The sequence below is a fragment of the Flavobacterium buctense genome (assembly GCF_014486695.1).
Lineage (GTDB): Bacteria > Bacteroidota > Bacteroidia > Flavobacteriales > Flavobacteriaceae > Flavobacterium > Flavobacterium buctense.
Map to the genome: position 1 here is coordinate 115,344 of NZ_JACTAB010000002.1, position 115,343 is coordinate 230,686.

At 36.1% G+C, this 115,343-nt stretch carries 98 protein-coding genes and 4 tRNA genes (2 of these 102 cut by a window edge); 58 read left to right on the top strand and 44 right to left on the bottom strand.

What is annotated here, in order from left to right; all coding sequences use genetic code 11:
* The 5 genes in view from galK to ICG50_RS04555 are tightly spaced (at most 3 nt apart) and all read right to left on the bottom strand, a layout consistent with a single transcriptional unit that may run on beyond the window.
* A protein-coding gene (gene galK / locus ICG50_RS04535) for a galactokinase (RefSeq protein ID WP_187659733.1) crosses the window boundary here: on the bottom strand, positions 1 to 906 show its 5' portion. Its footprint begins 264 nt before the window's first position; the window shows 906 of its 1,170 coding nt (coding positions 1-906); the start codon lies at positions 904 to 906; its stop codon lies off the left edge, out of view.
* Positions 906 to 3,314, bottom strand: coding sequence for a beta-galactosidase GalA (galA, locus tag ICG50_RS04540; RefSeq protein WP_187659734.1), 2,409 nt, complete (start codon positions 3,312 to 3,314; stop codon positions 906 to 908). Before galA ends, galK begins: the two co-directional genes overlap by 1 nt.
* A gap of 3 nt (positions 3,315 to 3,317) precedes the next feature.
* Entirely contained in the window at positions 3,318 to 4,334 is a 1,017-nt protein-coding gene (locus ICG50_RS04545) for a glycoside hydrolase family 53 protein (RefSeq protein WP_187659735.1), read from the bottom strand.
* 2 nt (positions 4,335 to 4,336) lie between these two features.
* Positions 4,337 to 5,404 carry a glycoside hydrolase family 53 protein gene (locus ICG50_RS04550; protein ID WP_187659736.1) on the bottom strand — a complete coding sequence of 356 codons (1,068 nt, stop codon included), beginning with the start codon at positions 5,402 to 5,404 and terminating at the stop codon, positions 4,337 to 4,339.
* Positions 5,405 to 5,406: 2 nt separating this feature from the next.
* A complete protein-coding gene (locus ICG50_RS04555; RefSeq protein ID WP_187659737.1) occupies positions 5,407 to 6,453 on the bottom strand; it encodes an aldose epimerase family protein in 1,047 nt (348 codons plus the stop codon).
* Positions 6,454 to 6,556: 103 nt separating this feature from the next.
* Here ICG50_RS04555 and ICG50_RS04560 point away from each other — a divergent pair, with 103 nt between their 5' ends.
* The gene (locus ICG50_RS04560; protein ID WP_187659738.1) at positions 6,557 to 7,555 is read left to right on the top strand and encodes a GntR family transcriptional regulator; all 999 of its coding nucleotides are present in this window, start codon (positions 6,557 to 6,559) and stop codon (positions 7,553 to 7,555) included.
* 5 nt (positions 7,556 to 7,560) lie between these two features.
* Here ICG50_RS04560 and rpe read toward each other — a convergent pair whose 3' ends face one another.
* From rpe to ICG50_RS04585, 5 genes are all read right to left on the bottom strand, one after another.
* The gene (rpe, locus tag ICG50_RS04565; RefSeq protein WP_187659739.1) at positions 7,561 to 8,223 is read right to left on the bottom strand and encodes a ribulose-phosphate 3-epimerase; all 663 of its coding nucleotides are present in this window, start codon (positions 8,221 to 8,223) and stop codon (positions 7,561 to 7,563) included.
* 236 nt (positions 8,224 to 8,459) lie between these two features.
* Positions 8,460 to 9,323 carry a sigma-70 family RNA polymerase sigma factor gene (locus ICG50_RS04570; protein ID WP_121311792.1) on the bottom strand — a complete coding sequence of 288 codons (864 nt, stop codon included), beginning with the start codon at positions 9,321 to 9,323 and terminating at the stop codon, positions 8,460 to 8,462.
* 142 nt (positions 9,324 to 9,465) lie between these two features.
* Complete coding sequence (locus ICG50_RS04575) at positions 9,466 to 11,613, bottom strand: polyribonucleotide nucleotidyltransferase (protein ID WP_187659740.1); 2,148 nt, start codon at positions 11,611 to 11,613, stop codon at positions 9,466 to 9,468.
* A 152-nt stretch (positions 11,614 to 11,765) separates the two neighbouring features.
* Positions 11,766 to 12,035, bottom strand: coding sequence for a 30S ribosomal protein S15 (gene rpsO / locus ICG50_RS04580; RefSeq protein WP_187659741.1), 270 nt, complete (start codon positions 12,033 to 12,035; stop codon positions 11,766 to 11,768).
* A 106-nt stretch (positions 12,036 to 12,141) separates the two neighbouring features.
* Positions 12,142 to 12,597: a GAF domain-containing protein gene (locus tag ICG50_RS04585; protein WP_187659742.1), complete on the bottom strand. Its 456-nt coding sequence runs from the start codon at positions 12,595 to 12,597 to the stop codon at positions 12,142 to 12,144.
* 70 nt (positions 12,598 to 12,667) lie between these two features.
* Here ICG50_RS04585 and xrtF point away from each other — a divergent pair, with 70 nt between their 5' ends.
* The 8 genes from xrtF (at position 12,668) to ICG50_RS04625 (ending at position 19,650) form a co-directional block, all read left to right on the top strand.
* On the top strand, positions 12,668 to 13,225 hold the full coding sequence (xrtF, locus tag ICG50_RS04590; protein ID WP_187659743.1) for an exosortase family protein XrtF: 558 nt from the start codon (positions 12,668 to 12,670) through the stop codon (positions 13,223 to 13,225).
* Entirely contained in the window at positions 13,200 to 13,646 is a 447-nt protein-coding gene (locus tag ICG50_RS04595; RefSeq protein ID WP_187659744.1) for an exosortase F system-associated membrane protein, read from the top strand. The genes xrtF and ICG50_RS04595 overlap by 26 nt, the downstream gene beginning before the upstream one ends.
* Before the next feature lie 56 nt (positions 13,647 to 13,702).
* Positions 13,703 to 14,533, top strand: a complete 831-nt coding sequence (locus ICG50_RS04600) for an ATP cone domain-containing protein (RefSeq protein WP_187659745.1) — start codon at positions 13,703 to 13,705, stop codon at positions 14,531 to 14,533.
* A gap of 1 nt (position 14,534) precedes the next feature.
* Positions 14,535 to 15,890 carry an MBL fold metallo-hydrolase RNA specificity domain-containing protein gene (locus ICG50_RS04605; protein ID WP_187659746.1) on the top strand — a complete coding sequence of 452 codons (1,356 nt, stop codon included), beginning with the start codon at positions 14,535 to 14,537 and terminating at the stop codon, positions 15,888 to 15,890.
* A gap of 52 nt (positions 15,891 to 15,942) precedes the next feature.
* Entirely contained in the window at positions 15,943 to 16,362 is a 420-nt protein-coding gene (locus tag ICG50_RS04610) for an HYC_CC_PP family protein (protein ID WP_187659747.1), read from the top strand.
* 78 nt (positions 16,363 to 16,440) lie between these two features.
* Positions 16,441 to 18,462, top strand: coding sequence for a TonB-dependent receptor plug domain-containing protein (locus tag ICG50_RS04615; protein WP_187659748.1), 2,022 nt, complete (start codon positions 16,441 to 16,443; stop codon positions 18,460 to 18,462).
* A gap of 18 nt (positions 18,463 to 18,480) precedes the next feature.
* Positions 18,481 to 18,822 carry a heavy-metal-associated domain-containing protein gene (locus ICG50_RS04620; RefSeq protein WP_187659749.1) on the top strand — a complete coding sequence of 114 codons (342 nt, stop codon included), beginning with the start codon at positions 18,481 to 18,483 and terminating at the stop codon, positions 18,820 to 18,822.
* Positions 18,823 to 18,960: 138 nt separating this feature from the next.
* The gene (locus ICG50_RS04625) at positions 18,961 to 19,650 is read left to right on the top strand and encodes a DedA family protein (RefSeq protein WP_187659750.1); all 690 of its coding nucleotides are present in this window, start codon (positions 18,961 to 18,963) and stop codon (positions 19,648 to 19,650) included.
* A gap of 13 nt (positions 19,651 to 19,663) precedes the next feature.
* On the opposite strand, the gene ICG50_RS04630 is transcribed toward ICG50_RS04625, so the two are convergent.
* From ICG50_RS04630 to miaB, 9 genes are all read right to left on the bottom strand, one after another.
* On the bottom strand, positions 19,664 to 22,057 hold the full coding sequence (locus ICG50_RS04630; protein WP_187659751.1) for a hypothetical protein: 2,394 nt from the start codon (positions 22,055 to 22,057) through the stop codon (positions 19,664 to 19,666).
* Positions 22,058 to 22,158: 101 nt separating this feature from the next.
* A complete protein-coding gene (groL, locus tag ICG50_RS04635; RefSeq protein WP_187659752.1) occupies positions 22,159 to 23,790 on the bottom strand; it encodes a chaperonin GroEL in 1,632 nt (543 codons plus the stop codon).
* 32 nt (positions 23,791 to 23,822) lie between these two features.
* Positions 23,823 to 24,098, bottom strand: a complete 276-nt coding sequence (locus tag ICG50_RS04640; RefSeq protein WP_187659753.1) for a co-chaperone GroES — start codon at positions 24,096 to 24,098, stop codon at positions 23,823 to 23,825.
* A 134-nt stretch (positions 24,099 to 24,232) separates the two neighbouring features.
* Complete coding sequence (secG, locus tag ICG50_RS04645) at positions 24,233 to 24,562, bottom strand: preprotein translocase subunit SecG (RefSeq protein WP_187659754.1); 330 nt, start codon at positions 24,560 to 24,562, stop codon at positions 24,233 to 24,235.
* A gap of 12 nt (positions 24,563 to 24,574) precedes the next feature.
* Positions 24,575 to 25,399 carry a tetratricopeptide repeat protein gene (locus ICG50_RS04650; protein ID WP_187659755.1) on the bottom strand — a complete coding sequence of 275 codons (825 nt, stop codon included), beginning with the start codon at positions 25,397 to 25,399 and terminating at the stop codon, positions 24,575 to 24,577.
* A gap of 92 nt (positions 25,400 to 25,491) precedes the next feature.
* Positions 25,492 to 25,995, bottom strand: coding sequence for an LptE family protein (locus ICG50_RS04655; RefSeq protein WP_187659756.1), 504 nt, complete (start codon positions 25,993 to 25,995; stop codon positions 25,492 to 25,494).
* 39 nt (positions 25,996 to 26,034) lie between these two features.
* Complete coding sequence (locus ICG50_RS04660; RefSeq protein ID WP_187659757.1) at positions 26,035 to 26,871, bottom strand: hypothetical protein; 837 nt, start codon at positions 26,869 to 26,871, stop codon at positions 26,035 to 26,037.
* Between the two features lie 49 nt (positions 26,872 to 26,920).
* Positions 26,921 to 28,183 (bottom strand): sigma-54 interaction domain-containing protein, encoded by a 1,263-nt coding sequence (locus tag ICG50_RS04665; protein ID WP_187659758.1) that lies wholly within the window; start codon positions 28,181 to 28,183, stop codon positions 26,921 to 26,923.
* Positions 28,184 to 28,193: 10 nt separating this feature from the next.
* On the bottom strand, positions 28,194 to 29,642 hold the full coding sequence (gene miaB, locus ICG50_RS04670; RefSeq protein WP_187659759.1) for a tRNA (N6-isopentenyl adenosine(37)-C2)-methylthiotransferase MiaB: 1,449 nt from the start codon (positions 29,640 to 29,642) through the stop codon (positions 28,194 to 28,196).
* A gap of 294 nt (positions 29,643 to 29,936) precedes the next feature.
* Here miaB and ICG50_RS04675 point away from each other — a divergent pair, with 294 nt between their 5' ends.
* From ICG50_RS04675 to ICG50_RS04710, 8 genes are all read left to right on the top strand, one after another.
* Positions 29,937 to 30,599 (top strand): T9SS type A sorting domain-containing protein, encoded by a 663-nt coding sequence (locus tag ICG50_RS04675; RefSeq protein WP_187659760.1) that lies wholly within the window; start codon positions 29,937 to 29,939, stop codon positions 30,597 to 30,599.
* A 143-nt stretch (positions 30,600 to 30,742) separates the two neighbouring features.
* On the top strand, positions 30,743 to 33,259 hold the full coding sequence (topA, locus tag ICG50_RS04680) for a type I DNA topoisomerase (protein WP_187659761.1): 2,517 nt from the start codon (positions 30,743 to 30,745) through the stop codon (positions 33,257 to 33,259).
* Positions 33,260 to 33,262: 3 nt separating this feature from the next.
* Positions 33,263 to 34,414, top strand: a complete 1,152-nt coding sequence (locus ICG50_RS04685; RefSeq protein ID WP_187659762.1) for a formimidoylglutamase — start codon at positions 33,263 to 33,265, stop codon at positions 34,412 to 34,414.
* Positions 34,415 to 34,684: 270 nt separating this feature from the next.
* A complete protein-coding gene (gene porK, locus ICG50_RS04690) occupies positions 34,685 to 36,103 on the top strand; it encodes a T9SS ring complex lipoprotein PorK/GldK (protein WP_187659763.1) in 1,419 nt (472 codons plus the stop codon).
* A gap of 53 nt (positions 36,104 to 36,156) precedes the next feature.
* Entirely contained in the window at positions 36,157 to 36,789 is a 633-nt protein-coding gene (gene porL, locus ICG50_RS04695) for a type IX secretion system motor protein PorL/GldL (protein WP_187659764.1), read from the top strand.
* A 51-nt stretch (positions 36,790 to 36,840) separates the two neighbouring features.
* On the top strand, positions 36,841 to 38,382 hold the full coding sequence (gene porM / locus ICG50_RS04700; RefSeq protein WP_187659765.1) for a type IX secretion system motor protein PorM/GldM: 1,542 nt from the start codon (positions 36,841 to 36,843) through the stop codon (positions 38,380 to 38,382).
* Positions 38,383 to 38,428: 46 nt separating this feature from the next.
* The gene (gene porN / locus ICG50_RS04705) at positions 38,429 to 39,343 is read left to right on the top strand and encodes a type IX secretion system ring subunit PorN/GldN (protein WP_187659766.1); all 915 of its coding nucleotides are present in this window, start codon (positions 38,429 to 38,431) and stop codon (positions 39,341 to 39,343) included.
* A gap of 66 nt (positions 39,344 to 39,409) precedes the next feature.
* Positions 39,410 to 40,453, top strand: a complete 1,044-nt coding sequence (locus tag ICG50_RS04710; RefSeq protein WP_187659767.1) for an NAD(P)/FAD-dependent oxidoreductase — start codon at positions 39,410 to 39,412, stop codon at positions 40,451 to 40,453.
* Here the strand turns inward: ICG50_RS04710 and ICG50_RS04715 are convergent.
* Positions 40,443 to 40,826, bottom strand: coding sequence for a DUF983 domain-containing protein (locus ICG50_RS04715; protein WP_187659768.1), 384 nt, complete (start codon positions 40,824 to 40,826; stop codon positions 40,443 to 40,445). The genes ICG50_RS04710 and ICG50_RS04715 overlap by 11 nt on opposite strands.
* Positions 40,827 to 40,927: 101 nt before the next feature.
* Between ICG50_RS04715 and ICG50_RS04720 the strand changes: the two genes are divergently transcribed.
* A complete protein-coding gene (locus ICG50_RS04720) occupies positions 40,928 to 42,838 on the top strand; it encodes an ABC-F family ATP-binding cassette domain-containing protein (RefSeq protein WP_187659769.1) in 1,911 nt (636 codons plus the stop codon).
* 5 nt (positions 42,839 to 42,843) lie between these two features.
* Entirely contained in the window at positions 42,844 to 43,209 is a 366-nt protein-coding gene (locus ICG50_RS04725) for a DUF4345 domain-containing protein (protein WP_187659770.1), read from the top strand.
* Here the strand turns inward: ICG50_RS04725 and ICG50_RS04730 are convergent.
* From ICG50_RS04730 to ICG50_RS04750, 5 genes are all read right to left on the bottom strand, one after another.
* Positions 43,202 to 43,705, bottom strand: a complete 504-nt coding sequence (locus ICG50_RS04730) for a DoxX family protein (RefSeq protein WP_187659771.1) — start codon at positions 43,703 to 43,705, stop codon at positions 43,202 to 43,204. The two genes, ICG50_RS04725 and ICG50_RS04730, sit on opposite strands and share 8 nt — an antisense overlap.
* 7 nt (positions 43,706 to 43,712) lie before the next feature.
* Complete coding sequence (locus tag ICG50_RS04735) at positions 43,713 to 44,069, bottom strand: hypothetical protein (RefSeq protein WP_187659772.1); 357 nt, start codon at positions 44,067 to 44,069, stop codon at positions 43,713 to 43,715.
* Between the two features lie 151 nt (positions 44,070 to 44,220).
* The gene (locus tag ICG50_RS04740) at positions 44,221 to 45,336 is read right to left on the bottom strand and encodes a helix-turn-helix domain-containing protein (protein WP_246448718.1); all 1,116 of its coding nucleotides are present in this window, start codon (positions 45,334 to 45,336) and stop codon (positions 44,221 to 44,223) included.
* A gap of 119 nt (positions 45,337 to 45,455) precedes the next feature.
* Positions 45,456 to 46,607 carry a peptidogalycan biosysnthesis protein gene (locus ICG50_RS04745; RefSeq protein ID WP_187659774.1) on the bottom strand — a complete coding sequence of 384 codons (1,152 nt, stop codon included), beginning with the start codon at positions 46,605 to 46,607 and terminating at the stop codon, positions 45,456 to 45,458.
* 56 nt (positions 46,608 to 46,663) lie between these two features.
* Positions 46,664 to 47,152, bottom strand: coding sequence for a DUF1761 domain-containing protein (locus ICG50_RS04750; protein ID WP_187659775.1), 489 nt, complete (start codon positions 47,150 to 47,152; stop codon positions 46,664 to 46,666).
* 214 nt (positions 47,153 to 47,366) lie between these two features.
* Between ICG50_RS04750 and ICG50_RS04755 the strand changes: the two genes are divergently transcribed.
* Positions 47,367 to 48,221 (top strand): leucine-rich repeat domain-containing protein, encoded by an 855-nt coding sequence (locus ICG50_RS04755; protein WP_187659776.1) that lies wholly within the window; start codon positions 47,367 to 47,369, stop codon positions 48,219 to 48,221.
* A 67-nt stretch (positions 48,222 to 48,288) separates the two neighbouring features.
* Here ICG50_RS04755 and ICG50_RS04760 read toward each other — a convergent pair whose 3' ends face one another.
* A complete protein-coding gene (locus ICG50_RS04760) occupies positions 48,289 to 48,735 on the bottom strand; it encodes a KTSC domain-containing protein (RefSeq protein ID WP_187659777.1) in 447 nt (148 codons plus the stop codon).
* A gap of 62 nt (positions 48,736 to 48,797) precedes the next feature.
* Positions 48,798 to 48,870 (bottom strand) — tRNA-Met (locus ICG50_RS04765).
* A 116-nt stretch (positions 48,871 to 48,986) separates the two neighbouring features.
* On the opposite strand from ICG50_RS04765, the gene era reads away from it, so the two are divergent.
* A complete protein-coding gene (era, locus tag ICG50_RS04770; RefSeq protein WP_187659778.1) occupies positions 48,987 to 49,871 on the top strand; it encodes a GTPase Era in 885 nt (294 codons plus the stop codon).
* On the opposite strand, the gene ICG50_RS04775 is transcribed toward era, so the two are convergent.
* Positions 49,872 to 50,381: a hypothetical protein gene (locus tag ICG50_RS04775; protein WP_187659779.1), complete on the bottom strand. Its 510-nt coding sequence runs from the start codon at positions 50,379 to 50,381 to the stop codon at positions 49,872 to 49,874. It lies immediately after the preceding gene.
* A gap of 97 nt (positions 50,382 to 50,478) precedes the next feature.
* Between ICG50_RS04775 and der the strand changes: the two genes are divergently transcribed.
* Positions 50,479 to 51,789 (top strand): ribosome biogenesis GTPase Der, encoded by a 1,311-nt coding sequence (gene der / locus ICG50_RS04780; RefSeq protein WP_187659780.1) that lies wholly within the window; start codon positions 50,479 to 50,481, stop codon positions 51,787 to 51,789.
* 142 nt (positions 51,790 to 51,931) lie between these two features.
* On the top strand, positions 51,932 to 54,706 hold the full coding sequence (locus ICG50_RS04785) for an outer membrane beta-barrel protein (protein WP_187659781.1): 2,775 nt from the start codon (positions 51,932 to 51,934) through the stop codon (positions 54,704 to 54,706).
* 79 nt (positions 54,707 to 54,785) lie between these two features.
* Here the strand turns inward: ICG50_RS04785 and ICG50_RS04790 are convergent, their stop codons facing one another.
* From ICG50_RS04790 to ICG50_RS04810, 5 genes are all read right to left on the bottom strand, one after another.
* Positions 54,786 to 55,589 (bottom strand): TPM domain-containing protein, encoded by an 804-nt coding sequence (locus ICG50_RS04790; protein WP_187659782.1) that lies wholly within the window; start codon positions 55,587 to 55,589, stop codon positions 54,786 to 54,788.
* Positions 55,586 to 56,026 carry a TPM domain-containing protein gene (locus tag ICG50_RS04795; protein WP_187659783.1) on the bottom strand — a complete coding sequence of 147 codons (441 nt, stop codon included), beginning with the start codon at positions 56,024 to 56,026 and terminating at the stop codon, positions 55,586 to 55,588. The genes ICG50_RS04790 and ICG50_RS04795 overlap by 4 nt, the downstream gene beginning before the upstream one ends.
* A 9-nt stretch (positions 56,027 to 56,035) precedes the next feature.
* Entirely contained in the window at positions 56,036 to 56,629 is a 594-nt protein-coding gene (locus ICG50_RS04800) for a LemA family protein (protein WP_187659784.1), read from the bottom strand.
* Between the two features lie 65 nt (positions 56,630 to 56,694).
* Entirely contained in the window at positions 56,695 to 57,027 is a 333-nt protein-coding gene (locus ICG50_RS04805; RefSeq protein ID WP_187659785.1) for a MerR family transcriptional regulator, read from the bottom strand.
* Positions 57,028 to 57,063: 36 nt separating this feature from the next.
* Positions 57,064 to 58,044 (bottom strand): M23 family metallopeptidase, encoded by a 981-nt coding sequence (locus ICG50_RS04810; RefSeq protein WP_187659786.1) that lies wholly within the window; start codon positions 58,042 to 58,044, stop codon positions 57,064 to 57,066.
* Positions 58,045 to 58,279: 235 nt separating this feature from the next.
* On the opposite strand from ICG50_RS04810, the gene alaS reads away from it, so the two are divergent.
* The 13 genes from alaS (at position 58,280) to ICG50_RS04875 (ending at position 75,699) form a co-directional block, all read left to right on the top strand.
* Positions 58,280 to 60,916 (top strand): alanine--tRNA ligase, encoded by a 2,637-nt coding sequence (gene alaS, locus ICG50_RS04815; protein WP_187659787.1) that lies wholly within the window; start codon positions 58,280 to 58,282, stop codon positions 60,914 to 60,916.
* Between the two features lie 209 nt (positions 60,917 to 61,125).
* Positions 61,126 to 61,920 (top strand): hypothetical protein, encoded by a 795-nt coding sequence (locus ICG50_RS04820; protein WP_187659788.1) that lies wholly within the window; start codon positions 61,126 to 61,128, stop codon positions 61,918 to 61,920.
* Positions 61,921 to 62,052: 132 nt separating this feature from the next.
* On the top strand, positions 62,053 to 62,994 hold the full coding sequence (locus ICG50_RS04825) for a GSCFA domain-containing protein (protein ID WP_187659789.1): 942 nt from the start codon (positions 62,053 to 62,055) through the stop codon (positions 62,992 to 62,994).
* 76 nt (positions 62,995 to 63,070) lie between these two features.
* Entirely contained in the window at positions 63,071 to 63,442 is a 372-nt protein-coding gene (locus tag ICG50_RS04830; RefSeq protein WP_187659790.1) for a hypothetical protein, read from the top strand.
* Positions 63,443 to 63,467: 25 nt separating this feature from the next.
* Positions 63,468 to 65,309, top strand: a complete 1,842-nt coding sequence (locus ICG50_RS04835) for an outer membrane protein assembly factor BamB family protein (protein ID WP_187659791.1) — start codon at positions 63,468 to 63,470, stop codon at positions 65,307 to 65,309.
* A 63-nt stretch (positions 65,310 to 65,372) separates the two neighbouring features.
* Positions 65,373 to 66,797, top strand: coding sequence for a hypothetical protein (locus ICG50_RS04840; protein WP_187659792.1), 1,425 nt, complete (start codon positions 65,373 to 65,375; stop codon positions 66,795 to 66,797).
* Between the two features lie 82 nt (positions 66,798 to 66,879).
* On the top strand, positions 66,880 to 67,410 hold the full coding sequence (locus ICG50_RS04845) for a DUF6252 domain-containing protein (RefSeq protein WP_187659793.1): 531 nt from the start codon (positions 66,880 to 66,882) through the stop codon (positions 67,408 to 67,410).
* 102 nt (positions 67,411 to 67,512) lie between these two features.
* Positions 67,513 to 69,015 carry a T9SS type A sorting domain-containing protein gene (locus tag ICG50_RS04850; RefSeq protein ID WP_187659794.1) on the top strand — a complete coding sequence of 501 codons (1,503 nt, stop codon included), beginning with the start codon at positions 67,513 to 67,515 and terminating at the stop codon, positions 69,013 to 69,015.
* Between the two features lie 13 nt (positions 69,016 to 69,028).
* Positions 69,029 to 69,310: a hypothetical protein gene (locus tag ICG50_RS04855; protein WP_187659795.1), complete on the top strand. Its 282-nt coding sequence runs from the start codon at positions 69,029 to 69,031 to the stop codon at positions 69,308 to 69,310.
* 50 nt (positions 69,311 to 69,360) lie between these two features.
* Positions 69,361 to 71,253: an ATP-binding protein gene (locus ICG50_RS04860; RefSeq protein ID WP_187659796.1), complete on the top strand. Its 1,893-nt coding sequence runs from the start codon at positions 69,361 to 69,363 to the stop codon at positions 71,251 to 71,253.
* A 9-nt stretch (positions 71,254 to 71,262) separates the two neighbouring features.
* Positions 71,263 to 73,215, top strand: coding sequence for a tetratricopeptide repeat-containing sensor histidine kinase (locus tag ICG50_RS04865; protein ID WP_187659797.1), 1,953 nt, complete (start codon positions 71,263 to 71,265; stop codon positions 73,213 to 73,215).
* 245 nt (positions 73,216 to 73,460) lie between these two features.
* Positions 73,461 to 74,108 (top strand): response regulator, encoded by a 648-nt coding sequence (locus ICG50_RS04870; protein ID WP_187659798.1) that lies wholly within the window; start codon positions 73,461 to 73,463, stop codon positions 74,106 to 74,108.
* A 7-nt stretch (positions 74,109 to 74,115) separates the two neighbouring features.
* Entirely contained in the window at positions 74,116 to 75,699 is a 1,584-nt protein-coding gene (locus ICG50_RS04875) for a hypothetical protein (RefSeq protein ID WP_187659799.1), read from the top strand.
* Between the two features lie 32 nt (positions 75,700 to 75,731).
* On the opposite strand, the gene ICG50_RS04880 is transcribed toward ICG50_RS04875, so the two are convergent.
* From ICG50_RS04880 to ICG50_RS04900, 5 genes are all read right to left on the bottom strand, one after another.
* A complete protein-coding gene (locus tag ICG50_RS04880; protein ID WP_187659800.1) occupies positions 75,732 to 76,040 on the bottom strand; it encodes a rhodanese-like domain-containing protein in 309 nt (102 codons plus the stop codon).
* 69 nt (positions 76,041 to 76,109) lie between these two features.
* On the bottom strand, positions 76,110 to 77,867 hold the full coding sequence (locus ICG50_RS04885) for an aromatic amino acid hydroxylase (RefSeq protein ID WP_187659801.1): 1,758 nt from the start codon (positions 77,865 to 77,867) through the stop codon (positions 76,110 to 76,112).
* Positions 77,868 to 78,209: 342 nt separating this feature from the next.
* A complete protein-coding gene (locus ICG50_RS04890; protein ID WP_187659802.1) occupies positions 78,210 to 78,740 on the bottom strand; it encodes a DUF4136 domain-containing protein in 531 nt (176 codons plus the stop codon).
* Positions 78,741 to 78,755: 15 nt separating this feature from the next.
* Entirely contained in the window at positions 78,756 to 80,732 is a 1,977-nt protein-coding gene (locus ICG50_RS04895) for a urocanate hydratase (protein ID WP_187659803.1), read from the bottom strand.
* A gap of 96 nt (positions 80,733 to 80,828) precedes the next feature.
* Entirely contained in the window at positions 80,829 to 81,008 is a 180-nt protein-coding gene (locus ICG50_RS04900) for a C1orf53 family protein (protein WP_121311703.1), read from the bottom strand.
* A gap of 28 nt (positions 81,009 to 81,036) precedes the next feature.
* Here ICG50_RS04900 and ICG50_RS04905 point away from each other — a divergent pair, with 28 nt between their 5' ends.
* Positions 81,037 to 81,363 (top strand): hypothetical protein, encoded by a 327-nt coding sequence (locus ICG50_RS04905; RefSeq protein ID WP_187659804.1) that lies wholly within the window; start codon positions 81,037 to 81,039, stop codon positions 81,361 to 81,363.
* Here ICG50_RS04905 and ICG50_RS04910 read toward each other — a convergent pair whose 3' ends face one another.
* On the bottom strand, positions 81,364 to 86,607 hold the full coding sequence (locus tag ICG50_RS04910) for a hypothetical protein (RefSeq protein ID WP_187659805.1): 5,244 nt from the start codon (positions 86,605 to 86,607) through the stop codon (positions 81,364 to 81,366).
* A gap of 428 nt (positions 86,608 to 87,035) precedes the next feature.
* Here ICG50_RS04910 and ICG50_RS04915 point away from each other — a divergent pair, with 428 nt between their 5' ends.
* From ICG50_RS04915 to hemL, 4 genes are all read left to right on the top strand, one after another.
* Positions 87,036 to 88,748: a T9SS type A sorting domain-containing protein gene (locus tag ICG50_RS04915; RefSeq protein WP_246448719.1), complete on the top strand. Its 1,713-nt coding sequence runs from the start codon at positions 87,036 to 87,038 to the stop codon at positions 88,746 to 88,748.
* Between the two features lie 77 nt (positions 88,749 to 88,825).
* Positions 88,826 to 89,728, top strand: a complete 903-nt coding sequence (locus ICG50_RS04920; RefSeq protein WP_187659807.1) for a 1-aminocyclopropane-1-carboxylate deaminase/D-cysteine desulfhydrase — start codon at positions 88,826 to 88,828, stop codon at positions 89,726 to 89,728.
* On the top strand, positions 89,721 to 90,617 hold the full coding sequence (locus tag ICG50_RS04925) for a glucosaminidase domain-containing protein (protein WP_187659808.1): 897 nt from the start codon (positions 89,721 to 89,723) through the stop codon (positions 90,615 to 90,617). Before ICG50_RS04920 ends, ICG50_RS04925 begins: the two co-directional genes overlap by 8 nt.
* Before the next feature lie 26 nt (positions 90,618 to 90,643).
* A complete protein-coding gene (gene hemL / locus ICG50_RS04930) occupies positions 90,644 to 91,930 on the top strand; it encodes a glutamate-1-semialdehyde 2,1-aminomutase (protein ID WP_187659809.1) in 1,287 nt (428 codons plus the stop codon).
* Positions 91,931 to 91,986: 56 nt separating this feature from the next.
* Here hemL and ICG50_RS04935 read toward each other — a convergent pair whose 3' ends face one another.
* From ICG50_RS04935 to lysS, 3 genes are all read right to left on the bottom strand, one after another.
* Positions 91,987 to 92,322 (bottom strand): hypothetical protein, encoded by a 336-nt coding sequence (locus tag ICG50_RS04935; RefSeq protein WP_187659810.1) that lies wholly within the window; start codon positions 92,320 to 92,322, stop codon positions 91,987 to 91,989.
* Between the two features lie 68 nt (positions 92,323 to 92,390).
* A complete protein-coding gene (locus tag ICG50_RS04940; RefSeq protein ID WP_187659811.1) occupies positions 92,391 to 92,828 on the bottom strand; it encodes a hypothetical protein in 438 nt (145 codons plus the stop codon).
* A 105-nt stretch (positions 92,829 to 92,933) separates the two neighbouring features.
* On the bottom strand, positions 92,934 to 94,625 hold the full coding sequence (gene lysS / locus ICG50_RS04945) for a lysine--tRNA ligase (protein WP_187659812.1): 1,692 nt from the start codon (positions 94,623 to 94,625) through the stop codon (positions 92,934 to 92,936).
* Between the two features lie 197 nt (positions 94,626 to 94,822).
* Between lysS and ICG50_RS04950 the strand changes: the two genes are divergently transcribed.
* Positions 94,823 to 95,677 (top strand): hypothetical protein, encoded by an 855-nt coding sequence (locus ICG50_RS04950; RefSeq protein ID WP_187659813.1) that lies wholly within the window; start codon positions 94,823 to 94,825, stop codon positions 95,675 to 95,677.
* Entirely contained in the window at positions 95,677 to 96,375 is a 699-nt protein-coding gene (lipB, locus tag ICG50_RS04955; protein ID WP_187659814.1) for a lipoyl(octanoyl) transferase LipB, read from the top strand. The genes ICG50_RS04950 and lipB overlap by 1 nt, the downstream gene beginning before the upstream one ends.
* Positions 96,376 to 96,394: 19 nt before the next feature.
* On the opposite strand, the gene ICG50_RS04960 is transcribed toward lipB, so the two are convergent.
* Entirely contained in the window at positions 96,395 to 96,997 is a 603-nt protein-coding gene (locus ICG50_RS04960; protein WP_187659815.1) for a ribonuclease HII, read from the bottom strand.
* Between the two features lie 199 nt (positions 96,998 to 97,196).
* Here ICG50_RS04960 and ICG50_RS04965 point away from each other — a divergent pair, with 199 nt between their 5' ends.
* The 5 genes from ICG50_RS04965 to ICG50_RS04985 all read left to right on the top strand — a co-directional run bounded on the left by ICG50_RS04965 (position 97,197) and on the right by ICG50_RS04985 (position 107,604).
* Positions 97,197 to 100,241 carry a SusC/RagA family TonB-linked outer membrane protein gene (locus ICG50_RS04965; RefSeq protein ID WP_187659816.1) on the top strand — a complete coding sequence of 1,015 codons (3,045 nt, stop codon included), beginning with the start codon at positions 97,197 to 97,199 and terminating at the stop codon, positions 100,239 to 100,241.
* Positions 100,242 to 100,264: 23 nt separating this feature from the next.
* Positions 100,265 to 102,058, top strand: coding sequence for a RagB/SusD family nutrient uptake outer membrane protein (locus tag ICG50_RS04970; RefSeq protein WP_187659817.1), 1,794 nt, complete (start codon positions 100,265 to 100,267; stop codon positions 102,056 to 102,058).
* Positions 102,059 to 102,156: 98 nt separating this feature from the next.
* Positions 102,157 to 104,016: a S8 family serine peptidase gene (locus ICG50_RS04975; protein WP_187659818.1), complete on the top strand. Its 1,860-nt coding sequence runs from the start codon at positions 102,157 to 102,159 to the stop codon at positions 104,014 to 104,016.
* A 104-nt stretch (positions 104,017 to 104,120) separates the two neighbouring features.
* Positions 104,121 to 106,052, top strand: a complete 1,932-nt coding sequence (locus ICG50_RS04980; RefSeq protein WP_187659819.1) for a putative porin — start codon at positions 104,121 to 104,123, stop codon at positions 106,050 to 106,052.
* 190 nt (positions 106,053 to 106,242) lie between these two features.
* On the top strand, positions 106,243 to 107,604 hold the full coding sequence (locus ICG50_RS04985; protein ID WP_187659820.1) for a pyridoxal-phosphate dependent enzyme: 1,362 nt from the start codon (positions 106,243 to 106,245) through the stop codon (positions 107,602 to 107,604).
* A 122-nt stretch (positions 107,605 to 107,726) separates the two neighbouring features.
* Here ICG50_RS04985 and ICG50_RS04990 read toward each other — a convergent pair whose 3' ends face one another.
* The gene (locus tag ICG50_RS04990) at positions 107,727 to 109,376 is read right to left on the bottom strand and encodes a PNGase F N-terminal domain-containing protein (protein WP_187659821.1); all 1,650 of its coding nucleotides are present in this window, start codon (positions 109,374 to 109,376) and stop codon (positions 107,727 to 107,729) included.
* A 56-nt stretch (positions 109,377 to 109,432) separates the two neighbouring features.
* On the opposite strand from ICG50_RS04990, the gene ICG50_RS04995 reads away from it, so the two are divergent.
* From ICG50_RS04995 to ICG50_RS05040, 10 genes are all read left to right on the top strand, one after another.
* On the top strand, positions 109,433 to 110,701 hold the full coding sequence (locus tag ICG50_RS04995; RefSeq protein ID WP_187659822.1) for a DUF2851 family protein: 1,269 nt from the start codon (positions 109,433 to 109,435) through the stop codon (positions 110,699 to 110,701).
* Between the two features lie 3 nt (positions 110,702 to 110,704).
* Complete coding sequence (locus ICG50_RS05000; protein WP_121311682.1) at positions 110,705 to 110,932, top strand: PspC domain-containing protein; 228 nt, start codon at positions 110,705 to 110,707, stop codon at positions 110,930 to 110,932.
* Between the two features lie 3 nt (positions 110,933 to 110,935).
* Positions 110,936 to 111,817, top strand: coding sequence for a helix-hairpin-helix domain-containing protein (locus ICG50_RS05005; RefSeq protein WP_187659823.1), 882 nt, complete (start codon positions 110,936 to 110,938; stop codon positions 111,815 to 111,817).
* Positions 111,818 to 111,847: 30 nt separating this feature from the next.
* A complete protein-coding gene (locus tag ICG50_RS05010; protein WP_187659824.1) occupies positions 111,848 to 113,017 on the top strand; it encodes an acyl-CoA dehydrogenase family protein in 1,170 nt (389 codons plus the stop codon).
* A 282-nt stretch (positions 113,018 to 113,299) separates the two neighbouring features.
* Complete coding sequence (gene rpsU, locus ICG50_RS05015) at positions 113,300 to 113,494, top strand: 30S ribosomal protein S21 (RefSeq protein WP_187659825.1); 195 nt, start codon at positions 113,300 to 113,302, stop codon at positions 113,492 to 113,494.
* Between the two features lie 68 nt (positions 113,495 to 113,562).
* A complete protein-coding gene (locus ICG50_RS05020; protein WP_187659826.1) occupies positions 113,563 to 114,459 on the top strand; it encodes a tyrosine-type recombinase/integrase in 897 nt (298 codons plus the stop codon).
* Between the two features lie 32 nt (positions 114,460 to 114,491).
* On the top strand, positions 114,492 to 114,794 hold the full coding sequence (gene hpf, locus ICG50_RS05025; protein ID WP_187659827.1) for a ribosome hibernation-promoting factor, HPF/YfiA family: 303 nt from the start codon (positions 114,492 to 114,494) through the stop codon (positions 114,792 to 114,794).
* Between the two features lie 91 nt (positions 114,795 to 114,885).
* Positions 114,886 to 114,959 (top strand) — tRNA-Thr (locus ICG50_RS05030).
* Between the two features lie 30 nt (positions 114,960 to 114,989).
* A tRNA-Tyr gene (locus ICG50_RS05035) sits at positions 114,990 to 115,071 on the top strand.
* Between the two features lie 257 nt (positions 115,072 to 115,328).
* Positions 115,329 to 115,343, top strand: a tRNA-Thr gene (locus ICG50_RS05040) (it continues 57 nt past the right edge of the window).

Consider the following 115,343-nt stretch of genomic DNA (forward strand, 5'->3'; position numbering starts at 1 on the left):
TTCCGACATTAATTGTCCTAATCTTTTAAAATCAGAATCGTTCAAAGCCTTTGCGGCATCAAGTACACGTTGGATTTCTTTGACCACAAAATGACAACGTCTGAAAATGACATTGCCTAAAGTTTCTTTCAACTCCAAAACCATGTCTTCAGTACAATCTCTGAAAGTTTTCACCTGTGGAAAATGGTTTTTTATTATCGCTAAACCTTGTTCTACTTCTTGTCTTCTGACATTGTAGCCAGAAGTCAAATGCGTATGTTTTACATTGCTGTCCAATAAAAGTAACGAATATTTCTTGAAATTGGCTTTGTAGTACTCATATTCCAAAGTATTGCAATCGAGTTTGATTACACTATTTTTTTTACCAAAAACTGAGGCAAATTGGTCCATAATGCCACAATTCACACCCACAAAAGTGTGTTCGGATTTTTGACCAATTAAAGCGATTTCTTCTTTGGTTAAACCCAAATTAAACAGTTTATTCATCGCATAACCAATACCACATTCTAAAGCGGCTGAGGAAGAAAGCCCGGCACCCATTGGGATTGTACTACTGAAAACCATGTCAAAACCTTTTAGGTTGTAACCTCTTTTTTTGATTTCGTGTAAAACGCCCAGTATATAATTCGCCCACATTTTTTCGATGGGTTTTAGGTCGTCATTTAAGTCAAATTTGTAGGCTTCGTTGAGATCTTTGGCAATAAGGGTGCAATCGGAATCGTTGTTTTTGGAAACGGCAAAACAAATGTATTTGTTGATGGCCGCCGGCATGACAAAACCATCATTGTAATCCACGTGTTCTCCTATAATGTTGATTCTTCCCGGCGAAAGGAAAATAGTTTCGGGTACTTTTTGAAAGATTTTTTCAAAATGTTCCGTGGTGTGTTGGATGAGTTTCTTCTTCATTATTTAGATTGTATAATTGTTGAAGCTGAAACCAATCCGTTCGCTTTGGCTTCTAATTTTATGGAACCAGCTGTTTTTCCTGCCAAAATAATCACTTGGCATTTTCCGTTGAAAGCACTTCGTTGCCAAGCGCCATCTCTGCATTTATCCGGTTCGTGTGAACTTGGATCACCGTTACCCACGCCAATGATTTTGGCATCGCCGGTTAGATAAAACTTAACCATATTATCGGCAATTGGCACTTCGCGTCCTTTGTCATCACTGATGGAAATATTGACTACGGTAGCATCTTTTCCGTCGGCGGTTAAAATGGTTTTGTCCGGAGTTAATACCACGTTGTAAGCTACGCCGGTAGTTTCCACTTTTGAAGTCAGTTTTTTGCCTTTTTTGTAACCAATGGCTTCCAGTGTTCCGGGTTCGTAGTTGACAGTCCAATTCAAATGGCTGTTTCTCGGCATCACTTTTTTACCTAAACTTTTACCGTTTAGAAATAATTCTACTTCGTCAGCATTAGAATTTACCCAAACTTCAATTGGTTTGCCCACTTTTTCCGGCCAGTTCCAATGCGGTGAAATGTGTAGAACGTCTTCGTTGGTCCACCAACTTTTATAGTAGTAATAAATGTTTTTCGGGAAACCGCAAACATCCATAATCCCGAAGTGTGAACTGATATTAGGCCATTTGTAAGGTGTTGGTTCACCGCGATAATCGAATCCGGTCCAGACATAACCGCCCAACCAAAAATCATTTTCAGCGGCCAATTTCCACCAAGTTTCTGCTTTACTTGCCCACCATGGATGGGTGATATCTTGGTCTGGTACATAAGCTCTGATTCTGTCTTTTTCATAAATGCCGCGCGTCGTAACGGTACTTCCCATTTCGGTTCCCAATAACGGTTGGTTCGGATGATCTCTATGGTAATCCGCTACAGCATATTCCCGATAATTGAATCCGCGAATCGGAATTACTTCGTTTACACCTTTAAAAACATTGGGCATATCAGCAGCATAAGTGCTGGTTCTGGTTGGGTCTAAATCTTGTTGAATGGCCAATAGGGTTTGGGCAATTTTTTTTCCATAGTCGTTGCCTTGTATGTTTTGTTCTTCATTTCCGATTGACCATAAAAATACGGATGGATGATTCCTGTCGCGTTTGATTATTCGTTTGAATTGGTCTACATATTCCGGACTACTGTTTAACAAACGTTGTTCATCTAAAACCAACATGCCTAAGCTATCGCAAGCATCCAAAAGTTCGGGAGTTGGTGCATTATGGCTTGCTCTATAGCTGTTTGACCCCATTTCTTTCAACAATTTTACGCGATAATATTGCAAATAATCGGATAGTGCACTTCCAATTCCTGCGTGGTCCTGGTGGTTGTTGGTGCCTTGAATCTTGAGATGTTTTCCGTTTAAGAAGAATCCTTTATTGGCATCAAATTTTACCGTTTTGATTCCGAAACGCGTTTTGGTTTGGTGTACAATTTGGTTCCCTGATTTTACCACCGAAATCACTCGGTACAAATAAGGATCTTCTAACGACCATAGGCGAGCGTTGCTCAAATTTATTTTTTGCTTGACCGAAGTGTTTTTATGAACGCCTAAAGCAATTTTTTGTTCCGAAGTTTTGGCTAAAACTTTTCCGTTTCTATCGGTAATGTAACAGTAAACGGAGCCGTTGGAAGTTTGTAAATTATTGTTTTGAACTGTAGTTTCAATATTTACAATAGCATTTTTCCCTTTTACTTCAGCATGTACAAAAACGCCATCACTCGGAATAAATACTTTTTCGGTTATATTTAACCAAACGTGGCGGTAAATTCCGGCGCCTTCATAAAACCAACCTTCATATTGTGTGGCATCCACCCGAACGACCATTACATTTTCTCCTTCAAAATTAATGTAATCGGTAACATCGTAAGAATTGCCAACGTAGCCACTAAAATTGGTGCCGACATAAAATCCGTTAATCCAAATTTCAGCATTTCTGTAGATGCCATCGAATTGAAGTTCGAAACGCTTGTTGCTTTTTGATTTATCAACTGAGAAATGCTTGCGATACCAGCCAATACTTGTCTCAGCATAGATTCCGCCAACCGGTTTATAACCGTGACTGTCCATTTCCACTTGAGGAGAATTTACAAAAGGAAGTTCGACAACCCAATCATGAGGAACGTTTACGGATGCCCAAGCAGTATCCACAAACTTTGGATTCACTACAGTCGTTGCAAATACGTTAGATTTATGAAGCAAAGCGGTTTTGCTGTAATCAAAATCTTTTTCCGGATTAGCGGCATGACCAAAATGGAACTTCCAATCTTCGTCGAGGCTTATTTTTTCTTGCGCATTAGCCGTGAAGCCAATAGCTAAAATGACCACAAGAATATATTGGTACTGTAATTTTTTCATGTTTTAATTTTCTTTAAAAGCATCCAATGCCGGTGAAGGTTTTCCGTCAGCTTGCCAAGCACTAAGCGCGTAATGACTCCAGCTTTTGGCGCCTTGCGGTTCCCAATAGAGTACGCCAATTCCTTTGTTGTTAGGAACATTTTTTACCGCTTTAATTGTGGCTGCTAAAAGTTCGTAAGTATTTTGCACTTTGTCATCTTCACCACCAACTTCAACTACCATGACTTCTTTGTCGTAGCGTTTGGCCATATCGTTTAGGTTGAACTGCAAATCAGCTATGGTTTCAGAATAGTCTTTTTTTATCCAATACGGATAATAAGATAATCCAATCACGTCGTATTTCACCTTTTGTTCCGTAGCATTGTCGAAAAACTTTCTGAATTTGGCGTTGTTGTTGCCTTCGTCGACATGAACAATTACTTTGATATTTTTATCCACGGCTTTTACCGCATCGTAACCTTTGTTTAATAATTGTCCGAGTTGGTGCCAATTATCGGTGCTGCCTTCGGGCCACATCATACCGCCGGGAATTTCGTTACCGACTTGAACCCATTCCGGTGTAACTCCGGCAACTTTTAAAGCATTGATTACGTCAAAAGTGTGATTGTAAACATCGTTAAGTAATTCAGGGAAAGAATGTTTTTCCCAAGCTTTGGGTTTGAACTGTTTTGCCGGATCAGCCCAAGAATCAGAGTAGTGAAAGTTAATCATGATTCGGAATCCCATTTTTTGGGCGCGTAATGCCATCACTACGGTTTCTTCTTTACTGCAATGGCCGCTGGCTTTGTCGTCATTTGGATTTACCCAAACTCTGAGACGAATAGAGTTCATGCCACGGTCTTTTAACAGTTGCAGACAATCTTTTTCACTGCCATCTGAATCGTAGAATTTATACCCTGTGGCTTCCATTTGGGGTAACCAACCGACATCGGCACCTTTTGAAAAAGCGGCTTCTTTATTTTGTCCAAAGCTTACTTCAGTTATCAGAAGTATCAAAAAGATCATTGATTTTAGTTTCATAATTATTCAGCATTGAATACCTCCAAAACCGGAAGTGAATTGTTATTAAAATCCCAAAGTGATTGGTTTTCCCAGGGCGAACCGTTGGTTGATGTTGGTCCTCTGAAAGCTACCCATTCAGCACCCCAATAGCAAAATCCAATGCCGTGAGTACTTTGGTTTATGGTGTTTTTTATTGTGGAAAGAAATGATTTTTGGCCAGTTTCAGTTGCCGCAAACGCAGGTAGAATTTGACTTGGCAAGCCTATAATATTATTGGTGTAATCATTGTATCCGAAAGTAAAAGGGTAAGCAGTTTCGGCGATGATTACCTTTTTATCATACAATTCGCCTAATGTGTTCATCGTGTTTTGCAGTGTAACCAAACTACTACCATGCCAAATCGGGTAATAAGAAAGACCAATGTAGTCGTAATCGATATTGGCTACTTTGCTGTAATACCAATCTGCGCCTGATGTTCCGGCGTGGTGTAACATGATTTTGGTTGTGGTAGATTGGCTTCTGATGGCTGCACTCGCACTTGAAACCAGTTCCAAATATTGGGTTTCATTAGTCGATAGTCTTCCTTCCGGCCAAAGCATACCGTCGTTGGTCTCGTTTCCGATTTGGAAAATATCAGGGTCAATTTCAGTCATTACCAAATTGGTATAATCAGAAACTGCTGATTTTAAGGCTGTAAAACTCATGCTTTGCCAAGCGGCAGGTTTGGTTTGGTTCGCCGGATCAGCCCACGTATCAGAATAATGTACGGTTAGCCATACTTTTAAACCGGCAGCTTTCACTCTTAGGGCAAAGGCTTTTACTTCAGCCATTCCAGAATGTGCGTTGGATGGATTTTGCCAAAGACGCATTCGAATGGCATTGCAACCTGCATTTTTTAAAGTTATAATTGGGTCTTCATTTACGCCGTTGTGTTTATAAATTGTGCCTTCGCTTTCTATTAAAGGTAAATAAGACATGTCGGCACCGCGAATAAATTCGTCTTCTAAGATTGGTTCGTTTTCAGAATTACTGTCTGAAGAACAAGAGAATAATGAGATTGAAAATAAAATAAAAAGTATCTTTTTCATAGCTATAGATTTTCAAATTTGAATGTGGTTTGGTGTAAATATTCTTCATTTTTTCTTAAGACGGAGTTTGGAAAATGGCTGTGATTTGGAGCGTCCGGGAAATTTTGGGTTTCAAAACAAATGGCACTTGCTGGGTGATAATCGGCGTTTTCTTTTGCTTTGATTTGGCCGAAACAATTGCCACCAACATAAACGTGAACTCCGGGTTGATTGGTAAAAACCGTCATTTTTATTTTAGTGTTTTCACTGTACAGAGTTGCCGCTTCTTTGCTTTCTAAAACAAAAGTATTGTCTATAATAATTGGGCAGTTTTTTGGACTTGAAAAATCGAAAGTATGGTTTTTTAAGTCGGTATAATTTCCTGTCGGAATCAATTCAGTTGTGGTTTCCAGTATGTTTTTGGCATTGATAAAAAGTTTTTGAGAAGCGATATCTTTTGTATGTCCGTCAAGATTGAAATAACTGTGTTGGGTTAAATTGATTATAGTGTCTTCGGTTGATTTGGCTTGAAAAGTTACTTTGAGTTCGTTGTTTTCGGTTAAAGTGTAAGTAACTTTTACGTTTAATTCTCCGGGAAAATTTTCTTCGTTAGCCAAACTTGTATATTCTAAAGTGATAGAAGGATTTATATCTTCGTAGATTGAAGTTACTTCCCAAAACTTTCGACTAAAACCTTCTAATCCACCGTGAATTTGATGGGATTTGTGGTTTTTGGTTAGCTGTACTTTTTCTCCATTTAATTTGAAAGAAGCGTTGTTGATTCGTCCGGCATATCTTCCTACAACCGTTCCGAGATAAGGCGCGCTTGGTAAATCAAACGAATTAATGTAGTCTTCTAAAGTATCAAAACCCAGAACTACATCCGTTTTTTGTCCGTTTGAAGTTGGGATTTTTATCGAGGTAATTGTTGCGCCATGATTGATTACAGAGCATTCCATGCCGTTTTTATTAGTCAAAGTATAGCAAAGAACTTCTTTATTGTCCGGTGTTGTCCCGAACAATTTCGTATTTATACTACTGTTAATTTGTGAAATATGATTTTTTATCATGACATTTTTATCAATCTTATAACGAAATTATTGTTTTATCTTTCTTGTCCATACCACTACCTACCGGTTTTTTTGTAACTTACCACCAGTTAATTGTATTTAGATGAAAATCATCAATATAAACCCTAATTCGGCCCAACCGAAATACAAGCAAATTGTATTATCGGTAGAAATGGCTATAGCCGAAAAGCGATTGAAACGCGATGAGAAATTACCTTCGGTAAATAAAGTCAGTTTGGAATTTTCAATTTCGCGGGACACGGTTTTGTTGGCTTATGACGAATTAAAGAGACGCGGAATTATCTACGCGGTTCTGGGCAAAGGTTATTATGTGAAAAGTGTTGAATTTACTTTGGAACAGAGAATTTTTCTGCTGTTTGATGAGTTGAATGCTTTTAAAGAAGATTTGTATACGTCCTTTTTATATCATGTGAATAAGAACTTTCAGATTGATATTTTCTTTCATCATTTTAATTTGGAGATGTTTAAAAAATTGGTAAATGAAAGCAAAGGCAATTATTCGAAGTATATAATAATGCCCTCTAATTTGGAGATTCCAAACGATGTTATTAAATCATTGCCATTGAACGACACTTATATTTTAGACCAAACTACGGAAGTTTTCAAGGATTATCCGGCGGTTTATCAGGATTTTGTGGCCGATATGTATGATGCTTTAATGAATGGATTGGATAAAATCAAAAAGTATGAAGAGTTGATTTTGATCTTTCCCGGAGATAAAGAACCGATTGGAATGGTGACCGGATTTCAAAAATTTTGTTCTGAAAATAATTGTCAGCATTCCGTTGTTTCGACTTTTGAGAAGGATGAGATAATGAAAGGTAGTTTGTTTATTATTCCAAGTGACCGACATTTAGTAAATGTGATTGAGCAAGCTAAGATTCAAAACTTGTCCTTGGGTATTGATTACGGAATCATTTCTTATAATGATACTTCTCTTAAAAAAGTAGTGGAAAACGGCATTACAACCATTTCTACTGATTTTAATGAAATGGGAAAGATTTTGGCTGAAATGATTAATACTAATTTGAAGTCGCATATAAAAAACGACTCCAAATTAATATTAAGAAATTCTATTTGATAAGATTATAAAGTTGTGATTTTCTTTAAATCAACGATAGTTTGCATTGGATTGTCTGCTTTAAAAACAAAGTTTCCGGCCACTAGAACATCGGCTCCGGCTTGCACTAATCTTTTGGCATTTTTGTCGGTCACGCCGCCGTCAATTTCAATAATGGTTGAAGCGTTTTTGCGGATGATTAGTTCTTTTAGTTTCTCAATTTTTGAGTAAGTATTTTCGATAAAAGATTGTCCGCCAAAACCAGGATTTACACTCATTAAGCAAACCATGTCAATGTCTTTGATGGTATCTTCCAAAAGCGCCACATTGGTATGCGGATTTAAAGCTACACCGGCTTTCATGCCTTCAGCTTTGATGGCTTGTAGTGTTCGGTGTAAATGAGGGCATGCTTCGTAGTGTACCGTTAAAATGTTGGCACCTAAACCGGCAAAAGTTTTGATGTATCTATCGGGGTCAACAATCATTAAGTGTACGTCGATTGTTTTTTTGGCATGTTTTGAAATCGCCTCCAAAACCGGCATTCCGAATGAGATATTCGGAACAAAAACACCATCCATAATGTCGATGTGGAACCAATCGGCTTCACTGGCATTAATTATTTCGATATCGCGTTGTAAATTGGCAAAATCGGCTGCGAGAACTGATGGTGCAATAATTGTGTTTTTCATTTTATAAAGTATGTGTGTTGTTGATGCAAAGATACTTTTTTGCCACGAATGCACGAATAAATGATGGGTGATTTCTATAAAAAGTAAAACTCCGGTAATCAGCCGGAGTTTCAATCATCAATCAAAAAACGAACAGTTAATCAGACTGTTGTTGCCTTTATTAGTCTAATGTCATAATGTCGAAAGTCCTAACGTCAAAAACTTTATGACTTTGGACGTTTGACTTTAAGACTTAATTATCCTAAATATGTTTTTAAAATTTTACTTCTAGAAGTATGTTTTAATCTACGGATTGCTTTTTCTTTAATTTGACGCACACGTTCACGAGTTAAATCGAAAGTTTCTCCAATTTCTTCTAAAGTCATTGGGTGTTGGTCACCTAAACCAAAGTACAAACGAACTACGTCGGCTTCTCTTGGGGTTAAAGTTTCTAAAGAACGCTCAATTTCAGTACGCAATGATTCATGAATCAATTCTCTGTCCGGATTTGGCGATTCTCCTGAACGCAAAACGTCGTAAAGGTTAGAATCTTCTCCTTCTACAAGTGGTGCATCCATTGATAAGTGACGACCTGAGTTTTTCATAGACTCTTTTACATCATTTACGGTCATGTCTAATTCCTTTGCAATTTCCTCAGCAGAAGGTGCGCGTTCGTTAGATTGCTCTAATAAGGCGTACATTTTGTTGATTTTATTGATAGAGCCAATTTTATTCAAAGGCAAGCGTACAATACGAGATTGTTCCGCTAGAGCTTGTAGAATAGATTGACGAATCCACCAAACGGCATATGAAATGAATTTAAAACCACGAGTTTCATCAAAACGTTGAGCAGCTTTAATCAAACCTAAATTTCCTTCGTTAATCAAATCGGGAAGTGTTAAACCTTGATTTTGGTACTGTTTTGCTACAGAAACTACAAAACGCAAATTAGCTTTTGTCAATTTCTCCAAAGCTCTTTGATCTCCGGCTTTAATCTTTTGGGCTAATTCCACTTCTTCATCGGCAGTAATTAAGTCTACTTTTCCGATTTCTTGTAGGTACTTGTCTAAGGAAGCAGTTTCACGGTTGGTTACCTGCTTGGTGATTTTGAGTTGTCTCATTTAATGTATCTCCTTTACTTTAAAGTGTTCTTGGGTTGTACGTGCAAAAAACCAAAAAAGTTACAATTTTTTAATAATAAATTTAAAAACCCCGATTCTTTTTGTGAATCGGGGTTTTTTATGAATTAATATATTTAGAATATTAACCTTGTGGAGCGTCTTTTTTCTCTTCTCTTGGAGGTCTTGGTAAAAGTGCTTTTTTCGACACTTTTTCTTTTCTGGTTTTTGGGTCAACACCTAAGTATTTTACCATAAACACATCGCCCATTTTTACAACGTCGGCAACGTTTTCTGTTCTTTCCCAAGCCAATTCTGAAACGTGTAATAAAACTTCATTTCCTGGAGCAGCTGTATATTCTACAACGGCACCAAAGTCAAGCATTTTAATTACTTTAACTTCGTAAGATTCGCCAACTGTCGGTTTGAAAATGATAGAATCAATTTTCGCTAATACAGCTGCAATTCCGTCCGGATCAGTTCCTAAGATTTCAACTACACCTTGCTCGTCCACTTCGTTAATAACGATAGTAGTTCCCGTAGCTTTTTGTAATTCTTGAATCACTTTTCCGCCAGGTCCGATTAAAGCACCAATGAAGTTACCAGGAATGGTTCTCATAATGATTTTTGGAGCGTGAACTTTAACGTCAGTTCTTGGTTGGGCTAATGTTTCAGTCAATTTTCCTAAGATATGCAAACGGCCATCACGAGCTTGAGCCAAAGCTTGCTCCATGATTTCGTATTTCAATCCGTCAATTTTGATGTCCATTTGGCAAGCGGTAATTCCTTCTGAAGTTCCGGTTACTTTGAAATCCATATCGCCTAAGTGATCTTCATCACCTAAGATATCAGAAAGAACCGCGAAACGATCACCGTCAGTAATCAATCCCATAGCAATTCCTGAAACCGGGCGAATCATTTGAACTCCGGCATCCATTAAGGATAATGTTCCTGCACAAACAGTTGCCATTGAAGACGAACCATTAGATTCTAATACTTCAGAAACCACACGGATTGTATATGGACAATCGGCAGGAATCATATTTTTTAACGCTCTTTGAGCCAAGTTTCCGTGACCAACTTCTCTTCTTGAAGTTCCTCTTAACGGACGAGCTTCTCCTGTTGAAAATGGTGGGAAATTATAGTGTAAATAGAATTTTTCTTCTCCTTGTTCAGATGGAGAATCAATTTGGTTAGCTTCTCTAGATGTTCCTAAAGTTGCTGTAGCCAAAGCTTGGGTTTCTCCACGAGTAAATAAAGCCGAACCGTGTACCGATGGTAAATAATCTACTTCACACCAGATTGGTCTGATTTCAGTAGTTTTTCTTCCGTCTAAACGAGTTCCTAAATCTAAAGTTACATTACGAACCGCTTCTTTATTGGTTTTGTAGAAATATTTAGAAACTAAATCTCCGTTTTCTGCCAATTCTTCTTCAGTAAATAATGCTTTTACTTCTTCTTTTACCGCATCAAAAGCCGCTGAACGTTCGTGTTTTGCCGAACCTTTGCTAGCAATAGCGTAAATTTTATCATAAGCCGCTGCTTTTACTTTGGCGTAAATAGCTTCGTCTTCTTTTTCTTGTTCATAGGTACGAACTTCTTTTTTTCCAAACGCTTGAGCCAATCTTTCTTGGGCTGCAATTTGTACTTTAATATGTTCGTGAGCAAATTTGATGGCTTCCACCATTTCCTTTTCTGAAATCTCTTTCATTTCACCTTCTACCATAGCGATAGAATCAGTAGAAGCACCAATCATCATGTCGATATCAGACAATTCTAATTGGGCACGAGATGGATTGATGATAAATTTACCGTCAATTCTTCCCACTCTGGCTTCAGAAATTAGAGTTTCAAATGGAATGTCAGACAAAGCTAGCGCTGCTGAAGCGGCTAATCCTGCTAAGGCATCCGGCATCACTTCATCATCATGAGACATTAACTGAATCATAACCTGAACTTCTGCATGGTAATCACTTGGGAAAAGCGGACGTAAAACACGGTCTACTAATCTCATGGTTAATACTTCGTTGTCACTTGGACGAGCTTCTCTTTTGAAGAAACCACCAGGGAAACGACCTGCTGCGGCAAATTTTTCGCGATAATCTACCGTTAACGGTAAAAAGTCGATACCCGGACTTGCTTTTCTTGCGGATACTACTGTTCCTAAAATAACAGTTTTTCCAATTCTTACTACTACAGAACCGTCAGCTTGTTTCGCCAAACGTCCTGTCTCGATTGTGATGCTTCTGCCATCACCTAAATCGATAGTTTCTACAAATAATTGTGGAATCATAAATTATTCTTTTTTAATTTTACATTGGTCTCCGCCTGTCGACAGAATTAGTTGTGTTGTAGTAGTTGTTGTGTGTAACCCAATGAAAAACCGAAACTTTTCTCTTTTTTATAAAACAAAAAGAGGCGCGCAAGCACCTCTTTAGATATGTATTATTTTCTAATACCTAATTCTTTGATAATCTCACGATATCTGTTGATCTCTTTTTTCTTCAAGTAGTCAAGAAGACTTCTTCTTTTACCTACTAAAAGTACTAACGAGCGCTCAGTGTTGTAATCGTGACGATTTTTTTTCAAGTGCTCTGTTAAGTGAGAGATTCTGAAAGTAAACAAAGCGATTTGCCCTTCAGCAGATCCAGTGTTTTCAGCTTTTCCTCCGTGTTTAGCGAAGATTTCAGCTTTTGTTTCTTTAGTTAAATACATTCCAATATTATTTTAAATGATTATTATGTATGAAATGAGGTTTTCTCAATTCGAGTGCAAAGGTAAAAATAATTACGAATTACGAATTATAAATTGCGAATTATTTTCAAAAAAGTTTGGCAACTTCCTCATTTACAAACTCTAAAAATCTTTCATCCGCTTCAGTAAAAGGATCAATCACATGACTGTCGATATCGATTTGGCCTATGTTTACACCGTTAACAAAAAGTGGGACAACGATTTCCGATTTCACTGTAAAGCTACAAGCAATGTAATTGTCTTGAGCCGATACATCAGGAACGACGAAGTTCGCATTAGATTCTGCGACTTGTCCGCAAATGCCTTTTCCAAACGGAATTACGGTATGATCGGTTTCGGCACCAACGTAAGGTCCAAGATGTAATGTTCTGTTCTCGTGATTGGCAAAATAAAAACCAACCCAATTGTAGTAATCAACATTGTCCGATAAGAATTGACAAAGTGTTTTTAATTTTATATCTCTTTCTGTATTCACTTCAGAAAGAATGGCTGTAACTTGAGGTTTTAAGTTTTCGAAATTCATTTTCAATTTTTTATGCAAAAGTAACGACTGCGCTTTTTTTATTTTATATAAATTTGTTAAAAATTCTATTTTGAAGAATCTGCTACAGCAATACAAACCGTTTTTACTTTTTCTGGGGAAATTTTTGCTGACCTATTTGTTGCTGACTATTATTTATCAGTCTTATTTAAGCCGATTTGATGCGTCAAAAAATGAAGTCGATTCGTTTTCACAATTAGTGGCCAATCAAACTAAATCTGTCCTAACTTTATTTGATACCGAAACTTACATTGAGTCACATCCAACAGAACCAAGCATAAAAATCATTTACAAAGGACAATATATATCCCGAATTATTGAAGGTTGCAACGCGTTAAGCGTGATTATTCTGTTCATTTCATTTGTCATTGCCTTCACTGGGAAATGGAAAAAAACGCTTCTTTTTATTCTACTGGGAAGTGTTTTAATTCATGTTTTAAATATCGCCAGAATCGCTTTACTTTGTATAGCATTGTACAGTTTCCCGGAATACGAACACATACTACACGGCGTTGTTTTTCCGCTTGTTATTTACGGAATCGTATTTTTGCTTTGGGTCATTTGGGTCAATAAATTTTCATTACATGCTACAGTTGCTACTAAAAAATAAATCGAAAGTGTTTTGGTCTTTGTTTTTGATCGGATTGTTAATCTGCATCCGATTTTTTGAAGACAATTTGTTCTACGACCCGTTTTTGGCTTATTTCAAAAGCGAATATGCGCATGCGAAGTTGCCTCAGTTCAATGTTTTTAAATTGTTTTTTAGTTTGGGTATGCGATTTTATTTCAATTCGGTGATTTCGTTGTTCTTGTTGTATGTGATTTTTAAAGACACTAAAATTGTCAAGTTCTCTATGTTGCTTTATATGATTTTAGGGTCAATACTAATGATAAGCTTCATTTTTGTACTGACTTTCTTTGGCGAAGAAAACAAAATGACCCTATTCTACCTCAGAAGATTTCTAATCCAGCCGATTTTTATAATGCTTTTTATTCCGGCGTTTTATTACCAAAAACTAGCCAAAAAGTAAGCGATTTTTCGTAACTTTACTAAGGTTGTTTAAACTGAAATTTAATTTCGTTTACCATGAAAATAGTAAAGCATTCGGGAAATATTGTTGATTTTAATCGGGACAAACTTAAAAATTCTCTACTCAAATCGGGCGCCAACAAGCATGTAGTAGAAGATATTTTACAAGAAATTGATAAACAAATCTACGAAGGCATTTCCACCAAAAAAATCTACAAGTTGGCTTTCGGATTGTTAAAAAAAGTTTCTAATTCTAATGCGGCGCGCTATAATCTCAGAACTGCTATTCAAATGCTTGGGCCAGCTGGGTTTTTCTTTGAAAAATACATCGCACGTTTGTTTATTTCTGAAGGTTATTTGGCGCAAACCAACTTACTATTGTCGGGAAAATGTGTTGGACATGAAGTAGATGTTGCGGTTAAGAAAAATGAACAGGTAGAAATGATTGAATGTAAGTTTCACCCCAAAAGCGAAACCAATTCAGATGTAAAAGTGCCTATGTACATTCTTTCCCGTTTCAATGATTTAAAAGACAGAAGTCATCCTATTTTTAAGCAAAAAGATAAAATTTCAGGCTGTTGGATTGTGACCAATAACCGATTTACAGGCGATGCGACGGCTTTTGCGCAATGTTCCGGACTACAATTGCTGAGTTGGGATTATCCTGAAAAAGCAAGTTTGCGGAAAAGAATTGATGAAGGACAATTGTATCCAATCACTTGCTTGACTACTTTGACATTGGCTGAAAAAGACAAACTGTTGGTGCAAGATATTATTTTGGCAAAAGAAATCATCAATAATATGGCAGCCCTTGAACAAATTGGCTTGAGCCCTATTCGAATCAAAAATGTGATTAAAGAAGCTTCCGAGCTTTGTAAATATATTTAAAATGAAAATCAAATTCTTAGGCGGCGCAGGAACAGTAACCGGTTCCAAAACATTAATCGAAAGCAACGGAATCCGGATTTTGATAGATTGTGGATTGTTTCAAGGAATCAAACCTTTGCGAGAACTCAATTGGGAACCGCTACCGATTTTGCCCAACACCATCGATTTTGTGTTGTTGACGCACGGCCATTTAGACCATTGCGGTTGGTTGCCAAGATTAGTCAATCAAGGTTTTGAAGGCAAAATTTATTGTACGAGTCCGACTAAAGATATTACCAAATTAATTTTGTTAGACAGTGCCAAAATACAAGAAGAAGAAGCTGAGCGAGCCAACAAAGAGCATTTTTCCAAACACGAAAAAGCCGAACCTTTATACGATTTAGCCCAAGCCGAAAAAGTATTTCCATTGTTTCGAGTTGTTAAACCTAATGAAGAAGTGGCTTTGGATGCAGAAATTTCGGCGAAGTTCACTAATGCCGGACATATCATTGGCGCTTGTTCTATCGAGTTGCAATTGGAAAACAAAACGTTAGTATTCTCCGGAGATATCGGTCGGGATGACGATGTGTTGCTATATGCACCGGTAAAACCAAAGAAAGCAGATTATGTTTTTTTAGAAAGCACTTACGGCAATCGAATTCATCCGGAAGAAGATGTGAAATTGTTATTGGAAACCTACATCAACAATACCGTTGAAAATGGCGGAACAGTTATTATTCCGAGTTTTGCGGTTGAACGTGCGCAGACTTTAATGTTCCTACTTTGGCAACTTAAAAAAGAAGATAGGATTCCCGATATTCCTTATGTGATTGATACGCCAATGGGTATTAGTGTTTTAGAGGTCTTTAGGGAAAACCGAAATTGGCACAAATTATCCGAACAGGAATGCGTTGATATGTGTAAAATTTTTACCATGAACTCAGAATATCAGGAAACCATTGCGACTATTTTTGACAAACAACCCAAAGTAATTATCGCTGCCAGTGGAATGATTACCGGTGGAAGAGTATTGAGTTATTTAGAACGCTACATCAGTTTGCCCGAAACTACCGTAATCATTGTTGGCTATCAAGCCGAAGGAACTCGTGGCAGAAAACTACTCGAAGGCGCAACAGACATTAAAATCTATGGCAAATATTATACGGTTTTGGCTAAGATATTAGAGATAGAAGGCTTGTCAGCTCACGGCGACCAAAATGATTTGCTTAATTGGCTTTCGGAAATAAAACCTAAACCAAAGAAAGTGTTTTTAGTCCATGGCGAAAACGAACCGGCAGATGAATTGCGCATCAAAATTCAAGAAAAATATGAGATTGATTGCTCAGTTCCTTTGATGGGACAAGAGTTTGAGTTGTAAGTTTTAAGACCATTTTAAGTTTTTGATACTTGATTATTATTAACTTTGCGCCATGAACTTCAAAAAGCACATTAGTATTTTAACCGCTTTGCTGATATTGGTTTCCAATTCAGGCTTGGCGTTTAGTGTGCATTATTGCGAAGGGAAAATAGCTTCTATCTCTTCTGTTTTTTCTAAGGAAGAAGTTTGCGAAATGCCGGTTGTGGTTGAAAAAACCTGCTGTGCCAAAGTTGAAACTACTCACAAAGATTGTTGCTCCGATAAGAAAGTCGACTTAAAAAACAAGACCGAGAAGATCATCATCAAAACGATTTCTCTCGATTTTGAACCGGCTTTTTTCTCTGAATACAAAAATCACTTTTTTGCGGAAGCTGAAGCTCCCCAATTTGTGGATGAAAAAGTGGCATTCTATTGCGATTCTAATGCGCCGCCGCTTTACCAACTCTACTGCCAATACACTTTTTACGCCTGATTTAAACAGAATTCCGTTCAGGTTCTCATAATTTATACTGAGAATCATTTGAAATAGAATTAATTTTAAATCAACAAAATGAAAAATATACCGTTATTCTTAACGTTGTTATTTTCTACTTTGGGATTTTCACAGGAATCTTTGAAACAAGACACTTTGAAAACCGTAACCGTAGAAGGCAACCGAAAAGGAATAAAAAAATCAATAAAAGGCGCGGCCAATACTACTTTGGTCACGAGCAAAGAACTACTAAAAGCTGCTTGTTGTAACTTGGCCGAAAGCTTCGAAACCAATCCGTCAATAGATGTGAATTTTTCGGATGCTTTGACCGGAACTAAGCAAATCAAAATGCTTGGATTAACCAGTCCGTATATCATGATTACTGAAGAAAACATTCCTTCAGTTCGTGGTGCTTCTCAAGCTTATGGCTTGTCTTTTACACCTGGAACTTGGGTAGAAAGCATCCAAATTACCAAAGGTGCCGGAAGTGTGGTTAATGGCTATGAAAGTATTTCAGGCCAAATCAACACCGAATTAATCAAACCTTTGGGCGATATTCCATTCTTTTTAAATGCCTATGGCGATACCGGAAGTCGTTTCGAAATCAATACGCATTTCAATAAAAAAGTTTCGGATAAATGGTCGACAAGTTTGTTCGTTCACGGCAATACTCGTGTTTCCAAAAACGACATGAACGATGATGGTTTTATGGACAATCCTTTGGGAAAACAATTGAATATTGCTAATCGTTGGCAGTATTATAATCCTGATTCGGGTTGGGTTTCGTTTTTGAATGTTCGTTATATGAACGACGAAAAACAAACCGGACAACTTGACTTTGACCCGGACAGAGATAGATTGACCACCAATTATTGGGGTTCTGAAATCAATACCGAGCGTTTGGATTTTTCTTCCAAAATTGGCTATGTTTTTAAAGATATGCCATACCAAAGTATCGGTTTTCAGAATGCCTTTACTACTCATAATCAGGAATCGTATTTTGGTTTGAACCAATATGATATCAAACAGCAAAGTTATTATTCGAACCTAATTTTTAATTCGATTATTAGTAACACGATGCACAAATTCGCCACAGGATTGAATTTCTCTTATGACAAATATGCTGAGTTTGTGAACTCGAATGACGTTAGCAGAATAGACAATTCTGTTGGTGCTTTCTTTGAATATACTTTTGATGACAACGACAAGTTCAGTTACATTTTAGGTGGAAGAATGGATTACCACAATAGGTTAGGGGCATTTTTTACCCCAAGATTGCACGTGAAATATAATCCCGGAGACAAATCAGTGATTAGATTTTCTGCCGGAAGAGGTAAACGTGCCGCTAATATTTTTGCTGAAAACCAAAACCTTTTTGCTAGCTCCAGAACTTTTTCAGTCTTGGACACCAATGGAAAAATTTATGGTTTAGACCCCGAAATTGCCTGGAATTACGGACTGAGTTTTACGCAAAACTTCATGCTTTTCGGAATGAAAGCCGATACCACTATCGACTTCTACAGAACCGATTTTCAAAACCAAGCAGTGGTTGACGTCATGAATTCACCACAAGAAGTGTTGTTCTACAATTTGGACGGAAAGTCCTATGCCAACAGTTTGCAAATGGACTTCAATTTGGAAATCATCAAACATTTGAATTTGAGAACCGCTTACAAATATTATGATATTTCTACGGATTACATTTCAGGAAGTTATCAAAGACCTTTGCAAGCGAAACATCGTTTCTTCGGAAATGTGGAATACGCCACGCACATAGTGGAAAAAGGAAAACAATGGAAATTTGACTTTACATGGAATTGGTTAGGCAAACAACAATTGCCTAATACATCAACCAATCCACACCACGATAGGCTTCCCGAGTTTTCGCCTTCGTTCTCGACTATGAATGCGCAAATTACCAGAACATTTTCGAGTACTTTTGAAGTGTATGTTGGTGGAGAAAACATTGGGAATTACACACAACACCAAGCGGTTTTGGGTGCAGAAAATCCTTTTGGACCCACTTTTGATACGTCAATTGTGTATGCGCCGGTTTTTGGTGCCATGTATTACGCAGGCTTAAGATTTAAAATAAAATAACAATTTAAAATATAGAGTATGAAAAATATAATTTTAGGAATGATGTTAGTAGTAGTAACATTTTCAACCCAAGCACAAGAAAAGAAAAGCAAGAACGCCAAATACACTATAGAAGTCAATGGCAATTGTGAAATGTGTAAGAAGCGAATTGAAAAGGCTGCTTTCTCTGTTTCGGGAGTTAAAAGTGCTGATTGGCATATTGATGACCATAAACTGCATTTGATTATTAATGAAGAAAAGTGCTCATTAAACGATGTACAGAAAGCCATAGCTAAAGTAGGACATGATACAAATGATGTTAAAGCTACTCAGGAAGATTACGACAAACTTCATGGTTGTTGTCTTTATGAAAGAAAATAATTTTAAAAACTCCTTATCTTTTTAAGGAGTTTTTTTTGATTAAAAAAGATGGTTAGTTTTAAGTTAAAAGCACAAGAAATCCCAAAAAAAAGCACTAATTTCACGCTCGAATTTTTTACCCATTTTAATTTATAATCCATGAGTGATTTTGATTGGATGCAATTGTTGAATCCTGAGTTTTACATAACCATGACAATTGGTGGTGTAAAAATTGGGCTTTGGATTGTATTGTTTATTGTATTTGCCGAAACCGGTTTGTTCGCAGGTTTCTTTTTGCCAGGTGACAGTTTATTGTTTTTAGCCGGAATTTACAGTCGTGATTTAATAGAGAATTTCACTATTATTGAAAGCGATTTGATTAATGTAACTTTATTAGCATTATTAGTGGCTATTGCCGGAATTTTCGGAAATATGATTGGCTATTGGTTTGGTTCCAAAAGTGGTTATTATTTGTATAAGAAAGAAGATAGTTTTTTTTGGAAGAAAAAATACTTAATCCAATCGAAAGATTTCTTTGAAAGATATGGCGGAAAAGCCATCATCTTTGCCCGTTTTTTACCGGTGGTTAGAACTTTTGCCCCAATTGTAGCCGGAATTGTTACTATGGATAAAAAGAAATTTATGTTTTATAACATACTAAGTTCGTTCCTTTGGTCGTTCATTTTGATTTTTTCCGGACATTATTTGTATGGTCTGTTTTTAGAGAAATTTGACATCGATTTGAAACATCACATAGAAAAAATTATAATCATTATCATTCTTGTTTCAACTTTACCGGTAGTGCTTAAAATGATAAAGAAACATCCCAAAGAGGGATCTGAAAACTAGTTTTATAGGTTAGCTAATCAATCGAGAGATTAAATTCTTTGTTGATTAGTTTGCCATCAATAGTGAAGCCTTGAATTACTACTTTGTATTTTTTAATATTAGCATCTTGAAATTCAAATAAAAAATTTCCTTTTTCATCGGTTAATATAGTTTGACACCAATCAACAATGCCATAATTTTCAAATCCTTTGTTGGTATAGCTTTGATAATCATTATTGACAAAATTTGAATTGCGTTCAAAACCTTTTTTTATCATAAACGAAACCGATTTTACTGCAGTTTTTGTAGTAAAGTTTTTTCTCCTGTAAATTTTAATGATCCCTTGTTTGTTTCTGGTTGAAGGAACTATAGCAGTTGAGCTGATGTAGATTTCATCAATGTCAGTCATGTCTAACATATCGAGCTCAGCAAATGAAAATAAAACCCTATCGTCAAGAAATACTTCCGGAGTTGTACTAGCTCCCAATAAGGTAGACGTTTGTCTTCCGGTTATAGAAACTTCTCCCATTGCGGTTCGGGTTACATTGAATCCGTTTTGTTCTATAAATCCAAGTAAACTTGAAGTGTCATTTTCTTGTATTTTGTACCCCCGTAAGTTAGAATTTCCAAATTTATTTTCATTAACTAAAGTTTTTTTTGGTTTGGTTTTAAGTATCACTTCATTCAATTTTATTATTTCTCCGTTAAATTTAGGCAGATCAAATGAAGTGTCATAATGATAAACTTGAGGCTTTGGACATTCGCTAAAAGGCACCCAAAATGGTTTTTTAAAGGGTTTATTTCTATTTAAAACTACTGTGGCAAAGTTGGTTGAGATAACATTTAATTCAGGCGATTTTAATAATGACAAGTCGACAACTGTAGAGTCAGCAACCGCAATATTCTCAAATAAATATTCGTTTTTCTTACTCACATCAGACAATACTAATATTAAATCTAAGACGGAATAGAGTCTGACTTTATAGTTACTATTGTTTTTCAATTCCTGATTCACAGTTCCTTTAATGGTTAGGCCAATGTCAAATGTATAATTAGATTTTGGCGGATTAGCCACTATATTTTCCCAATCATATTTAGGTTTTTTTTGGTTGAGTAAAACCAAATCTAATTCATAATACTTTTTTCTTGTAGGCTCTGTTAAATAGTAGAGTGCATTGGTTAAACTTTCAGTGATATAAGGGCTAATGGTTGAAGTATAGATAATATTGTCTTCAATTTCCATGGCTTTGGTTTCTTCGGGTAGTATAGAAATACTCAAATTAGCATTGGCATAGTCTGAATAGCCAACCATTTTTATTTTACCCTCTTTCTTGAAGTTAAACATGATGTTCAAGGGTTTTTCTTCCTTTTGATGAACATAAATGACTCTTTCACACCACTGTTTCAAATCACTGTCAATTATTCTAATGGTATTTATTCCTTCTGATAGAAATTTATTGGCAATTGACAAGGTTTGTCCAAGATTCTCTTGGTTAATCTTTAAGGGTATAATCGATTTTTTATCGTCTTGGTGCACTACAACATAGAGTTGTTTGTCTTTTAATAACGGAATGGTTTCCGCATTGGTTTTTACTTTAACAATGGCTTGATCTGCATGAGAAAAATTGTTGACTTCAAGTGCAATACCAATATCGGAAGCTAAAGGTAATAGGGTTTCAATTTTTAGATCATTTGATTGGAAGACCGCTTTTATTGGACTAATTGTTGGGATAATTTCGAATTTTCCAAAACCAAACGGATTCAATTTTATGGTTTGTAAAATGGTGTTCTTGTCGTCTTGAATTTCGATTGTTGCATTTACAAAAGTATTCCCAAAACAATCGGCTAATTTGACGCCTATTATAGTACTTATTCCTTTAATTAAATTGCCGCCTTCCGGATTCAGCGTTATGGCAAGAGATTCCGTTGGATTGCTGTTTGGTATAATCGCGCCTTCCTTTGGATTGATGATTTTTATTTTTTGAACTGTTGATTCGTTTTCCAAAAAGTTATTCATCCAATTGGTGTAAACTTGAATATAATAATCCCCGGAAGGAAGGTTTTTATCGAGTTCAAAATTCCCTGTAAACGTTCCATTGCTGGCAAAAAGTAATTTTTCAAACAATTTATGGCCTTTGTCATCATATAAAAGCGCAAAAACATTGGTTGTATTAAAAAAAGGTTGATTAGTCTTCCTGTTGACTACATAGCCTTTTAACCAAATTTTTTCATTGGATAAAAAAGTAGTTTTGTTGAGATGTAGATGGATGTTTTCTCTTTCCAGCAAGAAGTAATTTTCAAGTGCTGTTGCGATTTGTGCTACTGTTTTATCATTAGCTTCTTGACCCTGAAGAATATTTGAGATCAATAAAAGGATTGTCAAAAGCAAACAATTACGCATTTCCATCGGATTAGAATTCACTCTCAAAAATATAAAATTTTATTTACAAAATGAATAAAAAAAAACGCCCCTAGATTTCGAGGCGTTTCTGATAAAAAATATTTTTTTGAAGATAAACTTCGAGATTTTTACATCATTCCCGGCATTCCGCCACCCATTGGCATTCCGCCACCAGCGTTTTCTTCTTTGATTTCTACCAAAGCACATTCAGTAGTTAAAATCATACCCGCAACAGAAGCAGCATTTTCCAAAGCTACACGAGTTACTTTTTTAGGGTCGATGATTCCGGCTTTTAACATGTCAACATATTCGTCTGTTTTAGCGTTGTAACCAAAGTTGTTTTTACCTTCAGAAACTTTAGCTACCACTACTGAACCTTCTAAACCGGCATTTTCAACAATAGTTCTCAAAGGAGATTCTACCGCACGAGATACAATTTGGATTCCCGTTGCTTCATCAGCATTGTCAGATTTTAAATGGGCTAAAACACTTTTAGCTCTCAAAAGGGCAACACCACCACCGGCAACGATTCCTTCTTCTACCGCAGCTCTTGTCGCGTGTAAAGCATCGTCAACACGGTCTTTTTTCTCTTTCATTTCTACTTCTGAAGCAGCACCAACGTATAGTACAGCAACGCCACCGGCCAATTTAGCCAAACGCTCTTGTAATTTTTCTTTGTCGTAGTCAGAAGTCGTAGTTTCCATTTGGGCTTTGATTTGGTTGACACGATTTTTAATCATGTCAGCATCTCCAGCTCCGTTTACAATGGTTGTATTGTCTTTGTCTATGGTTACTTTTTCTGCTGTTCCCAACATTTCCAAAGTAGTATTTTCTAAAGTATATCCACTTTCTTCAGCGATAACTGTACCGCCGGTTAAGATGGCGATGTCTTCTAACATTGCTTTTCTTCTGTCACCGAATCCAGGTGCTTTTACTGCAGCAATTTTTAAGGCACCACGTAATTTGTTTACAACTAGAGTAGACAAAGCTTCTCCGTCAACATCTTCAGCAATAATTAATAAAGGTTTTCCTGATTGTGCTACCGGTTCTAAAATCGGTAATAATTCTTTTAAAGAAGATACTTTTTTATCGTATAAAAGAATGTAAGGTCTTTCTAATTCAACCTCCATTTTCTCAGGATTGGTAACGAAATAAGGCGATAAATAACCTCTGTCAAATTGCATTCCTTCTACTACATCAACGTAAGTGTCCGTTCCTTTGGCTTCTTCTACAGTGATTACACCTTCTTTGCCTACTTTTCCGAAAGCAGTAGCGATTAATTCGCCAATCACTTCATCATTATTGGCAGAAATAGACGCAATTTGTTTGATTTTTTCTGAATCGCTTCCAACCACTTGGGCTTGTTTTCCAAGGTCAGCTACGATAGCTTCAACCGCTTTGTCAATTCCTCTTTTTAAGTCCATTGGATTAGCTCCGGCGGCCACGTTTTTCAGTCCTTCTTTTACGATGGCTTGTGCTAAAACGGTAGCAGTTGTAGTACCGTCTCCGGCTAAATCATTGGTTTTAGAAGCTACTTCTTTCACCATTTGAGCACCCATATTTTCCAATGGATCTTTCAACTCAATTTCTTTGGCTACAGTTACACCATCTTTGGTAACATTCGGACCACCAAATGATTTTCCGATAATTACGTTTCTTCCTTTTGGACCTAACGTAACTTTTACTGCATTCGCTAAGGCGTCAACACCACGTTTTAAACCGTCGCGTGCTTCAATGTCGAATTTTATATCTTTTGCCATTTTGTTTGTTGTTTATAGTCTTAATACTTTATTTAAATAATTGCTAAGATGTCATCTTCACGCATAATGAGGTAATCTTTGCCATCGAACTTTAAATCGGTTCCGGCATATTTTCCGTATAAAACGGTATCGCCAACTTTAACCGTTAAGGGCTCGTCTTTTTTGCCGTTTCCTACTGCAACTACTTTGCCTTTTTGTGGCTTTTCTTTTGCGGTATCGGGAATAAAAATTCCGGAAGCTGTTTGAGTTTCAGCAGCTGCCGGTTCCACAATCACTCTGTCAGCTAGAGGTTTAATATTTAATGCCATAATGATAAATTATTTTTGTTATTGTACTGTTGCATTGGTTTTCAGAAATTGTGCCAAGCCTTTTAAACTGTCATTTTTTCCTAAAAAAAATGCCAGCATGTCAGCGCTGGCATTAGTATAAAGATATGTCTTTATTATTTTTTCTCTTCCGCCGGCTTAGCAGGAGTAGTAGTAGCTGGAGTAGCTGATTTTGGAGCTATTTCAGTTTGGTCAATTACTTTTGAATCTGATTGTCCAACCATACTTGGGAAACTGATACTCGATAATAAAATCAAAGCGATTAATGTTCCGGCTAAAAACCAAGTACTTTTATCTAAAAAGTCAGTGGTTTTTTGAACACCACCAAGCATTTGTGAACCGCCCAATGAAGAAGATAAACCACCACCTTTAGGGTTTTGCACCATTACAGCGATGATTAATAAGAAACAAACTAAAGTTATTGCTGCTAAAAAAATAGTAAACATGATATAGTGTAATTAATTGTTATTCTGTTGTAAAATTTTAATATCCGAAATTCGGTTTGCAAAGAAACTACTTTTTTCCGGATATTTCAAAATTAATATTTCATAAGCTTGTATTGCTTTCGAATATTTTTTTTGTTCCAAATAAACACGAGCCAATGTTTCGGTCATTAAATAAGAAGTTTCCTCTGCAATCGGTTCTATTACTGGCAAAATGGCATCTTTTGAGATAGGAGTAATCTTTGGATTGTTTTCGATAAATTTATTAATTAATTCCAGTTTTTTTTGCTTTTCTGCCTCAGATGGAGAAATGATTTTTGCTGTTTCTTCTCTGATAATCGGTTTTAATCTCGATAATTGTAACCATTCTTGAAAAGAGTGCTTTTCGTCTTTAGAAAATTCTAATGGTTTGCCAATCGCTAATTTTTCTTCCGCTTTTTGTTCTTCTGTAGGCAAAGCTTCCTTTATCGACGTAAGTATTGATTGTTCCAATGGGTCAATCGGCAATGGTTTATAGTCAGCAATTACCTCTTCGATACCAACAACATTCATGTTCATTAATTCTTCGAGTTTCTTTTCATACAATCCTTTTTGGACAGAAACAAAAGAATCTGAAGTGATAAAGTCGAATAAAACACTTCGGTCTGTGGTATAAGCGGCCGAAATTTTCAGCGCATAATTATAATTAAAACTGTCCTGATTGTACAAATGTTTTAACTTCAACACACGCGCACTTTGAAAGTAAGGGAAAGCACTCAGCACATTGTCTAAGGTTTCCGCATGCCTGTCGTTGATGGCTTCGGGTTTGTTGAGTAAGTAAGTGTAATCAGTTAAATTCATTTTTTAGTATTCAGTATTCAGTTCTCAGTGTTTGCTAGGTATTTAGCAGTTTCAAACTGCCAACTATGACTTGAACACTGATCACTTTTTTTCTACCATTTGGCTAGTGATTCATTAAAAATATCTTGGGTAATTCTTTCAAAGATTACATCCAAAGCGGTAGTTAATTGTGAGCCAACCAATTGGTTTTGTCCACTGTAATCATAAAAGAAAGAAAATCTCTTTTCAAAGTTATCTGTTTCTTTGTTTTTATTGGTAAAACGAACCATAACGGCTATTGTTAATCTGCTTTCTGCTGCTCTTTGGTCGGCTGTAGCGGTCATTGGAGTAATTCGATAATCGGTGATTTCTCCCTCATACATCAAATCGCCGTTGGAATTTACCAGATTTAAATTGGTTTGATTTTGAATTAAATCCTGTAGCTTTCGAGTAAGACTTAAATCAATGCCGGGTTCAACCAATTCTGCGGCATTTTGAAAATAGTTTACCTGAAAGGTTTTGGCATCGATTTTCCCTGTACCCGTAAAATTGTATACTGAGCAACTGTTGATGCTGAAAGCGGTAATTAATATAAGAAAGAGTTTGAAAAACTTCATGATGTTGTATAATGGGCTAAAGTAATTCTTTATTTTGAATTATGGAATAACGTCTCCTTGGTAGTAATACTTTGCAGTAGTTATCGTGTTTTCATAAACGCCTAAATAATAGTTATCTCTAGTTTGAATTAAAGGTAAATTGTCCGTATTGTAAGTGTAGTTATATACTTCACTTTCAGGGTCTTCAGAGCAATATTCATGGGATAGTGGGTTGTTAGGTGAAAAATAAAGGCCATCTACCCAACGAGAATTTTCTATAAAGCTAAAGGCTCTGCATATTGGCAGTATTACATTTCTTATAGGATTGGTTTGACTATCATAGGTAAAATAGTTGCAACTGTCATTAGGATAATAGCTCATCAAATTATTATTTGAATAGGTAACGGTGATTTCATCCCAAGTAATTTCATATGGGTTACCGTCATCGTCAAAATCTTGGTAGGAAGTTTTGCCGTATACTAACAGTTTTTCGCTATTGATTTTCGTTAGTCTGTAATTTTGCGACAAATTGCCGACATAATAGCTATCTAAACTTGCATTGTAATTTACAGTTTCACCATTAACAGAGTTCACAAAATTAGTATTGTCATAGGTAAAAGTGTAAGTTTGATTGAAACCATTATCATTAAAAACGGTCGAATTAATTAGTCTGTTATTGTTGTCATAAGTGAAGTCTTGCACTAAGGTTCCATCGGATTTAGTAATTTCTTTTAACAGTCCATCGGTATTGAATACCCAACGTCTTTCAAAAGCTAATCCGGGGTAAAAATCTATTCTTTGAAGTAAGTTTGTGTCAATGTTAGCTTGATCTGAAGTATCGTTACTGCAAGATAGTAACATAAAAAATGCAATGAAAATGTAACAGCAGTTTTTCATAAAGAATAATTTGGTTTTATAAAGATATATAATATTGATGAAACCAAATTTACAAATCAAACTGTTTTATCTTTCGGTACAAGGTTCGTTCTGAAATCCCCAACTCATCTGCAGCAGCTTTTCGTTTGCCTTTGTGTCGTTCCAATGATTTTTTGATGAGCTCGATTTCTTTTTGTTCTAATTTTAATACTTCTTCCTCTTCAACGGTTTCGGCATCTAAATAATTCTGATCGTCATCTTCTTCAAACTCCTCTTGATGAGCTTGAGTTTGCGTTGGAATTACATTGACTCTTGGGGTTTCTTCAAAAGAAATTTCACTTTCATTTTCTTTGGCACCATATACTTTTTGAATCAAACTTGGGTTGATGTCCTGCACTTTGGCACCGTTTTTCATCAATTCTAAAGTCAGTTTCTTCAAATCATTCAAATCGCTTTTCATGTCAAAAAGCACTTTGTATAGTATATCTCTTTCCGTAGCAAAATCACTGTCCGATTTCTTTCCGCCAACCACTGAGGGCAATGTGCTGCCTTCGGTCGGAAGATAAGATTGTAAAGTGGCTAACGAAATATCGCGATTGGTTTCCAAAACAGAAATCTGTTCAGCCACATTACGCAACTGACGAATATTACCACTCCAACGGTATTTTTGTAAAAACTGAACCGCATCATCACTCAATCTAATCGGGGGCATTTTGTATTTGTGTGCAAAATCGGCGGCAAATTTTCTGAATAACAAATGAATATCGTCTTTTCTGTCGCGTAATGGTGGCAAAGGAATATCAACCGTACTCAATCTATAATACAAATCCTCACGGAATTTACCTTTTTCAATCGCATCAAACATATTCACATTCGTTGCAGCTACTATTCGCACATTGGTTTTTTGTACTTGTGACGAACCAACTTTGATAAATTCCCCGTTTTCCAAAACACGTAACAATCGAACTTGTGTTGTCAAGGGTAATTCGCCGACTTCATCTAAGAAAATGGTTCCGCCATCGGCTACTTCAAAATACCCTTCACGAGCGTTATTGGCACCGGTAAAAGCCCCTTTTTCATGTCCAAACAATTCACTGTCAATCGTTCCTTCCGGAATGGCACCACAGTTTACGGCAATATACTTTCCGTGTTTTCTGTGGGATAGCGAATGGATAATTCTTGGAATACTTTCTTTACCAACACCACTTTCACCTACAACCAACACCGAAATATCAGTAGGAGCAACCTGAATCGCTTTTTCTATGGCACGATTGAGTTTCGGGTCATTCCCGATAATCTCAAAGCGTTGTTTTATGTTTTGAACGGTTTCCATTTTTTAATTGTTAATTCATTTCGCTGTATCCAACCGCTTCACCAATCAATGTTGCCGTGGTGCAATCAGTCACTTTAACCATCACGAAATCCCCAACTTTGTATTCGCCTTTCGGGAAAACAGTCACCATGTTTTCAGAGTTTCTGCCACTCCAATGCTTATCGGACTTCTTCGATTCTTTTTCAATCAAAATTTCTACGGTTTGCCCTAAGAAACGTTTGGTTCTCTTTTCACTTAATATTTGTTGTAGGTCGACTATCTCTTGCAAACGTCTTTTCTTTACTTCTTCCGGTACATCATCTTCCATTTTACGTGCCGCCAAAGTGCCTGGTCTTTCAGAATACGCGAACATATAACCAAAGTCATATTCTACATATTCCATCAAACTCAAAGTGTCTTGGTGATCTTCTTCGGTCTCAGTCGGGAAACCTGAAATCATATCCTGAGAAATCGAACAATCCGGTATAATTCTTTTGATTTTATCCACCAACGCCATGTATTCTTCACGGGTGTGTTGGCGGTTCATTTCTTTTAAGATGCGAGTACTTCCGCTTTGAACCGGTAAGTGAATATAGTTGCAAACGTTGTCATATTTGGCAATCACATGCAACACTTCTTCGTGCATGTCTTGCGGATTCGAAGTCGAAAAACGGAAACGCATTTTAGGGAAAGCGATTGCACATTGTTCTAAAAGTTGAGCGAAATCTGTAGCTGTGGCCTTTTGCATTTCAGTCGCTTTGTCGAAATCTTTTTTTAAACCGCCGCCGTACCAAAGGTAACTGTCGACATTTTGACCCAACAAACAAACTTCTTTAAAACCTCTGTTCCACAAATCTTGGATTTCTTCTATAATACTTTGTGGTTCCCGACTACGTTCTCTTCCGCGAGTAAAAGGCACTACGCAAAACGTACACATATTATCGCATCCACGCGTGATAGAAACAAACGCATTCACACCATTGCTATTCAACCGAACCGGTGAAATATCGCCATAAGTTTCGTCTTTGGAAAGGATAACATTGATCGCATCGCGACCTTCTTCCACTTCTTTCAATAAATTTGGTAAATCCTTGTAAGCATCAGGACCAACGACCATGTCCACTATTTTTTCTTCTTCTAAGAACTGACTTTTCAAACGTTCCGCCATACAGCCCAAAACGCCCACTTTCATGCCCGGATTGATACTGCGTTTTACCGCATTGTATTTCTCCAAACGCTTTCTCACGGTTTGTTCTGCTTTGTCTCGGATGGAACAAGTGTTAACCAAAACCAAATCGGCTTCTTCTAAATTCTGAGTCGTATTATACCCTTGTTCGGTCAAGATAGACGCTACAATCTCACTGTCTGAAAAATTCATCGCACAGCCATAACTTTCAATAAAAAGTTTTTTGGTGTTGCCTTCTTTTTGTTCTAAAACCAAGCTGGTGCCTTGTTTTTTCTCTTCTATTTCCTTTTCCATATCTAATGTTTCACTTTCGGGAGAGCAAAGATAATACTAAATTATAAAATATGACAAGATGGCAGAGATGGTTTAACAAAAGTTTTGGAGTCCCGAAGCTTCGGGAGCTTGGGCGTTCTTGGAATCCGTGTTCCCGCTTTCCACTCTGCACGGCGCCGTTGCAATCGGGGCTAAAGAGTTGGCGTCTTTTGTGTTGGGATTATTTGATTTGAACGGTGCAGTTTTAGGATTACATATAATAAGGTATAATTTCAAAAGAAATAATTACTTTTATAAACACAAAGAGCACATCATATGAAATTAAAAATTACTTTAATTCCATTTTTCTGTTTTGTCTGCAGCCATTTATTTGCCCAAGGAGAAGAATGGGGCATGCAGGCCTCTCAACACAATTATACCCAAAACAGCGCTTCGTCTCGTGATTTTTCTTTCACGACTTATTTTTCTTTTGGATCTCCGGGAAGTTGTCCGTCTTTTACTTCTGCCATTACTTTTTCTGAGGATTCGATGTATGTGAAAGCATTTTACAGCGTTTGTGGAGCATGGCCAATGCAAGGCTGCGCCAGAAATGATGTGGTCAATTATAATCAGGTTATACCAACCAATATTCAATTTATTGTTATGTCAACCAATGTGATTACGGCTTGTGAAACAGGTACTCCGGTTACCGTTGAAAATGTTTATACAAGTACTTATAATGCCAATTTGGGTATTGAAACTTTTTCAAATAGCAGCATTAAAATTTACCCTAATCCGGTAAATAACTTACTAACTGTTGAAAACACAAACAATGAAGCAGTAGAAAAAATAATTATAACCGATTGTTTGGGTAAAAAAGTCATCGAAATGACTCAAAATTTTGAACAAATCAATGTTTCGATGCTGCCATCCGGACTTTATTTTTTACAGTGTTTTAGCCAAACGAATAAAACCCAATCAAAATTTGTTAAATTGTAATTGGCTATAACAAATCCCTATTCATTTCAGATATAATTGGTCATGGCTTTTCTAGCGGTTATTATTCATTTCGTCGGAAAAAAATGCAATAAAACGGTTTTTTAAAAAAAACAATTACTTTTGTCCGCACAAACAAATGGGATATGGCAAAGAATTTAGTTATCGTGGAGTCGCCGGCAAAGGCAAAAACAATCGAAAAATTTCTGGGTAGTGATTATCAGGTAGAGTCCAGTTATGGGCATATTGCCGACTTACCTTCCAAAGAAATCGGAGTAGATGTCTTGAATGGTTTCAAACCCAAATACGAAGTCTCCTCCGATAAAAAAGCTTTGGTCACCAAATTAAAAGGACTTGCCAAGAACGCTGAAATGGTGTGGTTGGCTTCCGATGAGGACCGCGAAGGAGAAGCCATTTCATGGCACTTGGCGGAAGAATTAAAATTAGACAAAAACAAAACCAAAAGAATTGTTTTCCACGAAATCACCAAAACCGCGATTCAAAAAGCGATTGAAAATCCACGCGGAATCGATTATAATTTAGTGAATGCCCAACAAGCCCGTAGGGTTTTAGACCGATTAGTAGGTTACGAATTGTCACCTGTTTTATGGAAAAAAGTTAAAGGAGGTCTGTCTGCCGGTCGTGTACAATCAGTTTCAGTTAGATTAATTGTAGAACGCGAAAGAGAAATACAAGAGTTTAAAGCCGTAGCGTCTTATTCTGTTACAGCCGAGTTTACCAACGAAGCCGGAAAAGTCGTGAAAGCCAAATTGCCGAAAAACTTCGCCACCAAAAATGAGGCAGAAGTCTTTTTGCAAAAAAATATCGGCTCCACTTATAAAGTAGCCGATTTAGAAACCAAACCCACCAAAAAATCACCGGCTGCACCTTTTACGACATCCACGTTGCAACAGGAAGCTGCTCGTAAATTATATTTACCCGTAGGAATCACAATGCAAATCGCGCAACGTTTATACGAAGCCGGATTAATCACTTATATGAGAACGGATAGTGTGAACCTTTCGCAAGAAGCACAAGCCGCTGCTCAAGCAGAAATCACCAGTTACTACGGAGCGGAATTCAGCAAACCGAGAAATTTCAATACCAAATCAAAAGGCGCACAAGAAGCCCACGAAGCGATTCGCCCAACGGATATGTCGCGTCACACGGTGAATGTAGAAAGAGACCAAGCCCGTTTATACGAATTGATTTGGAAAAGAACTTTGGCTTCCCAAATGAGCGATGCGGAATTGGAGAGAACCAACGTAAAAATTGAAGCCAATAACCATTCAGAAGTTTTTCAAGCTACCGGAGAAGTAATCAAGTTTGAAGGTTTCTTGAAAGTTTACTTAGAAGGAAGCGATGACGATGATGAAGAACAAGAAGGCATGTTGCCGGCGTTGAAAGTCAATGAAAAATTGGACAACAACAACATCACCGCAACCGAGAGATACACACGTCCTGCGTCAAGATATACCGAAGCTTCTTTAGTAAAAAAATTAGAAGAATTAGGCATCGGTCGTCCATCAACTTATGCGCCAACGATTTCTACCATTATCAATAGAAACTATGTTGAAAAAGGAAACTTGGAAGGCGTAGAAAGAAAATATGTTCAGCTGACCTTGAAAGACAGCAAAGTGGACGAAAAGATTTTAAAAGAAAACACCGGTTCCGATAAAGGGAAATTGGTTCCAACAGATATCGGAACTATCGTTAACGACTTTTTGGTGAAGAACTTTGCTGCGATTTTAGATTATAATTTCACAGCGAAAGTAGAGCAAGATTTTGACGAAATCGCTGAAGGAAATATTGACTGGGCTAAAATGATGCAGGATTTCTACAATAAGTTCCATCCGAATGTAGTAGAAGTAGAAAAAAATGCCGACCGTGAAAGCGGCGAAAGAATATTGGGCACCGACCCAAAAACAGGCAAACCGGTTTCGGTTCGTTTAGGGAAATTTGGTCCGATGGCTCAAATTGGCGATGCCGAAGATGAAGAAAAACAGTTTGCGAGTTTGCGTCAGGAACAAAATATTGGTAACATTACTTTAGAAGAAGCGTTGAATTTATTCTTGTTGCCCAAAAATCTAGGAACATACAAAGGCGAAGAAGTAGAAGTGAGCAATGGTCGTTTCGGACCATATGTTCGTTTCGGAAAACAATTTATTTCCTTGCCCAGAGGCGAAGATCCTTTGGACGTAACTATGGTTCGTGCACAGGAATTAATTGATGATAAAGCCAAAGCCGATGCACCAATCGCTGTTTATAAAGATATGGATGTTCAAAAAGGGGTAGGTCGTTTTGGGCCATTCTTAAAATGGAACGGTATCTTTATTAATGTGAATAAAAAGTACAACTTCGAAAATTTATCACAATCTGATGTGGCCGAATTGATTGAGGAGAAATTGCAAAAAGACATCGATAAAGTAATCCACAATTGGAAAGAAGAGGGAATTTTGGTTGAAAAGGCCCGTTGGGGAAAATCGGTGATTACCAAGGGTAAAATCAAAATCGAATTGAACAAAGATATTGATGCTTCTAAATTGACTTTGGAACAAGTGCAAGAAATGATTGCTAAGAAAACACCTGAGAAAAAAACTGTCGCTAAAAAACCGACGGCTAAAAAAACCGCTGCCAAAAAAACCACTGCTAAAAAGAAATAATCTATGGAATTCGATTTTCTGTCACCGGTTGATTCTGAGATAATACAGTATTTAAAAACATTGTCTTCTCAACACTTGGGAAGTAAAGTTGCGTTTCATTCGGAGAAAGATTTTCCGGACACCGATAAAGTAAAGATTGCTATAATTGGCGTTTTAGAAAATCGAGGCGATTTAAAAGCTTTTGAAGAAGTTAATTTAAATGCCATTCGAAAAGAATTATACAGTTTGTTTCCAGGAAATTGGCAAAGTTCTATAGCCGATTTAGGGGATATCCTTCCGGGAAATTCCTTAGAAGATACTTTTTTTGCTTTACAGAAAGTTGGTGCCAAATTAATTCGAAAAGGAATAATTCCTATCATTATTGGAGGTTCCCAGGATTTGACTTATCCGTTATACAGAGCTTACGATAGTTTAGAGCAAATGGTCAATTTGGTTTCTATTGACAGCAAGTTTGATATTGGTAAACAAGAAGAAGGAATTACATCGAATTCTTATATGTCTAAGATTATACTAGACGAACCTAATAACCTTTTTAACTTCAGTAACATTGGTTATCAGACCTATTATAATTCACAAGAAGAGATTGATTTAATAGAGAAATTATATTTTGATGCCTACAGATTGGGAGAGATTTCTAACAATATAGCTTTGTCTGAACCGGTATTCAGAGATGCCGATATCGTTTGCGTAGATTTAAATTCTGTAAAGTCCTCAGATTCAGGAAATTTAATTAACTTTACTCCGAATGGATTTGATGGAAAGGAAATTTGTAGTCTTTCAAGATATTCCGGTATAAGTGACAAGGTTAGTTCTTTCGGAATTTTTAATCACAATAATAGTAAAGAGGAATCGGTTCTTATTGCTCAAATGATTTGGTACTTTATTGAAGGAGTTAATTATCGCTCCAATGAGTATCCATTTGGCACCAAAGACAATTATTTAAAATATATTGTGCCTTTAGAGAATGAAGAATTAGTTTTTTATAAAAGCAATAAAACCGATCGTTGGTGGATAGAAATAAACTTTTTTGCAGGCCAACACAATAAATTAAAAAAACACACGTTATTACCTTGTTCGCATGATGAGTACTTGGCAGCTTGTAATCACGAAATACCTGAAAGATGGTGGAAAGCACAAAGAAAAAACAGTATATAATAGATAAATAAATAAAAAATAAAGCATAAATCATTAAATATTATAAATATTAACTTACAAAAATAGGGTGTAAATGCATTTTAACAGTCAAAAAGTGTATTTTGTCGATAAAAAGTTTTTTTAATAACTTTAAAAATTCTATTTTTGGAATGTGAATTTATATATAAGAGGCAAGCATAATAAAATTTAGTATTATTTAATTGCTTTTTTGAAAAATAATAAATAGGTTTACGCCCTTAAAAATAAAACATTCAAATAACCCCAATTTATATGAAGAAGGTCATTGTATTCGCATCAGTTTTAGCTTTATTAACGAGCTGTGGACGATCAAGCGACAAAGGTGAGTTAGTAGGAGTTAAAGGAAAAAAATGGCATCCAGAGAAGCCGTTTGGTATGACTTTGATTCCGGGTGGAGCATACATTATGGGTAAATCCGATGACGATTTAGCTAATGTACAAGACGCCCCAACTAAAACGGTAACTGTTAGAGCATTTTATATGGACGAAACAGAAATCACGAACAGCGAATACCGTCAGTTTGTGGAATGGGTTAAGGATTCTACTATTAGAGTTCGTTTAGCCATTCTTGCAGATGAAGTAGGACAAACTTCAGGTTCAGGCGGCAAAGGGAAAGGTAAAAATGCCGGAAGTATCGGTGATTTTGCTTTTAATGATGCAGATCCGGCAAAAATGACTCCTTATGATAAATACATGTATGAGAATTATTACAGTGTTGGGACTGATGATGATCCTTATGCAGGTAGAAGATTAAACAGAAAAGTGAAATTGATAAAAGACACTAGTAAATATCCGGATGAATACTATTCAGAAGTTATGGATACTATGTATTTACCGGTTGCAGAATCTTTTAATGGTTTAAGAACTATAGATGTAAAAAAATTAAAATTCAGATATTCTTGGATGGATATTCAAGCGGCAGCAAAAGCAAAAGTCGGAAAAAGAAGTTCATTCATTAGAACGGAACAACAAGAGGTTTATCCTGATACAACAGTTTGGATAAAAGATTTTGAATACTCTTATAACGAACCAATGCACAATGATTATTTTTGGCACCAAGCTTATGGAGAATATCCAGTAGTTGGGGTTTCTTGGAAACAAGCTAAAGCGTTTTGTGCTTGGAGAACGCTAAACAAAAACTCTTACATTAAATCTAAAAAGAAAAAGAAAAGAACAGATTTAATTAATGCTTTCAGATTACCAACTGAAGCCGAATGGGAGTATGCAGCAAGAGGTGGTTTAGAATCTGCAACTTATCCTTGGGGTGGTCCTTATGCTAAAAATGATAGAGGTTGTTTCTTAGCTAACTTTAAACCTAACAGAGGTGATTATGCAGCCGACCAAGCCTTATATACTGTTGAAGCAAAATCATACGAACCAAATGGATACAATTTATATAACATGTCAGGGAACGTTGCAGAATGGACTGATTCATCATATGATGCTGCGGCTTATGAATATGTTTCTTCAATGAATCCAACGGTACAAGATAACAAAAACATGCGTAAAGTGGTTCGCGGAGGATCTTGGAAAGACGTTGCTTATTTCTTGCAGGTTGGAACCAGAGATTTTGAATATGCTGATACAGCAAGAAGCTACATCGGTTTCAGAACAGTACAAGATTATATGGGAACTCAAGTAACCAAAAACGGGAAAGCACCTAAAAAGTAATTTCAAAACCAACTTAATTATATTTAACTTAACTAACTAAAATTTTTATTATTATGGCATTATTAAGCAAAAAAGCAATGAATTTCGCTTACGGTATGGGAGCAGCAGTTGTAATCATCGGAGCACTATTCAAAATTCAACACTGGACCGGAGCAAGTTTAATGCTTATTATTGGTCTTTCAGTTGAGGCATTAATCTTCGGTTTGTCAGCTTTTGACCCGGTAGATAAAGAATTAGATTGGTCATTAGTATATCCTGAATTAGCAGGCGGAGAAGCAAAAGAAAGAGGAAAAAAAGAAGATCCAAAAGATGCTCAAGGTTTGTTATCTCAAAAATTAGACAATATGTTGAAAGAAGCTAAAATTGACGGACAGTTAATGGAAAGCTTAGGAAATAGTATCAAAAATTTTGAGGGTGCTGCTAAAGCAATTTCTCCAACAGTTGATTCTGTAGCTTCTACAAAAAAATATGCGGAAGAAATGACTAAAGCTGCTACTCAATTAGAGACTTTGAATGGTTTGTACCAAGTGCAACTACAAAGTGCTGAAAGAAACGCAAAAATCAACGACGAAGTCGCTGAAAACAACCTTAAATTAAAAGATCAAATGCAATCTTTAACATCTAACTTGTCTACATTGAACAATGTTTACGGTGGAATGTTATCTGCTATGAGTAACAAAGGATAATTAGTTTTTGAACTATATTTTTATTAACAAAACAATAACTAATTAGAAAAAATGGCAGGAGGAAAACTAACCCCTAGACAGAAGATGATTAACCTAATGTACTTGGTTTTCATCGCGATGTTGGCATTAAACATGTCGAAAGAAGTATTGACGGCTTTTGGATTGATGAATGAAAAATTTGAAGGCGTAAATAAATTCTCAGAAGAATACAATACTAGCTTATTAGGAACTTTAGAGCAAAAAGCTGAAGACGATCCAACTCGTTTCAAAGATCCATTAGACAAAGCTAACCAAGTTAAAGCAATCTCTAAAAAACTTTATGATTATTTAGGCACAATCAAAAGTGATGTAACTAAAGAGTTTGAAAGAGAAGAAAATGGTAAATTGCCTTATGAGGCAATGGACAAGGGAAGTTTCATTGATGAGAATTGGTTTGAAGGAGATAAATATTCTGCTAAAGGAAATGAAATTATTTCTAACATTGAAAAATACAAAAAAGAGATAACTGCTGTTTTTGGAAACGATGTTAAGTATCAAATCATTGTCAACAAAATTAATGAGAAATTTAATTTAGGTAATGTAAAAGATGGAGATGGTGTTTCTAAGAAATATTTATCTTATCACTTTGAAGGTTTTCCTGCGATTGCATCTATTGCTAAGTTGACTAGTATGCAAAATGATGTTCAAGCTACTGAGCAAGACATTTACAATGCATTAATTGGAAACACTATTGCACAAGCAGCATCTTTGAAAAACTTCCAAGCTATGGTAGTATTGGAGAAGAATGTATTCTTTGAAGGAGAAACCGTAAAAGGTAAAGTAGTTTTAGGTAAATATGACGCTAACACTGTTCCAACGAGTTTTTCTGGACCGGGTAAAATTGAAAATGGTCAAGCTATCATTTCGATGACAGCTGGTGGAGTTGGAGAAAAAACCATAAACGGTACATTCTCATTTATGGAAGACGGGAAACCAGTGCCATTAAAGTTCGAAGGAAAATATGTAGTTGTTCCACGTCCGAAAACAGCAAATATTTCAGCTGATAAAATGAATGTTGTCTACAGAGGTTTAGATAACCCAATGACTATATCATTTGCCGGTATTGGAGATAATTATGTTAATGCATCAGCTACTGGTTTGTCAAAAGCAGGAGGAAATGGTAAATATAATTTGAAACCAGGTTCTGGTACTGAAGTAGTAGTTTCTGTTACAGCTAAAATGCCTGATGGAACCTCTGCATCGGATAAAAAAGTATTCAGAATTAAAAACATTCCAGCACCTGCAGGAGCAATCGGTGGTGTAACTGGTGTTCAAAAGGGAGCTAAATCTCGTTTGGAAGTTTCAACTGTTAGTGCTGAACTTCAAGATTTCGTGTATGATTTGAAATATGAGGTAACTCGTTTCAGCTTTAAAGTTCCTGGTCAAGCCGCTATTATTGTTAGTGGAAGTAAAGTGAATGCTCAATGTAAAGCTGCATTAGCAAGAGCTAGTAAAGGTGATCAGATATCTATTTTTGATATTAAAACAAGAATTATTGGAGCTTCAGGAATTGTTCCTAAAGATGCAGCACCTGTAATTTACGAAATACAATAATTTAAGTTGATAGAAACCTACTTAAATAACTTATATTATAAATATTATGAAAATTAAAAATCTTTTATCAGTAGTTTTTGCAGTTGCAATAAGTGCTTCAACTTTTGCTCAGTCAAACTTGTTGAATTCCAAAACTCCGGATGAAATTGGAAAGAAAACACCTGCTCAGTTAATTTCTGACAATGATAAGCCATTACCATATGGATATGTTCACGACAGAGACGTATTGATGGGTAAAACCATTTGGGAGTTTGTAGATGTAGATGAAAGAATTAATTTTCCTTTATATTATCCAATTGATACTGCCTTTGTTGGTAAAGAGAGAAGATCTTTATTTGACGTTCTGGTAAAAAATATCAAGAATGGTAAAATCACTGAAGTTTATGTAGATGATTATTTCAATGCTAAGAAGACTTTCAAAGATATGGAGACTTCATTTACCTACATTGATACTACTGACGCTGGTAAAGATGAGATTAATAATTATTACGATGATTATATGTCAGGTAAAAGAGTACTTGATCCTCAATTTATCAATAAAAAAGAATTGGATGCCAGTTATATTTCAGGATACAAGATTAAAGGGTATTGGTATTTTGACAAACGTCAAGGTGAATTAAAGTACAGATTGTTGGCTCTTTGTCCGGTAACACCAGAAGCTAGAGATGCCGGTAATGACAATGCAGACGTTATTGATTTATTCTGGGTGTATTTCCCTGCTGTTAGAGATATTTTGCATGACGCGAAAGCTTTTAATGACAAGAACTCCGCAATGCCGATTACTTTTGACCACTTGTTGAATTCCCGCAGATTTAGTGGCGAAATTTACAAAGAAGAAAATGTATACGGTGACAGAGAAATCCAACAGTACATGAAAGACAATTCTCAAATGCAACTTTTGGAATCAGAGCGTATCAAAGAAAAGATTCGTAGTTTCGAATCTGATATGTGGAATTACTAAGAAAAGTTTCTAATTACAATATAAAAACTCTCATCTTTACGGTGAGAGTTTTTTTAGTTTATCATTATGCTTGATTATATTATTGTTGGTTCAGGTTTAGCCGGAATTGCTTTTGCAGAAACCCTTTTGCAAAACGAAAAGACCTTTGTAGTTTATGATAACCACTCGCAAAACTCTTCTAAAATTGCTGGTGGTTTGTATAATCCGGTTATATTGAAAAGATTTAGTCAAGTTTGGAATGCCAACAAGCAACTCGAATTAGCTGAAGTTTTTTATCAAAGAATTGAGGCCAAGCTTAACACCCAAGTCGATTTTAAATTGCCTATTTACCGTAAGTTTTTTTCAACTGAAGAGCAAAACAATTGGTTCGCCGCTTCGGATAAACCTGCTTTGGCGCCATTTCTTTCTACTGAAATTGTACATAAGCAATACGCTGGCATTGATGCTCCTTTTGGTTATGGCGAAGTATTGCAAACGGGTTATGTGGATACTGAAGTCTTATTAAATCAGTATCATACTTATTTGAAGAATCTTGATTTATTAGTTGAAAGTGCTTTTGATTATAATGAATTAGAAGTTTTTAACGACCATCTTCAATATCAAAACTTAAAAGCGAAACAGATTGTCTTTGCAGAAGGCTTCGGGATGCATGCTAATCCTTTTTTTAAACATTTGCCGCTTGATGGAACTAAAGGGGAATTATTCATCATTAAAGCTCCTGATTTGGATTTAGATGTAATTATGAATACCAGTGTATTTATTTTGCCGTTGGGGAATGACCTTTATAAAGTGGGTGCGACTTATAATTGGGAAGACAAAACGGCTACCCCAACCGCTGAAGGCAAACAAGAACTCATTGACCGAATTAAAGAAATTTTGACTTGTGATTTTGAAATTATTGAGCATTTTGCCGGAGTGCGCCCAACGGTGAAAGACAGAAGGCCGCTTTTGGGAACACATCATTTGCATACAAATCTGCATATTTTGAATGGTCTTGGCACACGAGGCGTAATGCTGGCACCTGCAATGGCGTTGGATTTATATGATTATATTGAAAACGGAAAGCCTTTGGATAAGACGGCTGATATCAAAAGGTATGCTATTTCTTAACCGCATTCTTGTCGTAATGTACAAAAATATTGATGTAGATATTTCTGGCTAATCTTGCAGTTATGGGCATTAAAGCAATCAGCGCTACTATAATGGCTATAAAGGAAGCAACCAGGTCTAAGCCGATGAAAACTTTCGCAATAATAAAAGCTGCCACTCCAATGGCTACGGTTAAGGCGTAACTGACATACATAGCGCCATAAAAAAACGAGGGTTCAATTTGATAATGGAGTCCGCAATGGCTGCAATTTTCATGCATGTGGTATATGTTTTTTAAATTGTACGGATTTGAATCAACATACATACTTTCTTCTTGACATTTCGGACAACTTCCTGTTAAAATGCTATTTAGTTTGGATCCTTTTTTTAACATTTGCAAAAATTTTAATTTTATTAGTTTTAGCTCTTGGGCTTCGGGTTTACAAAGGTACTTTATAGCAATCTTTTTACCTGTAACTTTTGTAACAAATCATTATGTTAAACATACACAATTTATCGGTTTCTTTTGGGGGTACTTATCTTTTTGAAGAGGTAACTTTTCGTTTAGGTTCTGGAGATAGAGTAGGATTAGTGGGAAAAAACGGCGCCGGAAAATCGACCATGCTCAAAATTTTAGCTGGTGATTTCAAACCCGATAGCGGTCAAATTGCAACGGAGAAAGAAGTGAAAATGGGTTTTCTTCGTCAGGATATCGATTTTGAACAAGGAAGAACTGTATTGGAAGAAGCTTATGAAGCTTTTGTGGATATTAAAGTGGTGGAAAAAAAGTTAGAAAAGATCAACCATCTTTTGGTGACCAGAACCGATTATGAAAGTGCAGAATATGCCCAAATCATTGAAGATTTATCCGATTACACGCATCGTTTTGAATTGCTTGGCGGTTATAATTATGTAGGCGATACCGAGAAAATACTTTTAGGTTTAGGGTTTAAAAGAGAAGATTTTGAAAATCAAACCGATACTTTTTCGGGCGGATGGCGTATGCGTATTGAGTTGGCTAAATTGTTATTGCAATCCAACGACATTCTTTTACTGGATGAGCCGACGAATCACTTGGATATCGAAAGTATCATTTGGTTGGAAGGTTTCTTGAGAAATTTTCCGGGCGTAGTGGTGATTGTATCGCACGATAAAATGTTTTTGGACAATGTAACCAATAGAACGATTGAGATTTCTTTGGGGAAAGCTTATGATTTCAACAAACCCTATTCTCAATATTTAGTGTTGCGTGAAGAAATTCGCGAAAAGCAATTGGCTACCCAAAAGAACCAAGCCAAGAAAATAGAAGAAACCGAAAAGTTAATCGAAAAGTTTCGTGCCAAAGCCTCTAAAGCTTCGATGGCGCAATCGTTGATTAAAAAATTGGATAAGGTTGAACGCATTGAAGTGGATGAAGATGACAATTCGGTGATGAATATTTCGTTTCCGGTTTCGATGACACCGGGAAGAGTGGTGATTGAAGCCGAACATGTAACGAAAGCTTATGGCGATAAAGTAATTTTAAAAGACATTTCGCTTTTGGTTGAAAGAGGCAGTAAGATTGCTTTCGTTGGGCAAAATGGTCAAGGAAAATCGACTTTCATCAAAGCCATTGTCAATGAATTCAAATACGAAGGCTCAATAAAGATGGGTCATAATGTGCAAGTAGGTTATTTTGCCCAAAACCAAGCCGAATATTTAGACGGAGAAATTACGCTGTTAGAAACTATGACCAATGCCGCAACTGATACCAATCGTTCGAAAGTGCGCGATATGTTGGGTTCATTCCTTTTCCGTGGAGATGATGTAGAGAAAAAAGTCAAAGTACTTTCGGGAGGCGAAAGAAACCGTTTGGCGTTGTGCAAACTATTGCTTCAGCCGATTAACGTTTTGCTGATGGATGAGCCAACGAATCACTTGGATATTAAATCGAAAAATGTATTGAAAGCCGCATTGCAGAAATATGAAGGCACTTTACTTTTAGTTTCCCACGACAGGGATTTTTTGCAAGGCATGTCGAATTTGGTTTACGAATTCAAAGACCAAAAAATTAAAGAATATTTAGGCGATATCAACTATTTCCTAGAACAACGAAACGCTGCGAATATGCGTGAGATTGAGAAAAAGGATGTGGTTGTTAACACCAATTTGAATAAAGAAAACAAAAGTTTATCCTACGACGACCAAAAGAAAAGCAAATCGTTGCAAAACCGCTTGAGCAAAATAGAAAGCCAAATTAAACAATTGGAAATCGATATTCAAAACGATGACAAGGAATTGGCTTCTAATTATGACAAACACATTGAAAATGCTAATTTCTTCACAGCTTACAACAAAAAGAAAGCCGAATTAGATAGACTGCTCGAAGATTGGGAAGTGGTTCAAGGCGAGATTGATAATCTTTAAATCTCATGAAAAATTTACACCTGATTATTTCAATAATTGTTGTAATTCCGGTAGGTTGTATATACGGATTTTATCCAGATTTTCTTTTTGAAGTTACTCTAAATTCCATAGACGAAGCTAATATTTTCAAAGCTATCATGGGATTGTATCTGGGATTTTCTATTCTTTGGATACTCGGAATTTTAAAGCCGAGTTTGTGGAAAGTTGCCACAGTTTCCAATATCATTTTTATGTTAGGTTTAGCTTTTGGGCGAATTTTTTCTATCATTTTTGACGGAATTCCAACAACTATTTTTGTATTAGGAATTATTGGTGAATTGGCACTTGGATTTTATGCTTTAATACAATTACAAAAAAAGAACTCTAATTAGAGCTCTTCTTTTGTAATTGCATAAAATAGTCCAAACTAAGTTTTCCACTTCCAAATCCAAAAATTATGAGGAAGCAAAAGAAGTATAATTGCTGAAAATACATTCCAGTGATAAATTCCGGATTGTCATACCAAATAAAAGAGATTACAAAAAATTGAAATGCCAATTGCAATGCACTAATCCTAGTAAATAAACCAAATATAATAAGCAAGCCACCAATAAATTCTCCATAGGTTGCAGCATAAGCCCAAAATGTTGGACTAGGGAAGTTAAAACCAATTTCACCAACTTGCTTCACAAACCATTCGGGAACTCCAAAGGCAAGATTTGCCCAATCCTCTGTGCCTTTTTCGTCAATTTTATGAAATACCTTTGATAATCCTGCTCCAAAAGCAATAGTGAAACCAACATGAATTCGGAAGAGTAAATAAATAATTTCTATATAAATTTCGTTTGAATTTATTGAACCGGTAAAAAAAGAAAGAATTTTTTTCATAATTATTTTAATTTTTATAACCCATTGATAATCCTGTGTCGCCAGAAACCTGTAAAGCTACCGAAGCCTCTTGATTAGACTTGTTTTCTATAACTAGTGCTGTATTGCTCTCCACTTTTACAGTGACTGATTCTTCTGGTTTCACTACTATTGGTGAATGTGTTCCACCATTTATTGGTGCCATAAAAACTCTCAAATCTTGGTTGCAAACATTTTTTAGTTTTACTTTAAAACTGCCATGTTCGTTGTTACCCAATATAAAACTATCATTGGGTTGAATGATGGTGTTTGATGTTAATGATCCAAATACACTACAAGAGGTAACGATAAGTGTTAAAAAAAGTGTTGCCATTGATGTTCTCATTTTATTGTTTTTTAATGAAACCTATAATTTGGTTTCTGATTATTTGATTAGGCAAAGATGGAGCAAGGCAAAACGCTAAACGCTTCAAATTATGATTTGAAACCTTTTTGTATTAAAATAAATTATTTGATACTTATTAAAAAAGAAGAAATTAAGATTTGACACTTCTTAGAAAATCTTTTGGCGATAGCCCGGTGTTTTTTTTGAAAGCCCTATTAAATGTAGCTTTTGAATTGAAACCGCTGTCAAATGCAATGCCGAGTATGGTTGATTTTTTATGGTCACCTGCGTCAAATGCCTTTTTAACGGCATCTATTCGGTATTGGTTGATAAAGTCATTAAAGTTCAACCCAAAACCTTGATTGACTGCTTTGGAAATTACTGAGGCATTGGTTTCTAATGTTTTGGCCAAATCGGTTAGTGTCAGCTCCGGATTTTGATAGAGTTTTTTCTCAGCAATCAGGTTTTCTATTTTGCTTTTCCAAATGGTGGTTTCCGGTGATTCTTGTTGGTGAAATGTTTCGTGTTCAATATCGATAATCACTTCTTCACTCTTGTTGGGTTGCAAGAGCAAAGCCGGTTGATTGGGAAAAACCGATATTTCAAACGGAATTTTGGTAATAATTGGATTTGAATATCCGGTAATAGCGATGTAATACATGATAATAGAAAAGAACAAAAAGAACCACCAAGTACCGGTATAGGAATCTATTTCAGGATAAAAAAGGCTAACAATGTCTAATACGATAGGTAGCGATAGCATTACCAAAAAAGCATAGAGATAGGTTTTGATCCATTTAAAAAGAACGTTATCTGCATAACTCACTACCTGATACATCAATTTTCGATACAAATTGTAGTAGCGAATTGATGCGATAAAATAAATCATCATTGAAATCAAACCTATGTTTTGGTACCAACTTTCAAAATCCTTGTCTAATCCGTCTTTGTAGAAGAAGTAGTCTTTAAAAATAAATTTGTCATAAATCCATAATCCTAAGATATAGACCAGGTAAGCGATGCTGGGAATAAAATGTATAAAGTTTTTTCGAGTCCATCTAAACGAAGGATTGAGTAAACTCTGGGTGTAAAAATAAATAACAGGACCAATCAACAATAAATGTTGAAAAGGTGTATAAAAAAGAATATCTCGATAGGGTTGATTGTCATACCAACCGGCAAATCCTAACATCCAAGGTGCAATATACAGGCTGCATAAAAAAATAAACAAACTCAGCCAATAATTGGATTTACTTTCCGTAATCATGGCCTTTTTGAGTAGTAATAGGCAGTATATGATTCCTTGAGAAAAGGTAATTAGAAGTAAAGAAGAGTAAAAGCCAAATTGAAAAAGCATAAATCAAATTTGGATAAAGATAATAAAGTTTAGTTTTCTTTGAAAGGATGTCGTTGTTGCCAAACCAAAGTTGGCTCAAGTTGCGGGAATATTTTCGCCATGAACTTATTAACCCATTTATTCGTGTGGTATATAAATCCCGACATCAGAATGGGTTTAGCACCAATAGAACTCTTAATTTCCAAAGCCGTTCTTCCGAAGATAATCTTCTCGAATTGGTTTTCGATGCCAAATTTGGTCATGTTGTAAAGCATATTCAAATACAACATTTTTTCTTTTTGAATTTGGTCATCATAGCCTAAGAAATAGGTTTCCAAAACAGTACCGTTTAAAAGCAGCGTGTGAAAGCCGACTAGCTTTTCGTCTAAAAAATAACCCACCAATTTAAATCGGTCACCACATTGTTTTTTAAAAGTAGAGAAATGATTTTTGGCTAAAAAGAAAGTATTAAAAGGCGCATTTTTAGCCACATGATGATACAATTCGTAAATGCGTTCTTCCTGCTGTGTGATTTCTTCCCACGACAATTCTTTGGTGGTAATTCCTGCTGCTTTTTTGTGCGAACGCTTGTATTGGTCACGGTATTTTTTAGAGAAAGCAGCAATGTAATCTTCTTGTTTTTGCCAGTTCTTTTGCAATTCAAAAATCATGTTAGGCTGGGTATTGAACTCATAGATGTTAGTGAACTGATGCTTTTTCAGTTCCTCAGCGCAATGTTGGTAGAAATCTTTAAAGGAAACAATATGGATTTTAATTTTTTGTTCTTTAAAATATTGGGTTATAGCATTGGCACATTCTAAAAGTAAATCACTGATGTCTTTATAGTCAATGGTTTTAATGAATTCGTAACCATTTTGTCCCGTAATCATATTGTTGCCAAGGAATAAAACGTGAGAAGCAAAATTTTTAAACACAAAATTCCGAACATAGGTTTTCAAACATCGGTCTCTTTCTCCAAAGGATTCCAGTTTGTTCAGATTTAGGTATTGCGCTAAGGCAACTCCAATAAGTTCTGCTTTTTCGAATATGCCTATATAAAAGCACTCCATATTAGTTGGTGCCGAATTTTCGAGCACTTTTAAATAATGGGTTTGCAAAAAAACATTCTCTTGCGCAACTTTATCCCAAGTATCAGGAAGTTGAGCTGTTGAAGTGTAAATTTTAAATGAAGGTGTATCCAAAGTAAAAAAAATCGCTCCACAAATGTAGAGCGATTGAGTTATAAATAAATGTTAAACTATTTCCATCCGCAGATTATAGCTCCCATGATTGTCATCGAAACAATCCAATACCCGGAAGTCACTAGGATGTATTTCCAAGATTTTTGTTCAAATAAGGAATTGATGGCAGTGGTTGGTAGCGCAATAAATACTCCGAAAAAGAAACCGTGTAAGGCTCCGTGTTTGTATGTTCGGAAGGCATCACCGTAATCGGCCATAAACGCCGCGTAAGAAGGTTTGGCTGTTTCTATGAAATCGGGACCACCAATCATTCCAATCGCTCCGATTTGATGTATTACCATACTTGATAAAATAAAGGATAACATGAATGAATAAAAAATAGTTAAACCAAAAACTTTTAACATGTTGGATTGTTTGGCTTTTTCTTCGGTCATTCCGGTTTCATTCATCCAAATGGTTCCGAAAACTTTTGGATTGTACCAGACAAATCCAACCAAGAGTGTAACTAATGTTGAGACTAAAACTGCGTAAATGTTAAATGGCATAATGTTAGTTTTAATGGGTTAGTATTTCAAATGTATAAAATATTTTTCAAACAGATTTTAAACTTAAAAAAGGTTGTTGATTGTTAAAATTTAGTAATTTTTGTAAGATAAATATATTAAAATTTAAACACATAATGTATTTCATCGATTATATTTGTTTTTAAACGACCTTTCTTATAGTTTTACATCGTCATTAACCTCAAATCTAAATGATATGAAATCTATTTTTACTTATGTAGCGGTGCTTTTGGTTTCGACCTCAGTATTTGCAGAGATATCTTCAACAGAGAAAAATGCTTTGATCAAATTATACAAAGCAACTAAAGGTTCAAATTGGACCAACAAATGGGATTTAAAATCGCCTACCACATCTTGGTATGGTGTAGAAATCAAAAACGATAAAGTAATCGGAATCAAACTGATGAATAACAACCTTGTAGGTGAATTGCCAACTGAAATTGGTGACTTAACTTCATTGGAAGTTTTGAATTTATTCAGAAATGATATTTCAGGAGTATTGCCTGAATCTATAGGTAATTTAAAAAGTTTGACTAAATTGAATGTTGCTTTCAACAAAGTAACCGGTGCCTTGCCTGAAACTATAGGAAACGCTATTCAATTGAAATCAATTGAAATGCACATGAACAGATTAACCGGTGTTTTGCCTGTTAGTATTGGAACTTTAACCAGTCTTGAAACACTTTCTTTATTCAACAATGAGATTGAAGGTTCAATTCCAATGTCTTATTATCAGTTAAAATCACTAAAAGTATTATTGTTAAATAGCAATAGATTGACCGGTAAATTAGAAAAAGAAGTGTCAAACTTATCTTCTTTAGAGACTTTGAGTTTGTTTGAAAACAGAATTGAAGGTCAAGTGCCATTCGATTTAGAGAAATTACAAAACTTAAAAGAGATGAATATTTCTTATAATATGTTCAATGGTTTTGTTTCAAGAAATTTAGCCAAATTGGATACTTTAAACATGACAATGGTCAATGAGCAAGGTGTTGCTACTACTTTGAAAGTAAGTATTGATAAAAACTCAGCGTTTGCTGCAGATGAATAATATGTTTTGTGTTGGTTGTTTAATTAAGAAAAGGTCTCAATATTTAATTGAGACCTTTTTTTATAACTTATTCTGCGGCAACTAATTTCGTAGTGCTTCTGTAAATGTATTCGTTGTAAATGTGTCTTCTGGCAAAACGACTTGGCGATTCTGCATTCACCATTTTAATATAAATAGGTCTAAGAACACCAAAGTATTCAAAAGAATTCCCGTCTAAGAAGGTGATGTACAAAACACTATTCTCATAATAAAAATCCGCAATATTTGTGCTTGTGGTGATTCGAGTGTATTCTGCTTTGTCTTTTTCCAAAGTTTCCGGTGCAATACTTACCAAGAAATGATAAGCAGCAATAATCTCTTTACTTTTTTCTTCAGCTGCCAAACGCTCTGTATCATCTGATATTGCATCAGGATGAGAATCTTTCATGCTGTTTCTGTAAATTGTCTTTAACTCCTTAAGAGTTGCTGTCTTTGTAACGCCAAGTAACGCTCTGTACTCGACAATTTTTTTCATGTTCATATGGGTGCTTTTTTCTAAAAAAAGAAAGCCACTCTTTTCAGAATGGCTTCTCTTCGTAGCGGGAACAGGACTCGAACCTGTGACCTTCGGGTTATGAGCCCGACGAGCTGCCTACTGCTCTATCCCGCGATGTTTCAAGTGCAAATATACAACGAATATCAATAAATGCAACAAAAAAGGTAAAAAATCTTTATTTCTTCTATTGAACTGATATGACTACCTTTGCAAAAAATAAATTAGAGTAGATGTCGCACAAAGCAGGATTCGTAAATATTATTGGCAACCCAAACGTTGGAAAATCAACTTTAATGAATGCCTTTGTTGGGGAAAGATTGTCTATCATAACTTCCAAAGCACAAACCACTCGTCACCGAATTTTAGGTATTGTGAACGGAGAAGATTTTCAGGTTGTCTTATCAGACACACCGGGAATTATCAAACCGGCTTACGAAATGCAAAAATCGATGATGGACTTTGTGAAATCGGCTTTCGAAGATGCTGATGTGTTAATTTATATGGTCGAAATAGGAGAGAAAGAACTTAAAGACGAAGACTTTTTCAATAAAATTATTCATTCTAAAATTCCAGTGTTATTGTTGTTAAACAAAATCGACAAATCCAACCAAGAAGAATTGGAAGAACAAATAGAGTTGTGGAAAGCCAAAGTGCCTAATGCCGAAATTTTTCCAATATCAGCGTTAGAAAATTTCAATGTAAAAGAAGTTTTTGCCCGAATTCTAGACTTGCTTCCGGTATCACCGCCTTATTATCCAAAAGATGCTTTAACCGATAAGCCGGAGCGTTTCTTCGTCAACGAAACCATTCGTGAAAAAATCTTATTAAACTACGATAAAGAGATTCCATATGCTGTAGAAATTGAAACCGAAGAATTTTTAGAAGACGAAAAGATTATCCGAATTCGTTCCGTAATCATGGTCGAGCGAGATACGCAAAAAGGAATCATCATTGGTCACAAAGGCGCAGCTTTAAAGAAAGTCGGGATGCAGTCTCGCGAAGATTTAGAGAAGTTTTTCGGGAAGCAAATCCACATCGAATTGTACGTAAAAGTCAATAAAGACTGGAGAAGTAATGCATACCAATTGCGTCGTTTTGGTTACAACCAAAAATAATTACTCTTTAATAACGTCCAAAAAAACAGCTTCAAGTTCGTCCATCTGAGTGTGGCCTTTCTCGCGAATTTGTCGGGCAATAACATAAAGTAGAAACCAAATAATTACCATGATAAACATCACGATGAAATCCATAAGCATGGGTTCATTCAGCGTGTAATTGGAATAAGCGAACATGCCGAATAAGGTAAAAACTCCGGCAACCACGAAATGTAGAAACATAAACATAGTCCAAAGGGTTTGATCCGGGCCAAACAATCCTCTGATGTGGGTTGCATTTTTTTCATCGCCTTCTTTTTCTTCCAATTCAATACTTAAATGCGGTGACCAATAATGTCTTTTTTCTCTCGAAAAAGTAAACTGGACATGGTTGTTTCTCACTTTCATTAAGAAATCGGGTGAGTTGTTTTTATGTCTGTAAGTCACAAATTTCTCTCGGACTTCCGTTATGTTTTGTTCGAGGTCTTTATAAAACCGAGGGCGAAGTCTAACCTCATGTTCCGTGTCCATAAAAACAGTTTTTAGGATGTTAATACCATACTAAAAGTAATAAAATAATTGAATTTGTGCTCTTTAATACTACCTTTGCACCATATTTAAAATGATTATGAACAATATTGTAGCCATAGTTGGAAGACCAAATGTAGGGAAATCGACTTTTTTTAACCGTTTAATCAAAAGAAGAGAAGCCATCGTTGACTCGGTTAGCGGTGTAACTCGTGATAGAAATTACGGTAAAAGCGAATGGAATGGAAAAGAGTTTTCAGTAATTGATACCGGTGGTTATATCAAAGGTTCCGATGATATTTTTGAAGGAGAAATTCGCCGTCAGGTAGAATTGGCTATTGACGAAGCCGATGCGATTATTTTCGTTGTCGATGTAGAAGAAGGTATTACACCTATGGATGCCGAGGTCGCCAAATTGTTGCGAAAAGTTACTAAACCAATTCTTTTAGCTGTAAACAAAGTAGACAATGCGATGCGTGAAAAAGACGCTATCGAATTTTATAATTTAGGGTTAGGCGAATATTTCACCATTGCCAGTATCAGCGGAAGTGGAACCGGAGAATTGTTAGACAAATTAGTCGAAGTATTACCTGAATTACCGGAAGTTTCTGAAGATGAGGAGCAACTACCTAGATTTTGCGTAGTTGGTCGTCCTAATGCCGGAAAATCTTCTTTCATCAATGCGTTAATTGGTGAAGATAGATTCGTTGTAACCGATATCGCCGGAACAACAAGAGATTCAATCGATACAAGATATAATCGTTTTGGGTTCGAATTTAACTTGGTCGATACCGCCGGAATTCGTAGAAAAGCCAAAGTAAAAGAGGATTTAGAATTTTACTCTGTAATGCGTTCGGTGCGTGCGATTGAGCATTCGGATGTTTGTATTCTTTTAATTGATGCTACCCGCGGTTTTGAAGGACAAGACCAAAGTATTTTTTGGCTGGCCGAAAAGAACCGTAAAGGCGTAATCATTTTGGTAAACAAATGGGATTTGGTTGAAAAAGATACCATGTCAACGCGTGATTACGAAGCTAAAATCCGTGAAGAATTACAGCCTTTTACCGATGTGCCGATTATTTTTACTTCAGCAATAACCAAACAACGTTTGTTAAAAGCCTTGGAAGAAACCGTAAAAGTTTACGAAAACAGGAAGCAACGTATTCCAACTTCAAAGTTTAACGACTTTATGTTGAAATTAATAGAAGCCTATCCACCGCCGGCTTTGAAAGGAAAATATGTAAAGATTAAATACTGTATGCAATTGCCAACACCAACACCTCAGTTTGTGTTTTTTGCCAATTTACCCCAATACGTAAAAGAACCCTATAAGCGTTTCTTAGAAAATAAAATACGTGAAAACTGGGATTTCTCAGGGGTACCGATTGATATTTACATCAGAGAAAAGTAAAAAAAAGGGAGTTTCAGACAATACTAATAAATTAGCGTTATCTGTAAATGTTAAATGTTTCGTAAGAAATTTTCACATTACATACTAAAATAAGAATTTAGCCGTTATTAATCTTTCTAACTTAATAACCGCTAAATTTTTTATGCCAAAATCTCTCCGTTTATTCTTAGCACTTTTTATTACTTCCATCACATTTGCACAATCAACAATCTCTCTTAAAGGAAAAGTGATTGACGAAACGACCAAATTACCTATTGAATCCGCTACCGTTTATTTGACCGCTGTCAAAGACTCTTCAGTGGTTGATTATACCATTACCAACAAAACGGGTAACTTTAACTTCAAAATAAAAAAATCAGACAAACCGGTTTTACTAAAGGTTTCCTATGTAAGTTATCAGGATTTTAAAGAAGATAAAGTCGACTTAAATACCGATAAAGATTTTGGAACAATTGCCTTGAAAGAGGCAGTCAATGCGCTTAATGAAGTGGTTATAAAATCTGAAATTCCACCTATCAGAATTAAAAAAGATACTTTAGAATTCAATGCCGCTTCGTTTAAAGTAGGTGCCGATGCTAATGTAGAAGCCTTACTCAAACAATTACCCGGAGTAGAGATTACACCCGAAGGCAAAATCACCGTTAATGGTCAAGAGGTAAACAATATACTAGTCAATGGAAAACCTTTCTTTGGGAAAGACGGCAAAATTGCCACACAAAACCTTCCTGCGGAAATCATTGATAAAGTCCAAGTGGTAGACACCAAAACCAAAGCTGAAGAAATTTCAGGGGAAGCTTCCGGTTCTCAAGAAAAAACCATCAATTTAACGATACAAGAAGATAAAAATAAAGGTCTCTTCGGGAAAGTCGTCGCCGGACAAGGATCGGACAAACGGTATGAATCGAGTTTGTTGCTCAATTATTTTAAAGGCGAACAAAAAGTCAGTGTTTTAGCGTCTTCCAATAACATCAATTCTATAGGTTTTTCTATGGATGAGGTTTTTGACAATATGGGTGGCGGAAGAAATTCATCGGTTTTTTATAACGATGATGGAAGTTTTGGCATTAATAATATGTCATTTGGTGGCAATCGTGGGATAACCCGGTCCAATATGGTTGGAGTTAATTACCAAGACAAATGGTTGAAAAAAATTGACCAAAGTGGGAGTTATTATTTTTCCAATGCGGAAACAGAAAATGCCAGTCGAACGGATAGAATTAACCTATTGCCGGAAGGAAGAACGTTTACTAATTCGAATGCAATCACAAAAAATGGTAGTAATGGGCATAATCTCGATTTAGATTTTGAAATCAAAATAGATTCCTTATCCTCTATTTATATCAATCCAAGTTTTCAGAGAAACAAAAGCTATAGCCAATCTTCTAGAAACCAAATCACTACCAACGAAGCTTTGGATGAATTGAACAACAGTACTAATGAAGATTACAGCGATAATGAATTTACAAATTTTGGAACCGATGTCAGTTTTAGTAAACGTTTTTTAAAGAAAAACCGAGGAATGTCACTTAATTTAGAGTCGGAATTTCAGAGAAGAAATGATTTTGTCAATACCAATTCAGCCACACTTTTTGCCGATGCCACACCGGATGATATCAGGAATCAGAACCGATTTGAAAAAGACAACAATGATTTTGTAAAATTAGAAGCAAGATTTGGGGAACCTTTAACCGATTCACTTCGATTGAGTTTGACTTCAGAAGTTACGTATCGAAAAGTGAGTAATAGCCTGAATACTTTTGATTTTGACGGTGCCAATTATACTGATTTTAATGATTTACAATCCAATGGAACGTCTTCAAAAGCAACTACTTTTTTTCCTTCTACCGGATTGATAATAGGCAAAGCTAAAACCAATGGTAGAATTAACTTCGGACCTGAATTTGTGACTTTTGATGCCCGTTCAAATTATTTAGGATTGATAACCAACAGAAATAAAAACTATGTTTTCCCAAGAGTGAAAGGATACATCAGTCATCGTATGGGCAAATCAAAATCAATTTATTCTTTTTATGATTATGGTGTTCAATTGCCACAAGCCAATCAGGTTTTGCCGGTGGAGAATCTGTCAAATCCCTTGAGCACTTTTGTGGGGAATGAGAATCTTCGACCAACACAAAAACACAATTTATACTTTAGTTTTAACGATTATGATTATCAGTCGCGTTCCGGTTATTATGTTTATTCCGGGTTTGATTTGAGTCGGGACGCTGTAGTTTCTTCCACTGTTTTTGATGATAATTTTAAGTCGACAACGACCTACCAAAATGTGGATATGGTTTACAATTCCTATTTAGGAGTTAATTGGAATAAGTCTTATAAAAAGGAAAAGCGAACCTTGCGTTTTGGTGCCGGAATTAATTTCAATTACAATTCTAATAAAGGGTTGACCAATGCAGTAGCTTTTGAGTCTAAAGCATTACAAATTAATCCGAGAGTCAATTTGACTTGGAGCATAGACGAATTGGTAACTGTTTCACCAAGCTATCGCTATACTTTGAATACTACCGATTTTAAAAACTATGTGATTGATAAAGCACAAAATTTTATCCACAATGCCAAATTAGAAATCACATCCTATGTCCCAAAGCATTTTGTAATTGGAAGTGATTTTGGTTACACTTATAATTCAAACATTGCCGATGGTTTTAAGAAAGATTTCTATTTATGGAATGTGAGTTTAGGCTATAATTTCTTTAAAGACCAATTTTTAGCCAAAGTAAAAGTTTACGATTTATTAGACCAAAATCAAAATGCAACGCGTACCATTACACCAACAGCCATTGTTGATGCAGAAAATACCGTTTTAAGACGTTACGTCATGTTCTCACTAACGTATAAACTCGAAAAGTTTGGCGGAAAGAAAAAAGGGGAAGGCGGAATAATGATAATGGATTAAATAAAAAACACGGTCTCGCTATTTGACGAGACCGTGTTTTTTTATACCTGTTTATTGCGATTGAATACTGCAACTGAAATTACCAGCCGCCACTTGCGCCACCGCCGGAGAATCCACCGCCGCCAAATCCACCACCAAATCCACCACCACCAGAAGATCCACCGCCAAAGCTACCGCCTCCAAATCCACCACCGCCACGACCAAGACTGCTTAGGATAATAATATCCGCCAAATCAAAGCCACCGCCACGATTGCCGTGATTTCCACCACCGCCATTGCCTTTGTTCTTAGCAATGATAAAGATTATAACAATGATTATAATTATGATTGGTAAAATGGGAAATCCTCCATTTTTTTTATTGGTTTTTCTTTCCCCTTTGTATTTGCCTTTGACCGCTTCAATAATAGTATCAGTACCTTTGCTTAAGCCATTATAATAGCTGCCGGCTTTGAATTCCGGTGTAATCACATTTCTTATGATTTCGCCACAAATTCCAGCAGTAAGTCTGTCTTCTAATCCATAACCCGGACGAATACTTATTTTTCTATCGTTTTTTGAAACTAAAATGAATACACCATTGTCTTCTTTTGCTTGGCCAATACCCCAATTTTGTGCCCAATTAGTAGAAACTACATCAATGCTTTCGCCTTTTAAATCTTCTATGGTAACAACAACAATTTGAGTCGAAGTAGAATCTGAATACCTAACAAGATTTTCCTCAAGTTGAATCTTTTCTTGAGGACTTAATAACTTGGCATAGTCATATACTGAAGTTTGTAAATCAGGTTTTTTAGGAATGTCCAATTGTGCAAAACCAATTTGGGAAACCAAAAGACAAACGGCGAGTTTAAGGAAAACGGGAATAGTTATGTTATATTTCATTCTCCTTTTGATATTTCGTTTGATAATTCATTGGTATCACCCTCTTGATAAGGAAAGTATTTTTGAAGTTGTTCACCGGCTCTTAAAATACCGTCAATTAAACCTTGTTTATAATGACCTTCCTTAAAGTTTTTGGCCATAACATCACGCGTACAATCCCAAAAGTCATCCGGAACCAAATCGTTAATGCCTTTGTCGCCACAGATTACAAAGTGTTTGTCTTTGACGGCTAAATAAATTAGAACACCGTTTTTCAATTCGGTTTCATCCATTTTTAACAAATGGAAAACTTCCATCGCCCGTTTGAACGAGTCAATGGAAGTATGTTTTTCAATGTGTACTCTAATTTCACCGGAAGTATTTTTTTCGGCCACGCGAATAGCTTCAACAATCTCTTGCTCTTCTTCTTGGGTTAAAAAATCTTCTACTTTAGACATGTTACTTAATTAGAATTTTACTTCTACCGGTTTTTCAGCACCTTCAACAGCTTGGAAATAAGCTTTTTCTTTAAAGCCAAAAAGTCCGGCAAAAATGCTGTTAGGGAATGTTTTGATATGGGTATTGTAGGGCTTAACTGCTTCGTTGAATCGTGTTCGAGAAGTTAAAATTTGGTTTTCAGTACTCGCCAATTCATCTTGTAATTTTAAGAAATTCTGGTTTGCTTTTAAATCCGGATAGGCTTCAACAGTTACTAATAATCTTGATAGTGCCGACGAAACACCTGACTGAGCAGAGTTAAAAGCGGCGAGTTGTTCAGGTGAGATATTAGTTGGGTCAACCGTTATAGATGTTGCCTTTGCTCTTGCTTCGATAACTGCAGTTAAAGTTCCTTTTTCAAATTCAGCTGCACCTTTTACTGTGTTTACTAAATTACCAATTAAATCATTTCTTCTTTGGTATGACGTGTTTACGTTACCCCAAGCTTCATTTATGGTTTGTTCATAACCAACTGCCGTATTATTAATTCCTTTAACCCAGCTGTAAATTCCAATAATTACAACTGCTCCAATAATCCAAGGTAAAAATTTTTTAAAATCCATGTTTGTTTTTAATTTAAGGTTTGTTATTAGTTTTTAAATTGCTTTGATTGTTACAAAAACCAAACCTAAAGTTGGTTTTTAATGTTTAATAATTGGGCTTTTACCGTTTCCAATTTGCTGATGATTTCAAATTTGTCCAAAGTTTTCTTTTGGCCTTCTTTTAAATGCGTTCTCGCTCCGTCAAGTGTAAAGCCACGTTCTTTAACCAAATGGTAAATGAGTTGCAAGTTCTTAACATCTTCAGGCGTGAACATTCGGTTGCCTTTGGCGTTTTTCTTGGGTTTCAGGATATCAAATTCCTTGTCCCAAAAACGAATCAACGAAGCATTCACATTAAAAGCTTTAGCCACTTCGCCTATGCTGTAATATCTTTTCCCTTCTTTTAACTCTATATGCATAGTGTTTTTGTTTTGCTATGTTTATAAAACCTGAACTTAGTCAAGCGATTGATTCTCCTGATTCGCCAGTTTTGAAATAACCGTGTATTCCGCTGCTGAAATATTTCCGTAATAAAAATTAATAGGGTTTACTACTTTCCCGTCTTTGTGTACTTCATAATGCAAATGGGGTGCTTCACTTCGGCCGGTGCTTCCAACATAACCAATAATGTCACCACGTTTTACACGTTGCCCGCGTTTGACTTTGTATTTGCTCAAATGCGCATACAACGTTAAGTAACCGTAGCCGTGACTGATTTCAATATGATTGCCAAAACCAGATTTCGAGTTGTCTGCACTTTTGACTACTCCGTCACCAGTAGCAAAAATCGGTGTTCCTGTCTTTGCAGTGAAATCCATTCCTTCGTGCATTTTACGCACTTTGGTAAACGGGTCACTACGATAGCCAAAACCGGAAGCGATTCTTTTCATTTGCTCATTTTTCACCGGTTGTATCGCCGGAATCGCCGAGAGTAATTTGTTCTTTTCTTTCGCCAATTTTAAAATTTCATCTAAAGATTTCGACTGAATGGCTAATTCTTTAGCTATAACATCCACTCTTTTTGAGGTGTTTATTACCAGTTCCGAATTGTCAAAACCTTCCAGTTCTTTATATCGATTTACACCACCAAAACCTGCTTTTCGTTGTTCTGCCGGAATGGGTGACGTATTAAAATAAGCTCGGTAAATATTATTGTCTCTTTCTTCAACATCAGCCAAAACTTCTTCCACTTGGTCTATTTTTTTATTCAAAATGGAATAACGCAACTTCATCGTCTCAATTTCACGGGCTTGCAATCGGTCTTTAGGCGTCTCTAAATAGGAACTATTTAATAAAATTACAAAACACAAAAAGCCAAACAATCCTGATGCGAGTAAAAACAACCCGATGTAACCCAATTTTTTGGATAATTTCGGCTTAATTTTTCGGTAAGCCAAACTTTCGGTATCGAAATAATACTTTACTTTTTTCGCCATCTTTTATTTTATACTATTTTTGTGCTTGTTTTAAGAAAACAATGGTTATACGAACAAATTTAACAAATGTTTCAGTCAAAGCCTAAATTTATTTTAGGAGCGAAACTTTGGAGCAATTGCTAAACCATTTTCCCGCTTTCTGCACTACGCGGTAGTGCCGCCAATCGGGGCTAAACAGTAAATCATTTTTTTAAAATCAAAGTAGTCTAAAGATCTAAACATCTAACCATCTAAAATGAAATCACAAGACATTCGAAAAGCGTATTTACAATTCTTTGAAAGCAAAGGACACTTAATCGTTCCTTCGGCTCCAATCGTTTTAAAAGACGATCCAACCCTGATGTTCAACAACTCGGGAATGGCGCAATTCAAAGAATACTTTTTAGGAAATGGTACGCCTAAAAGCAAACGTATCGCCGATACGCAAAAATGTCTTCGTGTATCCGGAAAACACAACGATTTGGAAGATGTAGGATTCGATACGTATCATCACACCATGTTCGAAATGTTGGGCAACTGGTCATTCGGCGATTACTTCAAAAAAGAAGCGCTGGATTGGGCGTGGGAATTCTTGACCGAAGTGTTAAAATTAGACAAAGACCGTTTATACGTTTCCGTTTTCGAAGGCAATCCTGCAGAGAATGTACCTTTCGACCAAGAAGCTTGGGACATTTGGAAACAATACGTTTCAGAAGACCGAATTATTCTTGGTAATAAAAAAGATAACTTCTGGGAAATGGGTGACCAAGGTCCGTGTGGTCCGTGTTCGGAAATCCATATCGATTTAAGAACGGATGCCGAAAGAGCGGCCGTTTCAGGAAGAAGTTTGGTAAATGCCGATCATCCGCAAGTAGTGGAAATTTGGAACAACGTTTTCATGGAATTCAACCGTAAGGCTGATGGTTCTTTGGAAAAATTACCGGCACAACACGTTGATACCGGAATGGGATTCGAACGTTTGTGTATGGCGATGCAAAACGTAACGTCAAACTACGACACCGATGTTTTCACACCGCTGATTGCCAAAATAGAAGAAATCACAGGATTAAAATACACTTCGAATGAAGTAAAAAACATAAGCGAGGAACAAAACAAAACCAATATCGCGATTCGCGTAATTGTTGACCACGTTCGCGCCGTAGCGTTCGCTATTGCCGACGGACAATTGCCATCGAATACTGGCGCCGGTTATGTAATCCGAAGAATTTTGCGTCGTGCGATTCGTTATGGCTTTACGTTTTTGAATACCAAAGAACCTTTCATCAACAAATTAGTGGAAGTTTTAGCCAATCAAATGGGTGAATTCTTCCCTGAAATTAAATCCCAACAACAATTGGTGACCAACGTAATCCGTGAAGAAGAAGCTTCTTTCTTGAGAACGTTAGACCAAGGTTTACAGTTGTTGGAAAATGTTGTAGCACAAAACAAAGGAACGGAAGTTCCGGGCGCGAAAGCGTTCGAATTATATGATACTTTCGGTTTTCCAAAAGATTTAACAGCTCTGATTCTGAAAGAAAAAGGCATGTCGTTTAACGAAAGTGAATTCGATGCAGCCATGCAAGAACAAAAAAACCGTTCACGTGCCGCTTCGGAAGTATCAACAGAAGATTGGTCGGTTTTAATTCCGGGTAACGTGGAAACCTTTGTAGGTTATGACCAAACGGAAAACGAAGTAAAAATCACCCGTATCCGTAAAGTAGACAGTAAAAAAGACGGTATTTTATACCAAATCGTTTTAGATAACACACCACTCTATCCGGAAGGCGGAGGACAAGTGGGCGACAAAGGAACTTTGGTTTCAGCCAATGAAACTATTGACATCATTGACACCAAAAAAGAAAACAACCTGATTTTGCATTTCGCCAAACAATTGCCCGAAAATGTAAATGCAGCTTTTGTGGCGAAAGTTAATACCGATTTGAGAACCTCGACTTCCAAAAATCACTCGGCTACACATTTGATGCATTTGGCTTTGAGAAACATTTTGGGAACACATGTGGAGCAAAAAGGATCATTGGTTAATCCAAACTATTTGCGTTTTGACTTTTCACATTTTAGTAAAGTTACCGATGAAGAATTGCGTCAGGTAGAGGCAAGTGTAAACGCTCAAATTGAAGCCCAATTGCAATTGGCAGAATACAGAAATATTCCGATTCAAGAAGCTTTGGCTAAAGGCGCGATGGCTTTGTTTGGAGAAAAATACGGAGATAGTGTTCGCATGATTGAATTCGGCGACAGTAAAGAATTGTGCGGTGGAATTCACGTGAAAAATACCGCTGACATCTGGCATTTCAAAATTGTATCAGAAGGCGCTGTAGCCGCCGGAATTCGTCGTATTGAAGCAATAACAGGCGATGCGGTGAAAGATTTCTTTACACAACAAGAAAACGCTTTGGCTACGATTAAAGAAACCTTGAAAAATCCACAAGATACTATCAAAGCGGTTGTTTCTTTGCAAGAAGACAATGCCAAGCTGAAAAAGCAAATCGAGCAATTATTAAAAGAAAAAGCCAAAAACCTAAAAGGGGAATTGGCTTCACAAATACAAGAAATTAACGGTGTGAAATTCTTAGCGACTCAAGTCGATTTAAATCCGGAAGGTGCTAAAGATTTGGCTTATGAACTGGGAACTTTGGGAACCAATTTATTCCTAGTTTTAGCCACTGCCGAGGAAGATAAACCAATGTTGACTTGCTACATTTCCAAAGAATTAGTAGCCGAGAAAAACCTGAATGCAGGAACAGTGGTTCGCGAATTAGGGAAATACATTCAAGGTGGCGGTGGCGGACAACCGTTTTTTGCCACAGCCGGAGGAAAGAATGTCGGAGGAATCAAAGAAGCCTTAGCAAAAGCAGTTGACTTTATTAAATAATAGATAGCGCTAATACACTAAACCCTTTTAATTGATTGATTAAAAGGGTTTTATTTTTATCGATAAACGGTTCAATCAGATTAAAAATCTGCAGAATAACAGATTTATTGACAGTATGTCGAAAATTTTTTCCCCAAGAGAATGGCTTGTATACATTTGACTTGTAATTCAATACCGCCCCGTATTTTTTTACAACTAAATCTTAACCTATGAAAAAAGCTATTCAGTTCCTTTTTGTTTCCCTTTTAATTTTAACGTTTGCTTCTTGCTCATCAGATGATAATAATCAGCCAGATAGCAGTGTAGTTTTGTTAAAAAAGATGGATTCTGACGTGCTTGGATATCACGCAACCTATAATTTCGATTATAACGGAAGAAAATTAACTAGGGTAAATTATGAAAAGCATACGCCTTCTATGCAAACTGGTTATGATAAATATTACTACACAGGTGATTTAATTACAGAAATTAGAACTTTTAACGGTAGCAACCAAAGTATATTCAGTACATTTTTTACTTACAATGCCAATAATCAATTGGAGCAAGTTGTTAAATTGAATTTACTAAATAGTACAGGAACAAAAACGGTCTTTACTTACAATGCAAACGGAACAGTTGATACATTAAATTACACAGGTTCTTTGCAAGCTCAAACAGTGCTTTCTGAAGTTAGTGAGAAATTTTTTATTGAAAATAACAATATTGTAAAAATTGAATTTTTTGGTTCAACCACTCAAACCGCAATGGATTTTGAGTATGATACTGCAAATAACCCGATGAGCAATGTTGTTGGTATGGATAAAATTAAATTACACACTTACGACAGTGATGGTAAATTTGGGGTTACCGGAAATTTAAAAAATGTAATCACTCACTTCGCAACAGTTGAAAGTTCACAAGTTGATTTCGAATTGGTTTACAACGATAAAAATTACCCGGTTTCAAGTTATTCTACAGAAACTTCTCCAGGACCTTATCACTTTAATTTTGAATATTACAAATAATTAAGATCAAACACTATATTCAAACCGAAAGCCCTTTCACCTGTCAATGAAAGGGTTTTTAATTTTGTACTATTTCGTACTTTTGACCCGAGCGTCAGCGAACTGACGAAGTAAACATATCAAAATACAAAGATGAATTTTACCACCAAAGTTCCGGTTGCTACTTATGCTTATCCAATAGATTACAGCTCTAAGTTATTATCACTTGGTTCTTGTTTTGCTGAGAATATGGGGGATAAGTTAGATTATTTTAAATTCCAGGTCAAAACCAATCCGTTTGGAATAATATTCAATCCGGTGTCGATAGATAGGTTAGTCGATAGAGTAATCAATCAAAGATTATTTACGGAATCCGATATTTTCTTTCACAACGATTTGTGGCATTGTTATGAAGTGCATTCTGAGTTAAGTCATCCTGATAAAGATACGTTTTTAGAGAAACTAAATGCCGTAATCAAAACAATGAATCACCAATTAAACAAATCCACTCATATTATCATAACATACGGAACGTCTTGGGTTTACCGATTAAATTCGACAAAAGAAATTGTCGCCAATTGCCATAAAGTACCTCAAAAGGAATTCACCAAAGAAATTCTATCGCCCGAAATCATTCAGCAAACCATCCAAAACACTATTGATTTAATCCGAAAAGTCAATCCCGATTGCCGTTTCATCTTCACCATTTCTCCGGTACGTCATATCAAAGACGGTTTTAAAGAAAACCAAAGAAGCAAAGCACATTTGATTACTGCCATTCACCATTCACCATTTGCAATTCATAATTATTTTCCCAGCTATGAAATTATGATGGATGAACTCCGCGACTATCGTTTTTATAATGATGATTTGTTGCATCCCAGTCAAGTTGCCATCGATTATATTTGGATACGTTTTTTTGAGCATTATGTTGATTCAAAATGTTTCGACACTATGCAAGAAGTTTGCAACATTCAAAAAGGTCTTACTCATCGCCCATTTAATCCTGATTCTTCAGCTCATAAGCAGTTTTTGGTAGTACTTAAAGAGAAGATTGTCAGACTACAAGCAAAATATCCACACTTTCAGTTTTAACAAAATACGACATTTGCCGTATTTTCTTCCTTAGTATTTAGGGCTAGGTTTGTTCTGTATTTAACAACCTAAAACCATGAAAACAATTAAGGTATTCCTAGTATTCACATTTTTAATGTTGTCTGCTCAAAATGTTTTGGCCCAAAAACCGGTATTGACCGATGAAGAAGTTGTCGCCGATACCGTAACCAAAGAAATTGATGAGGTTTTCCAATCAGAGGAATTTCTCAAAAAGAAAAACAAAAAATTTGCTGAAGTCAAAGGGACAATGGTCGTTGACATTGGCGTTATACAAAATGGCAAGGTGTCTACCTTCTTCAAAGTAGACAGCGACATCAAGAATATTGATTTTATCAACTTCATGTCAAGCTATATTCTCGATCACAAATTCAAATTTAAACTGCAAAAACAACAGCGATATAAAATTCGATACACTGTTACTTTTTAACCCTAACAATAAAAACAATAAAACAATGAAGAAAATTACTTTAGTAATGTTGATGCTAAGTTTAGCCGTCGCGTTACCAGCAAATGCCCAATTCGGAAAACTGTTGGGCAAAGGCAAATCAGCCGGGAAAAAATCGGGAAGTTTTGCCACAGTATGGGAGTCAGAATTTGATAATAAAGCCTCTCGTTTGGCGGTTTCCGTTAACAATGGAAAATATATCTTGGCTACCGATGAAAATTCTGCTACGGTTTTAGATGCGAATGGAAAAATGATTTGGAGTGGCGATTTTAAGAAAATAACCACCAACAAAACCAACAAGTGTGAATACCAATATGTTGTTCAAAAAGAAGGAGAAAAAGGCGGTTATCTTTTTCTCTTTGATGAAAGAAAATTGGGAACAGACAGGGTAGCTTGTATTGATGTTGTTACAGGAAAAGAATTATGGAACTCAGAAGAATACCAAAATTTAATTCCTAAAGGCACCAAAGCAGAAGAAGGAACCGATGAAGGTGAATTGGAAACAGTAAAATACATTTATGAGCTAGATTCTTTTTTGATTTCACAAAAGGGTTCAGTTATTTTAGTAAAAGCAAACACTGGAGAAAAAGTTTGGGAAACCAACAGATTCAAAGGAGGTGTTGGGAAATATATTTATGATGATAAAAAGAATGAAATCATAATCATAAACTTCAAGCCAACAGCTTTAGGTGCTTTATTTGCCGGATTTAAAAACCAGTTGGTGAAAATCAATGCAGTCAATGGAGAAATTCTTTGGGATGCGACTTTCTTAGGAACTATTGAAAAAGAATTGGTTACACGCAGAGCAATAGTTGACTTGTGGATTAAAGGAGATAAGTTATTTATGTATTTAAATGGTTTACAAGTATACAACATCAACAACGGGCAAAAAATTTGGGAAGCGACTTATGAAACCGATATGGCCGGTGCCAATGGCGGATTATTCAGCGGAGGTAAAAGATCTAAAATTTACAGAACATTAGCCGATCCATTATTTACCGATGATGCGGTTTATATTGTGATGCTTGGAACCAGAGACCGAACTAAATATGTTGAAAAACACGATTTAAATTCAGGCAAATTACTTTGGGCATCAGAAAAAATTACCGGTGCATTTTGTATGCCTAACATGTATAAAGTTGGTAGTAAAATTTTAATCCAAGTTGGCGGTAAAGTGCAAGTACAAGAGTACCGATTGGAAGAAGTTTCTAGTGGTCTTTCAGCCGGAATGGCATTGGGAGGTTTTGGAGGCGGCACTGCAAAACAATGGGTTCCCTATATTTATTGGGATTATAAGGCACAAAAAAGCTCAGTTTTATGTGTAGATGATCAGACAGGTAAAACGGCTTGGAGATCCGAGAAGTTTGATAAGAGAATTACAGATTTTGTAATCAATGACGATAAAAATCTTTTTGTTGGTGATGGAGATGAATTTTATGGATACGATGTAGATTCAGGAACGCAGCTATTTGATGTAAAGCACAATGATGCTAAAGTAGGAAAAGCTACAGATGTAATTGATTTTGGTGAAAATGTTGTAGTGCTATCTGAAAAAGGATTGGCTTCCTATTCCAAAAAAGACGGTAAAAGAGTTTACGCTACCGAAAAAATAAAAGGGGTTGATTATTTCTATGAAATAGGGGGAAACTATTACTTGAGAGACCAAAGAAACAGTAAAAATATTATCTATGGTATTGATATGACTAATGGGGAAACCAAAGGTTCAGTTCAATCTAAGGGAAAAGGAGGAAGTCCGCAATATGGTGCCGGAATTGATATTTCGGATGATGGCGAATTTATTTTCGCTTTCAAAGGTAAAAAAGTCGAAAAAATTAAAGTAAATAATTGAGTTTTATAGGAAGTTAGTTACAGGACTGCAAGCAATTGCAGTCCTTTTTTAATCACAATCATTATGAAAAAAATAGTTACTCTCTCTGTAGTCTTCTTTACTTTTTTTTCGGTCAATGCACAGCAAATTCAATGGGCCAATAAACTGATTAAGTTTTCTTCTGATTTAGGCGGAAAGCAGCATGGTATTAAAAGGATTCTTGGCCGTCCCGATGTTTTCCCGCAAGGCGGAAGCAGTCCCAATGCATGGACACCAAAAAATGCTTTGGATGGTTATGAATGGGTGCAAGTGGGTTTCGAAAAACCACAAACGGTGAAACAAGTAGCCGTATTTGAAAACTTAAATGCGGGTTGCGTTGTTAGTATTTCAGTGGATGATGGTTCCGGAAAATACAAACGCGTTTGGTCGAGAAAGCCCAATTATAAAACAGTAACTTTCAAAGCAACAATTCCGGCAGATAGGAATTACTATTTCAAACGCAAACGAAGAAAAATTCAAGAAAGCCCCGATGTAATTAATCCAGGTGTAGAATATGCTATTCTTGACGAGGTTGTACAAGGCGTTGTAGCCGTCAGAGTAGAATTCAATTTTGCTTTGCTTCCAGGACAAAAAGAAGTAGACGCCATAGGAATTTCTGATTCTGAAATACCTATTCAGCCAACTGTCAATACGATTCCGGCTTTTGAAAGTTTAACTGTTGCTAAAACATTACAGTTACCAGATATCGTTCCATTATGTCCAACGGTGTCTTTTGATGGAAACACACTTTTTGTAACCGGAATAAACGAGAAAAAAAATGAAATATTTTCATTTACCAAAGATGCGTCAGGACAATGGGCTCATAAAAAACTTGTGACTGAATTAAATACCGGTGAACGTTTTAATTACGTGAAATACATTGGTGCTAATTATTTAGTTAAAGGAGGAAATCACTACAGCAGCGGTACAACTGAAACAGGGTTTGAATTGTTTGAATATAATAATGGCCATTACAATGCTCTTGGGCCATTAAAAGTAACTGCCTATAATAATTATGATGATACTGCAGAAGCTTTCCTGACAGCCGACAGAAAGGTATTGTTTATGGGTGTTGAAACCGATTTTTCTCAAGGCGCAAGTGACTTGTATTTTGCATTTCAAAAAGAAGACGGTACATACGGGCTTTTGCAAAATATGGGTAAAGTAATTAATTCTGCGTCTGATGAAGGCATGTGTCAATTGCTGTCTGATAACAAAACCATGTTGTTTAGCAGCGACGGTTTTAGTGCCATTGGTAGCTTTGACATTTATGTTTCTTACAGGTTAGATGATACCTGGAAAAACTGGTCGGAACCAATAAATCTTGGAAGCAAAGTAAACTCAATTGACTTTGATGGATTGCCTTTTTACGATGAAAAAAATGAAGTATTGTATTATATCTCGAGTGAAAATGAAGCCAATATCTTAAAATATAGTAGTATTCCAAAGAGTGTTTTGATGAAAAAATGAGTAAAAATACGACAAATGCCGTATTGAATTCCCTAAGAAAAATGTACAGATTTGCATCAATAACCTTTAACCTTTAAATATTATGAAGACAATTAAAAAAATCGGAATCGTTTTAACTATGGTTTTTGCCACTTTACTTTCGTCATGCAGCAGCGATGATGGCGGAGGCGGAGGCGGAACCGCATCATTAGGACAAGTAAAAGCCAAAGTAGGTGGCACTAATTTTACCTCAATGGATTTAGCAACTTTCGCAACAAAACAAGTAATAGGTGGTTTTACTACTATTATTGTTCAAGGAAGTGATGCTTCTGGGAAAGCAATTCAATTGATATTAAGTGATTACGATGGAGGTACCGGAACTTATGCAATCAGTGATGATGCTAATATTTCTGCTATTGCGTCCTACATTGAAGCCAATATTAGCAATCCAATGGCTTCACAAACTTGGGCAGCTCCTTATGATGGTTCAGGTTCTGTCGGTTCAATTACAATAACTGAAATTTCAGATACCAATGTAAAAGGAACATTCAATTTTACAGGTAAAAACCAAGATGGCGATGATACAAAAGCAATTACCAATGGTGCTTTTAACGTAAATTTCACCTCGAACTAATTTTACTAGATATACCATTTCTTCATAAAAATACGGCGTATGCCGTATTTTTTTGCGTTTGTTTTTCATCGAATTTTACCTAAACAATTAAACCTAAATGATATGAAAGCAACTTTACTTTTTTTAGCACTGTTTTTTTTGCCTATAGTAGGATTAGCTCAGGCTGGAACTTTGGATACTACTTTTGATTCTGATGGAAAAAAATATTTTGGATTTAGCTCACAAAACGACTATGGAGAATTTGTCTTGATTCAACCTGATAATAAAATTATTGCCGGAGGAAATTCTTCATTAACCGGAGGAAATTTGTCTTTTTCCTTGGCTCGAATGCATCCAGACGGCTCTTTTGATGATACTTTCGGGACTAGTGGAAAAGTAACCACAACTTATGGAACTGAAGGATTTGAAGCGGTGTCCGGTGCACTACAATCTGACGGAAAAATTATTGTCATTGGTACATCTTTTATCAATTCAAGTCTTGGAACTGCTCAAGTTGCTGTAGTCAGATACAATACTGACGGAACTTTGGATACTTCATTTGATGCCGATGGAATTGTATTAACCCAAATTTCAACTTCTAATGAAGATTTCGGTAAAACAGTTAAAATACAACCCGACGGAAAAATATTGTTAGCCGTTCAATCGCGTATTGATTTCAATAGGGATTTTGTTCTGGTTCGCTATAATTCCGATGGAAGTTTAGATACTACTTTTGATTCTGATGGAATTGCCCGAACCAATTTGCCAACCCAAGAAGCCATCTATGATATTGCCCTACAAAATGATGGTAAAATCATAGCTACCGGATATATTGCCAATACTAATGATGATTTGAGGGTTGCGAGATATAATGGCAACGGAAGTTTGGATACTACCTTTGGAACGAATGGTTTCTTTACCTATGATTTTGCATCTAATCACAATTATGGTGCTTCGGTTGCAGTGACTTCTGACAATAAAATTATTATTGGCGGAAGGTACCAAAACACCTCTTTTTTTAGTCCTTTTGTGGCTAAGTTAAATAGTAATGGAACTTTTGATGCGAGTTTTGATTCGGATGGGATTTTAATTTTAACCACAGATGAATCTATAAGTGATGTCGCAATTCAGTCAGATGATAAAATAATAACATTCGGAACTTCTAACAGTAAGTTTGGAGTTTGGAAACTCAACAGTAATGGTACTTTTGATACTACTTTCGGTAATAATGGAAAAGCGGAAATCTTGGTAAATACCATTTTAAGTTTCGGCAATGGAGGTACATTGCAAGCAGACGGAAAAATTGTTATGATCGGACTAACCTTTGAAAGTCAGTTTATGAAATATGGTGTAGTTCGTTTGAATAACAACGCACCATTAGCCAATTCTTCTTTTGCAGCAGCGGATTTAATGATTTATCCCAATCCTTCTAACGGAACATTTTTTATTCAAAATGCCGCAGAATTAAGCCGTGCCGAAGTTACTATTTACAATCTTATTGGACAAGAAGTCACCAATTTTAAAATGATTTCTGCAACACAGGAAGTTACACTCCAAAAAGGTGTATATGTTGTTGAAATGGTAAATGAGCGCAGTAAAGTCTCCAAAAAAATAGTGGTTAACTAAAACCAATACCATTATGATTTACCTACTAGTTTCAATCACTGTAATACTTTCTTTGGTTATTGTATATTTGATTTTGCAATTCCATCAAAGTCAAAAAGCATTTCAGCAAAAACTCAAGGTTTTTGAAGACTTTATGGTCGAATTAAACAGCGAACAAAAAAAGCAATCCATACAACTCAGGCTTTCGGATGATCTAAAAGCAAAGTTGAAAGAAGTCAATGCCGCTTTAAGCAAAAATGTTTTTGAATTAAATTATCAATTGATGGAAGATTTATATCCAAAAAAGGAAATGTAAACATTGAAAATTTTAACATTTTTAATACATTTATGGTATACAATCTCTACATGAAAAACTTTTACTACTTCATACTGTTCACATTGCTTTTTTCAGTAGAGGCAAATTCTCAGGATTTCAAAAAAACATTGGTCAAAGCTTTTACCTCACAAGATTCTTCTGAATATTATTTTAAAATTGCCAAAAAAAACATCAAAAGCATTGACGATGAAGCACAATACTATTTTTGTAAAAATGCCCGTTATTGTGATTACAATCAATTAGACAGCGCTATTGTTTACGGACAAAAAGCACTAAAACTTTTAAAAAACGGTAACGATGTTAATTCGTTATTAACGGTTTATAATAATCTTGCGAAAGTTTACCGAAAACAAGGGCAATACGATAAAGCTATTGATTACTCGCTGCAAGGCATCAGAGTAGCCGAAATAGAAAAAAAAGAAAATTGGATTGCTTTTTTCAATGCCATGTTATCCCTTACTTATCACGATTTTGAAAGTTATCAAAAAGGCGTTTTTTATGGTAAAAAGGCTTTGAAATATTGGGTAAGCCAAAAAGAAAAAAAGCCCAATATGATTAGTAATGCACTCAATGCCATTGCTATCAACTTTGACGATTGGAACAAACCAGACAGCGCTTTGTATTACCACAAAAAAGTATTCAAATATTTCAAAGGCATAGACACTCTCAACATAGGTGAAACTTACAACAATATTGGAAATACATTATTAAAGCAAAAAAAATACAGAGAAGCCAAAAGGTGGATCAGTTCAGCACTCCAAATCAACGATAAGAATTTTGAGATGAGCAATGGTGTGAAAGACAATGATTACTACTATGAACGCGCAACGAATTACACTAATTTAGCTACGATAGCCTACGAATTAGATGATTTTAATGAAGCCGAAAAGCTATTTGAAAAAGCTTACATATATGCTAAAAAAAGTGACAATGCCGAAAAATTAAGAGATTTTTATTACCAAAGGGCTCTATTTAATAAGAAACGAAATAACCTTTCCAAAGCAGTTCAAGACCAAGAAAGTTACATAAAAATTAGGGATTCTGTTTTTGATGTGGAACGCGCCCAAAACTTCTCCGAACTCGAAGCCAAATACCAAAACGAAAAAAAAGAAAAACTACTGTTACAATCCAGAGCGGAAATTAGAGAAAGAGAAATCGAAATCAAAAGTAAAAACACACAATTCCTTATTTTAGGTTTGGTTTCCTTGGCCTTGCTAGCCATTATTTATTTGGTTTATCGCCAACAAAAAATGAAAATTAAGCAACAAGAACAAGAGTTTGCCCTCAAATCGGCGATTGCTAAAATTGAAACCCAAAACAAATTACAAGAACAGCGTTTAACCATTTCCAGAGACTTGCACGATAATATCGGGTCGCAACTTACCTTTATTATTTCTTCGGTAGACAACATTAAATATGCTTTCGATATTCAAAATGCCAAGTTAGATTCGAAACTTTCAGGGATTAGTAATTTTGCCAAATCAACCATTATTGAGCTTCGAGACACTATTTGGGCGATGAACAAAAGCCAAATCACTTTCGAAGATCTTCAAACTCGAATTCATAATTTTATCGATAAAGCCAAAGAGGCTAAAAACGAAATTCAGTTTGATTTTTTTGTCGATGCCGAATTAAAAGAGCGCCAATTCTCCTCCATTGAAGGGATGAATATTTACAGAACCATTCAGGAAGCCATCAACAATAGCATCAAATATGCTGAAGCTGATAAAATCCAAATTCAGGTACACAAAGCCAATAATCAAATTCAAATTGTCATTGAAGACAACGGAAAAGGTTTCGATTTAAGTGCTACTGAAAAAGGAAATGGTTTGCTCAATATGCAAAAACGAATAACCGAAATCAATGGAACATTCGATATCCAAAGCTCAGATTCCGGAACTAAAATCAGTATTTTGTTATAAGTTAAGGATATGAAAAACACTTTGATTTTATACTTTCTATTGTTGATTTCCATATCCGTTAAGGGACAAAATGCCCAAGACATCATTAACGGACTAAAGAAAGATTTAAAGACAAATCCGGATGCCAAAAAAACAGCAATAATCTATTCTGATTTGACGTGGTATTACTCCAAAATCGATATCGATTCTGCTTTGCATTACGGTGGAAAAGCTGCTGCTGAATCCAGAAAATTGAACGATTCTACCTTAATGGCACAAGTTTACAGCGATATCGGAGCTGTTTATTTTATTAAAGGCGATTTTGTGAATTCGAAATCGAATTACCTATCGGCCTACAAAATCAGAAAACTTAGAAAGGATGTCAAAGGTTTGGCTAAAATCAATAATAACTTAGCCAATATCTACGAAAAGACACACCAGTATAAACAAGCTATGATTGCTTTTTTGGAAGCCCTACAATATTTTGAAAGTGTAAAAGATGAAAAAAACGTCAGCATTATTAAAGGTAATATAGGTTTAATTCACCTCAAACTCAAAAATTATCCGAAAGCTTTAAATTACATAAGCGATGTAATTCAATTCCAGGAAAAGAATGATTTCAAGGAAGAATTGTGTGTGTCTTGTTTGAATCTCGGCAATGTTTATTTGCACATGCAAGACACTATTAATGCGCTTAAATTTTATGATAAAAGCATAAAAGCTTGTACGGCTGTAGGCAATAAAAAAGGTATTTCAAGCGGTTTTAACAACATTGCTTCCATCAAATCGGAGCAAAAAAAGTCAAAAGCCGCTTTGGCGCTTTATCAGAAATCAAAACAAGTCAGAGAAGAACTTCATTCGGATTTAGACAAGGCCAATTTCGATTTAAATCTGGCATTGGAATTTACCACCAATAAAAAATACAACGAAGCCAAGAAGCTTTTGCTTTCGACTAAACCTATTTTTGAGCAAACCAATCACAGTGAAAAGTTGCAAAAAAACTACAAGTCTTTAATCACTGTTTATTCCTATTTGAATAAGCCCGACAGTGTTAATTATTATTTGGATAAATTGGCCCTTTTAGACGAGCAATTATTGGTCAGTAAAGCCGAAAAGCAAACTGCCGAACTCGAAACCAAATACCAAACGGAAAAAAAAGAGCGATTGCTTCAAAAATCAAAAGCCGAAATAGCTATCCGCGAATTGGAAATCAGGAAAAAAGAAACCCAGTTTTTAATTTTAGGATTGATTTCATTGGCATTGCTTGTGATAATTTACTTGGTTTACCGCCAACAAAAACTCAAAAACAAGCAACAAGAACAAGAGTTTGAGCTTAAATCGGCTATTGCCAAAATTGAAACCCAAAACAAGTTGCAAGAGCAGCGCTTAGATATTTCAAGAGATTTGCACGATAACATAGGTTCTCAACTCACGTTTATTATTTCTTCTGTAGACAACATTAAATACGCTTTTGACATTCAAAATGCCAAGTTAGATTCAAAATTAACGAGTATTAGTAATTTTGCGAAATCCACTATTATTGAACTTCGGGACACGATTTGGGCGATGAATAAAAGTGAAATTACTTTCGAAGATTTGCAATCCAGAATCCATAATTTTATGGAGAAAGCGCAAGAAGTTAAAGAAGACATTTATTTTAATTTTGAAGTTGATGCGTCTTTGAAAAACATAAAATTCACTTCTGTCGAAGGCATGAATTTGTACCGAACGATACAAGAAGCCATCAATAACAGTATCAAATATGCTCATCCGAAAAATATCAGTATTAGCATAAAACCTATTGACAATACCATTTCAATTAGTATTGCAGATGACGGAATTGGATTCGAAATGGAACAAGTAGAATTAGGTAACGGAATACACAATATGAGAAAAAGAATAACCGATAATGGTGGAGTATTAGAGATTATTTCCGCTAAAGCTACCGGAACAAAAATCAGTATCCAACTGAAAAAACAGTGATTTTTTAGTTGTTACACTGATAAAAATACGTCATATGACGTATTTTTTTTGTAAAAATAAATAATCAAATTTGACCAATCAAGTGGTATTGATTTGCAAAAAAGCAAACACTTAGGTTGTTTTTATTGTTGTCCTTTTCATTTTGGGGTTTATTCAAGCTAAATCACATTTTGAAAAGGACTTTTTTTGTAAATCAGTGTGTTACTTCAAAAAAAATAGTCAAATTTGTTATATAAGTTTTAACAATGTCAACCAAAATAGCCATAGTAGACGATAATGTTTTTTTGCAAAAAGCAGTAGCCGAAAAGCTCTCTTTTTTTGATGATTTGGTTTTAAAGTTCACCGCCATTGACGGGAATGATTTGCAGAAAAAATTAGAAGCTAATAAATGTATCGATTTGATATTAATGGACATAGAAATGCCGATTTGTAACGGAATTGAAGCTACTAAAATCATCAAGACGAAATACCCTCAAATTAAAATCATCATGCTCACGGTTTTTGATAACGATGAGAACATTTTCAATGCCATTAAAGCTGGTGCCGATGGTTATTTGCTCAAAGAAGTTAATCCCAAAGAACTTCATCAAGGAATTGTTGAAACCTTAAACGGTGGCGCTGCCATGAATCCTTCCATAGCTTTGAAAACCCTTAAATTGCTCAGGAATCCAATGAATTTTGAAGAAAAATGTGATGAGGAAATCAAGCTGACCACAAGAGAAGTTGAAGTGCTTGAACAACTCAGCAAAGGGTTGAATTACAACGTGATTGCCGACAATCTTTTTCTTTCTCCATCAACCGTTAGAAAACACATCGAGAATATATATACCAAATTGCAAGTGCATAACAAACTTGAAGCCATTCAAAAAGCAAAGAATAACAATTTGATTTAATCTTTTTATGAATAAGTACTTTTTACTAATACTCTTAGTTCTAATCTCGTTTACCTCAAGTGCTCAATATGGCGATGCTTACCACAAACCTGATGCGTATCGACTGGAACAAATGCGTCAAGACCGAATGAATCAAAATGATGCTGCTCATCGAGCCAATATGAATTCAAATACAGGTTCTGGCGTTACAGGAAACTACGGAAGCGGAAATAATTACTCGTATGAAAAAACAGCACGTGAAAGAGCTGAAAAAGCCGCAGAGGAACAAGCCAAAGCAGAAAAAGAAAAAAGAGAACGATTAGAGAAAGAACAACAGCAAAAAGCAGATTGGCAAGAATATTATCAGGTCTATAAATATTATAAGTCATTGTTAAGTGAAGACCCATTGTCTGCGGGTGAAATTCATGCAGCTCTTAGAGAAGCTTTAGGAGAAGGAGACTCCAAATCAGATCCGCATTACAGTAGTTCTCGACAAAAAATTAAAGATGCGGTATTGAATTATGCCAATTATGTATCTCTGTTTTCTGAGAAAGAAAGCACGGCAACATATGATGAACTAATTTACTATGCTTTAAAATCGACATTCTATCCCGTTTCTGCCTTGAAAAATTTTGAAAAACTCCAACAACGTTTTCCCGAGAAAGCAGAAGAAGTGGATCAACTCATTTTAACCCAATTAATCCCTGTCTTTTTTAATGGTTTCCATGATGAAAAAGAAGGAGTACACTTCAATACTTATATTCATTTAAGTTTTTATAAAGAAGACAATCTTTTTTTGGATAAATATTTAGAATTAGAAAAAAAGTATCCGGCATTGGCGATGAAAGTGAATGAAATTATAACTACTGAAAATACTCCTTTTGTTCGCTTAGCACAACGCTCTAATCCAAGAGAAGCGGAAGGTTATGCTTTAAAGCAGCTGAATGTACAATGTGTATCCTCTTTTTCTAAAAGCGAATATGCCCGAAAACCAAATTATTATCTTTATTTAAATTTTTATGGAGACGATGGTGGAGAACTCCGAAAATTTGAAGCTGAAGATTGGATGTATTATGCCAAAAGGCAAGATATTTCAGTTTTTAAATTATTAAAATATTTGGGCTTTATTGATGAAAGTGTTGGCGAATGTGAAAGGTATTTAGGGAATTGCGATAAATTGAGTTGTTATGGTTGCCATCGGTACAAAAAAAGTGATGGCTTTAAAATAAAAAGCAGCGACTTCAAATACAATACAAAAGAAATTATAGCAGCTTGTGCAAAGTTAAATGAACCATCGGCTTTAAATATGTATGGCCTAATGATTGCTGCCGGAATTATTAAAGAAGATAAAATAAAATGCTTGGAATATTTCAAAAAAGCAGCAGAATTAGGCGATTACAATGGCGCCTTAAATTATCAAATGGCAGGCGCGTGGAATATTAAAGGATATAAACTGTCTGATTATGAAGATGCAGAACTAGTACTGACTAATTTTAAAAAGGATCCAAACAAAAAAGAAGAATATTACAATGAATTTAATTCGATGATTTGGAACATGGATAGAAATCATGGTTATAACATTGAAAATTATTCAAAAAAGTGGAATAGATAGTAAATAAGTCCCGAGAATTCGGGACTTTTTTATTATAACTTACCTTCCAAACTCTGCCAACCACCGCCGTTAATCACTTCAATGCCAACTGACTTCAAAACAGAAGCCGCTTGAGCACTTCTCATTCCGGAGCGACAACAAACGATTACCGGTTTGTTTAGTTTTTCGATTTCATTTAATTTACTGTTAATCGTATCTAACGGAATATTTTTCGAGCCTTTGATGTGTCCTTCTCTGAATTCACCAACGGTTCTAACGTCAATAATAATGGCGCCTTTGGTTACAAAATCCTGAATGCTTTCGGATTTTCCGCCTAAACCTAACATGCTTAATAGTCCCATAATTGTAATTTTTTCAGCAAAGATATTGGGTAATGGATTGGCTCGCAGTAACAAAGGTTACATTACTATTTACAAGCTGACTTTTTCCAGAAACAATTCTAATCCACCTGAAATTAAATGGGTAATTTCAGCACGGTTTTGTTTTACTTTTTCTAAATGGACTAAGACATCATGAAGCAATGCTGTGTTGCCTGTTTTATCACATAACTCTGCTATTTCAACAGAAAGCAACCAATCATTAGGATGTTTTTCTTTTAAAATATCAAAAGTTTTATCGATAGCAATTACTGCCGGTTTTCCTTCACGGATGTTTCTGATGTTGAGGTACAAGCCTTCTAATTCTTCACGTTCAGGCGATTTCTTGGCCTTAATTGTATGGCTTGAAGGAACGTGATTCACCATGTCAAAACTATTCACGTCAGCCGGACCGGAAAATGCCGAAATGATTTTTTTACCCACAGCCATATCATAAATACCCCATTCCGGTTGGAACAATATAGTATTGTTGTGTGTTACCGTGCAGTTTTTAAAACTGATGATGATGATTTCACCTTGCAAATTTCTTGAACCCGTAATGATTTCTCCGGTAACGATAATGTTGCCTTCGAATTCTAAAGTCACTTTTTCGGCTTCGTAAATGTCATATGCACGTAAATCACGAGGACTCATATCTTCAATAGCCAAGTTGATGCCTTTGAGTTTTCCTACAGGAGAACCAAAACCTTCAGCATGGTATTGTGTGCCGTGACCTACCAATTCTTTTTCGCGGTAAGACAAAGCGGTTTTACCGGTAGTTTGGACATAAACCGGTTTGCCTTCGTGTTCAATCACGTTGGTAAACAAGCCCGAAATCTGAATTCCTGTACTCAATTCGATAGTGCCTAAAGCTTTAGAATTAATCAGTTTTTGAATACCCGATAATCCACCGGTACGCAATGCCATAGTATTGGCAAACTCTTCTAAAACCAAACTTAAATGAGCAAAATCGGGTGTTACATATAACTGTGGCTGAGGCTTTGTAATATCAAAACTTTGATCCGCAGCCGAAATATCATAAGGTATTTTCTTTACGTTATCGGTCATGCACCAAGCACTTTCTCCAATAGATGAAAGCAATCCGGCGCCATATATTTTTGGATTGTCAACCGTTCCGATTAAACCGTATTCTACCGTCCACCAATGCAGGTTTCTGATGCGAGACATTTCAGAGAGTTCTCCCATGTTATTTTGCAGAAATTCTACTTGGTCTTCGGCTTTCTTGATTTCTTCTTCAGGCGTTCCTTCTGCTTCTTTTAGAATGGATAACAAACGAATGGCTTCATACAGATCATAATCGCGTGAAGACGAAATGGCTTTACAACCAATTTCCCCAAAACGGCGCAAATATTCCGCATACTCCGGATTGGCAATAATAGGAGCATGGCCGGCACCTTCGTGAATAATGTCCGGAGCGGGCGTATATTCAATGTGTTCTAACTGACGAATGTCGGATGCAATCACCAAAACATTATACGCTTGAAATTCCATAAAAGCATTGGGCGGAATAAAGCCATCCACGGCAACGGCAGCCCAACCGATTTCTTTCAAAATACGATTCATGCCATACATGTTCGGAATATTATCGACTTCCAACCCGGTTTTTTTCAAGCCTTCGAGGTAGGATTCATGGGCTACTTTTGAAAGATAATCCACATTTTTACGCATTACATAACGCCAAACAGCCTGATTAATCGGAGTGTAATCGTCGTAATCCTGCGGTTTGATAAACTGTTTTAAGTGCTTTGGTAATCTGTCAATCAAAGGGTTGCTTTCAAAATGGGCTTCCATAAATCTGGTTTTGTTGTGTTCGTAAATTTACAAATCTTAGGACAAACAACTGTGATAAAAATCATAAAAAAACGTTGAACAGATTTATTTTTAGGAGCTGTTTCCGGCTTTCCGTTATATCTTTTTCTTTTGCAAAGAAAAAGGATGCCACTACAATCCGGGCTAAAATATATTTTCGTTTCTTTTAAATCTTTTAACTTTAAAATGTGGTTGTGATATACCTGATAGCCACTGGCTGTCCTCCTTTTAATTTCAAATGGGCTAGGTTAACTGCAAAAAAAAAACCGTAACATCTCGGTTACGGTTTATAGCTTAATCTGCCAACTGAATATTGAACACTGCCTACTTCTTCTGCGGTGGATATTGCTCTAATATTTTGGTCACAAATTCTTTAATCATTTCGTCTTTTTTATGGGTGTCTTTAGTTAAAACACCTTCGCCTTCTCCTTGCCAAATGAGTTCTTTTTTCTTGGCATCAATGATGTCAATATATAAAGTGCCTTCACTATGTCTGGTTACCGTGGTGTTTCCTCCCCAAAGAAAAGGATTCCAACCCCAACCCCAGCCATAACCCCAACCGGCATTGAATTGGTTTACGTTAACTTCTTCTCTTTCTTTAGTAAAAAAAGAAATTAGTAAATCGGGGGTTTCACTTTTAGAAAATCCTTTCGCAATCATAGTTTCGTCAATAGATCGAAGGATTCGCTTTTTGTCTAAATCGGAAATCTCGGCTTTGTCAATTCCGGTTTTGTAAAAGGCATATGTCTTATAAGGCGTAAAATCTACTTGTTTGTCATAATCGGAGTTTACTCTAATCGAACTACATGAGGCAAGTAGTAAAATGGATACGGTAAGAAGGGCAAACTTTTTCATAACTATAAATTTTGGTTACAATAATTGATCGTCAACTATAGTAGGGATGGTAACTTTTAATAAAGGTTGCGTTTGCATCGCTCTTTTTATAGCGAAAATGGCACCTTCATTTCTGGCCCAACTTCTTCGTGAAATTCCGTTGTTTACATCCCAGAAAAGCATTGATTCTAAGCGTCTTGATGCTGCTTTTGAACCATCAAGAACCATACCAAATCCACCATTGATTACTTCGCCCCAACCCACGCCACCGCCATTGTGAATGGATACCCAAGTCGCGCCACGGAAACTGTCTCCAATAACGTTGTGAATCGCCATGTCGGCAGTAAAACGGGAACCGTCATAAATGTTGGAAGTTTCTCTGTAAGGCGAATCCGTTCCGGAAACGTCGTGGTGATCTCGACCTAAAATGACATACCCAATTTCACCACGAGCAATCGCTTGGTTGAACGCTTCCGCGATTTTGATTCGGCCTTCGGCATCGGCATAAAGGATTCTGGCTTGTGAGCCTACGACTAATTTATTTTCCTGCGCTCCTTTAATCCATTGGATGTTGTCGGCCATTTGTTGCTGGATTTCTTCGGGTGAGTTTTGCATCATTTCTTCCAAAACCTCACAGGCAATTTGATCCGTTTTGGCTAAATCTTCAGGATTTCCGGAAGCACAAACCCAACGGAATGGCCCGAATCCGTAATCAAAACACATTGGTCCCATAATGTCTTGCACATAACTAGGGTATTTGAAATCGATGTGATTTTCTGCCATAATATCAGCGCCGGCTCGTGAAGCTTCCAGTAAGAAAGCATTTCCGTAATCAAAGAAATACGTTCCTTTAGCGGTATGTTTGTTAATGGCTGCCGCATGACGCCGCAATGTTTTTTGGACTTCTTCTTTAAATTTCTCAGGGTTATTGGCCATCAAATCATTGGATTCTTCAAAAGTATAGCTGGTTGGATAATAACCGCCAGCCCAAGGATTGTGAAGCGAAGTTTGGTCGGAACCCAAATCGATATGCAAATTTTCTTGGTCGAATCGTTCCCAAACGTCAACGACATTTCCTAAATAAGCGATAGAAACAACTTCTTTATTTTCTATAGCAGTTTTGACTCTCGGTACTAAATCTTCTATGTTTTCAATCACTTCGTTAATCCAACCTTGTGAGTGTCGAATGTGGGTAATTTTTGGATTGACTTCGGCACAAACGGTTACACAGCCTGCGATGTTTCCGGCTTTTGGTTGCGCGCCACTCATTCCTCCAAGTCCTGAAGTTACGAATAAACCGCCTTTGGGTGATTTTTTTATTTTTCGGAAACCGTTTAAAACCGTAATTGTAGTTCCGTGTACGATACCTTGCGGACCGATGTACATATAACTTCCGGCGGTCATTTGTCCGTATTGAGAAACGCCGAGTGCGTTCATTTTTTCCCAATCGTCCGGTTTGGAGTAATTGGGAATCACCATACCGTTGGTTACAACAACTCTTGGCGCTTCGGGATGCGATGGAAATAAGCCCATTGGGTGACCGGAATACATGACTAAGGTTTGCTCTTCGGTCATTTCGGCCAAATATTTCATGGTCAATAAGTACTGCGCCCAGTTTTGAAACACGGCACCGTTTCCGCCATAAGTGATTAACTCATGCGGATGTTGGGCCACAGCGTAATCCAAATTGTTTTGAATCATCAGCATAATAGCTTTAGCCTGTTCGCATTTACCGGGATAGTCCGAAATTGGTCGAGCGTACATTTTGTAATCGGGACGTAGGCGGTACATGTAAATTCGACCGTAAGTTTCCAATTCGGCTTTGAATTCGGGAATTAAGGTGGCGTGGTGTTGCGGTTCAAAATAGCGCAAAGCATTTTTCAGTGCTAATTTTTTCTCGTCTTCGGATAATATTTCTTTGCGTTTAGGCGCGTGATTGATTTCGGGTTCGTAGGGTTTTGGTTGTGGTAAAACCAATGGGATTCCTTCTAGTATTTGTTCTTGAAAGGTCATTTTAGTTGTGTTGTAAGTTGTTTGTTTGAGTCGCTGAGCGCCTGAGTAGCTATGTTTCTGAGTTTTTCTCAGCAACTTAGGTACTCTGTAACTTAGTTACTTTTTTTTAATTGTTCCTGTTTTTTTATCAAATCCGTACGGACAGTGACGGCAACCGCTTCGACAGCAATAGCCGCGTTTTAAGTGGTATTTTTCGGTGAAACATCGGTAACCTTCGGGTGTTAAGTAATAATCTTCCCCTTCGATTAATTTATTTTCATTATTTTGCTCGTTCATAGGCACAAATTTAAATACTTTATCAGTAATGATACTAATCGTTTCTAAATATTTAATTCCGAAAGGCTACAGAGGATTGACTGTTTTTCCATTTGTGGTTTTGAAATCTTCTCAAAATAAAAGTGATTCGGTTTTGATTAATCATGAAAAAATTCATTTGCGCCAGCAATTGGAGTTGATGATTTTGCCTTTTTTTATTTGGTACGGATTGGAGTTTTTGCTAAGACTTTTAAAGCACAAAGACCGACAATTGGCTTATCGAATGATTTCGTTTGAGCAAGAAGCTTATGGTAATGAAAAAGACCTTTACTATTTAAAGCAAAGGTCTTTTTGGAGTTTTTTGAAATATCTTTAATTAGTAAATCACTTTTCTGATTACGGTTTCTCCCGTTTGTAATTTTATTTTCAATAAGAGACCGGCATTGTTTTTTCTTAAATTAGAAAGGGTAAAATAATTGGTGTTTAGGTTGTTATAAGTGTCTAATTTTTGGCCTAAGACATTAAATACGACTATCGATTCCATTAGTAAATTGTTGGAGCTAATACTTACGTTGTCTTTAATTATTATCTTGACATTATTGTCAAATGCAAACTCAGGATTACTGAGTGAATTGTTGAGGTAAACTATTTTAAAACGGTCTTTTATGAGGCCATTAGCAACGTTAAATTGATAAGGATTTGTTTTTAAGTTATGAGTGATATTTAACAAGTTGTCTTTAAGATAGATATCTTGGTAGTTGAATAATCCGTCAATTGCAGCTAAGGCGATAGAGTAATCTCCTGAAGTAGGAGCGTTTACACCAATTGGAACTTCATCATTGATATCAAATGGTAATGATCTTCCTTGGATGGTATACAAGCCATTATCGATTAGAGAAAATATTTGTGTACTGCCACTATTTTGGGTCTTGCAATCGAAGAAATTGTCATCTCCCATTGTTGCTTCTTGAACGTAGCCAATTAAAGTTCTGTCAGTCTGCTCATTAGCACTAATGATATCAAGCCACATTCTATTTCTTTCCAGATTTTCAACGTTATTTCCGTTAGAATTTTCGGCTGAATTAGCGAATCTGTAAAAGGAACTATTACTGTAAGTATAATTTCTAAGGCTATTGGTAAAAGTTATACTGTCTGTGGTCGCAGTTCCGTCAATCATTTGGACGAAAAAGCCTTGACCTGAGCCAATAAATAAATCTGCAGCAGCTAAAGGACAACAACTGGTCCCAGTAAAATTGTAAGTCAAATAATCACCCGGACTGTAATTATAAACAAAAGTATCATAAAAAGGGCTGGCGATTACAGCCGGAAGAGTTCCGTGAGTCCACAATCTGATGTTACCCATAATTTTTGTGTTATTGTCATACAAGAACTGACTACCGCGAATAGCAGAGGGATAAGGGTTTCCGAGTAAATTCCAATTGTCACTGTAGTTCGTGATTTCGGCACCATTAGTGCCATAATGTAATGCGGTATTGACATCGTTGCCTCTTTCTATAGGGATGGTTATATTACCGTTATTAGGTACTCCGGTAAAAACGCCATTTAAAGTTGCTGCAACTGAGGAACTGAAGGAAGAAGGCCCGCTGGCAATATATCCTTTTCCGGGAATCATAATATTTCCGGCTGCATTTTCCCAATTACCTTGACCGCCGTTTGGATTAGTAATGGTGGTGTTCCATTTATAAATTCCCCAAGCTGTCAATGGAGAAGCAATATTACTAACATTAAAACCGGCTACAGGTGATGACCAATAAACAAAGTCAAGACTTCGAACAAAGGCATCGCGTTTGTATACAATGTTACCGGTATTGGCAACGTTATTTATTTGAACTAAACTTGCACTATTATTGATTAAAAAAGTTCCGTTATTTTGAACATTTACCCAATCAGTTACAGTAATACTATTATTTGAATTGATAGTTAATTGAGCATTAGCAAAAACAGTTAATGTACCTGCCAGCGCATTATAACTAGAGCCTGAAACTAGAGGTTTATTAATGGTATTAGGGATAAGTACACAATCAGTACCATTAGGGATTGAGGTATTTGGTGTCCAGTTTGCCGGTTTATTCCAATCCGTATCAACAGAACCGTTCCATACTTTCCCATTGGTTACTGTTACGGTTGTTTCATCAGTTAATTTAATTGTTGTTCCATTGCATAAAGTATAAGTAACCTCTGCAGTATATGTTGTTGTGATGAATGGACATACGTTCAAAACATTACTTGTTGACAATTGTGTTCCGGCAGTACCTGATCCTTCAAACCATTTGATGGAAGCAATTGATGGTCCTGATGGAGTAAATCTCCATGCCTCACTTGACGCAGTCCAATTGGTGCTCAAACCATTTCGGTTAGGCGCAACAACAGCTGCTGTTCCCGCTGCATTTTGAATTCCGACAATTGCATTACCACCATTCCATGGGGATACATTATTGTTATCTATATTTTTTTCTTTGATGTAAATATCAATAATATTACTGTTTTCATATAATACCATCATACCGGTATACAAAATACTATTATCGGAAAACATTGGAACATCACTCCAAGAAGCTACTAAAGCTCTACATCCGGTGTTAAGAGTGATTAGTTCATAACCAACTTTCCCACCTACACTTGGATCAATATCATGGTAAACACCATAAATGGTATTAGCAAACAAAGCTCCCGTTGTGCTTGGTAAATCATTACTGAAAGAATATCCTGATCCACCTCCAGCATTAGCGGTGTTAAAAGATAACATTCCGTTGGAACCGATAATACATGAAGAGTAGGAGTTTCCGTAAAAACAAAAATTGAAAGGCAAAGTCACTACTGGAGACCATACGTCATCGGTATTAACACTTACCGGATTTGCCAAACAACTGAATTGGTATGGTGGATTATAAGGAATAGATGAGACAGTATAACTGGTGGTTTGATACATTTGTAAATAAGTCGCTTCTAAATCGACACATGTTGGGGCAGAACAATTAATGGTTGCGGGATCGGCACCATTAAGACCTAACCCTCCGGCCAATACATTAGGACAACTTAAAGACGTTGTTCCTGTTCCGCTTCCCAATGCACAAGGAGTTGTAACACATATGGTAAATGTACCTGGTAAAGTTATACCGTCAGTATATACTCTTACAAAATAAGTCACACCAAACGTTAATCCCGTTAAAGTTGTTGTCTCTGCATTACTACCTGTGGTGGTATTAATACAAGCTAAACTGGTCAAGCTACCGCAACTGCCACTAAATACTTGAAAAACCATGTTGCTAGCAGTTCCAGGTGTAACGGTTATTGTTTGGCGGGTGCCATTGGCTGTAAATTGGTACCAAACATCATCATCTGCGGTCCCGCTACAACCAACCTGTGATTGTGTGGCGCCAAAAGTTGTTCCGCTTGTACTTGACAAACAGTTTTCACCTGAATTAACAGTTAACGTGCTAACACCACTACAATTATCATTGGTTGGAGGAACCGGACTAGTAACACAAATTCCAAAAGTACCATTGTTATCATTACCAAACTCCCAAACCCTGATGTAGATTGTACTTCCGGCGGTCAATCCACTCATCGAAAGGTAAGACATCAGACCGGTTCCATCGTCATCATCACATTCAATTAAGGTTAAACCGCTACAAGTTCCTGAGTAGACAGCCATTCCACTATCGGTCATTACTCCGGAAGTGGTGTCAATTACTAAAATTCCATTAGCAGGAACAACGGCGGTAAACCAGACGTCTCCACCCGAATAACTGGCGCAACCCGGTGCAGTAACGCCTGAAGTTGAACTAGCGCCCGCAGTAGTATATGTTGTGTAACTGCAAGAAGAACTTACCGTTAATGAAATTGCATTGCAAGGTTCGTCATTAGATAATGGCGGTGGCGGTGTTGTACATGTTCTTGAAATAGTAAAAGTACCTACATCTGTGTTTGTGCCACCAGAGAACCAGTAGGCTATATATACATAATATGTTGTTCCTGAAACGGTAGTAAAAGTAGCCGTTTCGGTTCCATTACTACCTCCTACATCATGACAACTAATGTTGGATAAACTGCCACAACTTCCACTAGCAATGGTCATTTCTTGGTCAAAACCGCCTGTTCCAATCGAAGTTATAGTAGTCTGATTACCATCACCGACAAAAGTGAACCATTTGCCATAACTACTTGGATCACATCCTGCGGTATAAGCAAAACTGGTACTCCCAACTGTTGTACCTGCTAAGTCAGAAGTTCCACAAGCCAAAGCTATTGCACTAGAACATGGATTAGCTGCCGAAGTGGTAGTATTTGAACTAACATAAGCACTATTACAACCATTACTGGCTACTATTCTATAGTAATAAGTAGTGCTTGCAGATAAACCACTAATGGCTTGGATAACTGTTGGCGCTAAAACAGTGAAAGGTGAGCCTGCTACATTGCTTGTATAACCGGCATCAGTGGTAATCTGAACTGTATAAGTGAGTGCAGAAGCACTACCGCCTGTTGGGGTTGCCCAGTTTAATGTAAAACCACTTGCTGTAGTTCCTGATACCGTAACGGAATTTGGAATGGCCGGGCATGTAATACCATTGCCTGTTAAAGGACCACTAGCGTTATAAACCGGACCTCCGGAACAGCTGGTATTGTTATAGGCAAATATGTAATAGTAATATTGAGTGTTTCCGTTCAAACCGGTTCCCGGTATTGAGGTTGAAGAACTAGATTGTATAAAAGTCAGACCACTACCAAGAGTAGCAATGTTGGCTGCGCTATAAGTAGTACCATTAACCGGTTGTGATGGTGGTATGCTCGAAGTTGATTGTATTACCAAATACTCATTAGCACTACCAGTAAAAGTGGCAGGTAAAGTTGTGGAAGTTTTAGTTCCCGGAGTATAGGCTGTTGCTTGGCTTGGCGCTGCACAAGCTGTCGGAGCAGATGAGGTAAGAGAGATATTGTCTACTGCAGCCGGAGGCATTGTTCCTAAACTATTGTTATTTGTCCATTCAAAAATTAATCTTACAGTTGTTCCTGCATAAGCAGTTGGCAATGTAAAAGATGAGGTTGTCCAAGTACCTTGACTCACAAAATTCCCTCCAACTTGAACATTTCCGGTTGGAGCAGTACCAGATGCCACTGTTGGATTAGCATAAGTTGGGGTAACTGAAGTCGGTACTATCCAAACCCTCATGTAATCTTGTCCAGTTTCACCTTGAACTATCCAACTAAAACTAAGTGTTATGGTTGTTTCTCCTGCCGGAACAGTAAAATTTCTATAAAAATGCGCAACACGATTTGTTGAAAGGGTATATGAATGAGGTGGTGGAACTCCTGCGGTATTGTTGGATACGTAAGCACATTGATTACCTGAAAATCCAACCGTGGCTCCTGTATTACAAACCCATTGGTTTCTTCCTGAGTTAGTAGATCCTACAGCAGTCCATCCATTAGCAACAAATGTTGTTCCGGTTTCAAAACCTCCATCTCCTGTTGGTGAAATAATGGTTGTTTGTGCTGTTGAGTAATTTATTGAGATAACTAAATAGAAAAAAAAGCAAACAAACTTTTTATTGCTAAAAAAAGTAACAGAATTGAGAAAGGAAAAAATTGACTTCATTAAAAATTTTCTATTGTATGTAATAATTTGCACTATAATATTTCTTAATTTTATACAAAAATGTGAAGATAATTTGTTAAAAAAAATAAATTATTGCAAATAATATGTTTATTTATACATTTTACAGACTAAAAACAATTTACTAACGATTACGATGATTAAAATTTAAAAAAAAGAAAGAAAAGTATTATGTAAATATATAGAAATAATAATTTTATTTTTTTTAATACTTTTTTTATTGAATTTCAATAGTAATTGGGTAAATCCAATTGTATGTTTTAACAAAATTGTTATATATTAGCACGTTAAATCCTTTTCTTGAGTTTCAAAATCAAGTAGTTGTAGTTATGAAAAAGTTTTATTGTTTATTAGTCTTATGGTTTTGTAATATTTCTTACTCCCAACTTTACGTCAGTTCTAACAGCTACATGTTTGTCAATAATCAATATGTTTTTGTAAACCAGGACATTGATTTGCAGAGTAATGGCAATATTTTTTTAAGAAACGAAGGGCAACTTTTGCAGGGAACTACTAGTACATCTCTAAATAAAGGAGCTGGAGTTTTGTCTGTTTTTCAAGAAGGGACTTCGGATAATTATGATTATAATTATTGGTGTTCTCCAGTGGGAAATGCTACTGTCTCTTCAGGTAATGAAAACTTTGGAATTACCATGTTGCATGTTCCCTCCTCTTTACTTGTCAGTAATCCGGCCACTATGCTTTCTGCCAGTTATGATGGTTTATCAAGTAATGGTTCATTATCGATAGCAACTTATTGGATTTGGCGATTTTTATCTAGTGCCAATTATTCACAATGGATACATTCTCAAGCCAATACTGATATTGCAGCCGGACAGGGTTTTACCATGAAAGGAACCAGTGGAAATGATAATACTAATGTTGGAGAAACTGCTGTGAACAATCCCGGTGGTGCACAACGGTATGATTTTAGAGGAAAACCTAATGATGGTAATATAACAGTGAATGTAGCTTCGGATAATTTTACCTTAACAGGAAATCCCTATCCTTCGGCTTTGCATGTTAATGCTTTTTTACTAGATCCATCTAATACAGATTGTACAGGAATTGCATATTATTGGGAACACGACAAAACAGTTAATTCTCATTTTTTATTAGCTTATCAAGGGGGGTATGGTACATATGCACCAGTTAGTACTTTGCCAACAGAATATGGTGTTTATGTTCCTGCAACTTTTAATTCCTATAATATTGATGGTACACTAAATACAATTGGTAGCTCATCAGGATTGTCAATACAAAGAAAATATGCGCCTATAGGCCAAGGATTTATGGTGAAAGGTACAGTTGGGTCACCAACCGCTGTGACTCTTAAAAATAGTCATAGAACTTTTTACAAAGAATCCGATACTTATTCTGAGTTTGAAAGAAATGGAAATAGTCAAGATAACAATACTCAGTCTGAACCGGTTAACCCGTCAGCGCAAATTCGTTTGAATACTATAATGAACAATCAATTTACTAGACAGATTGCCTTGGTTTTGACCCCAACAGCAACAGACGGAATTGATAGAGGAATGGATGCTAAATCGCCTGTAGAAGAAACCATTCCAAATGATGTTTATTTCTTTTTGGATGATAGTAGATATGTTATTCAAGGCGTGGCCTTCGATATAAACAAAAGAATTCCTGTGGGGATAAAATCTACCGATAATGCGACTTTTAAGTTTGATGCATCGATGATTTTAAATTTTGATGAGTCGCAAGATGTTTTTATGTTCGATGCTATGAACAATACTTATCACGACATTAAAAACAGTACCTACGAAGTGGTTTTGCCAACCGGAGTTTACAACAATCGATTCGAAATAACCTTCAAAGATTTCAATTTAAACAGCGAATCCAATATCAAGTCAGAATTGGTGATTATTCAAAATAATGGTTCACAAACGCTTACGGTTTCTAATCCAAATGCCTTAGATTTAAAATCGGTTAAGTTGTATGATATTACCGGAAAACAAATTTTTGACAAGCAAAGTTTAGGAGTTCAAAATAGTTATCAGTTCTCTACAAACGGTTTGGCCGGAGCAGTTTACTTGGTAGAGGTGATAACCAAAGACAATCGAAAATTGGCTCAGAAAATCATAGTTGACAACCAATAAGAAACTTTAAAAGCGATTTATAATCGCTTTTTTTATGCAGTGACAACAGTGTTTCTTACCTTTGAAAAAACTGCTTTTTGGAAAGTTACAATCAAAAAATTGAAATTGAAAACACGAATTATTCGCTCTACATCAAACGCGAAGATTTGCTACATTCCTATATTTCAGGGAATAAATTTAGAAAACTTAAATACAATTTGGCGAAAGCCAAAACAGAAGGCAAGACTACTTTACTAACTTTTGGAGGGGCTTTCTCCAATCATATTTTAGCTGTTGCCGCTGCTGGAAAAGAGTATGGTTTTAAAACCATTGGAATAATCAGAGGAGAAGAATTGCATGACAAAATTGCCGATAATCCTACATTGCAGAAAGCACATGATTTCGGAATGGTTTTTGACTTTGTATCCAGAGCAATTTACAGCCAAAAAAGTAATAGTGATTTTATACGAAATCTCGAAGAGAAATTTGGGGATTTCTATCTCTTACCCGAAGGCGGAACCAATGATTTAGCCATTAAAGGTTGTGAAGAAATTTTAACGGAAACAGACAATCACTTTGATTATATCTGTTGTGCAATTGGAACCGGCGGTACAATTTCGGGCTTAATCAATTGTTCAAAAAGTAGTCAACAAGTTTTAGGATTTCCTGCTTTGAAAGGTGATTTTATAAGAGAAGATATTTGTAAATTTGTACAGAATATAAATTGGGAATTGGTTACAGAATATCACTTTGGAGGTTATGCTAAAGTCAATTCGGAATTAATCCATTTTATTAATCATTTTTATCAAAAACATCAAATTCCTTTGGATCCCATTTATACCGGAAAAATGGTTTACGGTGTTTTGGATTTAATCAAAAAAGAATGGTTTCCCAAAGGCTCAAAAATACTGTTGATTCACACAGGCGGTTTACAAGGAATTGAAGGGATGAATCGACTATTAAAACAAAAAGACCAAATCGAAATTAAAACCTATGATTAAGAAATTTTTTTTGCTAGTACTAATGATTTTTCTGGCATCTTGTGGTTCTAACCAATCAGTAGTCAGAACATCACAGTCTGATCCCAGAAAAACAGCAACTCCGGTTGCACAAAGAATTAAGAAGCCGATTTACAGGCCTTATCAGCCTAAATCAACAGAGCCTGTTGCTCAAAAATCTAATCCCACTACTTCTAATCCTAGCTCAACCGAGATTTTAGAGGCAACAACCCGAGTTAAAGTAACTAAGGAAATAGTTTTGGCTTACATTGACAGATATAAAAATATTGCCAAAGACAATATGGTGAAAACCGGAATTCCGGCCAGTATTACTTTAGGGCAAGCCATCTTAGAATCGGGTGCAGGAACCGGTCCTTTAAGCATGCAGGCCAATAATCATTTTGGAATCAAATGCCACAAAGAATGGAACGGACCAAGTATCAAATATACCGACGATGAAGAAAATGAGTGTTTTAGAAAATATGAAGATCCAAGTGGTTCTTTTCGCGATCATTCTTATTTTTTGACCAGTAGACCAAGATATGCTTCTTTATTTCAATTAGGTAAAAGTGATTATGCCGCTTGGGCAAAAGGTTTAAAAGCCGCAGGATATGCTACTGACCCTAAATATCCGGAAAAGCTTATTGGCTTAATTGAAAGATACCAATTAGGAAAATATGATGCCGAGGTTTTAGGAAATGACTATGTAGCGGTGACAGTAGTCAAAAATGAAATTGTTTATGCTGAAGAAGAGGCTAAACATACAGTAGTCAAAGGAGATACGTTATATTCTTTATCCAAAAAATTCAACATCTCTATTGAAGAATTGAAAAGAAAAAATAATATGACTGATAATTCATTGTCTTTAGGGCAAACCATTATCGTTAAATAAATTCCAAATAAAATCTCATTTAAAATATGATTTACCAAAGGAGCAGTCGGCTATTCGCTGAAGCTGAAAAAGTGATTCCGGGCGGAGTGAATTCTCCCGTTAGAGCATTTAAAGGGGTAGGTGGAACGCCTATTTTTGCCAAAAGCGCCAAAGGAGCTTACTTGTATGATGAAGATGACAACCGTTTGATAGATTATATCAATTCATGGGGACCAATGATTTTAGGGCATGCATTTCAACCTGTGGTAGATGCCGTAATTGAAAAAGCCAAAAAAGGGACTTCTTTCGGGATGCCAACTGAACTGGAAACTCAAATTGCACAGTTGGCCATTTCTATGGTGCCGAATATTGATAAAATACGTTTTGTAAATTCAGGGACAGAAGCTTGTATGAGCGCAATTCGTCTCGCCAGAGGTTTTACCAAAAGAGACAAGATTGTAAAGTTTTCAGGATGTTATCACGGTCACTCCGATTCCTTTTTAATCGCTGCGGGAAGTGGACTGAGTACTTTTGGCGTGCCAAATAGTCCGGGAGTTACTCAAGGAACAGCTAAAGACACCTTGTTGGCCAACTATAATGATATTGAAAACGTGAAAGCTTTATTCGAAGCTAATAAAAACGAAATCGCTGCAATCATTATTGAACCTGTCGCCGGAAATATGGGTTGTGTACCACCAAAAGAGGGATTTTTACAGTCACTTCGACAGGTTTGTGATGACAATGGTGCACTATTGATTTTTGACGAAGTAATGACAGGCTTTCGTTTAGCCAAAGGCGGGGCACAAGAACTATACAAGGTAACTGCTGATATTTCCTGTTTCGGAAAAGTCATTGGTGGCGGATTGCCTGTTGGTGCTTTTGCTGCCCGAAACGAAATCATGAATTTTTTAGCACCGCTCGGACCGGTATATCAAGCCGGAACTTTATCGGGAAATCCGTTAGCTATGGCTGCCGGATTAGCTATGTTGCAAGCTTTAAATAAAGACGAAGCTCTATTTAAAAGATTAGAAGAAAAGACAGCCTATTTGCACAAAGGAATCGATAAAGTTTTAAAGGATAACCAAATTGTATTTACCATTAACCGGGTTGGCTCTATGATTTCTGTTCACTTTGATGCAAACCCTGTGGTTGATTTTCAAACGGCTAAAAATGGAGATAACGAAACGTTTAAGAAGTTTTTTCATGGCTTATTAAACGAAGGGGTTTATATTGCGCCATCTGCTTATGAAACTTGGTTTATTACGGATGCATTGACTTACGAAGATCTAGATTTTACCATCAACGCAGTGAATAAAGTAGCTCAAACTTTATAATAATAAAAAAGTCCTTTCGTTAGAAAGGACTTTTTTATGAGGCAACAATAAATTAATTATTCGTTGGTAATTAATGATTTAAATAAATCTTTATTAGAAGTCAATTTCTCCATTTGTGCTTCTGAAAGGGTAGCTCTGATTTTCATTTCAATGATTCTTGCCACCTCTGATCTTCTTTCTTGAGATAAAGTTTTGTCTTCAAGAGTTCTGTGTTTTTGCTCAAATAATCTTTCAAAATCAGCAGTCATTGTTTCATTTAAATCAAGGTATTGAGACAATGCTACAGCTTCTTTTTTACCTTTTTCAGCAGAGGTTAACTCTTTTTTGTCTTGTGCATTTGCATTAATACTAAATGCTAACAATAATGTTAAAGCAGCAATAAATTTTTTCATTTTTTTGAATTTTAGTAGAATAGTGACTTCAAAACTAATTTATTTTGATGGAAACTCAAAATTTATTTCTATTTATCTTTTTCAATTTCAATAATTTCTTTATTTCTTTTTTTAGCTTTTACTTTTTTTACCATTTTATCTTTCTTTTCTTCACGGTTTTGTTCCCACTTAGTGAATTGTTCAGGAGTCAGTATTTTTTTCATTTCAGAAGTTATTGCAGCTTGTTCTTCTGCCATTTTGGTTTTCATTTCGGCTCTTTTTGCAGCCTTTTTGGCTTTTATTTCAGCTCTTTTAGCTTCTCTTTTTTCTACTTGCTGGGTTACGATTGTTCGTACTTCTTTGATTTGTTTTTCATTCAGACTCAATTCTTGGGTCATTTTTTTTACCTGTAAATCAACTTTTTGTTCTTTAGTCAATTTTTCTCCTTCTGGTCTTCTTTCTTTTTTTTCTTGTGCCATTGCAGTTATTCCAACAAACAATAATAGGGCTAAAAACAAATTCTTCATTTTTTTATTTTTAAAGTTTATGCCAATAGGACGCCAGTAGATTCAAAAGGTTTAAGCATTAAGATAACTTTATAAAAAAAGGAACCCATTTGAGTTCCTTTAGTCTTAATTTAAAACCACTGTTTTAGTATCTCCGTCAACGACTACTTTGGTCAAGCCGTGTTTGGCTAATCCTTTCATGGCAGCATCCCATTTTTTTCCACTCAATTGGGATAGTTCTTTTAGTTGTCCTAAAGCTTGGTTGTTTTCTGTTTTCAATAATCCAATGATTAACTTCTCGTCTTCTGTTAATTCTAATTGTTTTTTCTCCGGACGCATCTGCGGGAAGAAAAGCACTTCCTGAATAGAAGCATTATTGGTTAAGAACATAATTAATCGGTCCATACCAATACCCATTCCGGACGTTGGCGGCATGCCATATTCTAAAGCTCTTAAAAAGTCGTTGTCTATAAACTGAGTTGCTTCGTCATCACCGCGTTCGGCCAATTGTAATTGCGCTTCAAAACGTTCTCTTTGGTCAATCGGGTCATTTAATTCGGAATAAGCGTTGGCAATTTCTTTTCCGCAAACCATTAACTCAAAACGTTCTGTTAATTCAGGATTGTCACGGTGTTCTTTACAAAGCGGCGACATTTCTTTTGGATAATCGGTGATGAAAGTGGGTTGGATAAAATTGCCTTCACATTTGGCTCCAAAAATCTCATCGATTAACTTGCCTTTCCCCATCGTTTCATCCACTTCAATTCCCATTCCTCTGGCTGCCGCAAAAATTTCTGCTTCGCTTTTGCCTGAAATATCAAAACCGGTAAATTGCTTGATAGCATCGGTCATCGTAACACGTGCATAAGGCGCTTTGAAATTTACTTTGTGTTCGCCAAAAATCGCTTCTGTGGTTCCGTTCACTTCATTGGCACAATACTCCAATAAGTTTTCGGCAAACTCCATCATCCAGTTGTAATCTTTATAGGAAACATAGATTTCCATCGCGGTAAATTCCGGATTGTGCGTTCGGTCCATTCCTTCGTTACGGAAGTTTTTGGAGAATTCATAAACCCCGTCAAAGCCACCGACAATTAATCTTTTTAAATATAACTCGTTGGCAATTCTCATGTATAACGGAATGTCCAAACTGTTGTGGTGTGTGATAAACGGTCGCGCAGCGGCACCACCGGCAATCGATTGCAATACCGGAGTTTCGACTTCCATATAACCGGCAGCGTTGAAAAAGTTACGCATCGCCGTGAATAATTTGGTTCTTTTGATGAATACTTCTTTCACGTGCGGATTAACAACTAAATCTACATAGCGCATTCTGTAACGCAATTCGGCATCATTAAAAGCGTCGTGTACGTTTCCTTCTTCGTCTTTCTTTGGTAGTGGTAACGGACGTAAAGTTTTACTTAAAAAAGTAAACTTGTCTACACGAACTGATTTTTCTCCTACTTTGGTTAAAAATAATTCGCCTTCAATTCCAATGAAATCACCCAAATCAGTTAATTTTCTAAAGACTTGAGTGTATAAAGTCTTGTCTTCACCCGGGCAAAGCACGTCGCGATTAAAATACAACTGAATTCTGCCTTCGCTGTCTTGCAACTCTACAAAAGAAGCTTTTCCCATGTCTCTGTCACTCATCATTCGACCCGCAAGCACAACCTTCTTTCCTTCTTCAAAGTTTTCCTTAACCTGTTTAGAGGTGTGGTCAACGGGAAATAAATCCGCCGGATAAGGGTTAATGCCTAATTCGCGCAAAGCGTTTAGTTTTTCTCTTCTGATAATTTCTTGTTCCGAAAGTTGCATATCGTATTGTATTTAAGCGGGCAAAGATAGGGATAAGTGGCAAAGTTTCAAAGCCTCAAAGTAGCAAAGTGTTTTATTTTTGGAGCGAATGGTTCGGGCTTTGTTTGTAATCCATTTTCCCGCTTTACGTTCTACTTCGTGCCACTTCAATCGGGGCTAATTGGCAAATCATTTGTATATTTGGCAAAATTAATTTTATGAAGTATATCAAACTTTTATTTGTTGGTGTGGCAGTTTTTTGTTTTCAAAGCTGTAAAATAACCGAAACTTTATTGGTCAATGAAGATGGTTCGGGAAAGTTCAATTATGAAATGGATGCGTCTCCATTAATGGAAATGGGCGGAGGTGATTTCGGCGCTTCGGATGGAAATAAGTCAAAAAAGAAAAAAAGAAAAGGCGCTGAAGACCGCGAAAAGAAGATGATAGACAGCACTTTTATGTTTAAGGATGTATTTGCTGATAAACAAGACAGTATAGCAAAACTCTCTCCTGAAGAGCAAGAAAAGTTCAGGAAAATGGAAAATTTTGGCATAAGAATCTTAATGAATGAAGAAGCCAAACAGATGACCTATTCCCTTTTCTCAAATTTCAAGAGTATCGAGGAATTAAAAGACATGACTTCTCCGGTAAAAACACTAAAGGAATCCGGAATTGCCCCTAACAAAGGAATGACAGATGTGGCCAAAGCAGAAGCACAGGAAAGTGCGTCAACGTCTTATTATTACGACGGAAAAATATTTAGAAAAACAGTTTCCGAGCTTGAATTAAAAGAAGCTTTAGAAGAAGTTAAAGAGCAAATTAAAGAAGAAGACACTTCGCTTTCAACTGAGGGAGATGAAAACCAAGAATTGGATCAGGTAGCTGAGGCCATGAAAGAGCTGTTGGGAAAATCAAGCTATAAAGTGGTATATGTTTTTGGAAAACCTGTAAAAAAAGTTTCCATCCCAAATGCAGTGTTGAGTGAAGACAAGAAAACAGTAACTATTGATTATCTTTTTGAAGATTACATGAAAAAGCCAAAATCATTAGATATTGAAATTGAATTCGAGTAATGAATAAAAAGATACAACTCCAAGATTTAGGTAATAAAGATTACAAGGCAACTTGGGATTACCAAGAAGCCCTTTTTAAAGAAATTGTTGATATCAAAATCCAAAAAAGGAGTAATACTGATTTAGTAACGCCTAATTATTTCCTTTTTGTAGAACATCCGCATGTTTATACGTTAGGAAAAAGCGGTGACTTGTCTAATCTGTTGCTTTCTGAAAAGCAATTGGAAGCCAAAGGCGCTACCTTTTATAAAATCAACCGAGGCGGTGATATCACTTATCACGGTCCAGGGCAAATTGTAGGTTATCCAATATTAGATTTAGAAAATTTCTTCACCGATATTCATAGGTATTTGCGTTTTTTAGAAGAGGTAATTATTCTCACTTTAGCAGAATATAATATAATAGGTACAAGAAGCGAAGGTGAAACTGGTGTTTGGCTTGATGTTGGAACGCCATTTGCAAGAAAAATTTGTGCTATGGGTGTTAGAGCGAGTCGTTGGGTAACCATGCATGGTTTTGCTTTAAATGTCAATGCCAACTTAGGCTACTTTGATAACATCATCCCTTGTGGTATTAAAGGCAAAGCGGTAACTTCACTTCATGTTGAATTAGGAAAAGAGATTGATGAAGCAGAAGTAAAAGAAAAAATCGCCAAACATTTTCAGCTACTTTTTGAAGCAGTGTTTGTTTTAGATTAGAGTCTTTGTCATAGTTTGTTTAGTCGAAAGATAGTTTTAATTGTTCGGGCAGCAATCGAAATGACATTCTATGGTATTTACTCGCGCCATATTTTCTTATGGCTTCTCGGTGTTCCACAGTTGGATATCCTTTGTTTTTTTTCCAATTGTACATTGGGAATTCTTCATGAATTGTGTTCATGTATTCGTCTCTGTATGTCTTTGCCAAAACAGATGCTGCTGCTATACTAAGGAATTTGCTGTCTCCTTTTACAATGGTGGAGAATGGAATGTTGTTTATGGTTTTAAATCGGTTTCCGTCAACAATAATATAATTAGGTAATGGATCAAGTTTAAGTATGCACTCTTGCATTGCTTTTATGGAAGCGTTAAGAATATTGATTTCATCGACTACGGTATGATCTAGGTGAGTGATGCTATAGCTTATAGCTTGGGCTTCAATCAAGGGTCTTAATTGTTCTCTGATTTTTTCGGAAAGTTGTTTGGAATCATTTAGTAAATCCAATTTGAAATCTTCCGGTAAAATCACTGCAGCGGCGGTAACAGGACCGGCCAAACAACCGCGGCCGGCTTCATCAGTTCCGCATTCTGAACTATTTAAAGAAAATCTTGATTTTAGCATAAAACTTTATTTTTTATAAAAATATAAAAACTGACGCAACCTTTTACAATTATAGCCGTCAATTGAGTATTGGGTTGTTACTCACAACTTAATGGCAAACTTTTTTAACACAAATAAATTATATTATTCCGAAGTAATATTTGTTTATTTAAGAAATAATTAAGAAGTTTGCGGAATAACTAACTCAAATAAAATTAATATGAGATCGAAGTTCAAATGGATTTTTACGCTTTTACTAGCGTTATCAATGCAGTTTTCGTTTGCACAAGAGAAAACTGTAACAGGAGTTGTTTCAGATAAAACTGGACCGCTTCCTGGAGCAAATGTTGTTGTTAAAGGTACTACTCGTTCTGCACAAGCAGATTTTGATGGTAAATTTAGCATCAAAGCTAAAGCCGGTGAGGTTTTAGTAATTTCATTTACAGGGTACAACAATTCTAGTGTAACTGTAGGTGCAGCCAATAATTATGTCGTTACATTATCTGACGGTATAAAATTGGATGAAGTGGTAGTAGAAGGTTACCGTAATACTACTAAAGCGTCAACAGTAGTGGCGCAAGCAACGGTTAATTCAAAAACTATTGAAAACCGTCCGAATGCCTCTTTCATTCAAACATTACAAGGGCAAGTTGCCGGTTTGAATATTACTTCAGGTACAGGACAACCGGGTTCTGGTAGTTCAGTAATCATTCGTGGTGCTGGTACAGTTAATGGAAATACAGATCCATTATATGTAATTGATGGTGTTCCGACAAATCAGTCTAACTTTAGATCTATTAACCCAACAGATATCGAATCGGCAACGGTTTTGAAAGATGCTGCTGCAACTGCTATTTATGGTAATAGAGGAGCAAATGGAGTTATTGTAATCAAAACTAAACGTGGAGGAACGGGTGATGCTAAAACAACTTTTAGATATTCGTCAACTTCAGGATATACAGAATTACAAAGAACCAAATATTCGTTCGCAGATTCAAGAGAGTTATTGACTTTAGAAAAAAGATATGGTGTTGGTAGAGGTAATACTCTAACAGATGCGGAAATTGCTGCATATAATACCAATTTTGACTGGGTAAGTTATTTCTTCAGACAAGCTAAATCAACGGATCATCAATTAAGTATCGAAACTTCAGGTAAGAATTTAAATTCTTATACTTCTGTGAGTTACTTAGATCAAGAAGGTATCTTATATACTACAGGTTTAAAGCGTTTTACCCTTAGAAACAATATCTCAGGTAAATCTACTAATGATAAGTTTACTTACGCTACTAACATCTCTTTAGGTTTTTCAAAAAGTAACGAAGCAACTAGCTTAGGTACAGGAGGAATCAACAGAAACTACGTTTTAGGAGCTACTTTGAGTGCGCCTTACATTACTCCAGATGAGTATACTGGTTCTCAACAAGTATTTGATTTATATAATAGTGATGGTACATTATTATATACTCCTTTGTTCTTAATTGATAAATTAGAAACTTATACTAATAATACAGATGAGATTAGAATGAGTGCCAGTGCTGATTTGTCTTATAATTTATTCAAAAATGTTACGGCAAGATCTAGAACATCTTTTGAAAACATTATGACAAGATTTACTCAGTCTGAGCACCCAATTTCCTTTAATGCTTTCCTATTCTTAAATCCAGCTGCTCAATATGGTGGATTCGAGGATGTTAACCAAAGAAGAGAATTCCGTTTTAACCAATTATGGCAATTAGAGTGGAAGAAAACTTTCGCTGAAAAACACACTGTTACTGCTATTGGTAATGCTGAATATTATGGTTCTCAAGCAGAGAATGACAACCAAAGACAAAGAGGTTTAGATCCATTAACTTTTGTGCCTGGAACAGGTGCAGGTTATTTAGCAGATATTGCAGCACATGATTTTTATGGACCTACAGGTGGTATTTCTAAAGTTAAATATTCTTTGATTTCTTATTTTGGAGTTTTAGATTATGATTTTAATGATAGATTTGGTGTAGTTGGTACATACAGATATGATGGTACAAGCAGATTCTTATCTGATTATGCTTGGGGTAGCTTCTGGTCTGTAGCCGGTAGATGGAATATCAACAAAGAAAAATTCATGGAAAACAGTGGTTTCCAAGTATTAAAATTAAGAGGTTCTTATGGTGAGACTGGTAATGAGAGAATTATTGCTGGTACTGAGTGGAGTGGTTTACAACCACCTCCTACAAGAGATACTTATGCTAACAATGCTACAGTAGGAGGTCAGTACAACGGTGCTGCAAGTTTTAACATCAATTTTGGAGCTAATGATTTAAGATGGGAAACTACAACACAATGGAATGTTGGACTTGATTTTGAATTTTTCAAAAACAGAGCTAGAGGTACTGTAGATTATTACAACAGAGTTACATCTGATTTGTTCTTTTCTTCACCAGTATCTCCTGTATCAGGTACAACTACATTAACAAGAAATAGTGATATTGAAGTTACTAACAAAGGAGTTGAGGTATCATTAGCTTATGATGTGGTAAGAAATGAAAACTTCAAGTTCACTGTAAGAGCTAATGCTTCTAAAAACGACAATAGTATTGATGGAATTGTTGCAAATGACGGTAGTGTAATCAATGGACTTACTATCACGCAAAATGGTGGACAAATAACTCAATTCTATTTATATCCATATGCAGGTGTAAATCCTGAGAATGGTAACTTGTTATTTGAAGCCGCTGATGGTACATTAACTGAAACACCAAGTGTTGGTGATGATAGTAGAGCTACAGGAAAATCTTCTATTCCGGTTTACCAAGGAGGTTTTGGATTTGACTTAGACTATAAAGGTTTCTTTGCTACTTCAAACTTTACTTTCGTACAAGATGTACACCGTTTTGATTACGACTTAGAAGGATTATATGATCCAACTTCATTAGGACAGTTTGTGGTTTCTGATGACTTATTAAATGCTTGGACTGCTACTAATACAGCTACTGATGTTCCGTCTTTGAATGCTGCTAACCTAGGTGCTGCTGCTAATTCAGACAGATTCTTAAAAGATGCTTCTTATGTAAGACTTAGATACCTTCAAGTAGGTTATAGAGTGCCTAAGAAATTCCTTGATAAAACGTTCATTACAGGTTTAAGTTTCTACGTTCAAGGGGAAAATTTATACACTTGGACAAAATGGCAAGGTTTCGATGCTGAAAGTAACAGAGGAGCTGACCAAGCTCAGTATCCAACGCCAAGGATTTTTAGCTTTGGTTTAGACCTTAAATTTTAATAAATAAATAAATAATAAAAGATATGAAAAAATATTTAAGTTTTTTTATTTTGGGTGCAGGTTTACTCGTTACTTCATGTGACGATAGTTTGCTGGATCCATTCACCCCCGGAGCACTTACTGAGGAAGTTGCTGTTCAATCCAGCGCTGATTTAGCAAAGTTGATGAATGCCGCCTACATACTTTTGACTCCTACGAGTGAAATTGAATTCAATTCTATTTTTACAGACGAAGCAAGTATTGGTTATGCCAATGGTGGTCAAGGTTTAGATGACAATTATGCTTTCCTTTTAAATGCAGCATCAGATTCACCAAATGGTATCTGGACTAGTCATTACTTTTGTTTATCACGTGTAAACAGGGTTATTAAATTTGCTAATAATTTTGAGCCTGTGGATGCTGCAGATCAACAGGTTGTTGACAGATTGGTTGCTGAAGCTTATACTTTGAGAGCTTATTGTCATATGCAATTGATTTCGTATTTCTCTACCAATCCTAAAGACAGAAATGCGTTAGGTGTAATCTTGTCAGATGATGTTTACCCAACTTCTTTTTTAGGAGTTAGAGCAACAAATGGAGAAGTATACGATTTAATTGATGCCGATTTGGCCGCTGCAGAAGCATTATATGCTGGTGTTACCGGAACTCCTAATGCAATTTTTGCTAATAAAAACTTTACTGTAGCTATGAAAGCTAGAGTAAACCTTATGAGAGGCGACAATGCTAATGCTATCACATTTGCTGATGAAGTAATTAATAATTCTGGTTTATCTTTAGCTTCTTTTGCTAATTATGCTTCTGTGTTCCATACAGATTCTAATCCAGCTAACGTAGAGGTTATTTTCAAATTGAAAAAACAGACTGGTCAAACAAGAACGGGAGCTATATGGGCAAGTGTTAATACAACTTTAAATGGTTCACCTTTCTTCGAAATGGGAAGATCATTGTTTAATGTTCTTAACACTACTAATTTGACTTCAGCAACTGATTATCAAATTACTGCCATAGCTGGTACTACAATAACGATTCCTGGTCATACTTTAGCGGTTGGTGATATGTTTGTAGCTACAGAAAGCAGACCGGCAAATGCTACTTCTGCAAATGGTACAGCAACTACTCCTGCGAATGCATTATTAGGAGGTAAAGTTTATTATGTAAGAACGGTTACAGGTGACAACATTACACTTACAGTTGACCCTACAGTTGCTACTCCGGCAGCAGCAAATTTCGCAGGGGCAAATGGTACAGGTCTTGCAGTTCCTGTTAAGGCTAATTATGGTGATATCCGTTACTCAACGAATGTACACCCTACGTCAATTGTAGACTACAATTACCAAACTAGTACAGATTTCAGAAATACTGACAAACTTGCTTTTAGAAAATATCCTGGTACTACTACTAATGGATTAATGGTGAATGACGTTAAAATTTGTAGATTGTCTGAAATGTATTTAATTAAAGCTGAAGCTCTTGCTGCAACAGGTAATTTGACTGATGCTGCACTTGCTGTTGTTGCCGTTAGAAATGCTCGTTCTAATAGAGTGCATCCAACACCGGTTTATGCCAATGCAACGGAAGCCTATAAAGATGTACTAAAAGAAAGAAGACTTGAGTTCATAGCTGAAGGTTATCGTTTTATTGATTTGAAACGTTTAGGTGGCGTTGCTAATGAAGGAATCCTTAGAGATGCCCAAGATTGTGCTGTAAATGGCGCTTGTTCTTTGCCGGTATCTGATTATAGATTTGCTTTGCCTATACCAACAGTTGAATCAAATGCTAATGGTGGTATTTTAGCTACACAAAACCCTGGATACTAGTATTAAAATTCAGTAATTTATAAAAGCTACCCCTTGTGGGTAGCTTTTTTTTTAATTTATATTTTTATATTTGCTACATAATTAAACTTCTTCACTAAATGAAATATCTTTTATTATTATTGTTACTTTCTTTCTCTGGGTTTTCTCAAACAATTTCAGACAGAAATAAAATTATTGCTAAATATGATCAAGAAAAAATAGCACTTCTAAAAAGTAAAACACAAGCTTTTTATCAGTTACAGCAATCATTAATTGATCAGTATAAAAAAGATCATTCATACATTGAAAGTGAAACTAATCTGTTGCAAAAATTTGATAATGGTTTTCCATTGTTTTATACTGTATATAATCAAGGATCTGCCATCACTTTAGGTGCAAATGCGTTATATCCTGGAGGTAGTTTAGGATTGAATCTAACCGGTGCCGGTATGGTTTGCGGTGTTTGGGACGGTGGAAGGGTTAGAAATACTCATCAGGAATTAACTGGCGAAAAAATTATTTTTGGGGATGATAATCCTACACTTAGTGACCATGCTACTCATGTATCCGGGACAATTTTGGCCACCGGTGTTAGTCCAGCCAGAAGAGGTATCGCTTATCAAAGTATAGCAGTTACCTATAATTTTGCCAATGATTATCCGGAAATGTTATCCTTTGCAGAAAGTGGTAATATTGTTTCTAATCATTCTTATGGCTACATTGTTACAAATTTTCCCAACTGGAGGTTTGGTTCCTATGATATTTCATCCGTAGAGATCGATGATGCCTCTAATACGTTTCCATATTATCAAATGGTTATTGCGGCAGGAAATGACAGAAATGATACTACTATACCACAATTAGCGGCAAAAGGAGGTTATGATATGCTAACAGGTGCTAGTTTGTCTAAAAACAGTATTGTCGTTGCTGCTGTAAATGGAGTGCCAAATTACATAGATGAATCAAGTGTAATCATGTCTAACTTCAGCAATTTTGGTCCAACAGACGATGGCAGAATCAAACCGGATATTGCTGCAAAAGGTGTCGGTGTAAGTTCTTGTACCGGACCAGCCAATAATTCTTATAGTTCATATCAAGGAACATCTATGGCTACTCCAGCCATTACAGGGATGATTTTATTATTGCAACAGCATTATAATGAATTGAACGGTGAATTCATGAGAGCGGCCACTGTTAGAGGTTTAATTTGTCATTCAGCAAAAGAAGCGGGATTGAATGTTGGTCCGGATTATGAATATGGATGGGGTTTAGGCAATGCGGAATCAGCAGCCGAAATTATATCCGGTAAAGATGTTTCAACTTTATTAGAGGAAAATACACTTTTGAATACGCAAGTATTTACCAAACAAATTACAATTACTTCTACACAAGACATTAAAGCCACTATCTGTTGGACAGACCCAACAGGTTCGGTTAATGCTTCCGGTGAAGTTGATAACAGAACGCCAAGATTGAAAAATAATTTAGATTTAAAAATTTTAAAAGACGGCGTTACCTATTACCCTTGGAAGTTGGATCCGATAGATCCTGTTAGTGGTGCTACAAATGACTCAGATAACGATGTTGATAATGTTGAAAAAGTTGAAATTTTCTCTGCTGTACCGGGAGTTTATACTATTCAAGTTTCTCACAAAGGCACATTGTTAGGAGGCTTGCAGAATTTTTCTTTAATAGCTAATGGTGTTGATGGATTAAGTTTAGACACCAGAAATTACAATTTAGATGATACTATTTTTATCTATCCAAATCCAACAAATGACATCCTAAACTTTAACCTAAAAGACACTGTTGAGATTTCAGCAATCAATATCCATGATGTATCAGGAAAACAAGTGTTCAGAAATGAAAATGTATCGGGAACTTCTTCTATTGATGTTTCCAATCTAACTTCAGGGGTTTATTTTGTAACCTTCCAAACAGATAAAAATGCTGTAACAAAGAAGTTCATCAAAGAATAATCATTTTACCAAAAATAGTTTAAACCATCTCTGTCAAAAGGGATGGTTTTTTTATGATTTTATTACAAATTGTTTTGTGTATTTTTGTCTTGAAATTTATTCGAATGAGAAACTTATTTATCGCCATCTTTTTATTGACTTTGTCTGTCGGGTTTTCTCAAACGAGAACAAACGGAACGCCAACAGACCGCAATGCAAAAGAAGGAACTCAAAACGATACTCCAAAAGCTGCGTTTGACCAATATAGAATTATCACTTTAAAAAGAGATACAACCTATGTTGATACCTCATTAACCATCAAAAAAGAATACGAATACAACTATTTGCGCAAAGATATTTTTGGGTTGTTGCCCTTTGCCAATGAAGGACAAACCTACACCGTTTTAGATTATGGCTATAAAAAGTTCTCCTCGTTCCCGGAAATAGGTTTCTCAGGAAAACATTTCAATTACATGAAACCGGATGATATTAAATATTACTCCGTAGCTACACCATTAACTGAATTGTATTTTAAAACAGTTATGCAACAAGGTCAATCCGTTGATGCCTTTATTACAGTGAACACTTCGGAAAGATTCAATATGTCGGTGGCCTTCAAAGGACTCCGTTCGCTCGGTAAATACATTAACCAATTGTCAAGCACAGGAAACTTTCGATTTACGTCAAGCTACAATACTTTAAACAAAAGATATTATCTCAACTTTCATTACACCGGACAAGATTTTCTTAATGGTGAAAACGGTGGAATTACTACTTTAGAAGATTTTGAAGGAGAAGACGCCGCTTTTCAAAACAGAGCCCGACTTGAAGTGTACCTCAGAGATGCCAAAACTTTCATGAAAGGAAAAAGATTTTTTCTCGATCACAATTTCAGAATCAATTCTAAAACCGGAAACAACAACCTTTATGTAAGCCACCAATTCAACTACGAAAATAAATTCTTTGAATACAACCAAGCCACTGTACTCTCAACGGTAGGAGATGAACAAATTTTACGCTTCGGAGAGGCTTTCGTATCTTCCGGAATAAACGATCAAACGCGTTACAATCGAATGTACAATAAAGTGGGTGCCGTATATGAAAACTTATTACTAGGTAAATTTCAATTCTTTGCCGAAGATTTTCGATACAATTATTACTACAACAGAATTCTGATTTTGTCTTCGGGTGTGGTGCCCAGTTCTATTAATGACGAAATCAACACCGTCGGCGGCCAATACGAATACAGAAAAAACAAATGGAACGGAACTTTCTTGTATTCCAATTCTATTTCCAATCAATCCCTTTCAAATTTTGACGCCAAACTTACCTACAAACTCAACAATAAAAACGAATTTTTGTTCCAATACCAAATGTTGAACAAAATCCCGGACCATACGTATAACTTGTACCAAAGCAGTTTTATTGCCTACAATTGGTACAACGATTTCAAAAACGAAAAGATAAATAACTTAGAAGCTACCGCAAAAACGCAATGGTTAGATGCTTCTCTGCAAGTAAGTTCTTTTAATGATTATTTGTATTTCAGCGACGATTCTACTGATCCACAACAGCAATTAATTTCACCCAAACAATACAACAAAACCATCAACTATTTATCGGTTAAGGTCAGTCGCGAATTCAAATGGTGGAAATTGGCGTTAGATAATACGATTTTGTACCAACAAGTCGACCAAGAAGACGACATTCTCAACGTGCCGCAAATCGTGACCAGAAATTCACTCTATTTTACCGATTATTTCTTTAAAAAAGCGTTGTATCTGCAAACCGGTTTCACACTCAACTATTTTACAAAATACTACGCCAACGATTATAATCCGGTTACTGCCGAAGCTTTTGTGCAAAACCAAAGAGAAATTGGTGAATTTCCAATGATCGATTTATTTATCAATGCCAGAGTGCGCCAAACCCGAATTTTCTTGAAGTTAGAACATTTAAACTCCAGAATGACAGGAAATAATTTCTATACGGCACCAAATTATCCTTATAGAGATTTCATGATTCGTTTCGGATTGGTGTGGAATTTCTTCCAATAGTTTTTTGAGGAACGAATGGTTCGGGCTTTATTTGTTATGGTAATTCCTGCCTTCCGAGTTACGCGGTAACTTCTCCAGTCAGGGTTAATGGATAAACTATCCGAATTTTTGTAAACATCCTAAATAGCACTACATTTGTCTAATTATTATCAATCTATTTTCTTTACTCTATATTCTATTCTATTATAAAATGAACTACGCAGAGAACATATTAGGCACTATCGGAAACACGCCTTTAGTTAAGTTGAACAAAGTTGTTGAAGGAATCGACGCCTTAGTTTTAGCCAAAGTAGAAACCTTCAATCCGGGTAACTCTACCAAAGACAGAATGGCATTAAAAATGGTTGAAGATGCCGAAGCCGATGGCCGATTAAAACCAGGTGGTACCATTATCGAAGGTACTTCAGGAAACACAGGAATGGGTTTAGCCTTAGCCGCCATCGTCAAAGGCTACAAATGTATTTTTGTCATAACCGACAAACAATCCAAAGAAAAAATGGATATCCTTCGAGCCGTTGGCGCAAAAGTTATCGTGTGTCCAACTGATGTAGAGCCAACCGATCCGCGTTCGTATTATTCGGTTTCCAAAAGATTAGGAACAGAAATTCCAAATTCTTGGTATGTAAACCAATATGATAATCCCTCAAACGCACAAGCCCATTACGAACAAACCGGACCTGAGATTTGGGAACAAACCGAGGGTAAAGTTACCCATTTTGTAGTTGGTGTCGGAACAGGCGGAACCATTTCAGGGATTGGAAAATATTTAAAAGAAAAAAATCCAAACATCAAAGTTTGGGGAATTGATACTTACGGATCAGTATTCAAAAAATACCACGAAACCGGAATTTTCGATGAGAATGAAATTTATTCCTATATCACCGAAGGAATCGGAGAAGACATCCTTCCAAAGAATGTTGACTTTTCAGTTATTGACGGTTTCACCAAGGTAACCGATAAAGATGCTGCCGTTTACACTCGTAAAATTGCTTTGGAAGAAGGAATTTTTGTGGGGAATTCAGCCGGAGCTTGCGTGAAAGGATTGCATCAGTTAAAAGAACATTTCACCAAAGACGATGTGGTAGTGGTTTTATTCCACGACAGCGGAAGCCGTTATGTGGGGAAAATGTTCAATGACGATTGGATGCGTGAAAGAGGTTTCCTTGACGAAGATATCACCAAAGCTGAAGACGTAATCAAAGACCATAAAGACAAACCATTGGTAATCGTACGCACCGAAGAATTGGTGTCACACGCTATTGAGCGTTTGAAAAAATACAACATCTCTCAAATTCCGGTTATCGACACTACAGGGTTCGTAGGAAGTATAGACGAAACGGATTTGTTCAGAAGCTATGTGGAAGATAAAAATATAGCCGATAAACCCATTAAGGATATTATGGGCAAACCTTATCCAATCGTAAACGCCAATGCACCGATTGAAGAGATTTCCAAACTAATCAATAAAGACAACCAAGCGGTTCTGGTAGATTTAGGCAATGGGAAACACCATATTATTACGAAACACGATATTATCAGTTCGATAAAATAGGACTAAGCGTTAATAAAATGTCTAGTGGACATTTTTAGCGAACGGGCCAGACGGCGCGGTGGCAAAAGGGATAAGGGATTAGGAAGTTCTTATCCCTTTTCTCTTATCCCTTTTTCCTTAAATTATTCCCCAATCAAAACTCCTGAAACATTCCATGCACTAAAGCTTCCGCCTTCAGGCAACCCTTGTGGAATTTTAATTTGTATGGTATGGGTTCCGGCTGCTAAATCGCCTAAGTCAATAAAGATGGGGTTGGTCACAGTTCCCGGACACCAATTCGATCGGCTGTAATCCGAAGAAGACAATCCATTCGGAAAATTCCCTGACGCCGGATTCGACAAGCGATAGGAACCACAATCTTGGCGCCAAGGCGTAAAGCTGAAAGTTGCTACACCGTCTAGATAAATCGAATTTTTTTTGGGTACAAATTCATCTCCGTTTTCCCAACCGCCATGACCTGTTGTGATATAACGCAGTTTACAATTCTTCATGGGTTGGTCTAATGTAAAAGTAACTTCTAAACCTTTGTCATTATTGAACATCGTGCCATATTCCTGACCGGCCATTTCCATAATGTTATTGGAACAAAACAAAGGCACAATTTGCGTTGGTCTCACCTTACTATCTTCTTCGTTGTGAATGGTAATATTGGCCGACACTTTATGACCACCTTTGTCATAGTTGCCAATGTTGATGCCAAGCCAAACTTCTTGGCCACTCAATAAACTTCTCAAATCGGATACGTCTTGACGGTACAATACATTTTCTGCCCAAGTTTTATTTTTCAACTCTAAATAATTGTATTGTTTGATTCCAAAAGGCGTAAAGAACCGCATTAATTCGACTATTGGATTATAGTTTGGTGTCGAAATTACACCTTGGTATTCTTTACCATTACCATTAATGTAAATCGGTAACGTTTTGGCGCCGTTTTGTAAACCATTCAAAAACGATAGTTCTTTATCCGTCGGAATCATAAAAAAAGAACCGGTTCGGTCATAAGCATCGCCGATGGATTGCTCCGTTACATCGACAAAAATTTGGCTTCCAACTTTGATCTCAGGAAATTTTACTTTTCGAACTGCAATTGTACCGTTGGCAAAGCGTAAAATAGAATCATTCGACTTCGAAGCATCGGAAAAGTTGATGATTTGGTCTTTGAAAACGTTGATGGTAGTGAAACGGCTTTTCCAAAGTAAATCTTTATAAGTCAAAACGTCAACAAACTTCTTAGGCAATTCAATTCCCGGTAGCGATTTTATTTTTTCTACTTTAGTGGCCGCAATCACAAAGTTACCGTTGCGCACCATTTCAAGAACCAAACCTAAATTTTGCCCCAAAACTGTTGGCGAACCTTTAACGTTCAATTCGTCAGTATACCAAAACTCTATAGTGTTGGAATTGACAATTGTTTTGGCTTTTTTACAATTGTAGCCTAAGATTTTCTTACGGTCATTTAAGTATTCAAAAGTTTGCTTCGCCAATGAAACGCTGTCTTTCATAGCAATACTTTCCGAACGGTTTAAAGTGGCTGTTTGGTAAAATGAATTGTTGCTTCTGTCTATTTTGGTTTGTTCAAATGGGAAGGCCGCTTTTTGATTGGAAATGGTTTCGGTACTCAACAAAGTCTGATTGGCATTAGTGAAAACCCAAACGGCATCTTGGTTTTCCAACAAACTTCCGTTGGAGCTTTTCAGGTAAGTGATTTTATAGTTTTGCGCAAAGCCATTGGCCGAGATTATCAACAAAAGAACAAAAAGTAATTTTTTCATTACAAAAAATTTGAATATAAAAGTAAAATTCTTACTTTAGTTAAAAATTTAGAATCGTGAAAGAAGATTTTCTTCATTATGTATGGCAATATAAGAAGTTTGCCTTTCCCAACCTAACAACAGTTTCAGGAGAGGAAATAACTATTGTCAATACAGGTCAATATTTGAAGCAATCCGGGCCTGATTTTTTTAATGCCCAAATTATTATTGGCCATCAAAAATGGGCAGGCAATGTGGAAATTCATTTGAAGTCTTCGGATTGGTATTTGCACCAACATGAAAACGATGACCATTATAACAATGTGATATTGCATGTGGTTTGGGAACACGACACACCGATTTTCAGGAAATACAACTCTGAAATTCCGACTTTGGCACTTAAGTCATATATTGAACAAGATGTTTTGAAACAATATCTGTCATTAACTTCCCCAAAATCTTGGATTTATTGTGAAAACCAAATTGCATCAATTGATCAATTTTTTTTTAAAAATTGGCTTGAACGTTTGTTTTTTGAGCGCTTGGAACGAAAAGCCATTCCGATTGAAGAACTTTTGCAAGAAACTGATAACGATTGGGAATCGGTTTTGTTTTATATGTTGGCCAAAAATTTCGGGCTGAATACCAACGGTGAAATCTTTTTAAAAATGGCGAAGTCAATACCGTTTTCGATTATCCGAAAAGAACGTTTTGAGGTTGAAAATTTAGAAGCACTACTAATGGGTAAAGTTGATTTGTTACCTATGGATGCTGAGGATTATTATGCTAAAGATTTGCACAATCGTTCAACATATATCATGCAAAAACATCGTTTGAAGAAAACTTTTGTCGAACCGGTTCAGTTTTTTAAACATCGCCCTGATAATTTCCCGACCATTCGTTTGGCACAGTTGGCAATGTTGTATCACAAGCGGCAAAATTTGTTTGCCGAAATTATTGCCACACATTCAATGGAAGATTTTTATAAACTGTTTGAGGTTGGCGTTTCTTCCTATTGGGAAAATCATTATCAATTTGAAAAAGAAAGCCCCAAAAAGAAGAAGCAATTCTCCAAATCTTTTATCGATTTGTTAGTCATTAATACCATTGTGCCGTTTCAATTTACATATGCTAAAAGTCAAGGAAAAGAGATTTCGGAACAGCTATTACGGCTCATGGAAACTATTGCGCCCGAAAAGAATATTATCATTGAAAAGTTTTCTAATTTTGGAGTGAATTCAAAAAATGCTTTTGAAACACAATCACTTTTGCAACTGAAAAACAATTATTGCAATCATAGCAAATGTTTGCAATGTGCTCTAGGAATCCAACTTTTAAAAAAATAACCAATGTCACCTGTAATCCAGTTAAAATATTTCTTCGAAAAACACGGTTTTCATGTTTCGTCACGCTTGGCGGATAAATTGGGAATGCGGGCTTCGAATGTGCGTTTGTTTTTTATCTACATCACCTTTGTCACCGCCGGATTGTGGTTTGGCGTGTATTTAACTTTAGCGTTCTGGATTAAATTAAAAGATTTAATTCGAGGTAAAAGAACTTCTGTTTTTGATTTGTAAAGTATGACCAATGATAATTCCTTCTTGCGCTCCATTTTAAGTTATTCGAAGAGTCAACGAATCGGAATTATATTGCTCATTATTATCATAGTTTTTTGCCAAGGTTTTTACCATTTTAATGATTTTAGAACTTTTGACACTATAAATAAAGAAGAAACCAATTGGTTAGCCAATCAAAGTTTGATAGACAGTCTTAAACTTCAAGGCAAACAATATAACCCCACAATTTATCCATTCAATCCTAATTTTATCACTGATTTTAAAGGATACAAACTCGGTATGTCAGTAGAAGAAATCGACCGATTATTGGCTTACCGAAAACAAAACAAGTTTGTCAATTCAGCCACCGAATTTCAAAAGGTAACTAAAGTATCTGACTCTTTACTCAAAGTCATCTCACCTTATTTCAAATTCCCGGATTGGGTTAAGAACAAAAAAGAATATGGTTCGACTTATTCCAAAAAAGAGTTTTACAAAGCTGAAAAGATTTCCGTTCTCGATATCAACGAAGCCACGAAAGAAGATTTGATGAAAGTTTATGGAATTGGTGATAAAATTTCGGATCGCATTTTGGAGCAAAAAAATAAGTTGGGCGCTTTTGCCTCAATGGAACAAATGCAAGATATTTGGGGATTGTCACCCGAAGTAATCGAAAAGTTGCATCAGCATTTTGAAGTAAAATCGACTTCCAAAATCAAAAAAATAAACATTAACAATGCATCAGTCAAAGAGTTATCTCAATTTCCTTTTTTTAAGTATGCTTTGGCCAAAGAAATAGTAATTTATCGAAGCATGAATGGTGATGTAAAAATTGAGGATTTAACAAAAATTAAAGGTTTTCCTGTTGATAAGATAAAAATAATTGCCTTATATTTGGAATTCTAAAAAATAGCCTAAAAAAGAAGCCTTATTTATATGAATTCAACATATTTTACAGAAGAACACGAATTGTTTAGAAAGAGTTTGCAAGATTTTTTGCAGAAAGAAGTAGTCCCGCATATTGAAAAATGGGAAAAAACGGGAACTATTGAACGCTTTATTTGGAAAAAGTTTGGCGATATGGGTTTTTTTGGATTGGCTTATCCTGAAGCTTATGGAGGATTAAATTTAGATTTATTTTACACCGTAATATTTTTAGAAGAGCTTCAAAAAATAAAATCTTCCGGTTTTGCGGCTGCTATGTGGGCGCATACTTATCTGGCTATGACACATTTAAATGCAGAAGGTGACGAAAGAATCAAACAAGATTATTTAGCACCAAGTATTGCCGGCGATAAAATAGGTGCCTTGTGTTTAACTGAGCCTTTTGGCGGAAGCGATGTGGCAGGAATGCGTACAACAGCAACCAAAAATGGAGATAAGTATGTTATTAATGGTTCGAAGACATTTATCACCAATGGTGTTTATGCTGATTATTATGTTGTTGCGGCTAAAACCAGTCCGGAGCTTGGGAACAAAGGAATCAGTATGTTTCTTGTAGATACCAATTCAAAAGGGATTGCCAAAACAAAGTTGGATAAATTAGGATGGAGAGCGTCCGATACGGCTGAGATTTCTTTTGATAATGTTGAAATTCCTTTGGAAAATTTAATGGGTGAAGCCGGAAAAGGATTTCCTTATATCATGCAACATTTTGCTTTAGAGCGATTGATTATGGCCATCAATGCGCATGCAAGAGCTGAATACGCAATCGAATATACTATTGAATATATGGCACAACGAGAAGCTTTTGGAAAAACCATTAACAAGTTTCAAGCCTTGCGTCATACGATGGTAGACCATGTTACCGAAGTGGAGCATTGTAAAATATTTAATTATGCTGCAGTGGCAAGATTAAATAAAGGTGAATATGTAGTTAAAGAAGCTACTATGGCCAAATTAAAATCGACGAAAGTTGCGGATGAAGCTATTTACAGTTGCCTGCAAATGTTAGGTGGTTATGGTTATATGGAAGAATATCCGTTGGCAAGGTTGTTAAGGGACAGTCGTTTAGGACCAATTGGTGGAGGGACTTCAGAAATTCTTAGAGAAATTCTGTCTAAGATGATTATTGACAAGCAAAGCTATCAGCCTGCGGTGAAGTAAAAAAGTAAAAAGTGATAAGGGAAAAGGGATAAGTTGTTTAGGTGGCTTATCTCTTTTCTCTTTTAACTTCTCCCTATCTTTTGCGTGAGGGATGGAAGTGGAAATCCTTTTGCGAAACAAAAGATTGCAACGGACAGCCCGACGGTGGCTATGTTGAATGTTTTTAGTTTAAGGAAATTGTTGTAGCCACCGGCACGCCAAAAAATAATTCATAATTTATAATTTATAATTCATAATTATTATTACTTTTGCACCCACTAAATGAGAGGAGGTGTCCAAATTATGTTGATTATACCAATTAAAGACGGAGAAAACATTGATAGAGCATTAAAGCGCTACAAGAGAAAGTTCGATAAAACCGGAACTGTAAGACAACTTAGAGCGCGTCAGGCGTTTACTAAGCCATCTGTAGTGAGAAGAGCGCAAGTTCAAAAAGCTGCTTATATTCAAAACTTAAGAGACAATATCGAAGGATAGTTAAATTCCTTATAAGATATAGCCGCTGATGATTAAAGTTTCCTAACTTTGAAGTCAGCGGTTTTTTTATGGAAAATTTTAAACATAAGTTTCAGGATTATTTACGCTTAGAGAAGAATTACTCTTTGCATACAGTAACCGCTTATATTAATGATATTGGTTTCTTTGAATCTTTTTTGTCAAGTGAATTTGATGACAATAATTTAGTCAAGGTAAACTATAATCAGGTTCGTGCTTGGATAGTTTCACTGTCTGATGATGGGATTTCCAATTCTTCTATCAACCGAAAGATTTCTTCCTTAAAATCATTTTACAAATTTTTGCTAAAAACAAAGCAAATTGAAGCGAGTCCGCTACTAAAACACAAAGCTTTAAAAGCGCCCAAAAAACTACAAATTCCGTTTTCGGAAAAAGAATTAGATTTGGTTCTAAACCAAATAGTTTACAGTAATGACTTTGATGGAATTCGAGATAAATTAATTGTTGATTTATTCTACACTACCGGTATTCGTAGAACGGAGTTGATTAACTTAAAATTGCATAACATCGATTTGTCAAACGGCACAATGAAAGTTTTAGGGAAAAGAAATAAGGAAAGGATTATACCTATTTTACCGGTTGTCGAAAATCAAATAAAATTATATTTAACAGAAAGGTCACATTTACAAAGGATTGTCGATGAAGAGTATTTTTTTCTATTGTTAAAAGGCGTTAAATTGAACGATTCGTTTGTTTATCGTTTAATAAATTATTACTTTAGTAATGTCTCCGAGAAGGTTAAAAAAAGTCCGCATATATTAAGACATACATTTGCGACTCACCTATTGAACAACGGGGCAGATATTAATTCGGTTAAAGAATTGTTAGGTCATTCTAGTTTGGCTTCTACCCAAGTCTACACGCACAGCAGTTTAGCGGAACTTAAAAAAGTATACAGTAGCGCTCATCCTAGAAATAAACAATAATTCTACAATGTTTAATCATTAAAATTTTAATTATGAAGGTAAATGTTCATGCAGTAAATTTCACTGTCGACAGAAAGCTGGTTGATTTCATCCAAGAAAGATTAGGTAAACTTGAAAAATTCTATGACAAAGTTGTTTCTTCAGATGTTTTTTTGAAGGTTGATAATACAAGCGAGAAGGAAAATAAAATGGTAGAAGTAAAAATTCATGTCCCAGGAGATGATTTTATGGTAAAAAAGCAATGTAAAACTTTTGAGGAAGCGGTTGAGTTGTCTTCAGAATCTTTGGAGAGATTGTTGGTAAAAAGAAAGGAAAAAATCAGAACACATATATAAGATAAATTTTTTTCTAAAAATGTTTTGATTAAAAGATAAAATCCATACATTTGCAGTCCGTTAGAAATAGCGGACTTTTTTTATTGTGTATGCCAGCGTAGCTCAGTTGGCTAGAGCAGCTGATTTGTAATCAGCAGGTCGTGGGTTCGAGTCCCTCCGCCGGCTCAATTTTAGGGATAAAACGTAAGAAAAGTGGGGGAGATACTCAAGCGGCCAACGAGGGCGGACTGTAAATCCGCTGATTACATCTTCGCAGGTTCGAATCCTGCTCTCCCCACAAGATTTAAATAGGAATTTATCCGAAAGTTTACTTTCGAGTAAATTCAGATTTAAAGCTTGTATAAGGCATCGCCTTATCAGGATCACAAGTTTACTTGTAATCCTGATTTTTTGAAGTCTTATTGGGATAATCACCTGAATGGGGTAATCCAAAACCGGAAATTCAACCTTGTGTTGATTACCAACTAATAGGAATTTAGAAATGTGAATTTGGGTTTTCTGAATTCTAAGGTCTAACTTTTGGACTAGGCAAAAGCCGACTTAGCTCAG

Excerpts from the sequence above, each read along its gene's own strand:
- galA (WP_187659734.1), bottom strand. The coding sequence starts at position 3,314 with ATGAAAAAATTACAGTACCAATATATTCTTGTGGTCATTTTAGCTATT.
- ICG50_RS04545 (WP_187659735.1), bottom strand. The coding sequence starts at position 4,334 with ATGAAACTAAAATCAATGATCTTTTTGATACTTCTGATAACTGAAGTA.
- ICG50_RS04550 (WP_187659736.1), bottom strand. The coding sequence starts at position 5,404 with ATGAAAAAGATACTTTTTATTTTATTTTCAATCTCATTATTCTCTTGT.
- ICG50_RS04555 (WP_187659737.1), bottom strand. The coding sequence starts at position 6,453 with ATGATAAAAAATCATATTTCACAAATTAACAGTAGTATAAATACGAAA.
- ICG50_RS04560 (WP_187659738.1), top strand. The coding sequence starts at position 6,557 with ATGAAAATCATCAATATAAACCCTAATTCGGCCCAACCGAAATACAAG.
- rpe (WP_187659739.1), bottom strand. The coding sequence starts at position 8,223 with ATGAAAAACACAATTATTGCACCATCAGTTCTCGCAGCCGATTTTGCC.
- ICG50_RS04570 (WP_121311792.1), bottom strand. The coding sequence starts at position 9,323 with ATGAGACAACTCAAAATCACCAAGCAGGTAACCAACCGTGAAACTGCT.
- ICG50_RS04575 (WP_187659740.1), bottom strand. The coding sequence starts at position 11,613 with ATGATTCCACAATTATTTGTAGAAACTATCGATTTAGGTGATGGCAGA.
- rpsO (WP_187659741.1), bottom strand. The coding sequence starts at position 12,035 with ATGTATTTAACTAAAGAAACAAAAGCTGAAATCTTCGCTAAACACGGA.
- ICG50_RS04585 (WP_187659742.1), bottom strand. The coding sequence starts at position 12,597 with ATGAATTTCGAAAACTTAAAACCTCAAGTTACAGCCATTCTTTCTGAA.
- ICG50_RS04595 (WP_187659744.1), top strand. The coding sequence starts at position 13,200 with ATGCTACAGTTGCTACTAAAAAATAAATCGAAAGTGTTTTGGTCTTTG.
- ICG50_RS04600 (WP_187659745.1), top strand. The coding sequence starts at position 13,703 with ATGAAAATAGTAAAGCATTCGGGAAATATTGTTGATTTTAATCGGGAC.
- ICG50_RS04605 (WP_187659746.1), top strand. The coding sequence starts at position 14,535 with ATGAAAATCAAATTCTTAGGCGGCGCAGGAACAGTAACCGGTTCCAAA.
- ICG50_RS04610 (WP_187659747.1), top strand. The coding sequence starts at position 15,943 with ATGAACTTCAAAAAGCACATTAGTATTTTAACCGCTTTGCTGATATTG.
- ICG50_RS04615 (WP_187659748.1), top strand. The coding sequence starts at position 16,441 with ATGAAAAATATACCGTTATTCTTAACGTTGTTATTTTCTACTTTGGGA.
- ICG50_RS04620 (WP_187659749.1), top strand. The coding sequence starts at position 18,481 with ATGAAAAATATAATTTTAGGAATGATGTTAGTAGTAGTAACATTTTCA.
- ICG50_RS04625 (WP_187659750.1), top strand. The coding sequence starts at position 18,961 with ATGAGTGATTTTGATTGGATGCAATTGTTGAATCCTGAGTTTTACATA.
- groL (WP_187659752.1), bottom strand. The coding sequence starts at position 23,790 with ATGGCAAAAGATATAAAATTCGACATTGAAGCACGCGACGGTTTAAAA.
- ICG50_RS04640 (WP_187659753.1), bottom strand. The coding sequence starts at position 24,098 with ATGGCATTAAATATTAAACCTCTAGCTGACAGAGTGATTGTGGAACCG.
- secG (WP_187659754.1), bottom strand. The coding sequence starts at position 24,562 with ATGTTTACTATTTTTTTAGCAGCAATAACTTTAGTTTGTTTCTTATTA.
- ICG50_RS04650 (WP_187659755.1), bottom strand. The coding sequence starts at position 25,399 with ATGAATTTAACTGATTACACTTACTTACTCAACAAACCCGAAGCCATC.
- ICG50_RS04655 (WP_187659756.1), bottom strand. The coding sequence starts at position 25,995 with ATGAAGTTTTTCAAACTCTTTCTTATATTAATTACCGCTTTCAGCATC.
- ICG50_RS04660 (WP_187659757.1), bottom strand. The coding sequence starts at position 26,871 with ATGAAAAACTGCTGTTACATTTTCATTGCATTTTTTATGTTACTATCT.
- ICG50_RS04665 (WP_187659758.1), bottom strand. The coding sequence starts at position 28,183 with ATGGAAACCGTTCAAAACATAAAACAACGCTTTGAGATTATCGGGAAT.
- miaB (WP_187659759.1), bottom strand. The coding sequence starts at position 29,642 with ATGGAAAAGGAAATAGAAGAGAAAAAACAAGGCACCAGCTTGGTTTTA.
- ICG50_RS04675 (WP_187659760.1), top strand. The coding sequence starts at position 29,937 with ATGAAATTAAAAATTACTTTAATTCCATTTTTCTGTTTTGTCTGCAGC.
- topA (WP_187659761.1), top strand. The coding sequence starts at position 30,743 with ATGGCAAAGAATTTAGTTATCGTGGAGTCGCCGGCAAAGGCAAAAACA.
- ICG50_RS04685 (WP_187659762.1), top strand. The coding sequence starts at position 33,263 with ATGGAATTCGATTTTCTGTCACCGGTTGATTCTGAGATAATACAGTAT.
- porK (WP_187659763.1), top strand. The coding sequence starts at position 34,685 with ATGAAGAAGGTCATTGTATTCGCATCAGTTTTAGCTTTATTAACGAGC.
- porL (WP_187659764.1), top strand. The coding sequence starts at position 36,157 with ATGGCATTATTAAGCAAAAAAGCAATGAATTTCGCTTACGGTATGGGA.
- porM (WP_187659765.1), top strand. The coding sequence starts at position 36,841 with ATGGCAGGAGGAAAACTAACCCCTAGACAGAAGATGATTAACCTAATG.
- porN (WP_187659766.1), top strand. The coding sequence starts at position 38,429 with ATGAAAATTAAAAATCTTTTATCAGTAGTTTTTGCAGTTGCAATAAGT.
- ICG50_RS04710 (WP_187659767.1), top strand. The coding sequence starts at position 39,410 with ATGCTTGATTATATTATTGTTGGTTCAGGTTTAGCCGGAATTGCTTTT.
- ICG50_RS04715 (WP_187659768.1), bottom strand. The coding sequence starts at position 40,826 with ATGTTAAAAAAAGGATCCAAACTAAATAGCATTTTAACAGGAAGTTGT.
- ICG50_RS04720 (WP_187659769.1), top strand. The coding sequence starts at position 40,928 with ATGTTAAACATACACAATTTATCGGTTTCTTTTGGGGGTACTTATCTT.
- ICG50_RS04725 (WP_187659770.1), top strand. The coding sequence starts at position 42,844 with ATGAAAAATTTACACCTGATTATTTCAATAATTGTTGTAATTCCGGTA.
- ICG50_RS04730 (WP_187659771.1), bottom strand. The coding sequence starts at position 43,705 with ATGAAAAAAATTCTTTCTTTTTTTACCGGTTCAATAAATTCAAACGAA.
- ICG50_RS04735 (WP_187659772.1), bottom strand. The coding sequence starts at position 44,069 with ATGAGAACATCAATGGCAACACTTTTTTTAACACTTATCGTTACCTCT.
- ICG50_RS04740 (WP_246448718.1), bottom strand. The coding sequence starts at position 45,336 with ATGATTACGGAAAGTAAATCCAATTATTGGCTGAGTTTGTTTATTTTT.
- ICG50_RS04750 (WP_187659775.1), bottom strand. The coding sequence starts at position 47,152 with ATGCCATTTAACATTTACGCAGTTTTAGTCTCAACATTAGTTACACTC.
- ICG50_RS04755 (WP_187659776.1), top strand. The coding sequence starts at position 47,367 with ATGAAATCTATTTTTACTTATGTAGCGGTGCTTTTGGTTTCGACCTCA.
- ICG50_RS04760 (WP_187659777.1), bottom strand. The coding sequence starts at position 48,735 with ATGAAAAAAATTGTCGAGTACAGAGCGTTACTTGGCGTTACAAAGACA.
- era (WP_187659778.1), top strand. The coding sequence starts at position 48,987 with ATGTCGCACAAAGCAGGATTCGTAAATATTATTGGCAACCCAAACGTT.
- ICG50_RS04775 (WP_187659779.1), bottom strand. The coding sequence starts at position 50,381 with ATGGACACGGAACATGAGGTTAGACTTCGCCCTCGGTTTTATAAAGAC.
- der (WP_187659780.1), top strand. The coding sequence starts at position 50,479 with ATGAACAATATTGTAGCCATAGTTGGAAGACCAAATGTAGGGAAATCG.
- ICG50_RS04785 (WP_187659781.1), top strand. The coding sequence starts at position 51,932 with ATGCCAAAATCTCTCCGTTTATTCTTAGCACTTTTTATTACTTCCATC.
- ICG50_RS04790 (WP_187659782.1), bottom strand. The coding sequence starts at position 55,589 with ATGAAATATAACATAACTATTCCCGTTTTCCTTAAACTCGCCGTTTGT.
- ICG50_RS04795 (WP_187659783.1), bottom strand. The coding sequence starts at position 56,026 with ATGTCTAAAGTAGAAGATTTTTTAACCCAAGAAGAAGAGCAAGAGATT.
- ICG50_RS04800 (WP_187659784.1), bottom strand. The coding sequence starts at position 56,629 with ATGGATTTTAAAAAATTTTTACCTTGGATTATTGGAGCAGTTGTAATT.
- ICG50_RS04805 (WP_187659785.1), bottom strand. The coding sequence starts at position 57,027 with ATGCATATAGAGTTAAAAGAAGGGAAAAGATATTACAGCATAGGCGAA.
- ICG50_RS04810 (WP_187659786.1), bottom strand. The coding sequence starts at position 58,044 with ATGGCGAAAAAAGTAAAGTATTATTTCGATACCGAAAGTTTGGCTTAC.
- alaS (WP_187659787.1), top strand. The coding sequence starts at position 58,280 with ATGAAATCACAAGACATTCGAAAAGCGTATTTACAATTCTTTGAAAGC.
- ICG50_RS04820 (WP_187659788.1), top strand. The coding sequence starts at position 61,126 with ATGAAAAAAGCTATTCAGTTCCTTTTTGTTTCCCTTTTAATTTTAACG.
- ICG50_RS04825 (WP_187659789.1), top strand. The coding sequence starts at position 62,053 with ATGAATTTTACCACCAAAGTTCCGGTTGCTACTTATGCTTATCCAATA.
- ICG50_RS04830 (WP_187659790.1), top strand. The coding sequence starts at position 63,071 with ATGAAAACAATTAAGGTATTCCTAGTATTCACATTTTTAATGTTGTCT.
- ICG50_RS04835 (WP_187659791.1), top strand. The coding sequence starts at position 63,468 with ATGAAGAAAATTACTTTAGTAATGTTGATGCTAAGTTTAGCCGTCGCG.
- ICG50_RS04840 (WP_187659792.1), top strand. The coding sequence starts at position 65,373 with ATGAAAAAAATAGTTACTCTCTCTGTAGTCTTCTTTACTTTTTTTTCG.
- ICG50_RS04845 (WP_187659793.1), top strand. The coding sequence starts at position 66,880 with ATGAAGACAATTAAAAAAATCGGAATCGTTTTAACTATGGTTTTTGCC.
- ICG50_RS04850 (WP_187659794.1), top strand. The coding sequence starts at position 67,513 with ATGAAAGCAACTTTACTTTTTTTAGCACTGTTTTTTTTGCCTATAGTA.
- ICG50_RS04855 (WP_187659795.1), top strand. The coding sequence starts at position 69,029 with ATGATTTACCTACTAGTTTCAATCACTGTAATACTTTCTTTGGTTATT.
- ICG50_RS04860 (WP_187659796.1), top strand. The coding sequence starts at position 69,361 with ATGAAAAACTTTTACTACTTCATACTGTTCACATTGCTTTTTTCAGTA.
- ICG50_RS04865 (WP_187659797.1), top strand. The coding sequence starts at position 71,263 with ATGAAAAACACTTTGATTTTATACTTTCTATTGTTGATTTCCATATCC.
- ICG50_RS04870 (WP_187659798.1), top strand. The coding sequence starts at position 73,461 with ATGTCAACCAAAATAGCCATAGTAGACGATAATGTTTTTTTGCAAAAA.
- ICG50_RS04875 (WP_187659799.1), top strand. The coding sequence starts at position 74,116 with ATGAATAAGTACTTTTTACTAATACTCTTAGTTCTAATCTCGTTTACC.
- ICG50_RS04880 (WP_187659800.1), bottom strand. The coding sequence starts at position 76,040 with ATGGGACTATTAAGCATGTTAGGTTTAGGCGGAAAATCCGAAAGCATT.
- ICG50_RS04885 (WP_187659801.1), bottom strand. The coding sequence starts at position 77,867 with ATGGAAGCCCATTTTGAAAGCAACCCTTTGATTGACAGATTACCAAAG.
- ICG50_RS04890 (WP_187659802.1), bottom strand. The coding sequence starts at position 78,740 with ATGAAAAAGTTTGCCCTTCTTACCGTATCCATTTTACTACTTGCCTCA.
- ICG50_RS04895 (WP_187659803.1), bottom strand. The coding sequence starts at position 80,732 with ATGACCTTTCAAGAACAAATACTAGAAGGAATCCCATTGGTTTTACCA.
- ICG50_RS04900 (WP_121311703.1), bottom strand. The coding sequence starts at position 81,008 with ATGAACGAGCAAAATAATGAAAATAAATTAATCGAAGGGGAAGATTAT.
- ICG50_RS04905 (WP_187659804.1), top strand. The coding sequence starts at position 81,037 with ATGATACTAATCGTTTCTAAATATTTAATTCCGAAAGGCTACAGAGGA.
- ICG50_RS04910 (WP_187659805.1), bottom strand. The coding sequence starts at position 86,607 with ATGAAGTCAATTTTTTCCTTTCTCAATTCTGTTACTTTTTTTAGCAAT.
- ICG50_RS04915 (WP_246448719.1), top strand. The coding sequence starts at position 87,036 with ATGTTTGTCAATAATCAATATGTTTTTGTAAACCAGGACATTGATTTG.
- ICG50_RS04925 (WP_187659808.1), top strand. The coding sequence starts at position 89,721 with ATGATTAAGAAATTTTTTTTGCTAGTACTAATGATTTTTCTGGCATCT.
- hemL (WP_187659809.1), top strand. The coding sequence starts at position 90,644 with ATGATTTACCAAAGGAGCAGTCGGCTATTCGCTGAAGCTGAAAAAGTG.
- ICG50_RS04935 (WP_187659810.1), bottom strand. The coding sequence starts at position 92,322 with ATGAAAAAATTTATTGCTGCTTTAACATTATTGTTAGCATTTAGTATT.
- ICG50_RS04940 (WP_187659811.1), bottom strand. The coding sequence starts at position 92,828 with ATGAAGAATTTGTTTTTAGCCCTATTATTGTTTGTTGGAATAACTGCA.
- lysS (WP_187659812.1), bottom strand. The coding sequence starts at position 94,625 with ATGCAACTTTCGGAACAAGAAATTATCAGAAGAGAAAAACTAAACGCT.
- ICG50_RS04950 (WP_187659813.1), top strand. The coding sequence starts at position 94,823 with ATGAAGTATATCAAACTTTTATTTGTTGGTGTGGCAGTTTTTTGTTTT.
- lipB (WP_187659814.1), top strand. The coding sequence starts at position 95,677 with ATGAATAAAAAGATACAACTCCAAGATTTAGGTAATAAAGATTACAAG.
- ICG50_RS04960 (WP_187659815.1), bottom strand. The coding sequence starts at position 96,997 with ATGCTAAAATCAAGATTTTCTTTAAATAGTTCAGAATGCGGAACTGAT.
- ICG50_RS04965 (WP_187659816.1), top strand. The coding sequence starts at position 97,197 with ATGAGATCGAAGTTCAAATGGATTTTTACGCTTTTACTAGCGTTATCA.
- ICG50_RS04970 (WP_187659817.1), top strand. The coding sequence starts at position 100,265 with ATGAAAAAATATTTAAGTTTTTTTATTTTGGGTGCAGGTTTACTCGTT.
- ICG50_RS04975 (WP_187659818.1), top strand. The coding sequence starts at position 102,157 with ATGAAATATCTTTTATTATTATTGTTACTTTCTTTCTCTGGGTTTTCT.
- ICG50_RS04980 (WP_187659819.1), top strand. The coding sequence starts at position 104,121 with ATGAGAAACTTATTTATCGCCATCTTTTTATTGACTTTGTCTGTCGGG.
- ICG50_RS04985 (WP_187659820.1), top strand. The coding sequence starts at position 106,243 with ATGAACTACGCAGAGAACATATTAGGCACTATCGGAAACACGCCTTTA.
- ICG50_RS04990 (WP_187659821.1), bottom strand. The coding sequence starts at position 109,376 with ATGAAAAAATTACTTTTTGTTCTTTTGTTGATAATCTCGGCCAATGGC.
- ICG50_RS05000 (WP_121311682.1), top strand. The coding sequence starts at position 110,705 with ATGTCACCTGTAATCCAGTTAAAATATTTCTTCGAAAAACACGGTTTT.
- ICG50_RS05005 (WP_187659823.1), top strand. The coding sequence starts at position 110,936 with ATGACCAATGATAATTCCTTCTTGCGCTCCATTTTAAGTTATTCGAAG.
- ICG50_RS05010 (WP_187659824.1), top strand. The coding sequence starts at position 111,848 with ATGAATTCAACATATTTTACAGAAGAACACGAATTGTTTAGAAAGAGT.
- rpsU (WP_187659825.1), top strand. The coding sequence starts at position 113,300 with ATGTTGATTATACCAATTAAAGACGGAGAAAACATTGATAGAGCATTA.
- ICG50_RS05020 (WP_187659826.1), top strand. The coding sequence starts at position 113,563 with ATGGAAAATTTTAAACATAAGTTTCAGGATTATTTACGCTTAGAGAAG.
- hpf (WP_187659827.1), top strand. The coding sequence starts at position 114,492 with ATGAAGGTAAATGTTCATGCAGTAAATTTCACTGTCGACAGAAAGCTG.